General features: G+C 63.2%; 110 protein-coding genes and 1 tRNA gene (1 of these 111 only partly in view). 53 read left to right on the forward strand and 58 right to left on the reverse strand.

Annotation, left to right across the window (positions count from 1 at the left end; all coding sequences use genetic code 11):
• Position 1: 1 nt before the first annotated feature.
• The 7 genes from C2I35_RS09895 to C2I35_RS09925 all read right to left on the reverse strand — a co-directional run bounded on the left by C2I35_RS09895 (position 2) and on the right by C2I35_RS09925 (position 6,858).
• Positions 2-1,144, reverse strand: a complete 1,143-nt coding sequence (locus C2I35_RS09895) for a saccharopine dehydrogenase family protein (RefSeq protein ID WP_103762867.1) — start codon at positions 1,142-1,144, stop codon at positions 2-4.
• Positions 1,145-1,157: 13 nt separating this feature from the next.
• A complete protein-coding gene (locus tag C2I35_RS09900; protein WP_103762868.1) occupies positions 1,158-2,204 on the reverse strand; it encodes a saccharopine dehydrogenase in 1,047 nt (348 codons plus the stop codon).
• Positions 2,201-2,830: a glutathione S-transferase family protein gene (locus tag C2I35_RS09905; protein ID WP_103762869.1), complete on the reverse strand. Its 630-nt coding sequence runs from the start codon at positions 2,828-2,830 to the stop codon at positions 2,201-2,203. The genes C2I35_RS09900 and C2I35_RS09905 overlap by 4 nt, the downstream gene beginning before the upstream one ends.
• Positions 2,831-2,842: 12 nt before the next feature.
• Positions 2,843-3,493, reverse strand: a complete 651-nt coding sequence (locus C2I35_RS09910; protein WP_103762870.1) for a histidine phosphatase family protein — start codon at positions 3,491-3,493, stop codon at positions 2,843-2,845.
• A 142-nt stretch (positions 3,494-3,635) separates the two neighbouring features.
• Positions 3,636-4,349: a response regulator transcription factor gene (locus C2I35_RS09915; RefSeq protein ID WP_103762871.1), complete on the reverse strand. Its 714-nt coding sequence runs from the start codon at positions 4,347-4,349 to the stop codon at positions 3,636-3,638.
• Positions 4,346-6,259: a PAS-domain containing protein gene (locus tag C2I35_RS09920; RefSeq protein WP_245890462.1), complete on the reverse strand. Its 1,914-nt coding sequence runs from the start codon at positions 6,257-6,259 to the stop codon at positions 4,346-4,348. The genes C2I35_RS09915 and C2I35_RS09920 overlap by 4 nt, the downstream gene beginning before the upstream one ends.
• Positions 6,256-6,858, reverse strand: a complete 603-nt coding sequence (locus tag C2I35_RS09925; RefSeq protein WP_103762872.1) for a 2-hydroxychromene-2-carboxylate isomerase — start codon at positions 6,856-6,858, stop codon at positions 6,256-6,258. Before C2I35_RS09925 ends, C2I35_RS09920 begins: the two co-directional genes overlap by 4 nt.
• 279 nt (positions 6,859-7,137) lie before the next feature.
• On the opposite strand from C2I35_RS09925, the gene C2I35_RS09930 reads away from it, so the two are divergent.
• The 9 genes from C2I35_RS09930 to C2I35_RS09970 all read left to right on the forward strand — a co-directional run bounded on the left by C2I35_RS09930 (position 7,138) and on the right by C2I35_RS09970 (position 15,547).
• The gene (locus tag C2I35_RS09930; RefSeq protein WP_103762873.1) at positions 7,138-9,111 is read left to right on the forward strand and encodes an AMP-binding protein; all 1,974 of its coding nucleotides are present in this window, start codon (positions 7,138-7,140) and stop codon (positions 9,109-9,111) included.
• Between the two features lie 64 nt (positions 9,112-9,175).
• Positions 9,176-9,994, forward strand: coding sequence for an ABC transporter ATP-binding protein (locus tag C2I35_RS09935; protein WP_103762874.1), 819 nt, complete (start codon positions 9,176-9,178; stop codon positions 9,992-9,994).
• Positions 9,995-10,074: 80 nt separating this feature from the next.
• Complete coding sequence (locus tag C2I35_RS09940; RefSeq protein WP_103762875.1) at positions 10,075-11,064, forward strand: branched-chain amino acid ABC transporter permease; 990 nt, start codon at positions 10,075-10,077, stop codon at positions 11,062-11,064.
• 3 nt (positions 11,065-11,067) lie between these two features.
• Positions 11,068-11,280: a hypothetical protein gene (locus tag C2I35_RS09945; protein ID WP_103762876.1), complete on the forward strand. Its 213-nt coding sequence runs from the start codon at positions 11,068-11,070 to the stop codon at positions 11,278-11,280.
• Positions 11,277-11,525, forward strand: coding sequence for a hypothetical protein (locus C2I35_RS09950; protein ID WP_103762877.1), 249 nt, complete (start codon positions 11,277-11,279; stop codon positions 11,523-11,525). The genes C2I35_RS09945 and C2I35_RS09950 overlap by 4 nt, the downstream gene beginning before the upstream one ends.
• A gap of 39 nt (positions 11,526-11,564) precedes the next feature.
• Positions 11,565-12,641: a branched-chain amino acid ABC transporter permease gene (locus tag C2I35_RS09955; protein WP_103762878.1), complete on the forward strand. Its 1,077-nt coding sequence runs from the start codon at positions 11,565-11,567 to the stop codon at positions 12,639-12,641.
• A gap of 94 nt (positions 12,642-12,735) precedes the next feature.
• On the forward strand, positions 12,736-14,016 hold the full coding sequence (locus tag C2I35_RS09960; protein WP_103762879.1) for an ABC transporter substrate-binding protein: 1,281 nt from the start codon (positions 12,736-12,738) through the stop codon (positions 14,014-14,016).
• 119 nt (positions 14,017-14,135) lie between these two features.
• Complete coding sequence (locus tag C2I35_RS09965) at positions 14,136-14,963, forward strand: ABC transporter ATP-binding protein (RefSeq protein WP_103762880.1); 828 nt, start codon at positions 14,136-14,138, stop codon at positions 14,961-14,963.
• Positions 14,960-15,547 (forward strand): hypothetical protein, encoded by a 588-nt coding sequence (locus C2I35_RS09970; protein WP_103762881.1) that lies wholly within the window; start codon positions 14,960-14,962, stop codon positions 15,545-15,547. Before C2I35_RS09965 ends, C2I35_RS09970 begins: the two co-directional genes overlap by 4 nt.
• A 50-nt stretch (positions 15,548-15,597) precedes the next feature.
• On the opposite strand, the gene C2I35_RS09975 is transcribed toward C2I35_RS09970, so the two are convergent.
• Entirely contained in the window at positions 15,598-16,449 is an 852-nt protein-coding gene (locus tag C2I35_RS09975; protein WP_103762882.1) for a hypothetical protein, read from the reverse strand.
• 128 nt (positions 16,450-16,577) lie between these two features.
• Between C2I35_RS09975 and C2I35_RS09980 the strand changes: the two genes are divergently transcribed.
• Positions 16,578-17,798 (forward strand): phenylacetate--CoA ligase family protein, encoded by a 1,221-nt coding sequence (locus C2I35_RS09980; RefSeq protein ID WP_103763008.1) that lies wholly within the window; start codon positions 16,578-16,580, stop codon positions 17,796-17,798.
• Positions 17,799-18,031: 233 nt separating this feature from the next.
• Here the strand turns inward: C2I35_RS09980 and C2I35_RS09985 are convergent, their stop codons facing one another.
• The gene (locus C2I35_RS09985; RefSeq protein WP_103762883.1) at positions 18,032-18,499 is read right to left on the reverse strand and encodes a GNAT family N-acetyltransferase; all 468 of its coding nucleotides are present in this window, start codon (positions 18,497-18,499) and stop codon (positions 18,032-18,034) included.
• 261 nt (positions 18,500-18,760) lie between these two features.
• Between C2I35_RS09985 and C2I35_RS09990 the strand changes: the two genes are divergently transcribed.
• From C2I35_RS09990 to C2I35_RS10000, 3 genes are all read left to right on the forward strand, one after another.
• Positions 18,761-19,618, forward strand: a complete 858-nt coding sequence (locus tag C2I35_RS09990) for a DMT family transporter (protein WP_103762884.1) — start codon at positions 18,761-18,763, stop codon at positions 19,616-19,618.
• Positions 19,615-20,277 carry a 5-formyltetrahydrofolate cyclo-ligase gene (locus C2I35_RS09995; protein WP_103762885.1) on the forward strand — a complete coding sequence of 221 codons (663 nt, stop codon included), beginning with the start codon at positions 19,615-19,617 and terminating at the stop codon, positions 20,275-20,277. The genes C2I35_RS09990 and C2I35_RS09995 overlap by 4 nt, the downstream gene beginning before the upstream one ends.
• A gap of 136 nt (positions 20,278-20,413) precedes the next feature.
• The gene (locus C2I35_RS10000; protein ID WP_103762886.1) at positions 20,414-21,082 is read left to right on the forward strand and encodes an MBL fold metallo-hydrolase; all 669 of its coding nucleotides are present in this window, start codon (positions 20,414-20,416) and stop codon (positions 21,080-21,082) included.
• A gap of 108 nt (positions 21,083-21,190) precedes the next feature.
• On the opposite strand, the gene C2I35_RS10005 is transcribed toward C2I35_RS10000, so the two are convergent.
• From C2I35_RS10005 to ffh, 13 genes are all read right to left on the reverse strand, one after another.
• Complete coding sequence (locus C2I35_RS10005; RefSeq protein WP_103762887.1) at positions 21,191-22,000, reverse strand: division plane positioning ATPase MipZ; 810 nt, start codon at positions 21,998-22,000, stop codon at positions 21,191-21,193.
• 199 nt (positions 22,001-22,199) lie between these two features.
• Positions 22,200-22,421 carry a 50S ribosomal protein L31 gene (gene rpmE, locus C2I35_RS10010; protein ID WP_103762888.1) on the reverse strand — a complete coding sequence of 74 codons (222 nt, stop codon included), beginning with the start codon at positions 22,419-22,421 and terminating at the stop codon, positions 22,200-22,202.
• A 12-nt stretch (positions 22,422-22,433) separates the two neighbouring features.
• Positions 22,434-22,817: a 50S ribosomal protein L19 gene (rplS, locus tag C2I35_RS10015; RefSeq protein ID WP_103762889.1), complete on the reverse strand. Its 384-nt coding sequence runs from the start codon at positions 22,815-22,817 to the stop codon at positions 22,434-22,436.
• 354 nt (positions 22,818-23,171) lie between these two features.
• Positions 23,172-23,969 (reverse strand): tRNA (guanosine(37)-N1)-methyltransferase TrmD, encoded by a 798-nt coding sequence (gene trmD / locus C2I35_RS10020; RefSeq protein ID WP_103762890.1) that lies wholly within the window; start codon positions 23,967-23,969, stop codon positions 23,172-23,174.
• A gap of 31 nt (positions 23,970-24,000) precedes the next feature.
• Positions 24,001-24,816 carry a hypothetical protein gene (locus C2I35_RS10025; protein ID WP_103762891.1) on the reverse strand — a complete coding sequence of 272 codons (816 nt, stop codon included), beginning with the start codon at positions 24,814-24,816 and terminating at the stop codon, positions 24,001-24,003.
• 2 nt (positions 24,817-24,818) lie between these two features.
• Entirely contained in the window at positions 24,819-25,325 is a 507-nt protein-coding gene (rimM, locus tag C2I35_RS10030; protein ID WP_103762892.1) for a ribosome maturation factor RimM, read from the reverse strand.
• On the reverse strand, positions 25,322-25,471 hold the full coding sequence (locus C2I35_RS22135) for a hypothetical protein (protein ID WP_170067172.1): 150 nt from the start codon (positions 25,469-25,471) through the stop codon (positions 25,322-25,324). Before C2I35_RS22135 ends, rimM begins: the two co-directional genes overlap by 4 nt.
• A 94-nt stretch (positions 25,472-25,565) precedes the next feature.
• Positions 25,566-25,982 carry a 30S ribosomal protein S16 gene (gene rpsP / locus C2I35_RS10035; protein ID WP_103762893.1) on the reverse strand — a complete coding sequence of 139 codons (417 nt, stop codon included), beginning with the start codon at positions 25,980-25,982 and terminating at the stop codon, positions 25,566-25,568.
• 80 nt (positions 25,983-26,062) lie between these two features.
• On the reverse strand, positions 26,063-26,362 hold the full coding sequence (locus tag C2I35_RS10040) for a chorismate mutase (protein ID WP_103762894.1): 300 nt from the start codon (positions 26,360-26,362) through the stop codon (positions 26,063-26,065).
• A complete protein-coding gene (locus tag C2I35_RS10045) occupies positions 26,355-26,960 on the reverse strand; it encodes a GNAT family N-acetyltransferase (protein WP_103762895.1) in 606 nt (201 codons plus the stop codon). Before C2I35_RS10045 ends, C2I35_RS10040 begins: the two co-directional genes overlap by 8 nt.
• A 1-nt stretch (position 26,961) precedes the next feature.
• The gene (locus tag C2I35_RS10050; RefSeq protein WP_170067173.1) at positions 26,962-27,504 is read right to left on the reverse strand and encodes a GNAT family N-acetyltransferase; all 543 of its coding nucleotides are present in this window, start codon (positions 27,502-27,504) and stop codon (positions 26,962-26,964) included.
• Positions 27,501-28,070, reverse strand: a complete 570-nt coding sequence (locus tag C2I35_RS10055; RefSeq protein ID WP_103762896.1) for a GNAT family N-acetyltransferase — start codon at positions 28,068-28,070, stop codon at positions 27,501-27,503. Before C2I35_RS10055 ends, C2I35_RS10050 begins: the two co-directional genes overlap by 4 nt.
• A 144-nt stretch (positions 28,071-28,214) precedes the next feature.
• Positions 28,215-29,717 (reverse strand): signal recognition particle protein, encoded by a 1,503-nt coding sequence (ffh, locus tag C2I35_RS10060; RefSeq protein WP_103763010.1) that lies wholly within the window; start codon positions 29,715-29,717, stop codon positions 28,215-28,217.
• Between the two features lie 338 nt (positions 29,718-30,055).
• Here ffh and C2I35_RS10070 point away from each other — a divergent pair, with 338 nt between their 5' ends.
• From C2I35_RS10070 to C2I35_RS10100, 7 genes are all read left to right on the forward strand, one after another.
• Positions 30,056-31,363, forward strand: a complete 1,308-nt coding sequence (locus C2I35_RS10070) for an AsmA family protein (protein ID WP_103762898.1) — start codon at positions 30,056-30,058, stop codon at positions 31,361-31,363.
• Positions 31,364-31,393: 30 nt separating this feature from the next.
• The gene (locus C2I35_RS10075) at positions 31,394-31,930 is read left to right on the forward strand and encodes a prolyl-tRNA synthetase associated domain-containing protein (protein ID WP_103762899.1); all 537 of its coding nucleotides are present in this window, start codon (positions 31,394-31,396) and stop codon (positions 31,928-31,930) included.
• 233 nt (positions 31,931-32,163) lie between these two features.
• Entirely contained in the window at positions 32,164-32,526 is a 363-nt protein-coding gene (locus C2I35_RS10080; RefSeq protein ID WP_103762900.1) for an AtpZ/AtpI family protein, read from the forward strand.
• On the forward strand, positions 32,516-33,295 hold the full coding sequence (locus tag C2I35_RS10085; protein ID WP_103762901.1) for a F0F1 ATP synthase subunit A: 780 nt from the start codon (positions 32,516-32,518) through the stop codon (positions 33,293-33,295). The genes C2I35_RS10080 and C2I35_RS10085 overlap by 11 nt, the downstream gene beginning before the upstream one ends.
• Positions 33,296-33,389: 94 nt before the next feature.
• Positions 33,390-33,626, forward strand: coding sequence for a F0F1 ATP synthase subunit C (locus C2I35_RS10090; protein ID WP_057790696.1), 237 nt, complete (start codon positions 33,390-33,392; stop codon positions 33,624-33,626).
• Between the two features lie 206 nt (positions 33,627-33,832).
• On the forward strand, positions 33,833-34,384 hold the full coding sequence (locus C2I35_RS10095; RefSeq protein WP_103762902.1) for a F0F1 ATP synthase subunit B': 552 nt from the start codon (positions 33,833-33,835) through the stop codon (positions 34,382-34,384).
• A gap of 5 nt (positions 34,385-34,389) precedes the next feature.
• The gene (locus C2I35_RS10100; RefSeq protein WP_103762903.1) at positions 34,390-34,950 is read left to right on the forward strand and encodes a F0F1 ATP synthase subunit B; all 561 of its coding nucleotides are present in this window, start codon (positions 34,390-34,392) and stop codon (positions 34,948-34,950) included.
• A 144-nt stretch (positions 34,951-35,094) separates the two neighbouring features.
• Here the strand turns inward: C2I35_RS10100 and rpsO are convergent, their stop codons facing one another.
• From rpsO to C2I35_RS10130, 6 genes are all read right to left on the reverse strand, one after another.
• Entirely contained in the window at positions 35,095-35,364 is a 270-nt protein-coding gene (gene rpsO, locus C2I35_RS10105) for a 30S ribosomal protein S15 (RefSeq protein WP_103762904.1), read from the reverse strand.
• Between the two features lie 159 nt (positions 35,365-35,523).
• A complete protein-coding gene (locus C2I35_RS10110; RefSeq protein WP_103762905.1) occupies positions 35,524-36,522 on the reverse strand; it encodes a calcium-binding protein in 999 nt (332 codons plus the stop codon).
• A 165-nt stretch (positions 36,523-36,687) separates the two neighbouring features.
• Positions 36,688-37,641: an NAD(P)-dependent oxidoreductase gene (locus C2I35_RS10115; protein WP_103762906.1), complete on the reverse strand. Its 954-nt coding sequence runs from the start codon at positions 37,639-37,641 to the stop codon at positions 36,688-36,690.
• A 91-nt stretch (positions 37,642-37,732) separates the two neighbouring features.
• Positions 37,733-38,761, reverse strand: coding sequence for a LacI family DNA-binding transcriptional regulator (locus tag C2I35_RS10120; RefSeq protein ID WP_103762907.1), 1,029 nt, complete (start codon positions 38,759-38,761; stop codon positions 37,733-37,735).
• Positions 38,762-38,830: 69 nt separating this feature from the next.
• Complete coding sequence (locus C2I35_RS10125; protein WP_103762908.1) at positions 38,831-39,340, reverse strand: hypothetical protein; 510 nt, start codon at positions 39,338-39,340, stop codon at positions 38,831-38,833.
• Between the two features lie 17 nt (positions 39,341-39,357).
• Positions 39,358-41,256 carry a YadA-like family protein gene (locus tag C2I35_RS10130; RefSeq protein ID WP_146049996.1) on the reverse strand — a complete coding sequence of 633 codons (1,899 nt, stop codon included), beginning with the start codon at positions 41,254-41,256 and terminating at the stop codon, positions 39,358-39,360.
• A 277-nt stretch (positions 41,257-41,533) separates the two neighbouring features.
• Here C2I35_RS10130 and C2I35_RS10135 point away from each other — a divergent pair.
• From C2I35_RS10135 to C2I35_RS22735, 6 genes are all read left to right on the forward strand, one after another.
• Positions 41,534-41,610 (forward strand) — tRNA-Arg (locus C2I35_RS10135).
• 78 nt (positions 41,611-41,688) lie between these two features.
• Entirely contained in the window at positions 41,689-43,119 is a 1,431-nt protein-coding gene (locus C2I35_RS10140) for a tyrosine-type recombinase/integrase (RefSeq protein ID WP_103762910.1), read from the forward strand.
• A gap of 62 nt (positions 43,120-43,181) precedes the next feature.
• Positions 43,182-44,519, forward strand: a complete 1,338-nt coding sequence (locus tag C2I35_RS10145) for a hypothetical protein (protein WP_103762911.1) — start codon at positions 43,182-43,184, stop codon at positions 44,517-44,519.
• 275 nt (positions 44,520-44,794) lie between these two features.
• Positions 44,795-45,127, forward strand: a complete 333-nt coding sequence (locus C2I35_RS21860) for a hypothetical protein (RefSeq protein WP_146049997.1) — start codon at positions 44,795-44,797, stop codon at positions 45,125-45,127.
• An 810-nt stretch (positions 45,128-45,937) separates the two neighbouring features.
• Positions 45,938-46,489, forward strand: coding sequence for a recombinase family protein (locus C2I35_RS10150; RefSeq protein WP_103763011.1), 552 nt, complete (start codon positions 45,938-45,940; stop codon positions 46,487-46,489).
• Between the two features lie 265 nt (positions 46,490-46,754).
• Positions 46,755-47,492, forward strand: a complete 738-nt coding sequence (locus C2I35_RS22735; RefSeq protein ID WP_146049998.1) for a competence protein CoiA — start codon at positions 46,755-46,757, stop codon at positions 47,490-47,492.
• Between the two features lie 145 nt (positions 47,493-47,637).
• Here the strand turns inward: C2I35_RS22735 and C2I35_RS10160 are convergent, their stop codons facing one another.
• The 5 genes from C2I35_RS10160 to C2I35_RS10185 form a co-directional block, all read right to left on the reverse strand.
• The gene (locus tag C2I35_RS10160; protein ID WP_146049999.1) at positions 47,638-51,678 is read right to left on the reverse strand and encodes a P-loop NTPase family protein; all 4,041 of its coding nucleotides are present in this window, start codon (positions 51,676-51,678) and stop codon (positions 47,638-47,640) included.
• A 415-nt stretch (positions 51,679-52,093) separates the two neighbouring features.
• The gene (locus tag C2I35_RS10170) at positions 52,094-53,539 is read right to left on the reverse strand and encodes a S1C family serine protease (protein ID WP_103762915.1); all 1,446 of its coding nucleotides are present in this window, start codon (positions 53,537-53,539) and stop codon (positions 52,094-52,096) included.
• Between the two features lie 305 nt (positions 53,540-53,844).
• Positions 53,845-55,455, reverse strand: coding sequence for a BCCT family transporter (locus tag C2I35_RS10175; protein ID WP_103762916.1), 1,611 nt, complete (start codon positions 55,453-55,455; stop codon positions 53,845-53,847).
• Positions 55,456-55,583: 128 nt separating this feature from the next.
• Complete coding sequence (locus C2I35_RS10180; protein ID WP_211286128.1) at positions 55,584-56,288, reverse strand: winged helix-turn-helix domain-containing protein; 705 nt, start codon at positions 56,286-56,288, stop codon at positions 55,584-55,586.
• 19 nt (positions 56,289-56,307) lie between these two features.
• Positions 56,308-56,550, reverse strand: a complete 243-nt coding sequence (locus C2I35_RS10185; protein WP_103762917.1) for a hypothetical protein — start codon at positions 56,548-56,550, stop codon at positions 56,308-56,310.
• Positions 56,551-56,762: 212 nt separating this feature from the next.
• On the opposite strand from C2I35_RS10185, the gene C2I35_RS10190 reads away from it, so the two are divergent.
• The 7 genes from C2I35_RS10190 (at position 56,763) to C2I35_RS10220 (ending at position 63,393) form a co-directional block, all read left to right on the forward strand.
• Positions 56,763-57,293, forward strand: coding sequence for a hypothetical protein (locus tag C2I35_RS10190; protein WP_103762918.1), 531 nt, complete (start codon positions 56,763-56,765; stop codon positions 57,291-57,293).
• 104 nt (positions 57,294-57,397) lie between these two features.
• Complete coding sequence (locus tag C2I35_RS10195) at positions 57,398-58,042, forward strand: ribonuclease HII (RefSeq protein WP_103762919.1); 645 nt, start codon at positions 57,398-57,400, stop codon at positions 58,040-58,042.
• A gap of 93 nt (positions 58,043-58,135) precedes the next feature.
• On the forward strand, positions 58,136-59,248 hold the full coding sequence (locus tag C2I35_RS10200) for a site-specific DNA-methyltransferase (protein ID WP_103762920.1): 1,113 nt from the start codon (positions 58,136-58,138) through the stop codon (positions 59,246-59,248).
• A 266-nt stretch (positions 59,249-59,514) separates the two neighbouring features.
• Positions 59,515-60,459, forward strand: a complete 945-nt coding sequence (locus C2I35_RS10205; protein WP_245890463.1) for a metal ABC transporter solute-binding protein, Zn/Mn family — start codon at positions 59,515-59,517, stop codon at positions 60,457-60,459.
• Positions 60,460-60,463: 4 nt separating this feature from the next.
• Entirely contained in the window at positions 60,464-61,258 is a 795-nt protein-coding gene (locus C2I35_RS10210; protein ID WP_425442900.1) for a metal ABC transporter ATP-binding protein, read from the forward strand.
• A 6-nt stretch (positions 61,259-61,264) separates the two neighbouring features.
• The gene (locus C2I35_RS10215; protein ID WP_103762923.1) at positions 61,265-62,464 is read left to right on the forward strand and encodes a metal ABC transporter permease; all 1,200 of its coding nucleotides are present in this window, start codon (positions 61,265-61,267) and stop codon (positions 62,462-62,464) included.
• Positions 62,461-63,393: a metal ABC transporter permease gene (locus C2I35_RS10220; RefSeq protein ID WP_103762924.1), complete on the forward strand. Its 933-nt coding sequence runs from the start codon at positions 62,461-62,463 to the stop codon at positions 63,391-63,393. The genes C2I35_RS10215 and C2I35_RS10220 overlap by 4 nt, the downstream gene beginning before the upstream one ends.
• On the opposite strand, the gene C2I35_RS10225 is transcribed toward C2I35_RS10220, so the two are convergent.
• Together C2I35_RS10225 and C2I35_RS10230 are read right to left on the reverse strand one after the other, a co-directional pair.
• A complete protein-coding gene (locus C2I35_RS10225; protein WP_103762925.1) occupies positions 63,390-64,112 on the reverse strand; it encodes a 2-dehydro-3-deoxygalactonokinase in 723 nt (240 codons plus the stop codon). The genes C2I35_RS10220 and C2I35_RS10225 overlap by 4 nt on opposite strands.
• Positions 64,109-64,525: a protein tyrosine phosphatase family protein gene (locus tag C2I35_RS10230; RefSeq protein WP_103762926.1), complete on the reverse strand. Its 417-nt coding sequence runs from the start codon at positions 64,523-64,525 to the stop codon at positions 64,109-64,111. Before C2I35_RS10230 ends, C2I35_RS10225 begins: the two co-directional genes overlap by 4 nt.
• Positions 64,526-64,697: 172 nt before the next feature.
• On the opposite strand from C2I35_RS10230, the gene C2I35_RS10235 reads away from it, so the two are divergent.
• Complete coding sequence (locus tag C2I35_RS10235) at positions 64,698-64,985, forward strand: sll1863 family stress response protein (protein ID WP_103762927.1); 288 nt, start codon at positions 64,698-64,700, stop codon at positions 64,983-64,985.
• A 20-nt stretch (positions 64,986-65,005) separates the two neighbouring features.
• Here C2I35_RS10235 and C2I35_RS10240 read toward each other — a convergent pair whose 3' ends face one another.
• The 4 genes from C2I35_RS10240 to C2I35_RS10255 form a co-directional block, all read right to left on the reverse strand.
• Entirely contained in the window at positions 65,006-66,016 is a 1,011-nt protein-coding gene (locus C2I35_RS10240) for a cytochrome d ubiquinol oxidase subunit II (protein ID WP_103762928.1), read from the reverse strand.
• A gap of 4 nt (positions 66,017-66,020) precedes the next feature.
• A complete protein-coding gene (locus tag C2I35_RS10245; RefSeq protein WP_103762929.1) occupies positions 66,021-67,397 on the reverse strand; it encodes a cytochrome ubiquinol oxidase subunit I in 1,377 nt (458 codons plus the stop codon).
• 156 nt (positions 67,398-67,553) lie between these two features.
• Positions 67,554-68,903 (reverse strand): aminotransferase class III-fold pyridoxal phosphate-dependent enzyme, encoded by a 1,350-nt coding sequence (locus tag C2I35_RS10250; protein ID WP_103762930.1) that lies wholly within the window; start codon positions 68,901-68,903, stop codon positions 67,554-67,556.
• Positions 68,904-69,455: 552 nt separating this feature from the next.
• Positions 69,456-71,099, reverse strand: coding sequence for an ABC transporter substrate-binding protein (locus C2I35_RS10255; RefSeq protein ID WP_103762931.1), 1,644 nt, complete (start codon positions 71,097-71,099; stop codon positions 69,456-69,458).
• Positions 71,100-71,365: 266 nt separating this feature from the next.
• On the opposite strand from C2I35_RS10255, the gene aroC reads away from it, so the two are divergent.
• On the forward strand, positions 71,366-72,469 hold the full coding sequence (gene aroC / locus C2I35_RS10260) for a chorismate synthase (RefSeq protein WP_103762932.1): 1,104 nt from the start codon (positions 71,366-71,368) through the stop codon (positions 72,467-72,469).
• An 8-nt stretch (positions 72,470-72,477) separates the two neighbouring features.
• Here aroC and C2I35_RS10265 read toward each other — a convergent pair whose 3' ends face one another.
• The 6 genes from C2I35_RS10265 to C2I35_RS10290 all read right to left on the reverse strand — a co-directional run bounded on the left by C2I35_RS10265 (position 72,478) and on the right by C2I35_RS10290 (position 78,010).
• Positions 72,478-73,254, reverse strand: coding sequence for a methyltransferase domain-containing protein (locus tag C2I35_RS10265; protein WP_103762933.1), 777 nt, complete (start codon positions 73,252-73,254; stop codon positions 72,478-72,480).
• A gap of 59 nt (positions 73,255-73,313) precedes the next feature.
• A complete protein-coding gene (locus C2I35_RS10270; protein ID WP_103762934.1) occupies positions 73,314-74,186 on the reverse strand; it encodes a DMT family transporter in 873 nt (290 codons plus the stop codon).
• Between the two features lie 73 nt (positions 74,187-74,259).
• Positions 74,260-74,547, reverse strand: a complete 288-nt coding sequence (locus C2I35_RS10275; protein ID WP_057790788.1) for an HU family DNA-binding protein — start codon at positions 74,545-74,547, stop codon at positions 74,260-74,262.
• 345 nt (positions 74,548-74,892) lie between these two features.
• A complete protein-coding gene (arsJ, locus tag C2I35_RS10280) occupies positions 74,893-76,173 on the reverse strand; it encodes an organoarsenical effux MFS transporter ArsJ (protein WP_103762935.1) in 1,281 nt (426 codons plus the stop codon).
• Complete coding sequence (locus tag C2I35_RS10285) at positions 76,170-77,168, reverse strand: ArsJ-associated glyceraldehyde-3-phosphate dehydrogenase (RefSeq protein ID WP_103762936.1); 999 nt, start codon at positions 77,166-77,168, stop codon at positions 76,170-76,172. Before C2I35_RS10285 ends, arsJ begins: the two co-directional genes overlap by 4 nt.
• Positions 77,165-78,010 carry an arsenate reductase/protein-tyrosine-phosphatase family protein gene (locus C2I35_RS10290; RefSeq protein WP_103762937.1) on the reverse strand — a complete coding sequence of 282 codons (846 nt, stop codon included), beginning with the start codon at positions 78,008-78,010 and terminating at the stop codon, positions 77,165-77,167. Before C2I35_RS10290 ends, C2I35_RS10285 begins: the two co-directional genes overlap by 4 nt.
• 97 nt (positions 78,011-78,107) lie before the next feature.
• On the opposite strand from C2I35_RS10290, the gene C2I35_RS10295 reads away from it, so the two are divergent.
• Together C2I35_RS10295 and C2I35_RS10300 are read left to right on the forward strand one after the other, a co-directional pair.
• A complete protein-coding gene (locus C2I35_RS10295) occupies positions 78,108-78,821 on the forward strand; it encodes a Crp/Fnr family transcriptional regulator (protein ID WP_103762938.1) in 714 nt (237 codons plus the stop codon).
• Positions 78,822-78,935: 114 nt separating this feature from the next.
• Complete coding sequence (locus C2I35_RS10300) at positions 78,936-80,018, forward strand: PAS domain-containing protein (protein ID WP_103762939.1); 1,083 nt, start codon at positions 78,936-78,938, stop codon at positions 80,016-80,018.
• A 304-nt stretch (positions 80,019-80,322) separates the two neighbouring features.
• Here C2I35_RS10300 and C2I35_RS10305 read toward each other — a convergent pair whose 3' ends face one another.
• The 4 genes from C2I35_RS10305 to C2I35_RS10320 all read right to left on the reverse strand — a co-directional run bounded on the left by C2I35_RS10305 (position 80,323) and on the right by C2I35_RS10320 (position 85,120).
• Positions 80,323-80,988: a ZinT family metal-binding protein gene (locus tag C2I35_RS10305; protein ID WP_103762940.1), complete on the reverse strand. Its 666-nt coding sequence runs from the start codon at positions 80,986-80,988 to the stop codon at positions 80,323-80,325.
• A 413-nt stretch (positions 80,989-81,401) separates the two neighbouring features.
• Positions 81,402-82,946, reverse strand: coding sequence for an alanine/glycine:cation symporter family protein (locus tag C2I35_RS10310; RefSeq protein ID WP_103762941.1), 1,545 nt, complete (start codon positions 82,944-82,946; stop codon positions 81,402-81,404).
• Positions 82,947-82,986: 40 nt separating this feature from the next.
• Entirely contained in the window at positions 82,987-83,421 is a 435-nt protein-coding gene (locus C2I35_RS10315; RefSeq protein WP_103762942.1) for a universal stress protein, read from the reverse strand.
• 214 nt (positions 83,422-83,635) lie between these two features.
• Positions 83,636-85,120, reverse strand: a complete 1,485-nt coding sequence (locus C2I35_RS10320; protein ID WP_103762943.1) for an AMP nucleosidase — start codon at positions 85,118-85,120, stop codon at positions 83,636-83,638.
• A gap of 94 nt (positions 85,121-85,214) precedes the next feature.
• Between C2I35_RS10320 and C2I35_RS10325 the strand changes: the two genes are divergently transcribed.
• Both C2I35_RS10325 and C2I35_RS10330 read left to right on the forward strand, forming a co-directional pair.
• Complete coding sequence (locus C2I35_RS10325; RefSeq protein ID WP_103762944.1) at positions 85,215-85,652, forward strand: VOC family protein; 438 nt, start codon at positions 85,215-85,217, stop codon at positions 85,650-85,652.
• A gap of 16 nt (positions 85,653-85,668) precedes the next feature.
• Entirely contained in the window at positions 85,669-86,535 is an 867-nt protein-coding gene (locus tag C2I35_RS10330) for an SDR family oxidoreductase (RefSeq protein WP_103762945.1), read from the forward strand.
• Between the two features lie 213 nt (positions 86,536-86,748).
• On the opposite strand, the gene C2I35_RS10335 is transcribed toward C2I35_RS10330, so the two are convergent.
• From C2I35_RS10335 to C2I35_RS10355, 5 genes are all read right to left on the reverse strand, one after another.
• Positions 86,749-88,023 carry a bifunctional folylpolyglutamate synthase/dihydrofolate synthase gene (locus tag C2I35_RS10335; RefSeq protein ID WP_103762946.1) on the reverse strand — a complete coding sequence of 425 codons (1,275 nt, stop codon included), beginning with the start codon at positions 88,021-88,023 and terminating at the stop codon, positions 86,749-86,751.
• Positions 88,020-88,982: an acetyl-CoA carboxylase, carboxyltransferase subunit beta gene (gene accD, locus C2I35_RS10340; protein ID WP_103762947.1), complete on the reverse strand. Its 963-nt coding sequence runs from the start codon at positions 88,980-88,982 to the stop codon at positions 88,020-88,022. Before accD ends, C2I35_RS10335 begins: the two co-directional genes overlap by 4 nt.
• Positions 88,983-89,043: 61 nt before the next feature.
• Positions 89,044-89,940, reverse strand: coding sequence for a CPBP family intramembrane glutamic endopeptidase (locus C2I35_RS10345; protein ID WP_103762948.1), 897 nt, complete (start codon positions 89,938-89,940; stop codon positions 89,044-89,046).
• Between the two features lie 126 nt (positions 89,941-90,066).
• Positions 90,067-91,404, reverse strand: coding sequence for an ammonium transporter (locus tag C2I35_RS10350; RefSeq protein ID WP_103762949.1), 1,338 nt, complete (start codon positions 91,402-91,404; stop codon positions 90,067-90,069).
• Between the two features lie 28 nt (positions 91,405-91,432).
• A complete protein-coding gene (locus tag C2I35_RS10355; protein WP_057790819.1) occupies positions 91,433-91,771 on the reverse strand; it encodes a P-II family nitrogen regulator in 339 nt (112 codons plus the stop codon).
• A gap of 345 nt (positions 91,772-92,116) precedes the next feature.
• Between C2I35_RS10355 and C2I35_RS10360 the strand changes: the two genes are divergently transcribed.
• On the forward strand, positions 92,117-94,306 hold the full coding sequence (locus C2I35_RS10360) for a transglycosylase domain-containing protein (protein WP_103762950.1): 2,190 nt from the start codon (positions 92,117-92,119) through the stop codon (positions 94,304-94,306).
• 80 nt (positions 94,307-94,386) lie between these two features.
• On the opposite strand, the gene C2I35_RS10365 is transcribed toward C2I35_RS10360, so the two are convergent.
• Positions 94,387-94,989 carry an MlaC/ttg2D family ABC transporter substrate-binding protein gene (locus tag C2I35_RS10365; RefSeq protein WP_103762951.1) on the reverse strand — a complete coding sequence of 201 codons (603 nt, stop codon included), beginning with the start codon at positions 94,987-94,989 and terminating at the stop codon, positions 94,387-94,389.
• Positions 94,982-95,779, reverse strand: a complete 798-nt coding sequence (locus tag C2I35_RS10370; RefSeq protein ID WP_245890464.1) for an MlaA family lipoprotein — start codon at positions 95,777-95,779, stop codon at positions 94,982-94,984. The genes C2I35_RS10365 and C2I35_RS10370 overlap by 8 nt, the downstream gene beginning before the upstream one ends.
• A gap of 167 nt (positions 95,780-95,946) precedes the next feature.
• Here C2I35_RS10370 and C2I35_RS10375 point away from each other — a divergent pair, with 167 nt between their 5' ends.
• The 6 genes from C2I35_RS10375 to C2I35_RS10400 all read left to right on the forward strand — a co-directional run bounded on the left by C2I35_RS10375 (position 95,947) and on the right by C2I35_RS10400 (position 101,973).
• Complete coding sequence (locus C2I35_RS10375; protein ID WP_103762952.1) at positions 95,947-97,686, forward strand: type I secretion system permease/ATPase; 1,740 nt, start codon at positions 95,947-95,949, stop codon at positions 97,684-97,686.
• 38 nt (positions 97,687-97,724) lie between these two features.
• Entirely contained in the window at positions 97,725-98,990 is a 1,266-nt protein-coding gene (locus C2I35_RS10380; protein ID WP_103763014.1) for an HlyD family type I secretion periplasmic adaptor subunit, read from the forward strand.
• A 214-nt stretch (positions 98,991-99,204) separates the two neighbouring features.
• A complete protein-coding gene (locus C2I35_RS10385) occupies positions 99,205-99,666 on the forward strand; it encodes a RidA family protein (protein ID WP_103763015.1) in 462 nt (153 codons plus the stop codon).
• Positions 99,663-100,430, forward strand: coding sequence for a glycerophosphodiester phosphodiesterase family protein (locus tag C2I35_RS10390; protein ID WP_103762953.1), 768 nt, complete (start codon positions 99,663-99,665; stop codon positions 100,428-100,430). The genes C2I35_RS10385 and C2I35_RS10390 overlap by 4 nt, the downstream gene beginning before the upstream one ends.
• Positions 100,431-100,489: 59 nt before the next feature.
• Positions 100,490-101,677 (forward strand): GNAT family N-acetyltransferase, encoded by a 1,188-nt coding sequence (locus tag C2I35_RS10395; protein ID WP_103762954.1) that lies wholly within the window; start codon positions 100,490-100,492, stop codon positions 101,675-101,677.
• On the forward strand, positions 101,674-101,973 hold the full coding sequence (locus C2I35_RS10400; protein ID WP_103762955.1) for a 4a-hydroxytetrahydrobiopterin dehydratase: 300 nt from the start codon (positions 101,674-101,676) through the stop codon (positions 101,971-101,973). The genes C2I35_RS10395 and C2I35_RS10400 overlap by 4 nt, the downstream gene beginning before the upstream one ends.
• 43 nt (positions 101,974-102,016) lie before the next feature.
• Here the strand turns inward: C2I35_RS10400 and C2I35_RS10405 are convergent, their stop codons facing one another.
• The gene (locus C2I35_RS10405; protein ID WP_103762956.1) at positions 102,017-102,505 is read right to left on the reverse strand and encodes a peroxiredoxin; all 489 of its coding nucleotides are present in this window, start codon (positions 102,503-102,505) and stop codon (positions 102,017-102,019) included.
• Positions 102,506-102,595: 90 nt separating this feature from the next.
• Here C2I35_RS10405 and C2I35_RS10410 point away from each other — a divergent pair, with 90 nt between their 5' ends.
• Together C2I35_RS10410 and rsmD are read left to right on the forward strand one after the other, a co-directional pair.
• Complete coding sequence (locus C2I35_RS10410) at positions 102,596-103,801, forward strand: NAD(P)/FAD-dependent oxidoreductase (RefSeq protein WP_103762957.1); 1,206 nt, start codon at positions 102,596-102,598, stop codon at positions 103,799-103,801.
• Positions 103,798-104,352 carry a 16S rRNA (guanine(966)-N(2))-methyltransferase RsmD gene (rsmD, locus tag C2I35_RS10415; RefSeq protein WP_103762958.1) on the forward strand — a complete coding sequence of 185 codons (555 nt, stop codon included), beginning with the start codon at positions 103,798-103,800 and terminating at the stop codon, positions 104,350-104,352. The genes C2I35_RS10410 and rsmD overlap by 4 nt, the downstream gene beginning before the upstream one ends.
• A gap of 106 nt (positions 104,353-104,458) precedes the next feature.
• Here the strand turns inward: rsmD and C2I35_RS10420 are convergent, their stop codons facing one another.
• A complete protein-coding gene (locus C2I35_RS10420) occupies positions 104,459-105,709 on the reverse strand; it encodes an FAD-dependent monooxygenase (protein ID WP_211286129.1) in 1,251 nt (416 codons plus the stop codon).
• Positions 105,710-105,801: 92 nt separating this feature from the next.
• Here C2I35_RS10420 and C2I35_RS10425 point away from each other — a divergent pair, with 92 nt between their 5' ends.
• The 5 genes from C2I35_RS10425 to C2I35_RS10445 form a co-directional block, all read left to right on the forward strand.
• Positions 105,802-107,130, forward strand: coding sequence for an amidase (locus tag C2I35_RS10425; protein ID WP_103762959.1), 1,329 nt, complete (start codon positions 105,802-105,804; stop codon positions 107,128-107,130).
• Positions 107,131-107,341: 211 nt separating this feature from the next.
• On the forward strand, positions 107,342-108,520 hold the full coding sequence (locus tag C2I35_RS10430) for an aminotransferase class I/II-fold pyridoxal phosphate-dependent enzyme (RefSeq protein WP_103762960.1): 1,179 nt from the start codon (positions 107,342-107,344) through the stop codon (positions 108,518-108,520).
• A gap of 15 nt (positions 108,521-108,535) precedes the next feature.
• Positions 108,536-111,505, forward strand: a complete 2,970-nt coding sequence (locus C2I35_RS10435) for a DNA translocase FtsK (RefSeq protein WP_103762961.1) — start codon at positions 108,536-108,538, stop codon at positions 111,503-111,505.
• A gap of 83 nt (positions 111,506-111,588) precedes the next feature.
• Positions 111,589-112,167 carry an exopolysaccharide biosynthesis protein gene (locus tag C2I35_RS10440; protein ID WP_103762962.1) on the forward strand — a complete coding sequence of 193 codons (579 nt, stop codon included), beginning with the start codon at positions 111,589-111,591 and terminating at the stop codon, positions 112,165-112,167.
• A gap of 114 nt (positions 112,168-112,281) precedes the next feature.
• Positions 112,282-112,775, forward strand: the 5' portion of a protein-coding gene (locus C2I35_RS10445) for a LolA family protein (protein WP_103762963.1). It continues 103 nt past the right edge of the window; the window shows 494 of its 597 coding nt (coding positions 1-494); it begins with the start codon at positions 112,282-112,284; its stop codon lies off the right edge, out of view.

The following is a 112,775-nucleotide window of genomic DNA, read 5'->3' on the forward strand; positions in this document are numbered from 1 at the left end:
GTCAGGCGAGGTGGTCCACGACCTGAAGGTGCTGGGCCAGCCGGTCGACCTCTGACAGCATGCGTTCCACCAGCCTGGGGTCGCTGGGCGCGGGGCTGACGCCGGCGGGGATCTCGTGGTTGGCCACGGCCTCGACCGCGAGGGAGACCGGGAAGGACACGAGCCGGGACATGGCAGTGCCGCGCGCGTCGCCCCAGGCATCCATGACAAAGGTCTTGTGCCAGACAGGGCTGCCGCCGCTTTCGGCCTTTAGGTCGACGCAGAGCACCACGCGGTCGGGATCATCCTCGCCATAGGCGTTGTCGCGCCAGAACTGGTCGGACATCTCCTTGAGCCGGGCCTCGCCTTCGGGGCCTTCGAGCGTCTCGATCTCGGCGAAGACGTCGCCCCAGGCCTCGGACCAGCCGTTGAGGCGCAGCGTGCCGCGCACGAACTCCTTGACCCGCCAGGTCGGTTCGAAGCCGTAGTCCTCGAGGAAGGGCAGGCTGTCACGGTTGGGGTAGACCTCGAACGTTTCCGGCGTGGGCAGGGGCGCGGTGTAGGTGCCGAGCGCGTCCCAGGGGCGCTGCACGTTGAGTTCCGAAAAATTGCGGATCGAGCGAGAGGGCGAGCGCAGGGCCTTGAGCACGCCCAGCGGTGACCAACTGAACTTGTAGCGGAACGGGTTGGGGTTTTTGGGGATGCCGCCGCAATAGCTGAGGAAGCTGAGATCGTTCTCGGGGTTGAACGCCGCGGAGGCGCGGTACTCGGCCATCAGGTGATGGGCCATCAGGTGATCGATGCCGGGATCGAGGCCGATCTCGTTGACCACGCTGACGCCGCGCACAAGCGCCTTGGCGTGGAGCGCGCGCATCTCGGGGGCGATGTAGGAGCTTGAGACGAAGTGTGCGCCCTTGTTGATGCACATCTCGGCGATCGGCACGTGCCAGTCGCCGGGCAACATGGACACCACGATATCGCCCTCCTGCACCTCGGCCGACAGCATGTCGAAATCGAAGGCGCGGATGCGGTTGGTGAGGTCGCCCACGGCGGCCTCGGCCTTGTCCAGCGAGCGGTTCCAGACGGTGACGTCGTGGCCCGCCTCGATCAGCCTGCGCAGCCCGGGCACGGCCGACAGGCCGGTGCCACACCAGTGGATTGTCATGTCGGTGCCCCCTTCACAAGTGCTCGCGGAAGGTCTGTTCCGCGCGCGCCCATACTCCGGCGTCCAGTTTGTCCAGTGTTTTCAAGGATGGCAAGAGTTGGCTGGCATAGTCCTGCGAGGATTCCAGCGGAAGGAGCGACGGCAGGTTGTCGATCGCCATCACATCGAGAGGGGGCGCGTCGTGCACGCGGGTCACGGGGGCGTCCCAGGTGGTGGCCTGGGAATAGACCGGCACGGGGTTGTAATCACTGTCCGGATCGCAGGCCACGTCGCCGATGACGGTCAGGCGGCGGGGGGCGGTCAGGGCCTCGCGTGGCACGAAGACGGGCGTGCCGGGGCGGGCGAAGATGCAGTTGAGGAAAAGGTTGTGCTGAAGGATGTCCGGGAAGGGGCCGCCGTGGGCGGTTTCGTCCATGTCCCACTTGGTGGGGGCGACATCCATCGCGGTGCAGAGGTCGGCCGCGCCGGTGCCGACGCGGCCAAGCGAGCCGATGACGATGGCCGAAGGGCGCTCAACGCCGGTGGCGTCGAGTGTTTCGGCCAGATCCGCGAGCAGCGCGTCCTTGTCCGGGTAGGCGGTGACGGGCCCGCAGGTCTGGCCCTGTTGCTGCGCGGCCCAGGCGAAGAGGCTGACGGCGGCGCCGGCATAGCCCGCCCAGTAGCCGAAGGCGGCAACGCGGCGGCCCTGTTCATCCACCAGGTATTCCAAGTCGTAGAGCGTGCCGCCGCCTGCCTTGAAGCGGTCCAGCAGGCGGCGGCCGGAATGCTGGCCCTTGAAGGCGTGGCCGAACATGATGTGGCGGTGCGGCAGGGGTGTGCCGTCATCGGGCAGTTCCTTGAGGCCGAAGATGATGGCGTCGCGGGGCGCGTCGGGCCATGAGTTTTGCGGCACGATGGTGGCGCCCGCGTCGGCATAGCGGTCGGTGGGGATGATGCGGTCGGGGCTGTCCTCGACGCTGACCTCGATGCCCTGCGCGATGAGGATGGCGACGCCGTCGGGCGTGAGGCCCGTGCGGTCTTCGTTGTCGCGCTGTTCGGCGCGGAGCCAGAGATGGGTCATGCGAAGTCTTTCGTCAGCAGGCCGTAGTCGCGGATGGCAGCCGCCGAGGGGCGGGCGGCCATCATGGCGCGGTGGGCCTTGATCCTGGGGAAGCGGTCTACGTCGACCTTGTCCATTTCCAGCCAGCAGCAGATGGCGAAAAGCCAGGGGTCGGCGATGGTCATCTGCTCGCCCATGACGAAGGGGGCGAGGGCGCAGTTTTCCTCGATGAACGTGCAACTGTCGGCCATGGTCCGGGGCATCTTGGCCTTCATGTCAGCGAGCGCCGCGTCGCTGTCGGCCCAGCGGATGCCGCGGGGGCCGTGGGCGTGGTTCACGTGCATTGTCGCGGCGAGGTAATAGCAGACAGAGCGCATCTGCGCGGCCTGCCACGGGTCGGCGGGCACGAGGCCTTTGTCGGGCACCTGGGCGGCGATGAATTCGGCAATGGCGCCGGTTTCCGTCAGGATGCCTTGATCGGTGACCAGAGCCGGGACGCGGCCCTTGGGGTTGAGCGCGAGGTAGTCAGGCTTGGTCTGGTCGCCGTCGGCGAAGTTGAGGGCGACGGGGGTATGGTCCAGCCCGGCCTCTTGCAGAAGCAGGCCGGTGGCGACGGAGATGGTTCCGGGGGCGTAGTAGAATTTCATGCGCAGGGTCCTTCAGACATAGGTGCGGGCATGGGCCCGGTCGGGACGGTCGAGATGCGGTATGGCGTTGAAGCCCGCGACCATGAGCGTGTCGTGCACGTAGCTGAGGCGATGCATCGAGGCGTTGTTGATCTGGAGCATGACGCGGGCCATGGCGGTGTTGTCGAGGTCGAGCACGTGGCGCAGGGCCATGCCGATGACGCCGCCGGAGGTGACCAGCAGGGTACGGCCCGCGTCGGCGCATTGCTCGGTCAGCACTTCGGTGATGCGGGCGGCGAAATCGTCGAAGCTTTCGGGGACGCCGGGCAGGTCGCCGGTGGTCCAGAGGGTGATGACACGAGGCAGATGCGTGGCGAATTGCGACGGGTCGGTGGGCACCGGGATGGCGTGGGCGTCGAAGGCGGCCTGGGCGAGCGAGAAATAGCTGAGCTCGTTCAGGCGCGGATCCTGGGTGGTGACGGTGACGCCCATGTGGTGGGCGGTGTCGACCTGGCGTTGCAGGGTGCCGGTGAGGACGCGGTCAAAATGCGGGTTGGTGGCGGCGATATGCTCGCCCAGCCAGCGGGCCTGATCGGCGCCGAGGTCGGAAAGTTGGTCGTAGCCCGCTTCGTCGGTGGCGTGGCTGTTGGCCTGCCCGTGCCGCACAAGGATGAGTTCCGCCAAGGTGGATGCTTTCGTCGTTTCGGTTGGGGGCAACCTAGCGCCGGGGCGCGGGAGGGTGAAGGCCGTGGCGCGGAATATTTTGATGAGCGCATGGGGGTAGGGCGCGTGGGTTTTCACCCACCCTACGCGGTGGGTCCGTGCGTTACGCCGAGCCCCAGCTGACATCCCCCAGAAAGATGTAACCCGCGCCGTAGATCGTCTTGATCAGGCGGGGGTTCCTGGGGTCCTCGCGCAGCTTGGTGCGCAGGCGCGAGATGCGGACGTCCATGGCGCGGTCGAAGCTTTCGCCCGCTGCGCCGCCCAGGGCCTCTTGCATGGCCTGCCGCGAGATCAGGCGCTTGGGACGGTCGAGGAAAAGACGGAGGACTTCGCCTTCGGCGTGGGAAAAGGGGGTTTCCTGCCCGCTGTCGTCTTCCAGAACGTAGCGGTCGAAATGCGCGGTCCAGGGGCCGAAGCGGGCGGTGTCGCCGGTTTGCGAATTGGGCGCGTCGCGGCGCAGGCGGGCGCGGATGCGGGCCACGACCTCGGCCGGGTCGAAGGGCTTGATGATGTAGTCGTCCGCGCCCAGTTCAAGCCCCGTCACGCGGTCCTGCACCTCGGCCCGGCCCGATATGATGATGACCCGCGCGCCCTGTTCCAGTGCCAGGCGATGCACCAGGGTCAGCCCGTCGCGGTCGGGCAGGGACAGGTCGACGAGGCAGATATCGGGCGAGGTGGAGCGCAGCGCGGCCTCGAACTCGGTCGCGCGGGCGAAGGTGAGGGTGCGAAAGCCGGCCTCTTCCAGCGTTTGGGCCAGCATGGTGCGAATGGCCGGCTCGTCATCGAGGATGGTGACGAGGGGGGCGGTGTCGGTCATGGTGTCGCCCCGCCCGATAGCGCGGCGCGCAAGGCGCCGGGTTGGAACGGTTTGCGCAGCACGGGCGCGCGTTCAAGGGCCGCGGCGTGAAGCGGATCGGAGAGCGGTAGCGAGGTCATGAGCACCGCGGGCGGGTGCCGCGCCGGAAGGGCGTCGATGAGGTCGAGCCCGGTGGCCTCGCCTTCGAGGGTGATGTCGCTGAGGATGGCGGTGATCTCGGGCAGGCCGTTCAGAAGCGCCTGCGCCTCGGTCGCGCTTGTGGCCTCGATGACCTGGTGGCCGTCGGCGCGGAGCATGGCGCGGATGCTTTCGCGCAGGTCGGCGCTGTCCTCGACCAGAAGGACGAAGCCGGGGGTGTCCTCGGCGCTGACCTCGCGCAGGGGCAGGCGCAGGGTGACCTGGCCGCCGGTGTCGGTGTTGTCGATCATCACCCGCCCGCCGGCGAGCTTGGTCATGTTGTAGACCATGGTGAGGCCCAGCCCCGAGCCTTCGCCCCCCTTGGTGGTGAAGAACGGATCGAAGGCGTGGCTGCGGACGTGATCGGAAAACCCGGGGCCGGTGTCGGAGACGGCGACGTCGAGCCAGGTGTCCTGAACGGTGGTGACGGCAAGGGTGATGCGGCCCGGCGCGGCGTCCGCTTCGCCGATGGCATCGCGGGCGTTGAGCAGAAGGTTGATGAGCGAGTCCTGCAGCATGCCGGGATCGAGCAGGCAGGTGCGGGGCGCATTCTCGGCGGCTATGCTCAGCGTGATCGTTTCGGGCAGGACGGAGCGGGCGAGCGGTTCGAGATCGTGCAGGAAGGCGGGCAGGTCGGTGGCCACGGGGGTATGTTCGCGCGGGCCGGTCATGTCGGCAATGCGGTCGAGCAGGGTGCCGCCGCGCCGCGCCGCCCCAAGGGTGGCGGCGATGAGGTCCGTGGCCTCTTCGGGGAGGGACATGGATTGCAGGCGGGATTGCATGCCGAGGATGATGGTCAGCAGGTTCGAGAAATCATGCGCGAGGCCGGAGGTCAGTTGCGCAGCCATCTCGCGGCGGCGGTGCTGGCCCAATGCGGCGCGGGTTTGCGCCTCTTCGGTGATGTCCATGGACAGGATATAGACGCCGCCGGTGGCCGGATCGGGCGTGAGTGCCACGCGGATGCGGCGGGAACTGGGGGCGTGGGTGAATTCGAACACCGACGGCGCGCCGGCATAGGCGCGGTCGAGATGCGGGGCGATATTGGCGAAGGCCTCGTCCCCCAGCGCGTCGGCGGGGGCGAGACCAACCGGGTCGGCGGTGCTGCCCGGCATGATGAGCGACAGGCGGCGGTTGGAATAGGTATAGCGCCGGTCGGGGCCGAGATGGGCGATATGGGCGGGCACCATCTCGGTCGTCAGGCGCATGCGGGCCTCGGCCTCGGAGGCCTGGCGCTGGGCCTCTTCCAGCGCGGTGATGGTGGATTCAAGCTGTCGGTTGGCCGCCGCCAGGTCGTCGGAATAGGTGACGAGGCGGTCCGACAGTTCTTCGGACCGGGCGGCGAGAAGCGCCTCCTGCTGTTTGGCGCGGGAGATGTCGGTGTAGACGGTGACCCAGCCGCCCTGAGGCAAGGGAGAGCCCTCGACGCTGATGGTGCGGCCATTGGCGCGGGTGCGTTCCATGTAGTGCGGTTTGAACGCGCGGGCGGTTTCGACCCGGTCGGCGACGAAGCGGTCGACATCGGACACTTCGCCGTAGTCGCCGCGTTCGGCCAGAAAGCGGATGGTGTCCTCGAAGTGCGCGCCGGGTGTGACCAGCCGGTCGGGCAGGTCGAACATTTCCTGGAAGCGGCGGTTGCAGACGGCGAGGTCGAGATCGGCGTCGTAGATCGTCAGGGCCTGCTGGATGAGGTTGAGGCCTGCGGTGGTCATCTGCGTGGTGTCGCGCGGGCTCATGCGGGATGCTCCGTTGCCCAGGCGAGGGCGGTGTCGAGCTGGTCGTCGCCCCAGAAAAGCTCGTTGCCCACGGTGAAGCTGGGAGCGCCGAAGATGCCGCGGCGCATGGCCTCTTGGGTGGTGTCGTGCAAGCGGTGCTTGTTGGCGTCGGCCTGGGCCTTGTCGATCAGGTCGGGGGGAAGGTTGGCCGCCGAAAGGCAGGCGGCGATGACGTCGGTGTCGGCGATGTTCAGGCCTTCGGCGAACTGCATGAGGTAGACGTTCTGGCAAAAGGCGATGCCCTGGGCGTGTTCGAGCGCCAGTTGCGCGGTGCGGGCGGCGAGCACGCTGTGCTGGGGCATGGTGTCGGACCGCTTGAAGGTGAGGCCGCGGGCGGCGCAGCGACGTTCCATGTCACGCCACATGTAATTGCCCTTGGCGGCATAGATCCTGAACGGCGAAGTGTCCCAGCCCTGCGCGGCGAAGATCGGGCCGAGCAGGAAGGGGCGCCAGCGGACGGCGACCCCGGCCTCGGCCGCGCGGGCGGGCAGGCGCATGACGCTTAGATAGGAGTAGGTCGAGGCGAATTCGAACCAGAAATCCATCTGTGGTCGGGTCATCGTTGCGGTCCTCTTGCGAGAGGGGCAATCGACGGGGAAATTGCGGGTATGTCAAGAGTGGGGCTGCGTCGGGGCAAGAGATCCCGGATCAGGTCCGGGATGGCGGATGGTAAAGACCGGCGCGGCTTACGTGGCGTCTGTTACAATTCGTAAGGATTGCGCAAAGATCAGGAAAAAGTTGACGCTCAGCGTCGGCTGCGCACTCTATGGTGGATCAAGACTCGCCGCCGTGGGGCGCGGTCTGTTCGCGGGAGAGAGCGGACAAAGGGAGGACAAAATTTGGCACAGTCGTCGAGAGGCGCGGATGGGCTTTCGTCCATTCCGGCCCTTTTGCAGCGCAACGCCGCGCAGTTCGGAGCCAAACCCGCCTACCGGGAGAAGGAATACGGGATCTGGCAAAGCTGGACCTGGGCCGAGGCGGAGCAGGAGATCGAGGCGCTGGCGCTGGGGCTGTTGACGCTTGGCGTGAACAAGGGCGATTTCGTTGCCGTTATCGGGCGCAACCGGCCCTATTTCTACTGGTCGATGGTCGCCGCGCAATCGGTGGGCGCGATCCCGGTGCCAGTCTACCAGGACAGTGCCAGCGACGAGATGGCCTATGTTCTGGACCATTGCGGCGCGCGGTTCGCCATCGTCGAGGACCAGGAGCAGGTCGACAAGATCATCGATATCCAGGATGAGCTGCACCTGTTCGAACATATCATTTATGTCGATCCCCGCGGTCTGCGGAAATACGATCATCACAAGCTGCACCAGTATAGCCACGTGCAAGAGCAGGGACGCGCGGCGCGTGAGGAATTCATTGGCGATCTGAAGGCGCGGCGGGATGCCCTGGATTACGACAGCACCTGCGTGATGCTGTATACCTCGGGGACCACCGGAAAGCCGAAGGGCGTGGTGCTGTCCAACCGCAACATCATCGAGGCGTCGAAATCGTCTTCGGAGTTCGATCACCTGACGCGGAACGAGGAGGTGCTGGCCTATCTGCCGATGGCGTGGGTGGGGGATTTCATCTTTTCCATCGGGCAGGCCTATTGGTGCGGATTCTGCGTGAACTGCCCGGAGAGCCCGGACACGATGCAGGTGGACCTGCGCGAGATCGGGCCGACATATTACTTCGCGCCGCCGCGGGTGTTCGAGACGCAGCTCACGAACGTGATGATCCGGATGGAGGATGCCAGCCGGATGAAGCAATGGCTGTTCCATACCTTCATGGAGCACGCGCGCAAGGTGGGGCCGGCGATCCTGGACGGGAAGAGCGTCAGTGGATGGGATCGGCTGAAATACCGCCTCGGCGGGCTGCTGGTGTACGGGCCGTTGAAGGATACGCTGGGCTTTGGCCGGGTGCGCGTGGGCTATACTGCCGGCGAGGCGATCGGGCCGGAGATCTTCGATTTCTACCGCTCGCTGGGGATCAACCTGAAGCAGCTTTACGGCCAGACCGAGGCGTCGGTGTTCATCACGCTGCAGCCCGATGGCGAGGTCTACAGCGACACGGTGGGCGTGGCCGCGCCCGGGGTGGAGTTGAAGATCGCCGAGAGCGGCGAGGTTTTCTATCGCGGCGACGGGGTGTTCGAGGAATACTACAAGAATGCCGAGAGCACGGCGAGCACCAAGGATGCCGAGGGCTGGGTCGCGACGGGCGATGCCGGGTTCATCGACGACAAGACCGGGCATCTGAAGATCATCGACCGGGCCAAGGATGTTGGCAAGATGGCCGATGGCAGCCTGTTTGCCCCCAAATACGTGGAAAACAAGCTGAAATTTTATCCCAACATCCTCGAGGCCGTGGTGTTCGGCAATGGGCGGGAGCAGTGCACGGCCTTCATTAACATCGACCTCAATGCCGTGGGCAACTGGGCCGAGCGGAACAATATCGGCTATGCCTCCTACCAGGAGCTGGCGGGGCATCCGCGCGTGCTGGAGACGGTTAAGGAGCATGTGGAAGAGGTGAACCGGAGCTTGGCCGAGGATCCGATGCTGGCGCATTGCCAGGTGCATCGCTTCCTGGTGCTGCACAAGGAGCTGGATGCCGACGATGGCGAGATGACCCGGACGCGGAAGGTGCGGCGGGGCGTGATCTCGGAGAAGTTCGAGGAGTTGCTGGCGGCGCTTTATGACGGCTCGACGGAGAAGTTCACCACGACGGAAGTCACCTATGAGGATGGGCGCAAGGGCAGCATTTCGGCCACGCTGAAGATCGTGGATGCCGAGGTGGTGCCGGTGGCGCAGGAGAAGGTGGCGGCGGAATGACGGGACGACGCTCAGCTGCGCTTTCGCCCCGCCCGCCATCCCGTCTCGCGTTGGGAGAGTTTTGATGCTTGATCAGACCGAAGGTTACACCACCGAGGATGGCCGCAAGATTGGCGGCGTGGTGATGGAGATGAAGAACATCACGCTGCGGTTTGGCGGGGTGGTGGCGATCCAGGACATTTCGTTTGACGTGCGGGAGGGCGAGATCCGGGCGATCATCGGGCCCAATGGCGCGGGCAAATCCTCGATGCTGAACGTGATCTCGGGCTTCTACAATCCGCAGGAGGGCGAGGTCTGGTACAAGGGCGAAAAGCGCCCGCAGATGAAGCCTTACCAAGTGGCGCAGCAGGGGATTGCACGGACGTTCCAGAACATCGCCCTGTTCGAGGGGATGAGCGTGCTGGACAACGTGATGACGGGGCGCATTCGGCAGATGAAATCAGGGCTGTTTTCGCAGTCGTTTTGGAAGGGCAAGGCCGAGCGCGAGGAGGTGGAGAACCGGGCTTTCGTGGAGCGGATCATCGACTTTCTGGAGATCCAGCACATTCGCAAGACGCCGGTGGGGCGGCTGCCCTATGGGTTGAAGAAGCGGGTGGAGCTGGCGCGGGCGCTGGCGGCGGAGCCGTCGATCCTGCTGCTGGACGAGCCGATGGCGGGGATGAACGTCGAGGAGAAGGAGGACATGAGCCGCTTTGTCCTTGATGTGAATGACGAGTTCGGGACGACCATTGTGCTGATCGAGCATGACATGGGCGTGGTGATGGATCTCAGCGACCGTGTCGTGGTGATGGATTACGGCAAGAAGATCGGCGACGGCACGCCGGACGAGGTGCGCAGCAACCAGGCGGTGATCGACGCTTACCTGGGGGTGGCGCATGATTGAACGGTGGCGGTCCGGGCGGCCAAAAATTTTCGAAAATTTTTGTCAAATTTCTTCGAAGAAATTTGGCGCGGAGGTGAGAGATGCCTGATCAGTTGATTTTCGGGATGGAAGTGTTCCTGAACGGCCTTATGGCCGGGGTTCTGTATGCGCTTGTCGCGCTGGGCTTCGTGCTGATCTACAAGGCGTCGGGGATCTTCAATTACGCGCAAGGCGTGATGGCGCTGTTCGCGGCGCTGACGTTGGTGGGGATCATGGAAGGGCAGGTGCCGTTTTCGCACCTGATTAACGCGATCTTCGGCACGGAAATCCACCATTTCGGCTGGCACGTGCCGGCGCTGGCGGCGATCCTGCTGACCATGGTGGTGATGGTTGCGCTGGCCTGGGCGGTCAACACCTTCATCTTCAAGCACCTGGTGAACCAGGAGCCGATCATCCTGTTCATGGCGACGATTGGCCTTGCCTATTTCCTCGAAGGGTTCGGGGACATGATGTGGGGATCGGATATCAAGACGATGGATGTGGGCCTGCCGCAGGGGATCAACGAGGTGATCGACGAGACCACGGCGGGGTGGTTCGGATACGGCTTTTTCATCGACAACCTGGACATCGTGGCGACGGTGATCGCGGCCGCGCTGGTGTTCACGCTGATCGTGTTCGCGCAATACACCAAGCAGGGCCGCGCGATGCGGGCGGTGGCGGATGACCACCAGGCGGCGCTGTCGGTGGGCATTTCGTTGAACTTCATCTGGGTGATGGTGTGGTCACTGGCCGGGTTCGTCGCGCTGGTCGCGGGGATCATGTGGGGCACCAAGTCGGGCGTGCAGTTCTCGTTGTCGCTGATCGCGCTGAAGGCGTTGCCGGTGCTGATGCTGGGCGGCTTCACCTCGATCCCCGGGGCCATCGTGGGCGGTTTGCTGATCGGCGTCGGAGAGAAGCTGTTCGAATTCGCCATTGGCGCGCCCTACCTGGGCGGGGCGACGGAGATCTGGTTTGCCTATGTGCTGGCGCTGATCTTCCTGGTGTTCCGGCCGCAGGGCCTGTTCGGCGAGAAGATCATCGAGAGGGTGTGAGCCATGGGCCTTGAACAGAGCATAGACTGCCCGGATTGCGGCACGCCCATCGCAATAGAGACGCGGGCGCTGATGGAAGGGGCGTCGTTTGCCTGTGGCAATTGCGGCGCGGAGATTTCGATGGCGGGACGCGCCGGGGAAAGCTGGGGCGCGGCGCAGGCGAAGTTCGCGGCGCTGAAGGCGGATATGCTGAAGGCCGGGGAGGGCAAGACATGAGACAGGTGATCGCGATCTTGAACGTGGTCGCATGGTCGGGGTTCTGGGCCTTCGGGTACCTGGCGCTGACCTCGGGCGTGGATCAGAGCGGACAGATGGTGGTGGCCGCGATCCTGGCGGCGCTGGGCGGCGGCACGGGGATGCTGGCGTATTTCTGGCTGGTGCGGCACGCCGAGGAGACGGGCTATGCCCGGCCCGCGAACCGCGTGGCGAAGCGGGAGGATGACGATGCGGAACCGGTTTGAGCGGACCTGGGCATGTGACGTACCTGGAGGAGAGATCTGATGTTTTATCGTGAGGCGGGCGACTTCAAGACGTCCTACGTGGCGGACAGCCAGACCTTTCCGATCAAGTTCGACAGGTTCCGCTATTACGCGGTCTTGCTGGTGGCGTTTGCCGTCGTGCCCTTCGTGATCAACGACTATTGGGTGAACGCGGTCTTCCTGCCGTTCCTGATCTATTCGATCGCCGCGATCGGGCTGAACATACTTGTGGGCTATTGCGGGCAGGTGAGCCTGGGGACCGGGGGGTTCATGGCCGTGGGGGCCTATGCCTGTTACAAGCTGATGACCGGGTTTCCCGAGGTGAGCATTTTTGTCCACGTGATCATCTCGGGCGGAATCACGGCGGGGGTCTGCGTGCTCTTTGGCCTGCCGAGCCTGCGGATCAAGGGGTTCTACCTGGCGGTGGCGACGCTGGCGGCGCAATTCTTTCTCGTGTGGCTCTTCAACCGGGTGGGGTGGTTCTACAATTACTCGGCCTCGGGGCAGATCAACGCGCCGGAGCGGACGGTGCTGGGCGTGCCCATCACGGGGGCCGAGACCGCGCCCTGGGCCGCGTACCTGTTCTGCCTGGTGTTCACCGTGGTTTGTGCGCTCGTGGCGCGGAACCTGACGCGGGGTATGCAGGGGCGGCAGTGGATGGCGATCCGGGACATGGACATCGCTGCCGAGATCATCGGGGTCAATCCGCTGAAGGCCAAGCTGAGCGCTTTTGCCGTGTCGGGCTTTTTCGTCGGGATTGCGGGAGCGCTGTTCTTTGCCGTCTACCTTGGCGCCGTGGAAGTGGGTGAGGTCTTTGGCATCAACAAGTCGTTCCTCGTGCTGTTCATGGTCATCATCGGCGGGCTGGGCTCGATCTTCGGCTCCTTCGCCGGGGCGGCGTTCCTGGTGCTGTTGCCGGTGCTGTTGAAGAACGTGCTGGTGGGCGGCCTGGGCTGGCCCACGGACCTGGCGGCGCATTTCGAGTTCATCATCGTGGGCGGGCTGATCGTGATATTCCTGGTGGCCGAGCCGCACGGGCTGGCGCAGCTGTGGCGGGTGGCCAAGGAGAAATTGAGACTATGGCCCTTCCCGCATTAGGGGGCGGCATGGCGGGATGAAATCCCGCCCTACGAGTTGGGCGAGGAAAACGCCCATGACGAGACATCGGACATACCAAGGGAGGATCAAACCGATGAAACAGAAACTGCTGACAGCGATTGCGGCTGTGGCGATGGTGGCCAGCCCCGCGCTTGCGGAGCTGACCATCGTCGATACCAGCTATCGCACCGGGCCTTATGCTGCGAACGGCATTCCGTTCTCGGATGGCTACCAGGATTATTTCACCCTGCTGAACGAGCGTGACGGCGGCATCGGCGGCGAGATGATCAACCTGATCGAATGCGAGACCGGGTACAACACCGAGAAGGGTGTGGAGTGCTACGAGGCGACCAAGGGCGAAGGCGCGCTGGTGTATCAGCCGCTGTCCACCGGCATCACCTATCAGCTGATCCCGAAGGCGACCGCCGACGGTATCCCGCTTCACACGATGGGCTATGGCCGCACCAGCGCCAAGGCCGGGGAGGTGTTCAAGTGGGTGTTCAACTATCCCGCCAACTACTGGGACGGCGCGTCGCTGGCGATCACGCACCTGTCGGAGCAGAATGACGGCGACCTGAGCGGCAAGAAAGTGGCGCTCGTGTATCACAACTCCGCCTATGGCAAGGAGCCGATCCGGACGCTGGAGAAGCTGGCGGAGAAGCATGGTTACGAGCTGATGCTGCTGCCGGTGGATCATCCGGGCCAGGAGCAGAAGTCGCAGTGGTTGCAGGTGCGCCAGCAGCGCCCGGACTACGTGATCATGTGGGGCTGGGGCGTGATGAACCAGGTCGCGATCCAGGAAGCCGTGAACATCCGGTTCCCGATGGAGAACTTCATCGGTATCTGGTGGTCCGGCTCGGAGAACGACGTGAAATCCGCCGGGGCCGGGGCCGATGGATACAAGGCGCTGACCTTCCACAACCTCGGGTCCGATTACCCGATCTACGACGATATCCAGACGCATGTCGTGGATACCGGCAACGCCGCCGGTGCGGGCGACCAGATCGGCTCGGTTCTTTATAACCGGGGCATGTATGCCGCGATGCTGGCCGCCGAGGCGATCAAGACCGCGCAGGAGATGCATGGCACCGCCGCGATCAATGCTGCCCAGATGCGCGACGGCATGGAGAACCTGGAAATGACCGAAGAGAAGATGGCCGCGCTTGGCCTTCCGAACTTTGGCCCCGAGTTCAAGGTGTCGTGCGAGAACCATGGCGGCAACGGCTTTGGCGCCGTGTCGCAGTGGAACGCGGAGGCCGGCGAGTTCGACCTGATCACCGAGTACTACCAGTCGGACCAGGAGATCATCCAACCGCTGGTGGAAGAGGACTCGGCCGCCTTTGCCGAGGAGAACGGCATCGAGCCGGGGTGCTGATCTGACGCTATTTCCCCGGCCGCTGCACAGGGTGGCGGCCGGGGGATTTCGAGTATTTGAAGAACAGTGAAAGCCGGGGGCGCGCCTGTGCCCCGGGATGAGCGCGGGAGAGTTGAGCCATGGCCGAGGCCGCCGTCGAGACGCAGGAAAACCTGCTTGAGGTGAACAATATCGAGGTGATCTACAATCACGTGATCCTCGTGCTGAAGGGTGTGAGCCTGAGCGTGCCGAAGGGCGGGATCACGGCGCTTCTGGGCGGCAACGGGGCTGGCAAGACCACGACGCTGAAGGCGATTTCCAACCTATTGAAGTCCGAGCGGGGTGAAGTCACCAAGGGCAACATCCGGTACCGTGGCGAGCGGGTGCAGGACCTTGTGCCGTCGGAGCTGGTGAAGAAGGGCGTGATCCAGGTGATGGAGGGGCGGCATTGCTTCGAGCACCTGACGGTGGAGGAGAACCTGCTGACCGGGGCCTATACACGCGGGTCGAGCAAGGGGGAGATCGAGAAGGATCTGGACCTTGTGTACGAATATTTTCCGCGCCTGAAGGAGCGGCGACGGAGCCAGGCGGGATACACGTCCGGCGGCGAGCAGCAGATGTGCGCGATCGGGCGCGCGCTGATGTCGCGGCCCGAGACGATCCTGCTGGACGAGCCCAGCATGGGGCTGGCGCCGCAGCTGGTGGAGCAGATTTTCGGGATCGTGAAGTCGCTGAACGAGGAGGAGGGCTATACCTTCCTGCTGGCGGAGCAGAACACCAACGTGGCGCTGCGGTTCGCGCAGTATGGATACATCCTGGAAAGTGGGCGCGTGGTGATGGACGGGCCAGCGAAGGAGCTTCGCGAGAACCCGGATGTGAAGGAATTCTACCTCGGGATGTCGGACGAGGGGCGCAAGTCTTTTCGCGACGTGCGCAGCTATCGCCGCCGCAAGCGGTGGCTTTCATGAGCGACAGTGTCTGGTTCTTCGCCTACCCGGAACCGACGCCGCCGAACGCTGGCGCCTTGCTTGACGGCACGATTGCCGACTTGGTTGGGCAGGGTATCATACGACAGGACCGGGAACCGGAGGCCATTCTTGGTGCGCCGAGAGGGCCGGTGCATCGACCGGCGCCGGCGGGCGTTGCCCTTGCGGGGCGTTTCGGATCGTTTTCTGAACTGCTGACCAACGGTGCGGAGTTCTGCCCGTCGCTGATCTTCAACTTCGGTCCGTTGAACACGGACACGCTTGAATGTCGTCGGTGCAAGGTGTCGATCTCGAACGAGGACCCCGAGGCCTTTGACGATCAGATTAACGAGATCGGAGATGCGGTGGCCGATGCCGATTTTTCGGACACGGCTGTCACGTGCATAACCTGCGGGGCCGAGACATCGGTGAATGATTGGGCGTCCGAGGGGGGCTTTATCATTGCCGGGTTCGGCGTGGGCTTGTGGAACTGGCCCTATGGCACGCCGTTGATGGAGGCGGTCAGGGACAGCCTGGAGCGGACGGTCGGGCGGCCCGGCCTTTCCGCGGACGGCTACCGGATATGAGCGCGGTGGGGCGCATGCCGAATTGGGCGCAGGGCCATGATTGGTCCGGTTCAGGTGTCTTTCGTCAGTTCCGCCCGCATCTCTTCGATCAGGGCCAGAGCCTCGGTGCGGGTGTTGCGGATGTTGGGGCGGAAGCCCTGGGATTCGGCGCGCAGGCGGATGTCTTCCTCGGTTTCCGACCCGGCGGCGTAGCGGGCCGAGCCGAGCGAGGCGGCCTCGTTCAGCCGCTTGCCGCGATGGGCGTATTGCACCCAGGCGGCGGGCAGGATCTCGCAGCCGTTGAGATTGACGAGGAAGAACCAGCGGCGGTCGGTGGCGCGGATGCGCTCCTCGATGTGGTCGTAGAAATCGTTGACGTCGCGGCTGTGGTGAAACGTGAAATGCGAGAAGTCCACGTCCATGATGACGGTCTCGGGATCGAACCGGATGCGGCGGACGAAATCGGCGGTGGTGTAGGTCGGGTCGTGCGTGACGCGGGCGCGCCGCGTGCTGGGCATCTCGGCGATGCGGGCGATGGCGGCGGTGCGGTCGGAGAAGAGGTTGGGATCGAACGCCTCGGTGTTGGCGGCGCGGAGGATCTGGCGCTTGGTTTCCTCGGACGCGTCGAAGCGGACCGAGCCCATGGAATGCGCCAGGTTGAGCGCGCGGCCCCGGCGGGAATAGGCCGTCCAGGCGGCGGGGTCGATACGGGTGCCATTGAGGTTCACGAGGAAGAACCACTTTTCCTCGCCGGTGGCGGCGATGCGCGCCTCGAGCCGGTCGTAGAAGGCGTTGACGGTGGCGCTGTCGGGGAAGTGGACGTCTCTGAAGTCGACCTCCATGATCTGCAGGTCGTCGTGAAATGTGATGCGCGCATCCAGCGCGGCGCGTTCGAGAGCGGGCGCGGTATCGGTGTCGGTCATGGTAGCAATCTCTTGTATCTGTCAGGCAAAAATTTCGTATACAATAGTATGCAATGAGTAACACGACGGTGCATGTCCGACCATCGGGCAGGCTGTCGCGAGATCAACGGCCGATGGAGGGCCAGCACATGAGCCAGTATTTCGATGATCTTGAAGCGCGCAAGTCCGCGGACCGCGCATCGGCCATTGCTCGCGCATTGGGCGAGCAGATCGAACGGGCGCAGGGGCTTGCGGGCTATGGCGATACGCTGGCGGGGGTCGCGCCGGGGGGTATCAAGAGCGTGGCTGACCTTGCCCGCTTGCCGGTGCTGCGCAAGGCGGACCTGGGGCAGGCGCAGAAGGCTGCGCCGCCGTTTGGCGGGCTGACGGTGGGCACGGCCTCGGGTTTTGCGCATGTGTTCCAGAGCCCCGGGCCGATTTACGAGCCGGGCGGCGCGGGGAATGACTGGTGGCGGATGGGGCGGTTTCTTCATGCCTGCGGCATCGGCGCGGGGGATATCGTGCAGAACTGTTTCGGCTATCACCTGACGCCCGCCGGCATGATGTTCGAGAACGGGGCACGGGCCGTCGGGGCGACGGTGCTGCCCGCCGGGACCGGGCAGACCGAGCTGCAGGTGCAGGCGGCGCATGACATCGGGACGACCGCCTATGCCGGGACGCCGGATTACCTGAAGGTGATCCTGGACAAGGCGGACGAGATGGGGCTGAACCTGCGCATCACCAAGGCCGCCGTGGGGGGCGGGGCGCTGTTTCCGTCGCTGCGGAAGGAATATGCGGATCGGGGCATTCAGTGCCTGCAATGCTATGCCACCGCCGATCTGGGCAACATCGCCTATGAAAGCCCGGCGCAGGAGGGGATGATCGTGGACGAGGGCGTTATCGTGGAGATCGTGACGCCCGGCACGGGCGATCCGGTGAAGCCCGGCGAAGTGGGAGAGGTCGTGGTGACCACGCTGAACCCGGACTATCCGCTGATCCGCTTTGCCACCGGCGACCTGAGCGCGGTGCTGGAGGGGGAAAGCCCCTGTGGGCGGACCAACATGCGGATCAAGGGCTGGATGGGGCGCGCCGACCAGACCACCAAGATCAAGGGCATGTTCGTGCGGCCCGAACAGGTGGCCGCGCTGGTGGCCAAGCATTCAGAGATTGCGCGCGCCCGGGTAGTGGCCAGCCGCGAAGGCGAGATGGACGTGATGACCGTGCAGATCGAGGCCGATGGCGGCGCGCCCGAGGCCTATGCGGCGACGGTGAGCGACGTGCTGAAGCTGAAGGGCAAGATCGAGGTCGTGGCCCGGGGCAGCCTGCCCAACGATGGCAAGGTGATCGAGGATTTGCGCAGCTACGAGTGACGGCGCCGCCTTTGGATAGGGCGCGGAAAGTGCGCTTGAGGTTAAGGCGGTGTTTAGGGAAACGCGCACTCGCTGCAGGTCGGCCGCGTCGTTCAAAATGCAATGCACCTTGGCGATGTAACGCGCCAGGTTGGCCTCGGAGGGCGGGTGTCCAAGGGTCGGGCTTGCACCGAACGCGGATCAGCCCGACGTGCCTTGCCGACCTTCGAGGCGACCTGTCCTGGCAGCTCCAGCTACGCGACGGCGCGCGCTTCCAGATCCAGGCGCATGGTTGCCATGCCGTGCCGGCGGGACAGTTCCTCGTAGCCGGCCGAGAGATAGGCGTTGAACGCCGGAGCGTTGTCGGTTTCCACTTTCAAGGTCAGAACCAATGCGCCGAGGTCCTCGGCCGCCTGCTCGACGAGCTTGGCCAATTCCGCGCCGGACCCGCCGCGCACCTCTTCGGAGAGGTAGACGTAGGTCAGGTGCCGCACTTCCGGTCCGATCCCTTCGCGCAACGCGAAGAATCCGATGTCCCGTTCTGAAGTATCCTGAAGGTAAAAGGACACATCCGTGGACTCTCCCAGCCAATTGCGATGCCATTCCATCTCGTCGAAGGGCACTTTTGCATTGGGGTTGAGCAGGGGGATATCCGCATTCGGCAGCATATCTGCCAACGGGGCCAAATCGCGGTCGTGGTTGCGACGCAGTGTGAGTGTCATGGGTCCTTCCTTCGGCTGGTCTCGGCGCGAATGCACCGGAATGTCTCTATGAAGGCGTGCGCCTGACATATAAGCCCCGCCCGCGTCAACCGGGGGAGCGGATCGCGGCACCTACCTGCAGCCTTGGCTGGTGAAGGCGAAGGGAGGGGGCAACTTCGCGAGCCGGTATTATCTTGTCCTGCTGTTCTCCAACGATCCGGACGGCGCGAAATCCGCGCCGCCGGTCTTTACATTCTGATCAAATTCCGGGCAGCTAGGCGCATGAATGCGCATCTCAAGGGGCTGCTGCTGACCACGCTGGGCGTGTTGTTCGTAGTGCCCGACTCTCTTTTCGTGCGGCTGATCGAGGCAGAGCCGCTGGTCGTGGCCTTCTGGCGCGGGATCACCGCGGGGGTTTTCATCCTGGTGGGCGTGCTGGCCTTCATGCCGCGCGGGTCGACCCGTGCCGCGCTCAGCACCGGCTGGCCGGGCGTCATCTACATCGTGCTGATGGGCTCGACCGCGCCGGGATTCGTGCTGGCCGTGACGCAGACCAGCGTGGCGAACGTGGTCTTCATCTTTGCCTCGATGCCGGTTTTCGCGGCGATCTTCGGCAAGGTTTTCCTGGGTGAAGGGATCAGCAAGCGCATGGTGCTGACCATGCTGGGGGTTTTCGTGGGCCTGGCGATCATCGCCTATGGCTCGGGCGAGAACGAGATTGCCAGCTGGAAGGGCGACGTCTGGGCCGTCATCGTCTGCGCCTCTTACGCGGGGGCGCTGACGGCGGTGCGGCAGTTGAAGGATGTCTCGATGATCCCGGCCATTCCGGTAGCCTATATCGGGGCGGGGCTGGTGGTGCTGCCCTTCGTGTCGCCGTGGGTGCCGGTCGCGGCGCAATGGCATTTGTTTGCGCTGCACGGGGGCTTCATCGCGGTCGCCACGTGCTTTCTCACGTTGGGGCCGCGCTATATCAGCTCGGCGGAGGTGTCGCTGCTGATCTTGCTGGAATCGGTGCTGGCGCCGCTGCTGGTCTGGGCCGTGGTGGGCGAGGACCCGGGGCGCTGGGCCATCGTCGGCGGCGCCGTGGTGATCGGGGCGCTGCTGGTGTCGAACATGGTGGCGCTGCGGCGGCGGCGATGAGCGGCGCGGAGGATGACCCGGGTGGTGAGGCACCCTGCTTCGCGCAGGACGTCGTGGGCGGCCATGTCGTGGATGCGCAAACGCGGGCCGACGTGGCGCAGTTTCGCAAGAGCGATCGCGCCCGGCTTTATGCCCTGCGCAAGGAGTTGTCGCAGGACGAGCTGGCCCGGCAGGCGGCGGCCGTGATGGCGACGCTTGACCGCGTTCTGGAGGATGTGGCGGGCAAGGCGGTTGCCGGGTACTGGCCGATCCGTGGCGAGTTGGACCTGCGGTCGTGGTTCGGCCGGGCAGGCGCGGCGGGGGCGCAGGTGGCGCTGCCGGTGGTGGTGGAAAAGGGCCGCGCGGTTCAGTTTCATCTTTGGCAGCCCGGCGCGAAGATGACGCGCGGCATCTGGAACATTCCGGTTCCCGCCGAGGCGCGCCCGGTCGCGCCCGAAATCGTCATCGTGCCGCTGCTGGGGGTCGATGATGGCTGTTACCGGCTGGGCAATGGCGGCGGGTATTACGACATGACGCTGGCCGCGCTGACGCCGCGGCCAAGGGTGATCGGGGTGGGACATGATTTCTGCCCCGTCCAGACGATCTTTCCGCAGCCCTGGGACGTGCCGATGGACGAGGTGATCCTGGGCGACGGGTCGCATGTGCGCCGGGGTGAATGACCGCTGCAAGCGTGGTTCCCGTGGCCGGTGCCGGGCATTCGAGTATTTTGAGCAAGAAAAAGTCCGGGCGCGCGTCCCATGAAACGAAAAGGTTTCTTCCAGTGTTGGACTTGTAACACCATGGAAGGACATGCGTATGCCCGACGATCTGCACTTCAATGGCAACACTGGCCTTCAATCGACAATCCGGGGCCTGCATGGAACGCCCGTCGCGCCTCTGCCCTTCCTGAAAGGTGTCGTGGTGCGATCCTTTGTGCTGGAGCGACCGCAAGGCCACGTTATCCTTTACAATTCACCGGGCATCGACGCGGCGGCGACGGATATCCGCGCCCTTGGCCCGATCGAACGGTTGCTGCTGAACCACCAGCACGAAGCGATGTTCGGCGCTCCGGATCTGGAGGCCCCGGCCTATGTCCACGCAGAGGATGAAGGCCGGACCGATATGCCACTTGCAGGCACCTTTTCCGACCGGCAGAGGCTCGGTGACGATCTTGAAATCATCCCGACCCCCGGTCACACGCCCGGCACCACGGCATTTCTCTGGGACAGTGGCGACCTACGTCTGCTGTTCCCGGGAGATTCGATCTGGGTGCAGGGCGGTGAATGGAAGGCCGTGCTGCTGGGCGACAGCGACCGCGCGGCCTATATCGCAAGCCTCTCGCTGCTGATGGATGTGACGTTCGACGTGCTGGTGCCTTGGGGTGTCGAGGAGGGGGAGCCCTATGGATACGGAGTCTCCCCCAAACAGGCGCGAAGCCATCTCGACGCGATACGACGACGCCTTGAACGCGGTGAAAACGCCTGATTGAAACCGGGAGTGCAAGCGTATGCGTTGGGCTTGAAGCTGGCTGTGAGGTCGCGCTGCTTTTTCTTGCCGTAAATACTCTGAATCCGGCGCCCGAGCCGGGCGCCGTCAGAAATCGACCGTCACGCCGGGCAGGTTCAGGGCCTTGACCAGGTCACGCAGTTCCTGACGGGCGGCGACGTTGGAGATGTTGAGCCCCTTCACGCCGATATCCTTGAGGTCCAGGAGGGTCAGGCCGCGCGGGAAAAGCTCGCGGAAAATGACGCGTTCGTTGAAGCCGGGGGCGGTGCGAAATCCGATGCGCTTGGCGAGGTTTTCCAGCGCCGCGCCCATCTTTTCCTTGTTCACCATCTGCTGCGCACCGAGGCGGTTGCGCACGACGATCCAGTCGATCGGTTTCAGACCCGCCTGCGCGCGCAGCTGCCGCGCGTTCCAGACCATCTCGGAATAGACCGAGGGGCCGAGGATCTTCAGCCCGTCGGTGTCGACATGGGCGAGGAGGTCGAAATCGACGAAGCTGTCGTTCAGCGGCGTGATCAGGGTATCGGCAAGCGAGTGTGCCACCTGGCTGAGCCGTGTGTGCGAGCCGGGGCAGTCGATGATGATGAAGTCGCTGTCGGGTTCGAGTTGCGCCACCGCCGCCGAGAGCCGGCGGTCATAGACGTTCTCGCCGGGTTTCAGCTTGTCGGCGTCGACCTCGGGCAGGTCGTGGTAATGCGGGCCGGGCAGCTCGAGTCCGGCTTTTTCGAGATAGGCCGTGCGGTTGTGAGCGTAGCGCCCAAAGGTCTTTTGCCGCAGGTCAAGGTCGAGCGCGCTGACGTTGTACCCCATCCGGGCGAGGGCCGTGGCCACATGCATCGAGACGGTTGATTTGCCCGCCCCGCCCTTTTCGTTTCCGACGACGATTATATGTGCCATGCCCGTGCCCCTTTGCCCCGCTTTTTGACCCGGCGAACTGCCTTGCAGGTTTGGACGCTACTTTATGGTGTATGGCCGGCCGGTTGAAGCCGGTTTGAGACGATCGCGCCGAAATATTGCATTTGCGCCATGCCGGGGCCCCAAACGAAAAACGCCGCCCCGGGTGGAGCGGCGTTTCGATGTCGCGGACGCGGGTGGCTTAGAAGCCGAGGCCGGCGTACTTGTTCTTGAACTTCGACACGCGGCCGCCGGAATCCATCAGGCGGGTGCCGCCGCCGGTCCAGGCGGGGTGCACTGAGGGGTCGACGTCGAGCGACAGGGTGTCGCCTTCGCTGCCCCAGGTCGAGCGCATCTGGACGACGGTGCCGTCGGTCATCTTCACGTCGATGAAGTGATAATCGGGGTGCAGATCTTTTTTCATCTGGTCCGCTCCTTACGCGTTTGCGCCCGACTTGGGCTTGTAGGTGGTGTCTTCTGCGATCCGGGCCGACTTGCCGCGGCGCTGGCGCAGGTAATAGAGCTTGGCGCGGCGGACGCGGCCACGGCGCACGACTTCGATGCTGTCGATGTTGGTCGAGTAGAGCGGGAACACCCGTTCCACGCCTTCACCGAAGGAAATCTTGCGAATGGTGAACGAGCCGGCGATGCCTTCGCCGTTCTTGCGGCTGATGCAGACGCCTTCGAAGTTCTGCACCCGGCTACGTGTGCCTTCGGTCACCTTGAAGCCGACGCGCACGGTGTCGCCGGCTTTGAAGTCGGGGATGGTTTTCCCCAGTTCGGCGATTTGTTCCGCCTCGATTTCAGCGATCAGGTCCATCTGATCCACTCCTATGTTGCTTGCGGTTGTCCCGCAAAGGTGATGCGCGGCCTTGAGAGCTCCTGGTCTTCTATCGGGTCCACTTGGAAGTGCCCGCCGGAGGTCAGGTCGTCATGTCTTTTGTCTCTGCGCTGTGTGCCGGGCGGGTGGGAGCCGAAGAAAGCGGGCCCTTGTGCCAAACAAACAGGTCCGGACGACTCAAAAGAGCCCCGGACGGGCGGTGTATAGGGGGAAACGGAGTGTCGATCAAGAGTAGTGTTGCGCGCGGGGCGGGACCGTTCTCTGCGCAGAAAACGCGATAGAAAATACGTATTTTCTGTCGCGGAATTTGCGCAAATTCCGCTGGCGCGAGGGTCAGTCGTTGCGCTTGGGAAAGTTGGCCCAAAGGTCAGGGCGTCGTCCTTTCGTCGTTTCCTCGGACATGGCGCGCCGCCACTTGGCGATTTCGCCGTGGTGGCCGGACATGAGCACATCCGGGATCTTGCGGCCCTGCCATTCGGCGGGGCGGGTATATTGGGGGTGTTCGAGCAGGCCGTCGGAGAAGCTTTCTTCCTCGGTCGAGCTTTCATTGCCCAGCACGCCGGGCAGAAGGCGGACGGTCGCGTCGATCATCGCCTGCGCGGCGAGGTCGCCGCCGGTGAGGACGAAATCGCCGAGCGAGACCTCTTGAATGTCGTAGTGGTCGATGACGCGCTGGTCGAGCCCTTCGAAACGGCCGCAGATCATGGTCACGCCTGGGCGGGTGGCCCAGTCGCGGGCCATCGCTTGCGTGAAGGGCGTACCGCGCGGGCTGAGATAGACCAGCGGCGCGCCTTTGGGCGCCCGGGGCAGGGCGTGGTCGAGGGCGCGGCCCATCACGTCGGCCCGCAGCACCATGCCGGCGCCGCCGCCGGCGGGCGTGTCGTCGACATTGCGGTGCTTGCCGATCCCGAACTGGCGCAGGTCGATGGCGTCGAGTTGCCAGAGGCCGTCCTTCAGCGCCTTGCCGGTGAGGCTGTGCCCCAGGATGCCGGGGAACGCGTCGGGCAGCAGGGTGATGACCTGCGCCGACCACGCGCGGGCGAGGCGTTCGGGGCCGTCCATCAGGCTGCGCGGTTTGAGCGACGCGGTGATCGACTTGCGGCCGTGGGATTTCGAGGCGGTGTCGGACATGGGGCTATGTGCGGTGCAAACCCGGGCCGCGTCAAGCGGGCGTGGTCCGCGTCTGGCGCGTGGCACCGGCGGCGCGGTAGCGTTTGAGCACGGCGCGCTTGGCCTCGGACAGCTCGGCGTCGGACAGCGCGGAGCGATTGAGCGCCAGCAGTTCCTCGGCGGCACCGTCGGGCTGGACGTTATGGGCGGGCAGGGGCGCGAGGCCGTCGCGGGGCACGTCGAGATGGTCGAGCGCCACGCCGAGCGGGCCGAGCGGATCGGTGCCGCACTCTTCGATCGGCGCGTCGAGCACGGTGGCGCGGTGGCGGACACGTTCGTCGACGCTGTCGACGATGGTGTCGAGGGCGGCGGCGCTGGAGAGGTGGGTGCGGTAGGTCTCGAAATCCTCGGTCACGCGCAGGGCGCGCAAGTTCTGCCACCAGACGCTGCGCTGCCAGTCGCGGGGCGCGCGCGTGGTGAACAGCACGCCGATCGGGGCTTCGGGGCCGAAATGAGCGGCGAGCACGGCGGTGGCGACATTCATGAGCGGCGCCGCGGCGGCGTAGCTGGTGACGCCGTGATTGCCGGGGATGTAGCCGCAGAGATCCTCGGAGGTGATCATCAGCGCACGGGGCTCGTCCGGGTCGGTGTCACGGATCGTGGCGGTGAAGGCTTCGGCAAAGCGGCGCAGGTCGGACTGGTCCCGGTAGGCCGAGAAGCGTTTGGCCATGCGCGTGGCCTCGATGAGGTCATGGGTGAAGATCAGCCGCAGGTGGGGGCGCAGGGCGCGCTGCACTTGCGCCGCGCCGCGTTGCAGGGAGGACGTGCCTGTCTTGTGAAAGCCCGGATGCAGCAGGATGCGCGGCATGCTCAGAAGAGCCCCTCGGGCGGGTCGGCGATGATGCGGCCTGAGGCGAGATCGACGGTGGGCACGGCCTCGAGCGTGAAGGGCAGCAGGACGGTGGACTTGAGCCCCGGCCCGTGGATTTCGAGGATGTCCGACGCGCCGTGGTTCAGGACCGACTTGACCCGGCCCAGCGACGCGCCGCCGGTGTCGAAGACTTCCAGCCCGATGAGGTCGGCGTGGTAGTATTCGTCGTCCGGCAGGTTGGGCAGGCGGTCGCGGTCCACGAACAGGCGCAGGCCGCGCAGGGCTTCGGCCTGTTCCTTGGTGGCGACGCCGGAGAGGCGGGCGATCAGGGCCCCCTTGGTGGTCTGGCCGGTGAGGGTGATGGTGAAGCTTTGTGCGCCATCCTCGGAGGTGACGGGGCCATAGGTGGCGATATCCTCGGGCGTGGCGGTGAAGGATTTCAGCCGCAACTCGCCCCGGACGCCGAATGCGCCGGCGACGGCGCCTATGCAGATACGGTCGGTCATTGCAGGCCCTCCGTGACCAGACATAGCCCGTCGATGGACAGGCCACCCCGTGCCGTGCAGGCCTCGGACACGTTGTGGCGTTCAAAGAAGACGCCCGCGACGAAGGTCAGCGAACTGAGAACGACAAGGCGAATGAGGCCGAACATTTGGGATGTCCCGAAAGCGAAAGCGTTGCGTGCCGCCCCGGGCGACGGTCGCGGGGGCGGCACGGTTTTCTTTGCGCCGAAAGCGGCGGGCGGATCAGCTTTCGCTGGTTTCTTCCGCGGCGGCCTCTTCAGCCGGGGCTTCCTCGGCCGGAGCGTTGGCGGCTTCAGCCGCTTCGGCGGCCTTGGCGGCTTTCTCTTCGGCGCGCTCTTTGGCTTTCTGGCCCGGCTCGGCCTTCTTCATGTTGGCGCGCTCTTTCTTTTCCAGCACGCCGGCGGCTTCGAGGAAGCGCGAGACGCGGTCGGAGGGTTGTGCGCCGTGGTCCAGCCAGTGCTGCACGCGCTCCATGTTCATCTTGACGCGGTCTTCGCTGTCCTTGGGCAGAAGCGGGTTGTAGGTGCCCAGCTTCTCGATGAAGCGGCCGTCGCGCGGCATGCGGCTGTCGGCGGCGACAATCGAATAATGGGGGCGTTTCTTGCTGCCACCACGGGCAAGGCGGATTTTCATGGCCATTGGTGTTTCTCCTTTAGTATGGCGTTTGTTTGGTGGGGTGGAACCCCACCCTACGGTTGGTCTGGCGGGAGGACCCCGCGTCAGGTCTGGTGTTGCTTATGGTGCTGAATGACTTCAGCGATGATGAAGTTGAGGAATTTCTTGGCGAATTCCGGGTCGAGGTCGGCGCGGTGCGCCAGGTCTTCGAGCCGCGCGATCTGGGCCGCCTCGCGGGCGGGATCGGACGGGGGAAGGTCGTGTTCGGCCTTGAGCGCACCCACGGCCTGGGTGTGCTTGAACCGCTCGCCCAAGGTGTAGACGAGGATGGCATCGAGACGGTCGATGCTTTCGCGGTGCCCTTTCAGAAGGGCCGCGGCGCGGTTGGTCGTTGCATCAGTCAATGGGCATCCCCTTCGGTTTGAAGAGCGGGTCGCGGTAATGGCCGATTTCCAGCTCGATCCCGTCGCGGATCTGGCCGGATTTCAGGGTGGCGGGCGACGGGTGACGGTAGACCGCGTCGGAGCCGTCAATGCTGGGGGCCGCGTGGTCCTTGGTGCAGCCCAGCCGTTCGGCAAGGCGGATGGAATCGAGGTTCTTGGGGTCGATATAGCTGACCGCGCTGTCCCAGCCGGCGGTGGTGAAGAGGTGATCCCTGACCTTGTGCGTGGCTTCGAGCGCGTAGCCCTTGCCGGCCTTGTCGGGCCAGATGATCCAGGCGATTTCACGTTCCGGCCACTTGGCGGGGAACCAGCCGCCGGCCATGCCCACGGTCTCGCCGGTGTCGCGCAGGTGGATCATCCACATGCCATAGCCGCGGATTTCCCAGTGGCCGATCTCGGCGGCGTAGAGCATCCACGCCTCGTAAGGGTTGAGCGGGCCGCCCATGAAGCGTGACCGGTAGGAGGCGAAGGTCGCCTTGAAGTCGGGGTAATCCGTCGCCTCGGGACCGCGCAGGACGAGGCGTCCGGTCTCGAGCACGGGGATGTCGCGGTGGCCCATGTCAGGCCTCCGCCGGTTGCGCGGTGGGCTGGGCCACGCGGGGGTGGCGCCAGACCTGGCAGGGGGTGCCGACGACGGTGCCATCGCGTTCGTACTGTGCGCCGAGGCGTTCGGCGAGGCGGAGCGAGCGGGTATTGGAGGCGTCGATATAGGAGATCACGCCGTCGAGGCCGAAATGGCGTGCCGCGTGGTCGCGCGCGGCGAGGGCGGCCTGACAGGCCAGGCCCTTGCCTTCGAACCCGTCGTAGATGTGCCAGCCGAGTTCGGGCTCGTTCCAGCCATCGTTGAGGATCATGCCGACGCGGCCTGCGACCTGACGGGAGTCGCGGTGTTCGATCATCCACATGCCGTAGCCGCGCAGGGCCCAGTGGCCGATCCCGGCCATGAAGGCGCGCCAGCTGTCCCAACGGGTGTGCGGACCGCCGACATAGGACGCGCGGGGAGACCTGCCGAAGGCGGCGAAGGCCTCGAAATCGGAGTCCCGGTAGCCGCGCAGGACCAGGTCACCGGTCTCGATGACAGGGATGTCGACGGTGATCTTCATGCGTAGGCCTCGGGGGAGCCGTCGGCGTCGCAGTCGAGGCCCAGTTCGGACGGGCCGGGGTGACGGTAGAGGTAATCCTCGCCCATCTCGACATTCTGGTAGGTCGTCTCGTACTGCGCGCCGAGGCGTTCGGCCAGCGCGATGGAGCGCGTGTTGCCGGGCACGATGTTGGAGGTGAGCGTCGTGAGGCCCAGATCCTGATAGGCCCAGCGCCGGGCGCGTTCGGCGCCTTCATAGGCGATGCCGCGGCCCTCGAACCCGTCATAGACGACCCAGCCGAGTTCCGGCTCGGGCCAGCCCTCGGGCGCCCAGATGCCGGTGATGCCGCAGGGCTGGCCCGTTTCCTTCCACTCCATGGTGAAATAGCCGAAGCCGTGCAGCGCCCAGTGGCCGATGGACATGGCGAACCAGCGCCAGGCGCGGGACATGTTCTTTTCCGTGCCGAAGCCCCAGGAACGCTCGCGGTCCAGCAGGAACCCGGCCAGCGGTTCGAAATCGCTGGCTTCGGGGCCGCGCAGGACGAGGCGGTCGGTCTCGATCCGGGGGATGTCGAGACGGAGGGTCATGCGGCACCTGCCGTGGGTCTGGCCAAAAGGACGCGCTGCCGCGCGGCTCTTATGCAACGGGCTGCGCCGTGACGCGCCGGGGCGGGCCGGGGCGCGGACGGCAGGGGCCGGATTGAGTATTTGGGGCAAGAAAAAGCCATGGGATTATTTCTTTTTCCCGAAGCCGGAGAGACCGGGGGGCAATTGCGCGCCGCCGCCCATGCCGGGAAAACCGCCGCCGGGCATGCCCTTGCCCATCTGCTTGGCGGCCTGTTCGAGCGCCTTGGGGTCCATGCCCTGGGCCATGTCCTCGGGCGAGGGACCGCCTTTGCCGAACATGCCTTTCATGGCCTGTTTCAGCATGCCGCCCTTGCCCATCTTCTTCATCATGTCGCCCATCTGGCGTTGCATTTTCAGAAGCTTGTTGAGCTCGGAGACTTCCAGCCCCGCGCCCTGCGCGATGCGCTTCTTCCGCGACGCCTGCAGGAGCTTGGGGTTGGCGCGTTCCTTCTTGGTCATGGAATTGACCAGCGCGATTTGGTGGGCGATGACCTTGTCGTCGATGCCAGCACCTTCCATCTGCTTGGCCATCTTGCCCATGCCGGGCATCATGCCCATCACGCCTTCCATGCCGCCCATCTTTTGCATCTGTTCAAGCTGCATCTTGAGGTCGTTCATGTTGAACTGACCCTTCTGGAAGCGGCGCATCATCTTTTCGGCCTGTTCGGCCTCGATGGTTTCCTGCGCTTTCTCGACGAGGGAGACGATGTCGCCCATGCCGAGGATGCGGCCCGCGATGCGTTCGGGCTCGAAGGTTTCGATGGCGTCCATCTTTTCGCCCAGGCCGACGAAGCGGATGGGTTTGCCGGTGACGGCGCGCATCGACAAGGCGGCGCCGCCGCGGCCGTCGCCGTCCATCCGGGTGAGCACCACGCCGGAGACGCCGATCTTGTCGTCGAACTCGGTGGCGACGTTGACGGCGTCCTGACCCGTCAGGCCGTCGACCACCAGAAGCGTTTCGCGCGGGTTGGCGACGTCGCGGACTGCCGCCGCCTGGGCGATCAGCTCCTGGTCGATATGCAGGCGGCCGGCGGTGTCGAGCATGTAGACGTCGTAGCCACCGAGGCCCGCCTGCGTCTTGGCGCGCTTGGCGATGGTGACCGGGTCCTCGCCCTTGACGATGGGGAGCGTGTCGACGCCGATCTGGCGGCCGAGGATTTCGAGCTGTTCCATGGCCGCGGGGCGGTTGACGTCGAGCGAGGCCATCAGCACGCGCTTGCCGTCGCGGTCCTTGAGGCGCTTGGCGAGCTTGGCGGTGGTGGTGGTCTTGCCCGAGCCTTGCAGGCCGACCATGAGGATCGGGGCAGGCGGGTTGTCGATTTTCAGCGCGCCGGGGTCCTCGGACCCGGTGAGCGTGTCGACCAGCGCGTCGTGGACGATCTTGACGACCTGCTGCCCGGGGGTGACGGAGCGGGTGACGGCCTGGCCGGTGGCCTGATCCTGCACGCGCTTGACGAAGTCCCGGGCGACGGGGAGCGAGACGTCGGCCTCCAGAAGGGCGACGCGGACCTCGCGCAGGGCGGTCTTGACGTCCTCTTCGGAAAGGGCGCCCTGTTTCGTCAGCCGGTCGAAGACGCCGGAGAGACGTTCGGAAAGATTTTCAAACATGCCTCGGCCTCCTTCGCCGGTTTCTGTCATGTCGTCCCAACATAGGGATGACGGTTCAAACGATAAACGCCCCCACGGGCGAAACTCGCTGGTGGGGGGCGATCCCGGGCTGCGCCCAAGGGACCGGAAGAACGCTGTCTTCCGTGATATTGCGCGGCTGATAGGCTTTTGCGGCGGGGGAGTCAATATGGCGCAGCGCGTCGGGCCGGACTTGGCACCACTGGCGCGGATGCAGGACCGCCACCGCGCGGGGCCGGGTGACGTCATGGACGTGTAAGGCGTTGGCAGGGGGCGTCGGGCAGGGATAGACTGCGGCCATTGCTTTAGGAGATTTCGCGATGGAAGCGCTGGTTCTTATCTTTGCGGAGATCATCCTGGCGTGCATGGCGCCGGTGATCGCCATTCTGGGCGCCATCGTGGGTGCGGTGATCGAGGGCTTTTTCCTGCTGTTCGGCGGGGTGTTCGCGGAATGGGTCCAGGCCCGGCGGGCGCGGCGCGCGTCTGCCCGGGGCAAGTCGTCGCCGCCACGCAAGCCGCTGATCCCGCGCAAGGTGGTGCATTGGGTGGCCGGCGGCAGCGCGGTGTTGGGCGTGCTGGGGGTCGTGGCGACTTATGTGTTTTTCCAGCCGATCCTGCGAACGGTGATCGAGACCGCCAGCGAGAATGCGGGAATGCGCGTGGAGTATGCCGGGGCCAGCGGATCGCTTCTGGGCGGGCACGTTGTGCTGGAGGGGCTGCAGATGGCGCGAGCGCACGAGACCGGGTTGGCCTTTGACCTGGCTGTGGCGCGGGCGGAGGCGGATGTGGACCTGTGGAGCCTGTTGGGCGACACGCCACGGCTGGAGCTGGGGCAGGTCGAGGGGGTGGAAGGGTATGTCATTCCGCCGCTTCCCAAGGAGGAGACGGCGGGCGAGGAGCGCGGCCTTCCCAAGCCGCGCCGGGCGTTCAAGGCCGACAGGCTGGCGGTCGAGGGTGTCGACGTGGAGATCCGGCCGCGCGGGACCGAACCCTACACGCTGGCGATCGAGACCGGCGAGGTGGCGCCGTTTCGCAGCGGGCTGGCGCTGTTCGACCTGCTGTTCCGGTCGAACCTGACCGCCGAGGTGGCGGGGCAGCCGCTGTTGGTGGAGACGCGCGAGATCACCGAGCAGGGGCGCGAGACGCGCTGGGCCTTCGAGGACGTGGACGCGGCACAGCTGAAGCGGTTGGTGCCGCGCGCGCCGCTGACATGGATCGAGACGGGCCGGGCGACGGTGATGGTCGAGGACAGCTGGAGCCTGTCGGAGGACTTCGTCGACATGAACTGGCGGCTGGCGGCGCGAGACATGAGTGTGAGCGTGCCCGAAGGCGCGGCGCGGACCGAGCGGATGCTGGCCGGAGGCCTGGGCAAGCTGGTGGCGATGCAGGGCGGGAACGCAGAGTTTCGCTATCAGTTGCAGCTGGATGCCGAGGAGATGGCCCGGCTACGCGAAGGCGACATCGATCTCTTTTGGGACACGGTGCTGGCTGGCGTGATGAAAGGCGGGATCGTGCGTGAGGACGAGACGGCGGTCGAGGCGGAGGCCGACGACACAGCCGAGGATGAAAAGCCCGGGGCCATTGACAGGCTGAAGTCGTTCTTCGAGAAGGACGACCCGGCGGAATAGCCGCCTTACCCGGTCAAGGAGCCTTTGGACATGGTCGATGCCTCTTCCGCCTTTCAGGACAGCTTGCCCGTGAGTTCGGATGACCTGCTGGCGCAAATGCGCGCGGCGGGCGTCGATTTCGAGCTTTACGAGCATATTCCCCTGCGCACGGTCGAGGATGCCAAGACGGTGCAGGGCGGGGCCGTTCCGGCAGGCGAAGGGCGGATCGACATCAAGAACTTCTACCTGCGAGACCGCAAGAAGCGGAACCACCTTGTGGTGCTGGAGCAGGACCGGGAGGTGGACCTGAAGGCGCTGGGCGCGCAGATGGGTGTTGCGGGGCTGTCGTTCGGCTCGGCGGAGCGTTTGATGGAGTTCCTGGGCGTGCGGCCCGGCGCGGTCAGCCCGCTGGGTTTGGTCAACGGGGCGGAGGCGGGCGTGCAGCTGTGGATGGACGCGGCGGTGCGGGACGCGGAGTTCGTCCACGCGCACCCGCTGGTCAATGACAGGACGGTGGCGATGCGGCCTGCCGACCTGGTTGCGCTACTGGAAGGGTGGGGCGCCGAAGTGGCTTGGCTGGAGCTTTAGGGCCGGCGGCGGAATTTGAGTGTTTGAGGAACAGTGAAACGGTGCGGTGCGCGCAATCTCAACCGCTTGGTTGAATATGCGGAATCCGGTTCATGACGCCCGAAGCGGACTGCGGCGGAGCGGCGCAGCCCATGAAAGGCTCGTTTTATCAAGGGGTTGAGAGGGGTTGTCCCGTGCTTGACTCGGGCGCGGGTGCGGCATAGCAACAGCGCAACGGTTCCGGAGGGGCAAACGTGGACGATCCTGACCGACAGGAGCGGCTGAAGCGGCTTGAAGACAGGATCAATGCGCTGAAAGGCGTGGATGCGCCGACGCCCCACATGGAGAACCACTATTCCCAGGCGCAGCTGGCCTGGCGGATGGTGATCGAGCTTGTGGCCGGTCTGGGGATCGGCTTTGGCATGGGGTACGGGTTGGATTACCTGTTCGGGACAATCCCGATCTTCCTCGTGCTGTTTACATTGCTGGGCCTGGCGGCGGGCATCAAGACGATGATGCGCAGCGCCAACGAGATCCAGCTGAAGAATGCGGCGGAAACGCTGGACGCAGAGCGAGCCCGAGAGGGTGACGAGAAGAGGATGACAGATGGCCACTGAAGCGCATGGCGAAAGCGAAGGGCTGGTTTTCCACCCGATGGATCAGTTCATCATCAAGCCGCTTGCCGGCGACGGCCCGGTGGGCCTGTTCACGATCACCAACGTGACGCTGTGGATGGCGCTGACGTGCCTGGCCGTGTTCGCGCTGATGGTTCTGGGCACTTCGGCGCGGTCGGTCATTCCGGGCCGCATCCAGTCGGTTGCGGAACTGGCCTACGGCTTCATCCGCAAGATGGTCGAGGACGTGGCGGGCAAGGACGCGCTGCCGTACTTCCCCTACATCATGACGCTGTTCATGTTCATCGTCTTCGCTAACTTCCTTGGCCTGATCCCCGGATCGTTCACATCAACCAGCCATATCGGCGTGACCGCGGTGATGGCGATGATGGTGTTCATCGGCGTGACCGTCCTGGGCTTCGTCAAGAACGGCGCGAGCTTTCTGAGCCTGTTCTGGATCAGCTCGGCGCCGCTGGTGCTGCGGCCGATCCTGGCGCTGATCGAGGTGATCTCGTACTTCGTGCGTCCGGTCAGCCACTCTATCCGTCTTGCCGGCAACATGATGGCGGGCCACGCCGTGATGAAGGTGTTTGCCGCCTTCGCGCCGCTGGTGCTGATCTCGACCGGTGTGGGCCTTGTGGTCACGCCGCTGTCTATCCTGGCGATCACGGCGGTTTACGGGCTGGAGGTGCTGGTGTCGTTCATCCAGGCCTACGTGTTCACCATCCTGACCTGCGTGTACCTGAAGGACGCGCTGCACCCGCATCACTAGGAGATAGCGTGGGTTGTCACCCACCCTACGGCGGCGGTTTCCGGCGCCAGCAACCAACAACAGATCACTGAATTCCATCGTAAGGAGAAAAGACATGGAAGGCGATATCGCACAAATGGGTCAATTCATCGGCGCGGGCCTGGCGTCTGTCGGCATGGGCGGCGCGGCCGTCGGTGTGGGCAACGTGGTCGGCAACTACCTGGCCGGTGCCCTGCGCAACCCCTCGGCCGCCGGTGGCCAGACCGCGACCATGTTCATCGGTATCGCGTTCGCGGAAGCACTGGGGATCTTCTCGTTCCTCGTCGCGCTTCTGCTGATGTTCGCCGTCTAAGCCAGGCGGATGTGATCCTTACGGGCCGGGCGAGGGGCGTTGTGCCTGTCCCCCGGCGTCCGTGAGGAAAATCCGAATGGCCTTATGCCGCGTCCGTCTTGCGGGCCTGGCACCACGACACGAACATTGAGCCTTGCGCAGTCCCGGTGCCGGACATTGTCCGGCAAACCTGATACAAGGGGGCAGGCGCAACAAGGAGAACGCAGATGGCGACCGATACCCTAGGAGAAGGTGCTGCCAGCGCTTGCGTCGACGCAGGCGGTGGAGCAATCGGCCTTCCCCAGCTTTGCCCGGACTGGATGGGCAACCAGATCTTCTGGCTGGTCATCGCGCTGATCGTGATCTTTTTCATCCTGTCGCGCATCGCGCTGCCGCGGATCGCGGCGGTGCTGGCCGAGCGTCAGGGGACGATCACCAACGACCTGGCGGCGGCGGAAGACCTGAAGGAAAAGGCCTCTGACGCGGAAGACGCCTATAACAAGGCTTTGGCCGATGCCCGCGCACAGGCGCAGGAGATCATTGCCGAGGCCAAGGCGGAAATGAACGCGGAGCTGGAAGAGGCCACCAAGAAGGCCGATGCCGAGATCGCGGCGAAGACTGCCGAGGGCGAGAAGGCCATCGCGAAAATCCGCGCCTCCGCCATGGAGAGCGTGAAGGAAGTGGCCAAGGACACCGCCAAGGAATTGGTGGCCGCCATGGGCGTCAAGGCCGATGCGCGGACAGTCACGTCCGCCGTCAATTCGCGGCTGAAAGGGTGAGCGCCATGAAACAGTTGATCGCAACCCTGACTGCCATGGTCGCTGCCAGCCCCGCGCTGGCCGCTACCGGGCCTTTCTTGTCGCTGGGCAACACCAACTTCGTGGTGATGCTGGCCTTCATCCTGTTTATCGCGCTGCTGGTCTACCTGAAGGTGCCCGGCAAGATCGGCGAGATGCTGGACAAGCGGGCCGACGGCATCAAGTCGGAGCTGGACGAGGCGCGCGCGCTGCGCGAGGAGGCACAGACCCTGCTGGCGAGCTATGAGCGCAAGCAGAAGGAAGTACAGGACCAGGCCGACCGGATCGTGGCCCATGCCAAGACCGAAGCCGCCGAAGCTGCCGAGCAGGCGAAGAAGGACCTCGAAGTGTCCATCAAGCGCCGGATCAAGGCCGCCGAAGAGCAGATCGCGTCGGCCGAGGCCAGCGCCGTGAAGGACGTGCGCGACCAGGCGATTGCCGTGGCCGTGGCCGCCGCCAAGGACGTGGTCGCCAAGACCATGACCGAGGAGGACAACAGCAAGTTGATCGATCAGTCGATTGGCGAGGTTGAGTCCAAGCTGCACTGACCTGCCGACCAATAGGTAGAAAAACTGGCCCGGGATCGGAAACGACCCGGGCCTTTTTCATTTATTGCCCGGCGATGATCGGCAAAAGAAAATGCCCGCTCCGGGGAACGGGCATTCTTATCAAATTCTGATCACCGGTGCGTTTTAGCGGCGGATGCCGAGACGCTTGATCAGGTCCTGGTAGCGGCCTTCGTCCTTGCCCTTGAGGTAGTCCAGCAGCTTGCGGCGCTGGGCGACCATCTTCAGAAGGCCACGGCGACCGTGGTTGTCCTTCTTGTGGGTCTTGAAGTGCTCGGTCAGGGTTGTGATGCGCGATGTGAGGATCGCGACCTGAACTTCGGGCGAGCCGGTGTCGCCTTCCTTGGTCGCGAATTCTTTCAGCACCTTGGCTTTTTCTTCGACAGTGATCGACATCGGGGTCTCCTTTGGTTGAAGGGTGAAGGGCACGAGCCGGGATGTCGTCCAGCAAGGTCCTGTGGAGAAACCTGCCGTTTCAGCGGCAGATGCGGGCATATAGGAGATTCTCGGGCGTTTGGAAAGGGGGATTCGCGGAAGCGGCCCCGGGCGCGCGGATCAGCCCTCGGTTTGTGGGATAAGGGTGATATGCTCCAGCGTCAGGGCGGCGTCGCTGGTCACCTCGGCCGCCACCTCTCCGTCCAGGAGAACGCGATGCAGGCCGGGCACATCCGAATCGCCTTCGATCGAGACATCCGGCGCGGCATCGCCGGTGTCGTCGTAAAGCAGCACGAGGTTGTCCTCGGCGGTATTGAAATCAACGATCTGGCCCTGATGTTGAGCATCGAGCCAGTCACGAAGGCTAAAGCTGTCGGCACCGTTGCCGCCGGTGGCTATGTCGCCCGCGCCAAGCGAGATCCGGTCGTCGCCCGTTCCGCCGTTCAGGTAGTCCTGATCGTCTTCGGGCGCGGTGCCGTCGGGTGCGATGCCGCTGAGCTGATCGTTGCCGTCGCCGCCGAAGAGCGTATCGGCGCCGGCGCCGCCGTCGAGCGTGTCGTCGCCGAGATAGCCGTGCAGCGCATCATTTCCGGTGCCGCCTGACAGGGTGTCGTCGCCTTCGCCCCCCAGAAGACTGTCGTCGCCATCCCCGCCGTCAAGGAGGTCATCGCCGTCATGGCCCATGACGCTGTCATTTCCGGCGCCGCCCGAGACCACGTCATTCCCGGCCTCGCCATGCAGGATGTCGTCGCCGCCGTCGCCCGCAACGACGTCATCGCCTTCACCGCCGCGCGCGATATCGTTGCCGTCGCCGGACGTGACCGTGTCGTCGCCGTCGAGTCCGTCGAGAAATTCGTTGATCGATGTGCCCGAGACAGTGTTGGCCACCGTGGTTCCACGCGCGACGCCATAGTCGTCGCCCTCGGGGTCATCTGCCGCAGCTTCGGGCGCGGTTGCGATATCGAGAACCGAGGTGGCGGTACCGCCCGTATCAAGCTGATCGGTGTCGCCGGGCGTATCGACATCGTCGCGGGCATTCTGTGTGGAGACGTCTTCGAACCCCCACATTGCCGCGGTGCTTGCCGCCATCATACCGATCAAACCAGCCAGGAAAAGCATAACCCATATCCACAAAATACCCCGTTTGACAGAGCCAGAGCGGAGGAGATTTTTCAATTCGAACTGCGCGCCTTGGTTAACATGACGCCGTGACGTACCTTGGCACGGCGGTGTTAAACAAAGGTTAAGATCGGCCTAATTACCGGTTGCCAAACGTGTTTTGCGTTAGCTGATCCGGCTGGGGACGTGCACTTCGTACCCGGGTTCTTCGGGTTCGTCATCGACCATTTCGGCGGGAAAGCCCGGCGCGGTGATGTCGAGGCCCGTGGCCTCTTCCAGGCGGCGGATGATGTCGTCCGATTGCGCGCGCATCCCGTAACGCCGGATGCCGTCCTCGAAGATAGAGATCATCAAGGGGGAGATTTCCAGCGGCACACCGGCACGGTCGGCAATCGACTGGAACAGGCCGATGTCCTTTTTCACCAGATCCATTGTGAAGTTGATGTCGCGGGACCCGTTCAGGATGACCTGGCTTTCGGTTTCGTGCACGAAGGAGGTGCCGGAGCTGATGGCAATTGCCTGATAGGTGGTGGCTAGATCCATGCCGGCGCCTTTCATGGTCACAAGCGCCTCGCACAGGGTGAGCAGGTTGGCGGTGGCCAGGTAGTTTGTCATGACCTTGAGCACCGACGCGCTGCCCAGTTCGCCGGTGTGCAGAATGCGGCGACCCATGGTTTTCAGCAGTGGCAGGATACGCTCGAACGTGGCGCGGTCACAGCCCGCGAAGATCGAGATATTGCCCGTGTCGGCCCGGTGGCAGCCGCCCGAGACGGGGCAGTCGACGGCCGCGCCGCCCGCGGCGATGACCTGACTGCCCAGACGTTGGACCTCGGCCTCGTCGGTGGTGGACATCTCCATCCAGATCTTGCCGGGGCCGACATGGGGCAGCATCTGGCGCAGCACCGCGTCCGAGGCGGCGGGCGAGGGCAGGCAGGTGATGACGGCGTCGCAGTCCTGCATCATCTGCGCCGGGCTTTGGGCCGCCTGCGCGCCGCGCGTGGTGAAGCCGGCAACGAGGTCGGGGTCGAGGTCATGCACCGTAAGGTCGATGCCGTTGCGCAGGAGCGAGCCCGCGAGCTTGCCGCCGACATTGCCGAGCCCGATGAAGCCGGTCTGCATGGTTAATGCCTCCCCGATGTTTGACAGGATGGTGCGGGTCGAACAAGGCGGGGTCTGGCCTGTCCGCGACAGGGCAGGGACGGGAAGCGCCCTAAGGGCGGCGCAGTGTGTCGCCGTAGGTGAGCGTGGGCTCCAGCACGATCCGGGACGAGCCCGCGGCGCTGTCGGCGCCGGTGGCGCGGGCGACGATTAGTTCGGCGGCGCGGCGGCCGATCTCCTGGCGGCAGGAATCCATCGTCGCCAGCTCGCGCGGCAGGCCCTTGATCAGGTCGACGCCGTTGAAACCGGCAAGGCCCACCTGGCCGGGAATGTCGATGCCCTGCTCGGTCAGGTAGAGCAGGCCGCCCGCACCGATCAGGTCGTTGGAGTAGTAGATGAAGTCGAGATCCGGGCTGCGGGCCAGCACGTCGCGGGTCATCTCGCGGCCCTTCTTGAGCGCCGAGCCGCCGGAGTAGAACTCGCGGTCCTCGATTTCGATCCCGGCCTTTGCGAGGGTTTCGGTGAACCCTTCGAAGCGTTTTCGGGCGCGGTGATCCAGCGGCATCTTGGTGCCGAGAAAGGCGATGCGCCGATACCCGGCCTTGATGATCGCCTGTGCCATCTGCGACCCGGCGCGGCGGTGCGATATTCCGACCACGGAGTCGATCGCGGTGCCGTCTACATCCATGATCTCGACGACCGGGATGCCAGAGGCGCGGAGCATGGCAAGCGCCGCGTCGGAATGCTCCATCCCTGCGATGATCACGCCCGAGGGGCGCCAGGAGAGCATTTCGTAGAGGACCTTTTCTTCTTTCTCCGGCCGGTAGCCGGTGACGCCGACGACGGGCTGAAGCTCGGTCTCGTCGAGCGCCTCGGAGATGCCTGTCATGACATCGGGGAAAACCATGTTGGACATCGAGGGGATGACGACCGCGACGAGGTTGACCCGCTGGCTGGCCAGTGCGCCGGCGATCTTGTTGGGGACGTAGCCAAGGGCGCGCGCCGCTTCCAGCACGCGTTTCCGCGTGGTGTCCGAGACGTCGCCGCGATTGCGCAACACGCGGCTGACCGTCATTTCGGACACGCCCGAAGCCTCGGACACGTCACGAAGCGTGAGCGGGCGGTTATCCTGTGATGTCATTGCGCGGGGCGTTCCTGTCAGGGGGTCCGACGATTCTAGCCGAATCGGCGTCACCCCTGCAAGCAGGGCTTACTCTGCATCCGGCGCCGGGGCGGGTTCTGCCTCATCCGCTTGCGGGGCAGTGTCGGGGACCGAGATAGGATCGAAAGCCCCCACAGAGATATCGAGAAGGACCCAACGCCGACCTTCGCTGACCATCACCATGTCAAAGCTGAAATGCTGTGGTCGGGTCGGGAAGTACCCGGTGAGCCGCATCTGCTGACCCCCGGCGGAGACCTGGGCCTTTAGGATTTCGGGCTCGGTCACAAGGACCGGCAGCATGTCGAGACCAGCCTCGCGCACCGGCGTGAAAAGCCCGGCAAGTCGGGTTGGATCGTTTGCGGCGGAAAACTCGGGCGCGGCGTAGTCTCTCAGCACCGTGTAATTGCCTGTCCAGTTGCCGTGGTTCACGGCCGTCATGATGTCCCGGATCAGCGCAACGGCGAAGCTGCGCTCCACCGTTTCCTGAGCTGCCGCATGCCCGGTCATGAGCACGACGGCGAAAAGCGCCGCAACGATCCGTTGCGACGCTCTTTTCATGGCGAGACGTGTTGCCGTTACCAGGACCATGTCACCCCGACACGGCCACCGGTCTGGCTCCGGTCGAAACCGTGGGCGAGACCGGCGTCGAACTGCACGGTGTCGCTTGCGCGGAAGCCCATGTTGAGCGCCAAAGCGGTCTTGCCCTCGAAGGCGCCGACGCCCGTCGACAATGCGAAGGTCCGATCGCTGGGCACGTAAGGCGTATCGAGGGCCATCGCCATTGCGATACCTTCCTGGTTGCTTGAGATGCCACGCGCGTTCGACGCAATTCCCTGGGAGTTGGCCGCAATCGATCCTGCGTTGGCCTGTACCGCGCTGGTCAGAGCCGCCGTCGGCAGCGCCGAGTTGTCGACCGCAAGGTTGCCCGCCGCGTCCGTCGTCAGGTAGCCGACAACGGCGCCCTGCGCCGCGGTGCTGTCCGCCGAGTTGATGCCGGGCGCCGTATAGGTATTTTGCGCATTGCCGAGAACGAACTGGTTCTCGTTGGTGGCCTGTGCACCGTCACCGATCGCGACCGAGTTGGTGGCCGTCGCCGTTGCGAGATTACCGAACGACAGAGACCGCTCCCCGGACGCGACGGCACCTTCGCCGACTGCAGTGGACCGCACACCGCTCGCGCTGGCAAGATGGCCGAAGGCCTGGGCCCGCTCCGCCGTCGCCATGGCCTGCCAACCCATCGCTGTGGCGCCGGGGCCGGTGGCGACAGTTTCACCGCCGACTGCGGTGGTGGAGGGGCCGGTGGCCTGCGAAGTGTCACCGAATGCTATCGAGTCGATGCCGCTCGCTGTGGCCATGTTGCCGATGGCGGTGGCGTTGTCGGTCTGCGCGTCGGCGGCCTCGCCAATTGCGAGGCTGCGGACGCCCTGCGCGGTCGCGAGATGACCGAAGGCCTGGGCGCGTTCCGCCGTTGCCTGGCTTTGCCAGCCAATCGCGGTCGCGCCTGGGCCGGTGGCGACGGACTCGCCACCGACAGCGGTTGTCGAGGGGCCGGTGGCCTGTGACGTGTCGCCGAAGGCGATGGAGTCGATGCCGCTCGCTGTGGCCATGTTGCCGATGGCGGTGGCATTGTCAGTCTGTGCGTCGGCGGCCTCGCCAACCGCGAGGCTGCGGACGCCCTGCGCCGTTGCGAGATGCCCGAAGGCCTGGGCGCGTTCCGCCGTTGCCTGGCTTTGCCAGCCAATCGCGGTCGCGCCTGGGCCGGTGGCGACGGACTCGCCACCGACAGCGGTTGTCGAGGGGCCGGTGGCCTGTGACGTGTCGCCGAATGCAATCGAGTCGACGCCGTTCGCGGTGGCCTCGTTGCCGATGGCGGTGGCGTTGTCGGTCTGCGCGTCGGCGGCCTCGCCAATTGCGAGGCTGCGGACACCCTGCGCCGTTGCGAGATGCCCGAAGGCCTGGGCGCGTTCCGCCGTTGCCTGGCTTTGCCAGCCAATCGCGGTCGCGCCTGGGCCGGTGGCGACGGTTTCGCCACCGACAGCGGTGGTCGAGGGGCCGGTGGCCTGTGACGTGTCGCCGAAGGCGATCGAGTCGACGCCGTTCGCGGTGGCCTCGTTGCCGATGGCGGTGGCGTTGTCGGTCTGCGCGTCGGCATTCTCGCCAACCGCTAGGCTGCGGACACCCTGCGCGGTCGCAAGATGCCCGAAGGCCTGGGCGCGTTCCGCCGTGGCCTGGCTTTGCCAGCCAATCGCGGTCGTGCCTGGGCCGGTGGCGACGGTCTCGCCGCCGACAGCGGTGGTCGAGGGGCCGGTCGCTGCGGCTTCGGACCCGATGGCGACACCGTCGGTCGACGTGGCATCGGTCACCGACTGGTCACCGATGGCGACCGAAAAGTCACCGTTCGAGGTGCTGTTCTCGCCGCATTCGACGCTGTTGGTCCCGGCACCGGTGTTGCAGGGGGCAGTCCCGTCCGCCAAAGACGCGTGGCTGCCGGCGAGAACAAAAATGATTGCAGTGCCGCTGCGCAAAAGCGCACGACATGGCGGTTGTGTGATGGAAAACATGAGAACCTTACCTTGGTCAAACTGATTACTGTTCCGCAATACGCACGGACACCTAATGTTATATCGAAAATGAGCGTCAGAACAAATAATTCTTACGTTTTTACTCATTTCCGCGTGCGCCGAAGCATGTCCAAAAGTGTGTCACCGCCATCGTGACACGTCCGCACGATTGGGCTAGGAATGTCCCAGCGGCCCCGTGGCTCAACTGGATAGAGCAGCCCCCTCCTAAGGGGCAGGTTGCAGGTTCGAATCCTGCCGGGGTCGCCATAAATTCCTAAAAACCCCATTGAAACCAATGGAATAAGGTATTTTGTCGCCTCCAGGGCGTGACACAATGGGTGACACATGTCCGCAAAGTGGTTCAAATTCGGTGTTGTCGTGATAAAGATCAAGCACGTGGAGTGGCGTAAAGGGGTAGCGTACTATCGAAGGCGAGTTCCGCGTTCGGTGCAAAAGGCTTTTGGGAATAGCGGGTTGTTTTTCTCGTTGAAGACTAGTGACCCGAAGGAGGCGGCTCGTAGAGCACAAGCTGAGACCAATCGCCTAGACCGAGAGTGGTCTATTCTGAGGAGTAAGGATTACAAAGCCGCTGCAACACAGACCCAAGCGCTTGGAATACTGCGAAAGCATGATCTAAAGCCCGGTCAGTGGCACGAGTACGATAGCTTGGGGCTCGAACCTGACAACTTTATGGGCGAGTTGCTAGCTCAATCTGCAGACGAGGAGAGACCTGCGGAAGGTATTATGAAGGAGAGGCTACCTGCAGACCTTAGGCTAGCCGCAGACCTGTTCTATGCCGATCCACGGGAAGCCTTCCAGCTAATGGTTCCGACCTTCTCTGAGGTCGTTGAAAAGCATCTGTACTTCTTCCCAAAGCGAGCAGATGACCCTCAATTCCATAGGTCGGTCAGTAGGTTTCTGGACCTTAACGGCGATTTAGTTATCGATCAGTACCGGCGCGACCACGGCAATGGCTTCGTACGAGATATGTTACTAAGCGGGCTTAAGTCGGAGACAATGAGGCGCTACCTTAATCAAATCCGTCCCGTTTTTGAGACCGCAAGAGTTGAGCTGGAGATTTCTATGCCAAATCCCTTGGCAAGACTGAAAATACCTTTGGATAACGATGACCCAGACAATGATAGAGGCTCATTCACGGTCGAGCAGATCAGAGCAATTCAGAAACGCTGTCGAGAAATAAACGATCAACGCCGTTGGTGTATCGCCATCCTTAGTGATACTGGCGCTCGACTTTCAGAGATTGCAGGGCTCAAAAAAGAGGATGTGAGGATCGAAGGCCAGTACCCTCATTTGAGTATAACAAGGAATGACGTTCGGGGTTTGAAGCCCGGTGGTTCCGAAAGGCTTATACCTCTTGTCGGCGAGGCACTCTGGGCTGCACAACAAGCCTTCAAGGACAATTCGACAGCTTACTTATTTCCTGACTTCGTTAAAGGTGGGAAAATTAACAGCAATTCTCTTTCCGGCACACTAAACAAGTGGCTCGTAGAGCAAGGTCTTAGAAAGGAAAACCAACCGCTGCATAGCTTGCGCCATGCAATACGAGACCGCCTGAGGAACTCTGGTTGCCCACCCGACGCCGCTGACAGGATCGGAGGATGGAAGCGTCAAGGAGTTGGTGAAGGTTACGGGCAAGGTCACAGCATCTACGTGTTGCACTCTTACATGCTCAAGATGCTGGAGGTTGAAAAGCAAAGCGAACAGGGCACTTGGACAAATCTAAAGGCTGAATACGTCCTAGGCCCTAGGTCTTGATTTAGAACAACTTAAACCGACCGAGACAGTACGAAATCAAACGGAAGGAAACGGAGGCCGACATGCTGATCGAGACCCCGGACAAAGAGGTCTTGAACCAAGCGAGGATGGCAGAATTCAATCGTGTCGCGACGAGTGCTCAGGGTAAAAACTGGGTAGAGCACCTCACGAAGCAGACTTTGGCCCGTGAGGCAGTTCACCACCCGCGTAAACGAGCCAGAAAACAGAAAGACGCAGCCGCTTTTCGGGGAGCCATTGAAGCCTTCGCAGCTGACCTACTGCTGCACTATGACAACTCAGACGCAGATGGGTTTATGTACAGGCTTCTCGACCGACAGGAGCTGGCCGCAACCCATGTCAGCGCCACCAACTTTGAACAGCTAGTCAAACTCTGGTGCGAACTAGGCTGGCTGGAGAAAACCGTCCACATTCATGCCAGGCAAGACTGGGACGGGCAGCCAACCGAAGAGGGATATTTTCGTGCACGGCGCTATCGGGCGACCACAGTGTTCATTGACTTCGCCCAAAGTTGCCAGCTGACGCCCAGCGCTGTACCCGACCACTTCAAGATAGACATCTCGGCCTCTGACCTGGTTCAGGTGCGGCAGACAAATAAGAGGCGAAAGAACTTCGGCGGCTCTGGTAAAAAGACCCGCGTCAGAGGGAGAAAGCTTCAAGAGCAAGTCGCCATTATAGAGTGCTTGAACCAAGCAATGCAGGATCACTCGTACAGCTTAAGCGAGCGCCCAGTGATGCGTCGGCTCTTCAATTGCGCTGACAGAGACTGCTTTGACTTCAACCTGGGTGGGCGGTTCTACTGCCAGTCTGCGGACAACTGGATGAACAAATCTCCTCAGGAGAGGACGGAAATCACCATCGATGGCGAGCCGACAGTCGAGATCGACGTGAGTGCCAGCCAGTTGTTCATCCTCTACGCCCTTCATGGAAAGACCCTGGATTATTCTGATGATCCATACCGTGTCGGTGGATATGCAAGAGAGATCGTAAAACAGGTCATTGTGACCATGATTGGCGCGGGCAAACCACCCGTAAGGTGGCCCAAAAAGTTCAACACCGACTACAAGGCTGAACATGGACGTATGCCGAATGATGACTTTAAGCTAAGCGCTGTCGTTGATGCCGTGCTGAAGAAACATCCTATCCTGAACGAGCTCCAGACCGACAGTCTCGATTGGGCCAACCTCCAATTCGAGGAGGCGGAGTGCTTCCTTTCAGCCATGCTGAAGCTGCATGAAAACCACGGCGTTCCCTCTTTGCCGGTACACGACAGCCTCATTGTTCGTCGCAGTGACGTCGCGATTGCAACGGACCTGTTGGCACGGGCATATCAGGAAAGGTTGGGCGCTAAGCCCCGTTTAGTGGTTGCTGGCGTTCGATAAGTTCGTGCAGTTTCCCGCCAGCTGACCTTGAGTGCAGCGAATGACTTTTGAGAGCCCTCTTTGCCAGATGCTGCATGATCCACGGATGTCTGCTATCGCACGCCTGCCAAAAACCGTCAAAAACCGATCAGCTTTTGAACGGGGTTTATGGCAGCGGAAATTTGTGAGAGATGGGTCTGTTCCCAAACGAGTGTTTGTGGAGCAATATTAAGTTTCAGCTTCTATAGCTTGGTGCGATGGTGCTGAATAGGTCAACTCTAGGATTTTTTGTTACCATGACGAAACAAACTTACGTGAAAGAGGCACGTAAACCTTTGTGGCAAAAGCTCTGGCGCATTGCTAACACTGACTTGCCACCATGGCTTATTAAACTGGTCGAGTGGGCACTTATCTGTGCATCATTCTTTCTCGCTGTCTCAGCAGTATTTGGAAATCTAACCCATCCAGGCTTCGTTTACCTATCTGTCCTAATAGCCGCTCTATCGATTATTGTCGGACTTGCGGAAGCCCCAGGGCTTAAAAAGCTACCGTCTCTGGGAACGGTTATGATCGTGTTTCTCATCACGCTCTTCGTTGTTGTTCTTCAATTTTTTGGGCTTAAGGGTTGACCCAATGCCGCGCCGTTTCGGCGATGCACTAGCCTCTAAGTTGACGATATAAGACTTCCCAAAAGGACCGTTTGTTGAACGGTCCCCTGAAGCGGGCCTTGGAGCGCATTGAGACAACGCCCGCTCCGTCCCGCGACTCGGTCACTCGACAAACGTACAGCGAAGGTCCGCTGTCACGAACCCCTCCATCTCGCGCCACGTCCGTTTTGGGCTGTCTACTGTCGTCTGATATTTTCGATTACGTTACTAGCCTCATATTCTAAAGCCATGCTTTCAAATGGGCACCTTGTTACAGGCGGAGAATATCAGGGGCTGGGTGCGTGCTTTGTAGTAGTCTTAGACACCGTACAGCATTTGAGCTGATTTAAGGCTGCATGGGTTTACTATTGCATGACGTGGTTGATGAAGATGACTATTACGTCACCTTGGCGTGCTCCTCAGAGCCTAAGAGTACCTAAGAGAATACATAAGCATTACTATGAAGCGTAAGCCTGCGGTAGCGACAGTGACCCGCTCTCGGTTGAGCGTTGATATCAAGAAATCCGGAACTCTGACTTGAAGTAATAATAACAACAATAAAGCCCCCGGCATTTTTGAAGTCGTTTTCTCAGACCCCCCACCCCTTATGAACTCACGAAAATCCGCAATGAGCCTAGCTATGCCCAGCGCCTTAAGGCCCTGCCAGTAGACCTTGCCCGTGTGGCAGCGTCAGGCTGTGTGGGAACTGTCTGTTAATGGAGTGGTTTTTGAGTTTTGGCAGACACCCTGCCGCCACTCCTAAGAACTCATTGGCAGATAAAGGAGGGCAAAATGCTCATCGGATATGCACGGACATCGACCCTGGAACAGGAAGCAGGCTTAGAGGCTCAGAGAGAGTCACTCAGCGCCATTGGCTGCGAAAAGGTGTGGGAGGAGCAAACCAGCTCAGTGGGAGTCAGAGAGGCTTTGAAGGCCGCTATGGACTTCTCCCGTTCAGGCGATGCTTTGGTGGTCACAAAGCTGGATCGTTTGGCAAGGTCTGTGAGGCACCTGGGAGAGCTCGTTGAGGAGCTGGAGAGCAAAGATGTCGGGCTTCGCATCCTCGATCTGGGCCTCGATACATCGACAGCGACGGGAAAGCTAATGCTCAATGTTCTCGGTTCTGTTGCTCAGTTTGAAAGAGAGATGATGCTGGAGAGACAGCGTGAAGGGATCGTGAAAGCAAAGGCGCTGGGCAAATACAAGGGCAGGGCTCCTAAGGCCCGTAAGAGGGCCTCAGAGATGCAAGAGTTGTTAGCCCAGGGTGTGAGCAAGCGGGACATAGCGAAGCGACTTGGGCTCTCTGAGCGCTCTGTATATCGGGTCTTAGGGCAAAGTTGTTGAACTGGATTTGTCTTTTAGTTTGGCCGCTAGGCTTCGGCGGCCAGACTGCCTTCGGCCCAAGGCGGACATAAAAGTAGTTTACTGATGCCACGCTGCAGCTTCACTAGAGCAAACCTTGCGTCACCCTGAGTCATAAGGGGGCTTGTTGCCTTCTGTGCGGCGCTCCTTGGAGGTTAATGTGCGAAAATTTCCTAAAGCAGTTCATGATCGCTATGAAACCTGCTAGGCGTAGACGGTTCCAAATTTACAAACGCGACTCGACCAAATGTTAACCGCATTAATAAAGGGTGTTCGAAGCAGACCGATCCCTGGCACCGTTGGGCAATGCCCGTTTTGCAACTCTGAAATGATCCCAAGATGCGGCGAGATTAGGCTTCACCATTGGGCGCACAAAAGCAAAGTGGACTGCGATCCTTGGTGGGAGCCGGAAACAGATTGGCATCGGGACTGGAAAAACGAGTTTCCACTAAGTTGGCAAGAAAGGGTGTTTGAGGATCATGACACCGGTGAGAGACATATAGCTGACGTGCACACGCTGGCCGGCCTTACTCTGGAGGTCCAACATTCCCATCTCGATCCCAAAGAACGTCGAGCCCGGGAAGCCTTCTACAATAATATGCTTTGGGTGGTTGATGGCTCTAGATTGAAGGGTAACCGTAACAAAATCTTGGGGTGGCGTGACGCGCTTACCGAGATTTCTCACGGTGGTCAGCAGACAAACCTGTTTTTGACATGTGAGGCCAACGAGCTTTTTCCCAGCGATTGGTTGGAAAGCAGCGCTCCAATCTGTTTCGACTATATGGGCCCAAATGCTGAAACTTCGTCTGCACCCACTCAACTCTTCCTTTTGTATCCTGGCTCGGTGCGAGGTAGCCGCTTGGTTGAACCCCTGACGCGCAATGGACTGTTGAGGGCTATCTATTCGGAACGTGTAGATATGTCCGCAGTTCGCGGTGTCCTCCAAAACGTTTCACGACTGAGGTTATCCAAAAGGCGGTGCTGAAGACTTCAAACAGAAACGGACTGCTTCGCTGACGGCCCGGAGTCGACCTCTGGGACCATATTTGATGCTGATCTGCGGCTGCAAAGTACTCAAACTGGTAAAGCCACATATAAGGAGCGAACCGCTGTACGTATGCCGGTCACGATCAGGGCAGATTTGATAGGATTCTTTGTAGTTCACTTTGATTTCCAATCCCAAGCGTCGGCAGGATAGCTATCAAAACGCAGACAACCTTTCTCTCGATTGAAGCCTCCTCCAGATCTATCGCCTCTTTGATGCTAGTCTCGTGCAGCGAAGGACGGTTCAAGAGAAACCGTTGCCTTTCCCACACAAAATCCCATCTCTCCAAAATCCAAGGCAGGAGCGCTTCAGCCACCAACCTGTACTGGCTAGTTTGTTGTGCAATCTGCAAAGCTTTAAAGGCGAGTTCAAACATCTGGCGCGGAGTGCCATGCTCTGCGGACCCGGCAACAAGACTTTCTCGAAGAATAATTTGAGAAAAGTCTGTGTAGAAATCATGTGTAGGACCAGAGCTTTGTAGTCGATCCAACAGCTCCGGTCGAATTGAGAATCCTGAAGCGCTGGCTAATTTTTCGATGACTTGTTTTATCTGGCCGACATTACCAAGGAGAACACAATTAACGCAAAAAAGGAGAACGAACTGCTCTGAAAGGTCACGTAGGGCCGATTGTTGTTCGCTGCTTGCTGCTGGAACTTGGCCGTATGTTGGTTTCTCGATATTGAAGGATTTTTTGTGCCCGCCGTTGACCTTAACATAGGAGAAGTTCGCAACAGTCTCACGAAGCGCTTGGACAAATAGAACGCTATTGGAAGTGGCGATTGCCTTATGCATCTTCGAAGAAGCAAGAAGTATTTGCCCCTCTATGACAGGTCCATTTGGCAAAAACCTATCAAGATTCTCAGTTATCCCAGCGTCCAATTCAGCATGATTTTCAACCTTGGCAAGCATATACCAAGCCATCTCAATCGGTGTGACGAATCTTGATCCAATCTCGGGATGAGGTTCGGGGTTACTGACACATCCGGGATAGATTTTTGTTTCCTCCCCATCTTCAAGCAGGCGTTTCTCACCGGTGGCATCTTGATCAAGCCAAAGAAGAATGTGCCGAGCTACTGCGTGGCAATGCGCTGTACGCAGTGTTTCATCATGCTTGAATCGGTTTAACTCACCCAGAACAGCAACAAAGTCCTGCAAGCAAGTAAGCCTATCGCCGCTATGCCAACTTGCGAGCGCAGCATCAGCCAACAACCCCACCCGCATGGCTGCCATATCAGAAAGATCGGATTTCTTGGCGGCGTCACTACCATAAAGGTAATATCGACGGGCGGTTTCGAAATCACCTTGCTTCTCAGCGCTGATCGCCGCGTCCCTTCCTAGAAACGCTTTTTCAACGTCGCTCAAAGGTGCATCACCCTCGATCAATATCTTTGAAAGCTCTAGACTTCCTTTGTGGTCTTCTGAGCGATAGAGAACTTTTGCCTTTGCACGCACAAGCACTGAGTTAGTCTGTCCATATTTCGATAGACCATCGTCGAGAATTGCAAGTGCGCCTTCTTTGTCGTTTCCGTACTCGTCCAGTATGATTGCCTGATACTTGCGACAACATACAGCGAGGTCGGTTTCGCCCCATTTGGCGGCTTGTTCTTCTAGTGTTCCGAAGGTCGCGCTGTGAACCGAAGAGTCAATGGTGCCATCGTCATGCTCGCGCAACCAAGCTCCCGTTACAAGGATGTCTACTTCAAAATCGTCATGCCTGAATGGTGCTAGCAGCTTCGAACGCAAATCTGATGTAGCATCATCAAGAAAGACGAAAACACGATGGAGATCATCGATTTTGGAAAGCTGTCGAGCCTGGTTCAAGAACATAAAACCAATAGCTGTGACACCTTCTTTTTCGACGTACCGAATGCCGTCCAACACTTCAGCCGGCAAGGCTTTGCTATGCAGCAAGTTTTTGAGCTCAATGATAACCTCAGTGAAGTTCGCCCCAAGCCCAGCTCTAGAAACCTGAAGCAGCAATTTTGAGTAGATGAGCAGGCTCATTGAGACACGCATTTCTTCATGCTCAACGTTCGCCGATTCCTCTGCGAAACAACGCAAAGCATCCTGAATCTTGGTAGGCGAGTCATTGTCTTGGTTCAGAATGAGTATCTGGGCCCCTCTGAACATTTGGCTGAGCGACGGATTTGCAGGGTATGCTATCTTGTCCGTTCTGAACAACGTAAACATAGTTAGGTGAGGCGCGAGCATTTCTAGTTCGGAGTGATCAGAACCCAGAACCGCCATGCAAAGCTTCATAATCACTGGTTCGTTTTCACTCGCCCAAGCAGCCAGCAACGCCGAGTTCATATCAACAACGTCAATCGTGCGACTTTTTGTTAAGGAATCGGCGATAGCGCTTTCTATTTGCTTTTTGTCGTCAGTCCCGAGCGTTTTAGAAGCGTAGCCCGAAAGTAAGGGAGACAGGTCAAACCTATTGCCTTCTTGCTGGTCAATCCACGAGCCAACCAGAGTTTCCAAGATGATACCAGCATCTGGGATTTCTGGTTCAGCTTTCCCAAGATCTACAGCTAGCTCTCGGCTGAAACCACCAGTCTTGAGCGACAGGCGTTCTATGAGCTTACGGCTAGATAAAGGTAGGTCATTCAGCAATCGTTCGCGCGTTCGCTTTCTGACATCCTCAACGGCAGGTGTTCCTTGCAACAAGGCGTTTAGAGTTTGAAATTCTGAAGGGTCCCAGCCAGATGCAGCCATGCCTTGAATAAAAGCCATCGCGAGCTGAGGATGACCGCCGCCAGATACCAAATGGGTGTATTTTGCCCAATTAGCATCGTTCACTCCACTCTTTCCAAGGATTTCCTTAATGTCTTCTTCTGAGAATTCAGATAACGTGTGCGCCACGCCAGCATGCAAGTCACTAGCGAATAGAAACTCATTACTTGGTAGGTCAGCTGAGTTCAGAACTAAAAGGACATCGGAGCGTTTCGAAGAGAAAAGTAGGTAGCAGAGACCTTCAAGTACATTGGGGTCTGTAATCCAACCGAGATCATCGACGATCAAGCCCTTAAGGTCGAAGTCTTTCAAAGAGTCTGCTGACTGAAACAACACCTGTGCAACCTGTTCGCAAGACTGGCCTCTCAAGTTTATGCTGGCCCAGTTGCCACCATTACTGTGTGCAAGAATCCGAGACGCAACTGTTTTACCCATACCAGCAGCACCGGAAATCCAGCAAACTCCAAGGGTTTCTAAAGTCTGTCGAAGTTCTTGAATGGCCTCGGTTCTAGCTGCGAGAACCGTTGGCAGGGGTGTTTCTGACACCGGGCTAGGCCGGACAAGTTGAGGGTTTGCAAGATCGGTCTGCGACGGCACAGAAGCTGACAAGGCTCTTGTCATGAGCTGGTTCTGAACTTCGAATTGAGCCCTGTTTAGGGTCACTTGTGTGGCCGTCTCCAAAAGCCCTTCTAGGCCAGTTCGGTCGACGAAGCGTTCATCACGATTGGGGTTTGTAGAGAGCTTTAAGACGGCGAATAGTATGTTGGCTGTGCATGCATGCGCCTGTGAATGCACACCACCTCGATCCAGCAAAAGTTTCGAAATTCTTGAATTTATTTGCCGGGCCAAAAAGCGAGATTCCGTTGCCCCACAATCAAAGTGAATTCTTTTCAGGAACTCTTCTCGAAGGCCGTCTTCATCACGACTTTCTATGAAGTCTTTCGTTTTCTTGGAAAGTTTGGAATTTAAAAGAACTCGACGTATTCCGGTCAGGTCTCCTGACCTTGCTAAGTTTCGCCATGTTTCGAGAGTGGGCGCATCGTCCACTCGGTTCTCCGGCTTCTTCTCTTTTCCAATAGTTGAGGTTGTAAGGTGACGCAGTGTAACCTTCAAACTCGGGTTGCTTTCCTGCAGTTCGACAAAGCTGTCAATGCTGGCAACAATATCATCCGAGTTGATTGTTACACGTCCGGCGGTTTCCTTAACTTGAACGGCTTGCAGTGCATCTTTGGCCGCGATGGCGTAATCCTCGGCCACTTCCAGAAAAAGAAACTCATCCTCTTTCAATTCGGTCCAAGCAAGGGCCGATTGATAGACTTGATACACATAGCCACGTAGGGAGTCGATGGCTTCTCTGGCCTCGTCCCCAATGGGGGTTTTCTCGGGGGGCATTAGCTGCTCAACTCAATCATTTTCTCCCGCAGGTTGCGGCATCGTTGCTTTGGACGCAAGCGCCGGTCTGCGATTGAAGCCACAACCCAATTCAAGACGAAAGTCCGCTTAGGCCCGCACTGCATGGTGCGTATAACATGGCAGCGAAAGTCCGGTTCCCGCCCTAACTCGCATCCTTGACTAGACATAGAAACGTTCAGCTTACTTGGACGTCGTTATTTCTAGGCTTTGATGATGTGGATGCAATGCGTTGGAATCTTTTGCAGAAGCGCAACGGTATGTCGTTTAGGTATGGCTGTGGTGTGTGGTTAACGACCTTGATGCCACATTTAATGAAATAATTTCAGTTACTTGAGTAGGCTTTCGAAATATGGCGGAGACGAAGGGAATCGATGCTTGTATCCGCGCATTTTTGCTATCTGCATTCGATAAATACAGTGAAAGCTGACGCCTCTTCTGCTAAATCAACAGCGCTCTTGAGTTCGTCCGAATAGCCCAATATCGGATCGACTCCATTTTGAGCCAGGAACAACTTGGCTATCTCACCACGCACCGCGAAGTTCACGTTTTGTGGGATGTCGCCAAATACCTCAGCTGCTTTTACCGCGTCCAGTTTGGACACGACAACACCAACAACCTCTCCATCCGGACCTAAGAGCGGACCGCCTGAATTGCCGCTTTGAACTGGTGCGGTAACCTGCATTGTCATAGCATCTCCGCCTAATCCTTTTAGCGAGGATACAGAGCCTCTAGTGACATTGAGTCCGCTGAGCACACCAGCGTAAGGGTAACCCACCGCAGTGATGTCTGAGTTCAACCTAGCTGATCCGGTGGAAAACACGGCGACCGCATCATCTTCTGCATAATCCGTTTTTAGAATTGCTAGGTCAAATTGATCAGAAGATGAAAGTAATTCCGCTTTATTCCTATCGACGAACAGGCGAGTGCAATCTTGGACTACGTGGGCATTGGTAAGTACATGCCCTTCGTCTGAAACAAAGAAGCCAGTACCAGAGCCTTCGCGAAGTGTAGTCTGTGGTTCGGTTGCGTTTGAACCACTTTCGGCACTGTGGGACCGCTCTTCTTCTTCGTTCGTTTCCTGCAATACGGCGACAGTCTTGACTATAGCGTCTTCAAGACGGCCACCTTCATCGATTGATAGTGCCGGAGAATGCCCAACCGCGATGCTGGCTGTTACAGCTTTTAGAACTGACTTGTCTCTCCGACCCGCTGATAACATGATTGTTGACCATGCTCCGTCTATGAAATTGGAACGCGTGTAGAGCGTCGACCCATCGCTCTTTGTCCCCGAGGAAACGGCAAAGTTTGTTTTTCTAACCGTGTAGGGCTTTGACGAAAGCGCGTGGTTCTGAATTGTGAATTCGTGGAGGCTCTGGGTCTGCGCCTTGGTGTGTCGACCAATCGAGATCGAAAGGGTGCTGCCGTAGTGCCGGAAGTTCGAGAAGTACTCTGTAGGAGGGTCTTGGATTACCGTCTTCTCAGGCCACAGCAGAGAAAGCCGAAGAGTGGGGAAGTATCTCATACTCCAGCCATCAGTTTCGTATCGATCTAGATAAGAAATTGCGAGGAAGGCCAAATGCCATTCCTCGTAGGGAGTTCCAAACTCACGTCGTGAATACCTCTCTAAGGCTCGTTGGCTAATCTTGCCCCAAGCACCATCCAAGAGGCCATTATAGTCACCCTCAAATGCCAACGCAGCTTGAATGAAACGCTTTTCGGAGTGTGAGAGAGCGTTTGTGTCAAAGCCGCGAAGTAGCGTTTGGTACTCCTGCGTAGATGCGGCGTGAGGCGTGGCAGCAAATGAAACCACTATCAAAATGATGCAAATAATGCGCTTCAAGGTAGATACTCCGGCTACACCTTAAGCTGTCACACTAACGACCGTTCTGGCAATCGCGAGAAGATGTTTGGACAATTTAAAGGCGCGTGGGAGTTCTCAGTAGGTGCTAAAACGGAGGAGGAGTATTTGATCGGTCTGAAGGTTCATTCGAGAGCGCTTCAATGGCAAAAAAGCACCGTTGCACGTGACACAATGGGTGACACACGGCAGAAACGCTCCTTGTAAGCGTATTGATTTTAAATTATTTTTAAGGCGCAAATCAGAAAGCTAGTCCTGCCGGGGTCGCCAGTTTCCCGTTTATGACGTCAGAACTTGGACAAGCCCGGTCGTTTGCCGATGGTGATGTGATCGATCTCCTCGTTGCGCAAGCCGAGGATCAGCGCCGGGATCATCAGGAACACGAGGCAGAAGATCGGGAGCCCCACGACGGTGATGACCTGTTGCAGGGCGGTCAGGCCGGCGTCGCCCGCGAGGACGATCAGCATCGTGGCCACCAGCCCTTCGGACACGCCCCAGAAGACGCGCTGGCGAGTCGGTCCGGGGTCTGGCGAGCCGGTGCAGAGCATGTCGACCACCAGCGAAGCCGAGTCCGAGGACGTGGCGAAGAAAATCGCGACCACGAGCACGGCGATACCTTGTACGAGGTCGGCGAAGGGGAAGTTTTCGAAGAAGGCGAACATGGCGAGCGGCACGGATTCGGCCACCGCATCGCTGAGCGCGCCGGCCTGGTCCCCCAGGGCATCGCGCGCGGCGGCGCCGATGCCGTCGATCTCCATCGCCTGCCAGCCGAAAATCGAGAACCAGATCAAGGTAAAGAGCGACGGGGCCAGCAGCACGCCGAAGACGAATTCGCGGATCGTGCGCCCGCGCGAGATGCGCGCGACGAAAAGGCCGATGAAGGGGGACCACGTCACTGTCCATGCCCAGTAGAACACGGTCCAGCCGCCCTGCCAGCCCCAGCCGTCGGAATTGGGGCCGATATCGGCCAGCATGTCGTTCCAGAACGCGAGGCGCGGCAGGTTGCCGAGGTAGAGCCCGACGGTTTCGACCATGCCGCGCAGCAAAAAGAGGGTCGAGCCGCAGATCAGCACGAAGATCATGAGGCCCACGGCCATGCCGATGTTGATGTTGGACAGAAGCTTGACGCCCTTGTCGAGGCCGGCGACGATGGACACCACAGCCACGGCTGTCAGGACCGCGAGGATCGCGACCTTGAGCATGACGCCGGAGTCCCAGCCAAAGAGCGCGGAAAGTCCGGCGGCGATCTGGGACGAGCCGAGACCGAGCGAGACCGCGACCCCGAAGAGCGTGCCGAGAACCGCCGCGATGTCGATGGCTTTGCCCAATGGACCGTAGATCCGGTCCTTGATCAGAGGGTAGAAAACGGAACTGACGCGCACGGGCAGGTCGTAGCGGTTGATGAAATAGGCGAAGGCGAGCCCCGGCAGGGCGAAGATCGTCCAGGTGTGCAGGGCGAGGTGATAGGTTGCGATGGAAATCGCGTCCTTCGCGGCCTCTTCGGAATAGGGCTCGACCCCCGGCAGGGGCGGGGTGGCGAAATGGCTCATGGGTTCGGCCACGCCCCAGAACATCAGGACGGTGCCGATGCCGCCGGCAAACAGCATCGTGAACCACGACAGGTTTGTGTAGTCGGGGCGGGAGTCGCGGGGGCCGAGGCGGATATGGCCGTGACGGCTCATGGCGGTCCAAACGAGGAAACCGAGCCAGAGGTTGACGCCGAGGATGAAGAACCAGCCCAGGTGAGAAACGATCCACGCGCGCCCGGCGGCGAAGGCGTCGCCGATGGGTTCCGGCGCGATGACCAGTGCAAGAACGAAGACGATGGTGAAGATGGCGGATATCGAGAAAATCACCGGATCGGTTTTCAGGCCCATCCGTTCAACCCACGTAGTCATATGACTGTCCCCCTCTGGACGTTTTTCGTTCTTAGACGTTAAGGGCTTGAACGCAGAGGGGGTGGGGTGAGTTCCACAACTTGTGGTAGCTCGGCAAGCGAAACACGCGCCAGAGGGCGCGGGCGGCGTCAGATCACGCGGATGACTTTCTTGTCGATCGCCAGCATATAGCCGCGGCGCGCGATGTTCTTGACCAGCAGTTCCGAGACCATCTGGTTGCCCAGAGTGTCGCGCAGGCGCTTGATGCGGGTCGCGCCGGCGGCCTCTTCGCAATCGTCGGCAGAGCGACCGGAGATCACCGCCTCGATCTCGGCGCCCGAGAGCACGTCGTCGTCCATGCGTGCCTCGGCCAGAACGGCGAGGGTTTCCATCGCCGCATCGGTCAGCTTGAAACCCATGTTGTTGAGGTAGACCGCGTTTTCCTCGCGGCTGATGAGCAGGGAACTGACCTGGATGCCGGAGTGTTCGATCTGCGCGAGGCGGCGGTTCATGCCGACGAGCATGACCAGAAACACCAGCGCGGCCACCAGGAGGGCCGTGGCGAAGACCAGAAGGACGAGGATAAGCATCCGGTAGCTGCCGAGCGTTTCGGAAAAGGCCGTGCCCGAGAGGGCGAGGATTTCCAGCAGCTTGATCTCGGCATCCGAGGTGAGCGCGTCGTTCTCGGCGAAGATCTGCGCCACCTTGTCATTGAAGGCGTTGGCGTCGGGCAGGGTCAGAACCAGAAGGATCGCGGCGCCGACAAGGATCGTGACGATGGCCGCGACGCCAAAGAGCACGATCCGGTTGCCGGAGCGGCGGGTGTCTGTGATGGAGGTGTCGAAATCCTGCACGTGCGGCAGTCTCCTTCTTCTAGCCTTCGCGGACCGAGAGGACCTTGAGCAGGGTCAGGCCTTGTCCGGCCAGGCGGGTGCCAAGCTGAGCCGTGGCGTTGGCGATGGTGCAAGGGCCGCTGATCTGCGCGACCTCGTAAATCAGCTCGAACGGGGTGTCGCGCTTGGCCTTGTACTCGGCATAGCAGGCGGCCTGGGCGGCGCCGGTCGTGGCGGCGGCAAGGCCGAGCGTCACGACGAGGGGGAGGAGTGTGCGTTTCATTGCGCCAAGATGCGCGCATCCCCGCCGCTATTCAATATCCGGTTGGCGGCAAACGGCCTTTCGTGCCGTGTTATCCGATAGCAGGTGGGCGATATTGCCTGTCTGGGCGGGGTGGACCGATCCTTGCTGCATCGCCTGACCCGGGCCGACACGGTGACGTCATGACCGGGGGAGGAGACCGATCAAAGCTGAATGCAGAGAAAGGATCTGACATGACACATCGGAAGTTCATATCGCTGATACTGGCCGCCGCGCTGGCGGTGACCGGAATGACAGCAGCCCCGGCGCAGGCCGGCGACAGGGATGTCGGCAAATGGGTGGCGGGGGCGGTTGCCCTGGGACTGATCGGCGCGGCCATCGCCGACAAGCGCCGCGACGACCGCGCGGTGACGCGCCATCAGGGCGGTCATGTGCCGCGGTTCAACAATGGGCATCGCCGTGGGCACGACCGCTACGACAATCGCGGGTATCGGCGCGGGCATGACGGCTATGGCAATCGCGGTCGTCATGGCGGGCGTTTTGCGCTGCCGCAGCAGTGCCGCCGCGACGTGCGGGTCCGGGGCGGTGTGCTGCGCGGCTATGGCCGGCACTGCCTGCTGAACAACTATTCAAGGTTCAACGCGCTGCCGCATCGCTGCGCGGTGGAGACCCGCGGAAATGGACGGCGTGGCGTGGTTTACGGCAGCGCCTGTCTCGAGCGGCACGGGTTCTTCGACCGCAGAAGTGACAAGTACCGCAAATAAGAGCGCGGATACCGGTCGAGCAGTGAGGGGAGGGGCCCGGTTCAAAGCATCCTACGGGTGCCTCCCTTCTTTTCCTCCGATGTAAACGTGACTATCAGGGGCCCATGATCACAACCGCGCATGGGCCCCATTTCCAGTTCGAGACCGAGGCGCTGGTCGCGGGCGCCTTGCGCGTGGCGGGCGTGGACGAGGTGGGCCGTGGCCCGCTCGCCGGGCCGGTGACGGCGGCGGCGGTGATTCTGGACGCCGAGCACATCCCCGAAGGTCTGAACGATTCCAAGGCGCTGACGGCGAAGCGACGCGCGGTGCTGCACGATGCGATCCTGGAGGTGGCCGAGGTTTCGGTGGCCCATGCCAGCGTCGAGGAGATCGACGAGATCAACATCCTTCGGGCGGCACAGCTGGCGATGACGCGGGCGCTGGAGGGGCTTTCGCGGCCGCCCTGCCTGGCGCTGGTCGATGGCAACCTTTTGCCCCGCGAGATGCCCTGCGAGGGGCGCGCGATCGTCAAGGGCGACGCGGTTTGTCTGTCGATTTCGGCGGCCTCGATTGTGGCCAAAATAAGGCGCGATCGCATCATGTGGGATTTGGCGCAACAGTATCCCGGCTATGGCTGGGAAACGAACGCGGGCTATGGCTCCAAAAGCCACATGGCCGCTTTGCAAAATCTTGGTGTGACCCCACACCATAGACGTTCGTTCAAGCCGGTGCACAATATCTTGTATCAAGAAAAAAACCTAACCGACTGATTCAAAAAGGAATTGACCGCGAATCGGCTTTGACTCATCCTTGGCCTCAACGACCAGAGCGCACAACAAGGCGCCGGGACAGAGGCAGAAAAGATGACGACAAAGACCAAGCAGGGCGTGGAAACGCTCCCGTTGAATACTGTCCTTGGTGGCGATTGTATCGAGGTCATGAACGGCCTGCCGGAAGGCAGCGTCGACCTGATATTTGCCGACCCTCCGTACAACCTGCAACTGCGCGGTGACCTGCACCGGCCAGATAACAGCCAGGTGGATGCGGTCGATGACGCGTGGGACCAGTTCGCCAGTTTCGAGGTCTATGACCGCTTCACCCGCGACTGGCTGAAGGCCGCGCGGCGACTGCTGAAGCCCAATGGCGCGATCTGGGTGATTGGCTCCTATCACAACATTTTCCGGGTCGGCGCGGTATTGCAGGACGCGGGCTTCTGGATCCTGAACGACGTGGTGTGGCGCAAGTCGAACCCGATGCCGAATTTCCGGGGCAAGCGCCTGACCAACGCGCATGAGACGCTGATCTGGGCCAGCCGCGACGAGGCGGCGAAATACACGTTCAACTACGAGGCGCTGAAGTCGCTGAACGAAGGCATCCAGATGCGCAGCGACTGGGTTTTGCCCATTTGCACGGGGCACGAGCGGCTGAAGGACGATCAGGGCGAGAAGGCGCATCCGACGCAGAAGCCCGAGAGCCTGCTGCACCGTGTGTTGCTGGGCACGACCAATCCCGGCGACGTCGTGCTGGACCCGTTCTTTGGCACCGGCACAACGGGCGCCGTGGCCAAGATGCTGGGGCGCGAGTTCATCGGGATCGAGCGCGAGGAAGCCTATCGCAAGGTGGCCGAGAAACGGCTGGCCTTGGTGCGCAAGTACGATCGCGCGGCGTTGCAGGTCAGCACCAGCAAGCGGGCCGAGCCGCGCGTGCCCTTCGGGCAGCTGATAGAGCGCGGCATGCTGCGCCCGGGCGAGGAACTCTTGAGCATGAACGGACGTCACAAGGCCAAGCTGCGCGCCGATGGCACGCTGGTGGGCGATGACGTCAAGGGCTCGATCCACCAGGTCGGCGCGGCGCTGGAAGGTGCGCCCAGCTGCAATGGCTGGACCTATTGGTGCATCAAGCGGGATGGCAAGCCCGTGTCCATTGATGTGTTCCGGCAACAGATCCGGGCTGAAATGGCCGATCGCGCCAACTAAAGGTTTTCACAGAATTCAAGAACACCGCCGGTGCCTGTGGCCTGACACATGGCACTCACCTTGCCCCCGCCCCTGACGGCGGGGGCTTTTTTCATGGGTCTACATCAGGTGTTGCAGGTGGGTGCCGTAATGCTTTGGGACCGTTGAACGCGCGACGACAGAAACGCAAGGACTGCGCCGCATTGACTTTTTGAGAATGACTTGCATATTCATGTTCGACTACCTGCAAGAGGGGCCTTTTACGAATGCGATTTTCTCGCCGGACCATGTTGATCACCTCCCTGGCGGCTGGCGCCTTGGCCGGAACGCCGCTGCGGGCGCAGGGCGCATCGCTTTCAGTGGTGGCCACGACCGGGATGATCGCCGATGCGGCGCGTCGCGTGGGCGGGGAGCATGTCGAGGTCAAAGCGCTGATGGGACCCGGCGTCGATCCGCATTCCTATCGTCAGACCCGAACCGACATCCAGGCCGCGCTGCGCGCCGACCTGGTTCTTTGGCACGGATTATACCTCGAGGCGCAGATGGAAGAATTCCTTTTGAAGCTGGGAGAGCGAGGGACGGCTGTGCCCGTGGGAGAGGCGGTGCCGCGCGACCAGCGGATCGCGCATGAGGATTACGCCAACAAGTTCGACCCGCATGTCTGGATGGTGCCGGACCTTTGGACCTACGTGGTCAATGGCGTGCGTGACGCGCTGAGCGAGGCGGCGCCGGACCGTGCCGATATGTTCGCGTCCCATGCCACGGAATATCTGGAAGAGCTGGACGCCCTCGGATCCTACGCGCGGGATGTGTTGGCGACCGTGCCGCAGCCCGCCAGAGTGCTTCTGACCGCGCATGACGCGTTTGGCTATTTCGGCGCGGCTTATGGTTTCGAAGTCGTCGGTATCCAGGGAATATCCACGGAGTCGGAGGCCGGCTTGAACCGGATCAGGACCTTGGCGGACATGCTGGTGGAGCGCGGCATCGGGGCCGTGTTCGTTGAAACTTCCGTCAGCGACCGCAACATTCGTGCGTTGGTCGAAGGGGCTGCCGCGCAGGGGCACAAGGTGAAAATCGGCGGCGAGTTGTTTTCGGACGCGATGGGCGCGCCGGGCACATACACAGGCACCTATATCGGGATGATCGACCACAATGTCTCAACAATCGCCCGGGCGCTTGGCGGCGAGGTGCCGCAGCGCGGAATGCAGGGCAAACTGGAAGAAGGGAGCTGAGGCCGTGAGCGTGGAACTGGTGACGACCGAAGCCAATCGCGAGGACCGTGACGCGCTGGCCGCAAGCCCACTGGCAGTGCGTGGGCTGACAGTCTCCTACGGAGAAAAACCAGCCGTGTTTTCGCTGGATGCGACGTTTGAACAAGGCGCGATGACGGCCATCATTGGTCCGAATGGTGCGGGCAAATCGACGATGCTGAAGGCCGCGCTGGGAATCGTGAAGCCCGTGTCGGGGCAGGTCACGGCGTGGGGCGAAGACCTCGAAGAGATGCGGGCCCGGATCGCCTATGTCCCGCAAAGAGCGACCGTGGACTGGGATTTTCCGGCGCGCGTTCTGGATGTGGTGATGATGGGCCAATATCGAAAACTTGGCCTGTTGGGCCGGGTAAAGACAAAGCACATGCAAACCGCGCTGCATTGTCTTGAGCGCGTGGGCATGGACGGCTTTGCCGACCGGCAGATCGGGCAACTGTCCGGAGGTCAGCAACAGCGGGTGTTCCTTGCCCGGGCGCTGGCGCAGGACGCGGAGCTGTACCTGCTGGACGAGCCTTTTGCCGGGGTCGATGCCGCGACCGAAACGGCGATCATCTCGGTGCTGAAGGACTTGCGCGGATTGGAAAAGACGGTTGTCGCGGTGCATCACGACCTGTCGACGGTCGCCGAGTATTTCGACCGCGTTTTCATCATCAGTACCAGCAAGGTTGCCGAAGGGGCGGTCGCTGACGCCTTCACGCAGTCCAACCTTCAAAAGGCGTATGGCGGGCGGCTGGCCACGGCGCAAATGGGCGCATTGGGGTAAGCAAGGATGATTTGGGACGCGCTGACACTGCAGCTTGGATACAATGCCACGCTTGTCACGATTGGCGCGGCGCTGCTTGGTATGGCGGCGGGTGCGACGGGAACGTTCCTGTTTCTGGGCAAGAGGGCGCTTGTCAGCGACGCGATCAGCCACGCGACCCTTCCGGGCGTCGCGCTCGCCTTCGTGGTGATGGTGGCGCTTGGCGGGGACGGGCGGGCCCTGCCGGGTCTGCTGGTCGGCTCGGCCCTGTCGGCGGCCGTCGGGCTTTTGTGCGTCAGTGCCCTGACCAACAGGACGCGGCTGTCGGAGGATGCGGCCATCGGGGCGGTACTGTCGGTGTTTTTCGGCTTCGGTATCGTGCTGCTGACGGTGATCCAGTCGATGAATTCCGGGCGGCAGGCGGGGTTGGAGAGCTTCCTGCTCGGCTCGACAGCCGGAATGTTGTGGCAGGACGCGATGGTGATCGCGTCGGGCGGCGCGATCGTGCTTCTTCTGGTTGCCGCGTTCCGGCGGCCGATGACCATGGTGGCCTTTGATCGCGTGTTCGCCGCGAGCCTGGCTATGAACGTACCCAGAGTCGAGTTGGCGATGATGGGATTGGCGCTGGCGATCACTGTCGTGGGCCTGAAAGTCGTGGGGTTGATCCTGATTGTCGCGCTGCTGATCATTCCGGCGGTCGCGGCGCGGTTCTGGACTGACCGGGTTGGCCATGTGGTGATTTCGGCCGGTCTGATCGGCGCAGTGTCCGGCTATGCCGGAGCGGCAGTTTCGGCCACGGCCCCGGCGTTGCCCACCGGCCCGATCATCGTGCTGGTCGCGTTCGCGCTTTTCATCCTTTCGCTTTTGACGGCCCCCAATCGCGGTGTTTTCGCCGTGGTCCTGCGGCATCGGCGGTTTCGTGCGCGGGTTCATGTCCGGCAGGGATTGTTGGCGCTGGCGCAAGGGCAGCCGATTTACGAGGGCCTGACCCTGCGTCTTATGCGGCGCCGGGGGCTTATTCGTGCTGACGGCGTGGCGACCGAGCTTGGCCGGACTCAGGCCGGCAAGGCATTGCGCGATGAGCGGCGCTGGCAGCTGTTACGCTCGGATCCGGCCTATGAGGAAGCGGCGGCCAGCTATGACGGGCTGACACCGCTGGACGATGTTTTGACGCCGGATCAGTTAGGCGCTCTTGATCGCGAATTGCAGCCAAAGGGGGTGTTCTGATGGGCGAGGAATTCGTCGTCCTGTCCCTGGCGCCCATGCTGATCGGGGTCTTTGCCGCGGTCGCCTGCGCGATACCCGGGAATTTCCTGTTGCTGCGGCGTCAGGCGCTGATTGGCGATGCGATCAGTCACGTTGTGCTGCCGGGGATCGTGGTTGCCTTTCTGGTGACCGGGGTCGTGGCCGCGTGGCCGATGATGCTGGGGGCAGGTGGTGCGTCGCTTGTGGCTGTCGGCCTGATCGAGGCGATCAGGCGGCTGGGCGGGATCGAGCCGGGTGCCGCGATGGGCGTCGTCTTTACGGCGATGTTCGCGGGCGGTGTCCTGTTGCTGGAGCAATCGGACACATCTTCGGTGCATCTTGATGTCGAACATGCGCTTTATGGCAACCTTGAAAGCCTGATCTGGCTTGATGCGCAGGGCTGGGCGTCGCTTGCGGATATCGGTGCTCTGCGGGGCCTGCCGCCCGAGTTGCCCCGGATGGCCTTGACGTTGGTGCTGGTAACGGGACTGACATGGGTGTTCTGGCGACCACTGAAACTGTCGACCTTTGACGAGGCGTTCGCGCGCACGGTCGGGCTGCCTGTAAGCTTGATCGGGCTGGGGCTGGTCGTGGTTGCGGCCATCGCGGCGGTTGCGGCGTTCGACGCGGTGGGCTCGATCATCGTGATCGCGATGTTCATCTGCCCGCCCGCCGCCGCACGGATGGTCACCAACGGCCTTGAGGCGCAGGTGGCATGGTCGATCGGGTTCGCCGTGCTCTCTGCGGTCCTGGGGTACGTGCTGGCCGGATACGGCCCGCTTTGGCTGGGCTTTGACGATGCAGTCAGTGCGGCGGGCATGATCGCGACAGTTTCGGGGGCAATCCTTGGTCTGGCCGCCGCATTCGGCCCGTGCCGCCACCGAAGCGGCGTCAGCGCGTCGGCACCCTAGCTGTCCACCAGACCCAGCGTCCGGCCCAGCGCCACAAGCCCGGCCCCGACAAGATTGCCGGGGTCCAGTGCCGTTGCCGGCACGCCCTGAGCAGCGAGCGCCGTCATGTGCGGGGCAGGTTCGGTGCTGATCACCAGAACCTCCTGTCCAAGCCAATAGGGCCGGGTGGCGGCCAGTTCGGCCCCCAGTAGGTGACCTGTCAAAGCCGCGCGGTCGCCTGCGATTTCGGCCTGACGCAAATGCGCGGCAAGGCGCTCCGGTCGGCTTAGCGTATCGGCCAGCGCATCGGCATCCGCCGATGCGGCACCATCGAGCGCGGTCACGAGGCGCGGTGTTAGAACCGTCTGGGCGCTGATCGCTTCGCCTGCGCTGATATGAATCCAATGGGTCACATCGGCTTGCGTCGCGCATATCACACCGTCCCAATGCACGCGCGTCGCAAGCGCACCGGCGATCCAGAGACGTACGCTGGCGCTGATGATGTCGGGCGGGCTGGCCTGTTCGAGCGCGGGCAGGGTGCCACGGTTTTCCGGCAGAATGCTTGTGGGCAGGCGATCGGGCGGTCCATCGCCCAATCGCACCATGCGCGGTGCATCGCCAAGCTCCGCCAGAACCGCGTCTTCCGAGGCTGCGGTGGTGTGTCTCAAGAGGCTTTCGCCGTCAATCAGGTGCCCCGACAGGCCGGAGCTTTCGGGAACAAGCGCGATCCAGCGGGTCATCGCGCCTGCATTTGCCGCACGAGCGGAGCCACGTCATACCCCGCCTTTGCGGCGCGTTCGATGATCTCTTCATCGGCACGGCGGCCATGTTCCACCGCGGCCCAGAGCATGGTGCAGCGGGTGCCGCTGCGACAATAGGCCAGAATGGGCTTGGGCAGGTCCTGAAGCGCCTTGTCGAACTCGGCCAGCGCATCGGGGGTGATCATGCCGGACGTGATGGGCACACTGCACACTTCCAGCCCTTCGGCTTCCGCCGCCTGTTTGATCGCTTCGAACTCGGGCTGTCCGGGTTCTTCGTCATTCGGCCGGTTGCAGAGGATGGATTGAAACCCCGCTCCGGCGACTTCGCGCACATGTGCCGCGTCGATTTGCGGCGAGACGGCGAATTCCTGCGTCAGGGGGCGAATATCCATGCTTTGGCTCCTGTTCCGGCTAAAGCCAATATGGGCGCAAATGACGATGGATTTCAATGACCGCGTCGCCAAGAGCGATGGTTGGGTGCATGGCGACTGCACGAGACCGGCAAGCGTGCTATATTCCCAGATGCATGATTGTGAACCGCATTGAAAGGGAGGACCGAGGCTTATGACCGACAAGGACGCCTACACCAAGAAGCTTGAGGCTCAGATGAAGGAGTGGCAGGCCAATATCGACAAGATGCGCGCGCAGGCCGAGAAGGCGCAAGCGGATGCGCAGGTCCAGTACGAGGAACACCTGAAAGAGCTTCGCGCACGACGTGACGAGATGCAGGTCAAGCTGGACGAGTTGCAGCGCAATCAGTCGGCGGCATGGAACGACGTCAAGGCCGGTGCCGACAAGGCATGGGACGACATGTCAAAGGCCATGCAGGATGCGTGGAAGCGGTTCAGCTGAACCGCTGACCGCCCCGGGCGTCAGTCATACCGCAGCTCCGTCGCCTTGCCGCGGAAGATCACGTAGGACAGCACCGTGTACCCGATGATCATCGGCAGGACGAAAAGTGTGCCGACGAGGATGATCATCAGGCTTTCCGGTGCGCTTGCGGCCTCGAATATGGTCAGGCGCTCGGGTACCACGTAGGGGTAGAACGAATACGCCATGCCGATAAAGCCCAGCGTGAAAAGCGCGATGGTCAGGGCAAACGGCGCGGCACACAGCGCGTCGTTTTTGCGCGGCAGGCTGCGCAGCAGGCCCCAGAGGAGCAAGATCAGGCCCGCCGAGATCAGGGGCAGCGGCGCGAGGAAGTAAAGCTCGGGCAGCGTGAACCACTTGTCGAAGATCCGGCTGCTGACATAGGGCGAGGCCAGCGATATGGCCCCCAGCCCCAGGATCACGCCCCAGATCCCGTCACGCGCCCAGCGAATGGCCTTGGCCTGCAATTCGCCTTCGGCTTTCAGGATCATCCAAGTCGCCCCGATGAAGGAATAGGCCACCGTCAGGAAGACCGCCGTGATCGCCCCGAAGAGCAGAGTGAAGGGCGTCATGTTCAGGCCCATGACGTACAGCCCCAGCATGAAGCCCTGGGACAGCGACGCCATGAGGCTTCCGATCCAGAAGGACAGGTCCCAGAGCCGCTTGCGCCGGGCCGGGGCCTTGGCGCGGAATTCGAAAGCGACGCCCCGCAGGATGAGGCCCACCAGCATGAGGGCGACCGGCAGGTAGAGGGTTGTCAGGATCACGCCGTGCGCGGTGGGAAAGGCCACCAGAAGGATGCCGATGGCCAGAACCAGCCACGTCTCATTGGCGTCCCAGAACGGTCCGATCGAGGCGACCATGCGGTCTTTCTCGGCCTCCGTGGCGAAGGGAAACAGCACCCCGATCCCGAGGTCGAACCCGTCGAGGCAGACGTAGAACAGGATCGACAGGCCCATGAGACCGGCAAAGGCCAGCGGCAACCAGATCGCGGGATCTCCGAACGTGTCCATGCGTCTACTCTGCCGGGGCCGGGTTCAGCCCGGGCATGTCCGGACGGCCCCGCTTTTTCGCCTGCTGTCCGACACAGGCGAGGTAATAGAGCACGAAAATATAGGCCAGCAGAAGAGCGGCATAGACCGAAAGGTAGATGACCAGCGTCGTCGCCACCATCGGTGCGGGCACTTCGGCCACGGCTTGTTCGGTCGTCATCACGCCGCTGACCAGCCATGGCTGACGTCCGATCTCTGTCGTGTACCAGCCCGCGAGCGTGGCGACCCAGCCGGAAAAGGCCATCGGCACCAGCGCCAGCAGCAGCGGCTTGGGCAGGCCCTCGGGGCCACGCCGCCGAAACGCCATGAAGCCCACGGCGCCCCAGCTGATCAGGAGCATCGCCATGCCGGTGCCAACCATGACACGGAAGGCGTAGAACACCGGCGCGACGGGCGGGTGAAGGAGTGCGCCATCTTCGGCGACAAAGTCGTTGAGGCCCGGAATTTCGCCGTCGGCATGGTGCGTAAGGATGATCGACGCAAGGTTCGGAATGCCGATCTCTGCATGGTTTTCGCGCGCGGCCTCGTCCGGGATCGCGAAGAGCAGAAGCGGGGCGTTGCCTTGGGTGTCCCAGTTGCCTTCCATCGCGGCCACCTTGGCGGGCTGATGTTCCAGGGTGTTCAGCCCGTGCATGTCGCCCGCGAGGATCTGCATCGGGATCAGAAGAGCGCCGAGGCCAAGGCCCGTGACGAGTGACACACGCACGTCTTCGCCCTTGTCGCCGCGCAGCCAGCGCAGAGCGGACAGGCCGGCCAGAAGGAACGCGACCGTCAGGCCCGAGGCCAGCAGCATATGGGTCACGCGGTACGGCATGGACGGGTTGAATATGATCGCCCACCAATCCGTTGCGTGGGCCACGCCGTCGCGCATCTCGAACCCCGCCGGCGTGTGCATCCAGCTGGACAGCACGACGATCCAGAAGGCAGACATGGTCGTGCCAAACGCCACCAGGAACGTGGCCAGCGTGTGCAGCCAGCCCGGAACGCGGCTCATGCCGAAAAGCATGATGCCCAGGAACACGGCCTCGAGGAAGAAGGCGGTCAAGACCTCGTAGGCCAGAAGCGGGCCTGCGATGTTGCCGACGGTTTCCATGAAGCCGGGCCAGTTGGTGCCGAACTGGAAGGACATGGTGATCCCCGACACGACGCCAAGGCCAAAGCTGAGTGCGAACACCTTCACCCAGAAGCGGTAGGCATTCATCCAGCGTTCCGCGCCGCTGCGGTTGAAGCGCAGCTTGAAGTAGAAAAGCACCCACCCCAGCGCGATCGTGATCGTGGGGAACAGGATGTGGAACGAGATGTTGGCACCGAACTGGATGCGCGATAGCAGGAGTGTGTCCATGGCTCTTAGGGTGACAGGTTGCGACGGACTTCAGTAACCGCCACCAATCAACCTAAGGCGAAACGCGCGAATTTCCGCCCAATGCGACCAGAGGGCGCGGCAAAAGTGGGAACGGCGGACGCTCGGATTGCCGCTTCGTTTTCGCTTGTGCTGCCGTCAGGCTGCGGCAAAGCCCGCGTCCAGGGCCGAAAGAACGCGGTCGATCTCTGCCTCGGTGATGATCAGCGGCGGTGACATCAGCAGGTTGTTGCCCCCGATCCGGACCATCGCGCCGGCCTCGTACGTGGCCTTGTGGACCCGCTTGACTGTGGTTGCGTCCATCGGGGTTTTCGCGGCGCGGTCGCTGACCAGTTCTATGCCGGTCATCAGGCCGTGCCCGCCCCGTACATCGCCGATGATGTCGTGTTTCTCCATCAGGTTCCGCACGCCTTCGAACAGTTGGGTGCCGCGGGCCGCGGCGTTGGTTTTCGTATCCAGCCGCAAGGTCTCGGACAGGCAGGCCACGACAGCGGCGGCCCCGACCGGATGCGCCGAATAGGTGTAGCCCGTCCAGATCGCGCCGCCCGCGTCGGCGCCCTCGAACACCTCCGCGACCGTCTCGCCGAGCAGGACGCCGCCCACGGGGAAATAGGCGCTGGTGATGCCCTTGGCGACGGTCATCATGTCGGGCTGCACGCCCCAGTGCCGGGCGCCCGACCAGTCGCCGGTGCGTCCGAAGCCGCAGATGACCTCGTCGGAGATCAGCAGGATGCCGTAGCGGTCGCAAATCTCGCGCATGTGCTTCATGAAACTGGCGTCGGGCACGATGACTCCGCCCGCGCCCTGGATCGGCTCCATGATGAAGGCCGCGATGGTGCTTGGGTCCTGGAACTCGATCTCGTCCACCATCGCGGCGGCGATCTTCTCGGCCAGCCTGGCAGGATCGGTTTCGTGGAACGGATTGCGATATGTATAAGGGCTGGGCAGGTGGAAACAGCCGGGCAGAAGCGGCTCGTAGGTGATGCGGAAGCGGTTGTTGCCATTGACCGACGCGCCGCCCCAATGTGTGCCGTGATAGCCCTTTTTGAGTGACAGGAACTTGGTGCGCGTGGGCTCGCCGCGCAGGCGGTGATATTGCCGCGCCATGCGCAGGGCCGTGTCGACCGCGTCGGACCCGCCGGAGGTGAAAAAGACGCGGGCCATGCCGTCTTCGGCAAAGAATTCCTGTACCGCGTAGGAGGCCTCGATCGCCGGGGGATTGGTGGTGCCGGCAAAGGCCGAATAATAGGGCAGTTGCCACAGCTGGTCACTGATCGCCTGTTTGATGGCGTCGTTGGAATAGCCCAAGTTCGTGCACCACAGTCCGCCCACGGCGTCCACCACGCGATGCCCGTCGATATCGGTAATCTCGACGCCCTCGGCGCTTTTGATGATGGTGGGAGCGTGTTCCTGCTGTTCGCCCGGGTGGCCCATCGGGTGCCACAGGTGGCGCGCATTCATCTCTCGCAGGAAATTGTCGTCTTTCATGGAAAGCCCCCGTGTCTGAGTCGCGGATTTGATCAAACGTGGCACCGTGCCGGGGTTCTGTCCAGTGACGCCAATGGGGACCGCGCAAAAGAAAGGGGGCCGTTGGTTCGGCCCCTCATTCCCTCCTGCCGCGTTGTCGGGTTACCGTGCCGGGTCTCGCTGGTCGTCCCCGGTCAGGGTGTACCGCGATGCGCCGATCGCGGTGTGTGTCTGAAATATATCGGAAAAGCCTGGATGGGGCGCAGAGGCACGCTGGTCCGTTATGACCGTCGCCCGGGTCATGCGGCATTCCCCGCGTGGTTACGCGGTGCCGAAATCAAGATGTGCCCCAGTGCCGTTCGCAACACGGCGTCCCCCGATGGATGCACGGGTCCGGTCCCCTGTCCCCGTGCGTTTCATGCTGTTTTACAAGGTATAGGCGAAGTGATTCGCGCCGGTCAATATCGCGTGATTCGTTTTAACCGCGACAGGCGCTAACCCCTGACTTCGACTCGAAAAAAAATAGCGGCGCACGGGGCGCCGCTATTGGGGTGGTGATGATCTGGTACAGGTTCAGGTGTCGAGCCAGACATTTTCGAAATGCATGTACCGGAACTGGTGCACCTGGTCGTTCTTCACATGCTCGGCAAAATGCTTGGTCTGATTGCGCCAGAAGGGCTGTATGATCACGCCGTTGTCCTGAAGGCGCGCTTGCAGCTTGGCGGAGTATTCGCGCCGCTGGTCCGCGTCAAACACGCCAACGGCCTCTTCGAGTATCGCGTCGAACTCGGGGTCCGAGTGGCCGGATTCGTTCCAGGCCTCGCCCGACTTGTAGGCCAGCACCAATACCTGCACGCCCAAGGGGCGCGGGCCCCAGTTGGTGGTCGAGAAGGGGTACTTTGTCCAATCGTTCCAGAAGGACGAGCCGGGGATGACGGTGCGCTTGAGGTTGAAGCCCGCCTCGCGCAGCATCGCGCCGATGGCGTCGGTGGTCACCGTGCGCCAGTCGCCGTCGATCGAGATCAGCTCCAGTTCGGTTTCGCCGTGACCTGCGGCCTTGGCCATTTCGATGGCGGCGGCGGGATCGGCCTCTTTCTTGGGGATCTCGGCGTATTCGGGGTGGAACGGTGCGACGTGGTGGTTTTCGGCGGTGATGCCGTCGCCGTTGATGCCCAGTTGCAGCGCGATGTTGTTGTCGACCGCCATCTGCACGGCGTTGCGCAGTTCTTTCGACGTGTAGGGCTCGGTGTCCATGCGCATCCGGGCAACGATCGTATTGGCGGTGGGCATGGTGCTTTTGACCAGGCCAAGACCGTCCAGCGTGTCGATGAAGTCGGACGTGGTTTCATCGTTCACGTCGATCTCGTCACCGTCGAAGGCCGCCACGATGGCCGCGCCATCGGTGCCGAAGTCGATGAACTTGATGCCGTCGAGATAGACGTCGCCGCCCCACCATTCACCGTTTTCGCGGCGCTTCACCTCGGCACCGGTGCCGATATCCATCGAGACCAGCTCGAACGGGCCGGTGCCGATCGGGCTTTGGGCAAGGTCGGTGTCGTCGCCGTGGCTGCGGTGCACGATCAGCGCGGGATAGTCGGCCATACCTGCGATGAGCGAGATGTCGGGGCGCGGCAGGTTCAGCTTGACGGTGTAGTCATCGACCTGCTCGACCACGCCATCGGCCAGTTGGCCCGATTCCGCGTCGATCAGGGAGGCCATGCGCGCGGCCATGGAATTGCCTTCCACCGACTTGTCGCACCAGCGGGTGATGTTGTGGACCACGTCCTCGGCGGTGAAATCGTCGCCGTTGTTCCACGTCACGCCCTGGCGCAGGTTGAGGGTGTAGGTCTGCGCGTCGTCCGACACTTCCCAGCTGTCGAGCAGAAGGCCGGTAAAGCTGTAATCGGAGTTCCAGCGCACCAGCGGCTCGCAGAACTGACGGCCCAGGTTGCCTTTCTCGGTCCAGTCGTACTTGCGCGGATCGGTGATTTCCAGAACTCGCATGGCGACGCGCAGAACACCGCCTTTCTTGCCTTCGCCATCCTGCGCCATGGCGGGTTGAGCCATGCCCAGAAGGCCGTAAGCGGTGGCGGCGCTGGCGCCGAAGGTCGAGGCGAGTGCCATGAATTCGCGGCGGTCCATCTTGCCGGCGCGCGTGTCCTCGGCCAGCTTGCGTATGACGGGGCGCAGCTGCGCGGTTTCCGTTTCGTGTGTCATCGAAGTCTCCCTGTTGATCGGATGTTGTTCCATCCTGTTTTTCCGGCTCGCAGGTCAGCGTTTTCCTGGGTCTTTTCGAAAATCCGCCAGCATTCGACCGGGCATGTCGCCGAATGAGAATGAGCGGACGGATACGTACGACCTGTAATATTTGCGACATCAAATTGTAGTTTTGCGACGTGATCAATGCGGGTGGTTCGGCCCCGGCGAATTTGCTTGAGACGCTTTGAGCGCACGGGTAGATCAGGCGGCAAAGGAGACAGGGTATGAGCCTCAACACATTCGGACATCTGTTTCGCGTCACCACGTGGGGCGAAAGCCACGGGCCCGCTTTGGGCGCGACCGTGGACGGGTGTCCGCCGGGGGTTCCGGTGGACGAGGCCTTCCTTCAGCAGTTTCTGGACAAGCGCCGCCCGGGCCAGAGCAAGCACACGACGCAGCGCAAGGAGCCGGACGCGGTGAAGATCCTGTCGGGGGTGTTCGAAGGACAGACCACCGGCACGCCGGTGCAGCTGATGATCGAGAACACCGACCAGAGGTCGAAGGATTACGGCGATATCGCGCAAACCTTCCGGCCGGGTCATGCGGACATCACCTATCACCAGAAATACGGCATCCGGGACTATCGCGGCGGCGGGCGCAGTTCTGCCCGCGAGACGGCCGCACGGGTCGCGGCAGGGGGGCTGGCGCGGGCTGCGCTGGCAAGCCTTGCGCCGGGGCTGCAGGTGAAGGGCTACATGACCCGGATGGGCGAGGTCACGATCGACCCCGACCAGATCGACTGGGACCAGATAGACCGCAACGATTTCTTTCTGCCCGATGCGGGCGCGGTGGCGGTCTGGGAGGAGTATCTGCAAGGCATCCGCAAGGCGCAGAACTCTGTCGGGGCGGAGATTGAGGTGGTCTGTCGCGGAGCGCCGGCGGGGCTGGGCGCGCCGGTTTACGGCAAGTTGGACACTGACCTTGCCGCGGCAATGATGAGTATCAACGCGGTGAAGGGCGTGGAGATCGGCGAGGGTATGGCCGCGGCCCGGCTGACCGGCGTCGACAATGCCGACGAGATTTTCATGGGCGAGAATGGTCCGGAATACACCAGCAACCACGCGGGCGGCATCCTTGGTGGCATCTCCACCGGGCAGGACATAGTGGTGCGGTTTGCCGTGAAGCCCACCAGTTCTATCCTGACGCCGCGCCGGTCGATCCGGATGGACGGCAGCCCGACCGAGGTTGTCACCAAGGGGCGGCACGACCCCTGCGTCGGCATCCGCGCGGTGCCGGTGGCAGAGGCGATGATGGCCTGTGTCGTGCTCGATCACCTGTTGTTGCATCGCGGGCAGGTCGGGGCCGGACCGCGGGGCGTGATCGGCTGATCCCAGGCCTATGACTTGCGGGCGACCACCGCGAACTGCGTCAATGAAAAGAAAAAGCGCCCCTCAGCGGCGAGGGCTTCCTGTTCTTTGCGCCAAGCCGTGCAATCGGCTTCGGGGACGAGGTCGTTCTGCCGCGCGTAGTTATCCATTAATGTCAGCATCATGCGGGCCAGACCGTCCGGTCTGAGATCGTGATCATTTAGCGTGACCGGGCGGATATCCTCTACCTCGAAGCCCGCGTCGCGCAGCATCGGCGGCAGCACCGCAGGCACGCGGCGCTCGATGAAATGGTCGTCCCACGAGGCGATCATGCGGTCCATGCGCGGCTGATCCTCGGTGTGCCAGATCCAGCTGTCGAAATGGATGTCGCTGACAACCAGCCGTCCACCGGGGCGCAACACACGGGCGACCTCGCGACAGGCACGTGGCAGGTCATCGAGATATTCGAACACCTGCACCGAGACGGCCTTGTCGACCGATCCCCTCTCAACCGGCAGATCATAAGCCGAGCCATCGCGGAACTCGACCCATTCGAACTCGGTGCAGCGGGCGATGGCGGCCTCCCGCATGTCGTTGCTGGGGTCGACCCCGATGATGCACCCGCCGGGTCCGACGGCGCGGGCCAGTTCGGCAGACAAAAGGCCGTTGCCGCTGCCGATATCGAGGATCGTCTCGGCCGGTTTCGGCATGACAGCGTCGAACGACAGACGCCGCCGCTGGATGATGTCGGACCCTTGATAGACGAGGTCCAGCAGGCGCGTGGTCTCGGCGTTGAATTGCAGCATGATCGCATCCCCCCGCGTTTCAGAATACCCGAAAGCGGAAAAATCACGAAATCGACGCCTTAGCGCGGGGCCGTTTGACGCGAGAGCTGCACGGCGAGAATGCCGCCTGTTACGACCAGCACGCCAATAATATCCCAGAAACCTAATGCTTCGTTAAGCACGAGGGCGGCGATGGTGACGCCGAAGAACGGGGTGAGGAAGTGGAAGGTTGCGGCCTTGACCGCGCCGATGCGGTTGACCAGCGCGAACCAGACCAGCGTGGCGGCGAGGCCGGGGATCAGCGTGGTGTAGACGAAGGCCGCGATCAGTTGCCACGACCAGGCGATTTCAAGGGTTTCGGTTGCAAGGCCGAAAACGCCCAAGGCGGCGCTGCCGACCAGCATTTGCAGGCCCACGATCATCAGGAAGTTGCCGCCCGAGGTCGCGCCGCGCACCATCAGGGTGGCAAAGGTAAGCGCGATGACGCCGCCGATGCAGAGCATGACGCCGTAAAGGTCGGCGCCGCCCTGGATACGCGTGCCCATGATCAGCGCGACGCCGGCCATTCCCGCGGCGAGTCCGGCGAAGCCCAGGGCGCTGACGCGCTGGCCGAGGATCAGCCAACTGGCGAGGCCGACGAGCAGCGGCATCGACGAGGCGATGATCGCGGCGAGCGAGGCCTCGACCGTTTGCATGGCGACGAAATTCAGGCCGAGATAGAGCGCGTTCTGACACAGGCCGAAGATGATCGTGGCCCGCCATTGCGCCGGGGTCAGGCGCCAGGACTGGCCCAGGGCGCGGGCGATCAGGACGCCAAGTATGCCCGAGATCAGGAAGCGCAGGGCGAGCGCGCTGACGGGCGGTGCGGCGGCGACGATGATGCGCGCGGAGGTGAAGGCGCTGGACCACATGACGGCAAAGGCCAGCCCCATGAGTAACGCGCGAACATCCATGTTTTACTCGTCCTCGAAATGAAAAGGGCCGCCGGTGGGGCGACCCTTTCCGAAACCTGAAAGGAATACAAGGTCAGCCGTTCACGCTGTCCTTGAGGGCCTTGGCGATCGTCATTTTGACGACCTTGTCGGCATCCTTGTGGATTTGCTCGCCGGTGGCGGGGTTGCGCACCATGCGCGCCGGACGCTCGCGGCAGTAGATCTTGCCAACGCCGGGAAGGGTGACGGCGCCGCCGTTCGACACTTCCTTGGTGATGATCTCGATCATGGAGTCGAGGGCGCTTGTCGCGGTTTTCTTGTCGCTGCCCATTTCCTCGGCGAGGGCCGCAACGAGCTGGGTTTTGGTCATCGGTTTTGCCATTTTCTGGTCTCCTTCAACTGCCCGTTTCTTGGGCCTCCTGCGCGGGATTTAACTGTATCTTGTAGGCAAACACAACAAATAGTGTCGTAAAACAAGGCCGATTTCGGTGTTTTGGGCCTGTTTTTTTGGGTTCAGGCCGTTTTACACGAGATTCAGGGACCTTCAACGCGCAAATGGCGATCCTGCAAGCGAGGCGGGGAATCGCCAGTGAAACTTGGTTAATCGGGCAAAAGCGGTCGAAATCCCACGTCGGTATCGCGTCGGTATCCGGGTGGTATGGCGACGGTGCGCGTTTCGCGATTTGCCGGGGTTAACGGGCCGTACGTGGTTAACAGGAGACTGGCGCTACGTGGCGGGGCGTTCCTGGCCCAGGGCCGGATCGAGGCGACCGGACGCCAGCGCGGAGGCTGCGACCATCGCGGTCGCGGTGCCGAGCATCAGGGGCAGGCCGCCCAGTTGATAGGTCAGGCCCGACAGCACGGTTCCGAGGAGCCGGCCTCCGGCGTTGGCCATGTAGTAGAAGCCCACGTCCATCGTCACGCGCTCGGCCCGGGTGAAGGCGAGGATCAGGTAGGAGTGCAGGGAGGAGTTGACCGCGAATATGCCGCCGAAGACCAGCAGGCCGGCCACCAGCGTGACGGTGAGCCAGGGTTGCGGGCCGGAAGACGCCAGCGCGGCGGCGGTCAGGACGGCGGGAATGGCGGCCAGCGCCCAGGCCCAGCCGCGGGCGGCGTAGACGAGGTCGGCTTCGGGGCGGGAGGCGGCACGCAGGAGACGGGGGGCGGCGGCCTGCACGGCGCCGTAGAGGATGATCCAGAGGGCCATGAACGTGCCGATGAGGAAGAAGGCGGCGCGATTGCCGTCCTCGGTGCCGTCGGAGAGCACGGCGTAGAAGTAGATCGGGATGCCGACGACGAACCAGACGTCGCGTGCGCCGAAGAGAAAGACGCGCGCCGCCGACAGCCAGTTGACGTTCGGGGACTTGGAGAAGACCTCGGAGAACTTGGCGCCCTTGCGGCCCTTGGGCAGGCCCGAGGGCATGGCGATGAGGACGGCCACGAGAATGAGGGCGAGGATGGCGGCCATGCCGAGCACCGCGCCGGTGAAGCCGAAGAGCGCCAGAAGGGCGGCGCCGAGGAGGAAGCCCAGACCTTTTACCGCGTTCTTGGAGCCGGTGAGCACGGCGACCCAGCGAAAGAGGCCTCCGCCCGTCGCGGGGGCGAGGAGCTTGACGGCGGACTTGGAGGACATCTTGGCGAGGTCCTTTGCCACGCCGCTGGCGCCTTGGACGACCATGACATAGACGACCGAGAGGCCGATGGCCCAGTCGGGGTCGAGCTGGGTCAGGGCCAGCAAGGCCAGCACCTGTATCCCGAGACCCGCATAGAGCGTCGAGGTCAGGCCGAAGCGGGCGGCGATCCAGCCGGCGGCGAGGTTGGTGACCATGCCGGCGATCTCATACAGGACGAAGAGATAGGCCAGTTGGACGGGCGAAAAGCCCAGCGTGTGGAAGTGCAGCAGCACCAGCATCCGCAACGCGCCGTCGGTGAGCATGAAGGCCCAGTAGGCCGCGGTGACGGCGATATAGGCCGAGAGGCCCTCGGGGCGTTCGCGGGTCTGGCTCACAGCGACGCGCCGACCATCAGGGCCACGTCGACGAGGCGATAGGCATAGCCCATCTCGTTGTCGTACCATGCGTAGATCTTCACGTGGGTGCCGTTGACGACCATGGTCGAGGGCGCGTCGACGATGCCGGAGCGTTGATCGTTGGTGTAGTCGGCGGAGACCAGCGGGCGTTCCTCGTAGCCAAGGATATTTTTCAGCGAGCCTTCGGACGCGGCCTTGAAGAAGGTGTTGACCTCTTCGGCGGTGGTTTCGCGCTCGACCTCGAACACGCAGTCGGTGATCGAGGCATTCAGCAGCGGCACGCGGACGGCGTGGCCGTTCAGGCGGCCCTTCAGTTCGGGGTAGATCAGCGTGATCGCCGTGGCGCTGCCGGTGGTCGTCGGGATCAGCGAGTTCAGCGCAGAGCGGGCACGGCGCAGGTCCTTGGCGGGGCGGTCGACGATGGTCTGCGTGTTGGTGACATCGTGGATCGTGGTCATTGAGCCGTGCTTGATCCGCAGGTTTTCGTGGATGACCTTGACCACGGGGGCGAGGCAATTGGTGGTGCAGCTGGCGGCGGTGACGATGCGGTGGCGGGCGGGGTCGTAGATGTCGGCGTTGACGCCCATGACGATGTTGGCGGCATCGCCGTCCTTGACCGGGGCGGAGACGACCACCTTTTTCACGCCCGCGTCGAAATAGGGGGCGAGCTTGGCCTCGGACTTGAACACGCCGGTGCAGTCGATGACCACGTCGACGCCATCGAGCGGCAGAGCCGACAGGTCGCGCGTGCCGATGAAGGGGATGCGGGTGCCGTCGATGGTGACGCTGTCGGCGTCATGGGAGAAGTCGGCGTCCCAGCGGCCATGCACGGTATCGAATTCCAGAAGATGCGCGTGCATTTCCGGGTCGCCCACGGCGTCGTTGATCCAGGCGATTTGCGCACCGCGCTCCAGCAGGGGTTTCAGGATCAGCTTGCCGATGCGGCCCAGCCCGTTGACGGCGTATGTTGTCATGCGGAGGCTCCGCTGTTGATGTTTGCGATGTCGTCCACGGCTTTTTGTAGGGAAATCCGATCGAGACTGTCGAGTGACAAGCTTGTAAACGCCTTGATGCGGTTCTGAAGTGCGCCGTAGGCCTGTTGGAAGGCGAGCGCCTTTTGCGCGTCGGTGCCCTCGGCCTTCACCGGGTCGGGCATGCCCCAATGGGCGCTGACGGGCTGGCCGGTCCAGGCCGGGCATTCCTCGTTCGCGGCTTGGTTGCAGACGGTAAAGACGAAATCGAATTGCGGCGCGTCGGGGCCCTGGAAAACCGAGACGTTCTTGGCCTCAAGCACCGAGGTGTCGTGGCCTTTCTGTTGCAGCACGTCGAGGGCGAAGGGGTTCAGTTCGGACCTGGGCTTGGTGCCAGCCGAATAGGCGTTGAAGCGGTCGCCGCCCTCCGCCCTGAGAAGGCATTCTGCAAAGATCGAGCGGGCGGAATTGCCGGTGCAGATGAAGAGCACGTTGTACTTGCGGTCGGTCATTTGGGGAACTCCGAGAAGAGTGTGCTGGGAGGTGAGGGAACAGGCATCGGGGCGGCCACGGCAGCAATCGCCGATGAGATAGTCGAGGGTTTGTCGCATCGCTGTCATGTCGACGCTGTAGCGCAGAGAGGTGCCGGTGCGCGTGCGCGTGATCAGCCCTGCCTGCACCAGCGCGTTCACGTAGGTCGAGAGCGTGTTGGGTTTGAGGTCGAGCGCGCGGGCCAGTTCGGTCGCCGGGACGGCATCGGGATAGCGCCGCATCAGAAGGCGAAAGACCGCCATGCGCCGGGGATGGCCGAGGGTGGCGAGCCGGTGGGGAATCATTGTTTCCATGATTCATGAAATATTGAATTAGTGGCGCATCCGCAAGTGTGGATGTGCCGATGTCATTCACGCATGAACGAAACTGGCCGAGCTGCGTTGCCCCTGCATGGCACATGGTACGAACAACAGGGTTCTGTGTGCGCTGGACATCACGACGCGCGATGAGGTGACCAGGCACTGCGAGGATGTGACGCTGGAGGCCGGCGCGGTCTTGCAGCGCTCGGGCGAGGCAACACATGCGGTCTATTTTCCCGAAACCGCCGTGATCTCCGCGATTGCGACCTACAGCGACGGGTCGGGCATCGAGATGGCCAATATCGGGCGCGAGGCGTCGACGGCGGTGAACCTGATGTTGGGCCAGTCGCGGCATTTCCACACCGACGAAGTGCAGATCGCGGGCGCAGCGCTGCGCCTGTCGGCAGAGCGGTTCGTGCAGTTGAAATCCGAGCACGAGGCGTTCGAGCGGGTGCTGTTCGCCAGTGCGCAATCGGTGTTCTACCAGGTCATGATCTCGGGTGCGTGCAACGGGGCGCACAGTGCGCGGCAACGCCTGGCGCGGTGGCTGCTGACGATGGCGGACCGGATCGACGGCAGCGAGATGCGGCTGACACACGACTTCCTGGCCGAGATGCTGGGGGTCCGGCGGGCGACGGTCACGGAAGCTGCGCAGGACCTTCAGGAGAACGGACTGATTTCCTACAGGCGGGGGCGGGTCAGGATCACCGACCGCACCGGGCTGACGAACGCCAGCTGCGAATGTTACAACCTCGTGCGGGCGGCGAACCGTGAGTTGTTGCCCGAAATTGATCGGGACGCGTGAAATCGCTATTCATGGTACGTTATCGTACAGATCTCGCGCTGGACGTCCCATAAGGTCGGCCTATCTTGGCCGCAGTTCACGCGATAAATCATGTTCTGAAGAGGGGGATGGCCCATGAGAGTGATGGACGCCAGCATGGATGGCGATGACGTGATGAAGAATGCGATCCGGCATTCTCCGTTGTCGATCGTGCTGACGGACCCGCGGATCAAGGACAATCCGATCACCTATGTCAATTCCGCCTTCGAGGCGCTGACGCTGTATAGCCGGCGATACGCGGTCGGGCGCAATTGTCGTTTCCTGCAAGGGCCGGAGACGGAAGAACGGCATGTGACCCGCATCCGTGATGGATTGAAATCCGAACAGGAATTCGAGGTCACGCTGACCAATTACCGCGCCGACGGCTCGGCCTTTCGCAACCAGTTGCTGATCGCGCCGATCCACGGAGAGGACGGCGAGTTGACGGCGTTCTTCGGCCTTCAGCGCGAGGTGCCGGACCCTGCAGGCGCAGCGGAGGGGGACGACGCGTCGATGGGATTGCTGCGCGAGTTGCAGCACCGGGTGAAGAACCACCTGTCGATGATCGTCAGCATGATCCGCATCCAGGCCCGGCAGAACGTGACCGAGGACTCGCTGAAGGCGATCGGGCGGCGGATCGAGGCACTGTCGGTTCTTTATGACGAACTGTTGAGCGGCGGCGGGACTGGCGCCAGCGAGGAGATCGCCACGGGCGCCTACCTGAGCCGCATCGCGTCGGTCGTGTCGAGCCTGGAGCCGCGCGGGGCGATCCGGGTGAACGTGGAATGCGACGAGATCTCGCTGCCCGTGGACCAGGCGGCGCGGCTGGGGCTTTTGCTGTCGGAATTCATGACCAACGCGTTCGAGCACGCGTTCGAGGGGCGATCATCGGGCACACTCGAAGTGCGGTTCGCGCGGCGCGAGGACGGCGGTGTTTATCTGATGGTGGAGGATGACGGCAACGGGTTGCCGGAGAACAGCAACTGGCCCTTTTCGGCGCCCAGCATCGCGGCTCAGAAGAACCGGGCGGAGCATCACGACGGCGCGCTGGACACGACGGGCGAAGACGGCAAGCCCGGCGTGGGCGGCAGCATCGTGCAGGCGCTGACGCAATCGCTGGACGCGGAGCTTTCGGTTGAGCGGCTGGAGCAGGGCACGCGGGTGACGGTCGAGTTGTGACCGGGTGAGGCGGGGGCCAGGGGCTTGGGCCGGACTGAAATGGGGATGTCGACGTGGTGCCGGATGCCCGGGCGTCTGCACCGACATCAGCGCACAGGGTCTGCCCACGCGGCACGTCCGTTTTGCGGGTGCGAAGTCAACGGATCGCCGCGACAGATTGGGCGAACGTCTCTGCCACGTTCTGTCGCCGGATTTCATGCTCCTTGCCGGGTCAGCTTGCGCCGCTTTTTTGGGGGTCGCCGCTTTTTCGGACCGGGGCCTGGAATGCGTGCAGCCCTATCCGACCGCACGCATTGACCCGTTTTCAGTGGGCCATCATTTCTTCAGCCACGTCCGCGCCGCTGAGTTCGGCGGGGTAGTAGGTTGGCCAATTGGTGACTTCCTCGAGCAGCTTCGCCCGGTCGTCGCCCCAGTAGAGGTGGAAGTGTCCGGCATCCTGCGGCGCGATGGCATGGTCGCTGAACTGGATGAACGCGGGTGCCCCGGCGTCGCCACCGCTCTTTTCGAATATGTAGCGGACACCGCGGTTGCCGGCCTTGTAGGTCAGCACTTCGTAGCCGTCGTTGGCATAGCGGCCCTGCAGCGGGGTGCCGTCGTCGAAGAAGGTAACGCTGTCACCTTCGATGAGGATACGGTCGACCTCGGTCGCATAGCCGGTCTGGTAGTAGTCGGTGTATTCGGCCGCTGTCTTGTCCCCATGCTCGGCCTTGTGCGCCATGACGGGGTCGAGCGTTCCGTCCTGCAGCAGCGGGTAGACCGATTGCCAGTCTCCTTCCCAGTCCGAGAGGTTGCGGTCCTCGATCTGGTCATCCTCGAAGTAACCGTTGTAGACCTTGTCGTTACCGTGATCGTGTTCTTCGGAATGATCGTGATCATGTGTGCTTTCGCTTTGGGCGAACGCCGGCGCGGCAAGCACGAGCAAGGCGCCGGTGGCGACGGTGGCAACGCACCTGGCGAATGTCTGTTGCATGAGAGGCTCCTGTGTTGACGGGATCTTCGACCCCATGAATATTAATGTTATTACATAACGCATCCTCCTTAACGAACGGATTTTGCTTTGACAACCGGGTTACGCAGTTGAAGACCTGTTCAGACGCGAAAGACTGCCGAACGGCAAGTGCTGCCGCGCGCCCGTCCGTTGCACGTGCAAGCCCGCTCCGGTTCGGCGCAGTCAATCTGGTTCGAACGCCGCCACTCGCGGTATCGAGAACCGCGATGCAACAGCACGCTGTGCGTGGGCCGCTCGCAACGTCTGTTCGCTTGGCGTGAAGGCATGTCCACGCCTCCCTGAACTGGAAAGCCGCCGATGCAAAACCGCCCCCGCAGAGCCTGCGAGGGCGGTGTCGTTGGTGGGGCGGACCCGCGTCGGGGGGCCGCAGCGCCTTACTTGTACTTCTTGATCTCGCCTGAGCGCAGGCGCGACGCGTAGCTTTGCAGCTCGCGCTTGACGATCGGCATCAGGAAGTAGAGGCCCAGCACGTTGACCACCGCCATCGCGAAAATCGCGGCATCGGAGAAGTCGATCACCGGGCCGAGGCTGGAGGCCGCGCCGATTACCACGAAGATGCAGAAGATCAGCTTGAAGATCAGCTCTTTCGTCTGGCCCTCACCGAAGAGGTAGGTCCAGGCCTTCAGCCCGTAATAGGACCAGCTGAGCATCGTGGAGAAGGCGAAGAGGATCACCGCCAGCGCCAGGATGTACTTGAACCCGTCGATCGAGGACTGGAACGCCGCCGAGGTCAGCGCGACGCCGGAATTGTCGCCGACGGTCTGGATCGCGGTGCCCGCCTCGTTCAGCACGAAGAGGCCGGTTTCGGGGTCGGTGACCAGCTGGTCGGTGATGATGATCACCAGCGCGGTCATGGTGCAGACCACGACCGTGTCGATGAAGGGTTCCAGCAGCGACACGAAGCCCTCGGTGATCGGTTCCTTGGTGCGCACCGCCGAGTGCGCGATGGCCGCCGAGCCCACGCCCGCCTCGTTCGAGAAGGCGGCGCGGCGGAAGCCCTGTATCAGCGCGCCCACCATGCCGCCGGCGACGCCGAGGCCGGTGAAGGCACCCTCGAAGATGCGCCCGAAGGCGGTGCCGATCTGGTCGAAGTTCATCAGGATGATGATCAGCGCGGTGCCGACATAGAGGATGCCCATGAACGGCACGACCTTTTCGGTGACCTTGGCGATGGATTTCAGCCCGCCGACGATCACGGCGAAGACGACCGACGCCATGACAAGGCCGGTGATCCAGCCGGGGTAGTCACCGAGGACGTTGGCAAGCTGCGCGTGGGCCTGGTTGGCCTGGAACATGTTGCCGCCGCCAAGCGCGCCGAGGATGCAGAAGACCGAGAAGAGCACCGCGAGGATGCCGCCGCCGAAGATGCCACGTTCCTTGAACCCCTTGGAGAGGTAATACATCGGGCCGCCCGAGACTTTGCCATCGGGGTATTCGTTGCGGTATTTCACGCCGAGCGTACATTCGGTGAACTTGGACGCCATGCCCATGAGGCCGGCGAGGATCATCCAGAACGTGGCCCCCGGACCGCCGATGCCGATGGCGACCGCGACGCCCGCGATGTTGCCGAGGCCTACTGTGCCCGAAAGCGCCGTGGCGAGCGCCTGGAAGTGGCTGACTTCGCCCGCGTCGTTGGGATCGGAATAGTCGCCTTTCACAAGAGCGATGGAGTGGCCGACCCAGCGGAACTGCACCACGCCGAAATAAATGGTGAAGACGGTGGCGGCGATCACAAGCCAGCCCACGATCCAGGGGAAACTGGTGCCGGGAAAGTCGGAGAAGATCAGGCTGACGAACCAGCCGGTGGAGTTGGCGAAGATCTCGTTGACCCGCTCGTCGATGGATTGCGCCAGGGCCGGGGCGCTGAGCGCGAGCAGGGCGAAGAGCGCCGCCAGGGGCGTCTTGAGTGAATGTTTCATCTGTGTCCCTCGATTTTCTTGTTGAATGCTTGGCGCGTTGTCACGGCACGATGGTGACGGGCACGGGCGCCGCCTGCGCGAGGCTGCCCGCGACCGAGCCGAAGAGGCGCGAGGACAAGGCGGAATGGCCGGTGCGGCCGATGACGATCTGTTCGGCCTTGTTCTCGTTGATGATGTCGACCAGCGTATCGGCGATATGACCGTAGCGCAGGACCGTGGTGGCGCTAATGCCGGCATCGGTGAGCTTTTTCAGAACGGGTTTGAGCAGCGCATCCTCGGCGCGAGCCAGCTCTTCCTTGCGGCGCATGTGCCGTTCCTCGAGCTCTTCCTTGGTGAGGAAGGAATAAGGCGACCATTCCAGCACGTGGGCGACGATCACCTCGGCGCCTTGTGCCTTTGCCAGGGTGGTTGCGAAGTCGAGAGCCGCCTTGGCGCTTTCACTGTCGTCAAATCCCAGGACCAGTTTTTTTGACATTGTTCTCTCCTGTCGTGTCATTCCGGATCGGAATCCGATCAGCGTAGACGCAAAAGGCGAGTCGGCGCGAGTTTTTTCAATTTCTGTAAGCAAGACGGTGCCGTAGGGTGCCGGATTCCGGTCGGTTTGCGGCTGGTTTGGGCGGTGCGGGAACAGCAGGCCGGGAGGTCCCGGAGCAAGTCCGGGACGGGCGTGCTCGTGTGCCGGGGGGCGCCTAGAGGAACGCGGTTTCGTCGAAGCTGCGCAGCTTGCGGCTGTGGATGCGTTCCAGGGGCATGTCGCGGATATGCTCCATTGCGCGGATGCCGACCATCAAGTGGCGCGAGACCTGTGTCTTGTAGAAATCGCTGGCCATGCCGGGCAGTTTCAGTTCGCCATGCAGGGGCTTGTCCGACACGCACAGGAGCGTGCCGTAGGGCACCCTGAAGCGGAAGCCGTTGGCGGCGATGGTCGCACTTTCCATGTCGAGCGCGATGGCGCGGGACTGGCTGAGGCGCTGGACCGGGCCGGACTGATCGCGCAGTTCCCAGTTGCGGTTGTCGAAGCTGGCGACGGTGCCGGTGCGCATGACGCTTTTCAGCGCGTAGCCTTCCAGTTCGGTCTCGGCGGCGACGGCCTGTTCCAGCGCGATCTGCACCTCGGCCAGGGCCGGGATGGGCACCCAGGCGGGCAGGTCGGCATCGAGCACCGCGTCCTCGCGCAGGTAGGCGTGTGCAAGGACGAAATCGCCCAGCGACTGCGAGTTGCGCAAGCCCGCGCAATGGCCGACCATGATCCACGCGTGCGGGCGCAGGACGGCGATGTGGTCGGTCGCCGTCTTGGCGTTGGAGGGGCCGACGCCGATATTGACCAGCGTGATGCCGCTGCTGTCCTTGCGCTTGAGGTGGTAGGTGGGCATCTGCGGCAGCTTGGAAGTGGGGCGCAGCACCTCGTCGGGGCCGGTGATGGCCGTGTCGCCGGGGCCTATGAAGCTGTCGTAGCCACTGTCGGGATCGGCCAGCATCTTGCGGGCGAAGGCTTCGAACTCGGCCACGTAGAACTGGTAGTTGGTGAAGAGAACGTGGTTCTGGAAATGCTCGGGCGCGGTGGCGGTGTAATGCGCGAGCCGGGCGAGGGAATAATCGACGCGCTGGGCCGTGAAGGGGGCAAGCGGCGCGGGGTCCTCTTGCATCACGGTGTAGGTGCCGTTGACGATGTCGTCGTTGGTGGTCGACAGGTCCGGCACATCGAAATAGTCGCGCAGGGTGAAATCGGACGCGCCCTGTTGCGGGACGGTAATGGAGGCGTCGTTGGCGACGGCGAAATGCACCGGCATGGGGGTGTCCGACACGCCGATGGTGACCGGCACCTCGTGGTTGTCCAGCAGGAGGCCGATCTGCTGTGTCAGGTAGTTGCGGAACATGCGCGGCCGGGTGACGGTCGTGCTGTAGGTGCCCGGCTCGGCCAGGTGGCCGAAGCTGAGGCGGCTGTCGATCTTGGCATAGCTGGAGGTGCTGATGCGGATCTCGGGGTAGAAGGCGCGGACGGGGCGCGAGGGCTGGCCGTTCAGCATCGCGGCCTGGAACGCCTCGCACAGGAAGCGCACCGCGTCGTCGTAGAGGGCCACGAGATGCGCCACCGCCGCCGCGGCCTCGGTAAAGTTTTGCGGCGCGGGGGCGTGGGGGCTGTGATAGCGGCCGTCATCGGCGGTCTGAGCCATGGTGTACCCGTTACAATAAACTTGTGCGGCGCACGTTGACAGAGCAAGGGGCGCTTCGCAAGCTTGCGCCGATCTGGCTGCGAGGGAGGGGGCGATGGATTTCGAGACGGTCACGCCGGAGGTGTTCGGCGCGTCCCTGCGGGGGCTGGGGCTGAACCTGCTGGTGCGGGACGTGACGCGAGAGGTGGCGTTTTTGGAGGCGGTGTTCGGGATGACGGCTCACCGGGTAAGCGGAGATTTCGCGATCATGGTTTACGGCGACCAGCTGATGCAGCTGCATGCGGACGGGACCTATGGCAGTCACCCCGCGCTGGGGCTTTTGCCCGAAAGCGGCCCGCGCGGGGCGGGGGCGCAGCTGCACCTTTTCGACAGCGACCCGGACGAGGCGGCGGCCAAGGCAGAGGCCGCGGGCGGGCATGTGTTGCAGCCGCCGACGGACAAGCCGCACGGCCTGCGCGAGACCACGATCCTGTGCGAGAACGGCTATGCTTGGGTGGCGTCGCGGCCGCTGGAGGTTATATCAGCCGGGTGAGGCATAGGAGAGCGGCATGGGCAAGGTATTGCTGTCATTGGGTCACGGCTTTTCTTCGCGGGCGTTGGCAAGGCGGCTGGTGCCCCGGGGCTGGCGTGTGATCGGAACGACCCGAAGCGCGGAGAAGGCCGAGGCGCTGGCGGACGAGGGCGTGGAAGGCGTGGTCTGGCCTGGAAGTGACCTGTCCGGGGCGCTGGGCGAGGCGACGCATCTGCTGAGCTCGGTCAGTCCGGGGGAGGACGGCGACCCGGTGCTGAACGCGCTGGGCGACGATATCGCCAAGATGGCCGGACGGCTGGAATGGGCCGGGTACCTGTCGACCACGGGGGTTTACGGCGACCACGAGGGCGATTGGGTGACCGAGGACAGCCCGCTGGAGCCGTCGACCGAGCGGGGGTACAGGCGGGTCGTGGCCGAGGCGGCCTGGGCCGGCATTCCGGACCTGCCGCTGCATATCTTCCGGCTGGCGGGCATCTACGGCCCCGCGCGCGGGCCGTTCGAGAAGGTGCGAAAGGGCACGGCGCGGCGGATCATCAAGCAAGGCCAGGTGTTCAGCCGGACCCACGTGGAGGATATCGCGCAGGTGCTGGAGGCGTCGATCAGGCGGCCCAATCCGGGTGCGGCCTACAACGTGTGTGACGATGATCCGGCGCCGCCGCAGGACGTGATCGGCTATGCGGCGGAACTGCTGGGCGTGCCGATGCCTCCGGCGGTGAATTTCGAGGACGCGGAGATGAGCCCGATGGCGCGGTCCTTCTATGCGGAATCGAAGCGGGTGGATAACAGCCGGATCAAGGACGAGTTGGGGGTCGAGTTGATTTATCCGGACTACAAGGCGGGGTTGACCGCGTTGTTGGCGGAAGAGGAGGCGCGTACGGGGTAAGCCCCGGCGCGTGGGTTATCACCCACCCTACGAGGTCCCGGGGCAGGCCCGGGACGGGCGCGCTCTTGGCGTTATTCAGGTTGAGAATCCAGACGGTTCTGCCGAGTGCTGCCCGCCGTATTTGAGTATTTGAAGAACAATGAAAGGCTTGGTCGCCCCCGTTTTCATCGTTCTTCAAATACTCATGCCGGCGGCACGACCACAAGCATACGATCAGCCGTTTTCGCGCAGGATGGCGCCGGCGAGGTAGAGCGAGCCGCAGATCAGGATGCGCGCCGTGGGGTCTTTCGCGGCGATGTCCTCGATGGCGGCGCGGGCGCTGGCGGCGGTGCCCGAGGGCAGGCCGACATTGGCGGCGGCGGCGGCGGTGTCTTCGGCGGGCAGGGTGTTCGCCTCGCCGGGGATGGAGATGGCGGTGAGGCTTTGCGCGACGCCGGCCAGTGGCGAGAGGTAGCCCGAGATATCCTTGGTGTTGAGCATGCCGCAGACCAGGTGCGTGGGGCGGGGTGGCAGCGAGGCCAGGTGCGCGGCCAGCGCGCGACCTGCGGCGGGGTTGTGGCCGCCGTCGAGCCAGAGCTCGGCCTGCGGTGCGGCCTTGGCCAGAGGGCCGGTGGAGAGGCGCTGCATCCGGGCGGGCCAATTGGCGTGCGTGACCGCAGCCTCGAGCGCGGCATCGCCAAGGTGCAGGTGACGCAGGGCGGCGATAGCGGCGCCGGCGTTCTCATACTGGTGCGCGCCGGGCAGGTTGGGCAGGGGCAGATCGCGGAGGCCGGTTTCATCCTGGTAGATGAGACGGCCACGTTCGGTGGTGACGTGCCAGTGCTGGCCGTGGGCCAGAAGGGGCGCGCCCAGACGTTGGGCGGCGGCCTCGATGGCGTCCATGCCTTCCTCGTCCTGCGGACCGACGACGCAGGTGACGCCGCGTTTGAGGATGCCGGCCTTTTCGCCGGCGATCTTGGCCAGCGTGTCGCCGAGATATTGCTCGTGGTCCATCGACACGGGCGTGATGATGGTAAGCGCCGGTTTCGCCACGACATTGGTGGCATCGAGCCGTCCGCCCAAGCCCACCTCGAGCAGGGTGTAATCTGCGGGCGTGCGCGACATGGCGAGGATCGCGGCGCAGGTGGTGATCTCGAAGTAGGTGATCGGTTCGCCGCCGTTCGCGGCGTAGCATTCATCGAGCACTTCGGTCAGGTGCGGCTCGGATATCAGCTCGCCGGCCAGCCGGATACGTTCGTGGAAACGGGCGAGGTGGGGCGAGGTGTAGGCGTGGGCGGTTTTGCCGGCGCCCTCGATCCCGGCGCGGATCATGGCCAGCGTCGAGCCCTTGCCGTTGGTGCCGGCGATGTGGATTACCGGGGGCAGATCGTTCTGCGGGTTGCCGAGCGCCTCCAGCAGGCGCCAGACGCGGTCGAGCGTGAGGTCGATGATCTTGGGGTGCAGCGCCATCATCCGGTCGAGGATGACGTCCGATGTGGGGGCGGTCATTTGTCGGCTTCGTCCGCGGTCTGTTCCTCGGCGGTGTCGGGCTGCGCCGCGTCCTGAGGCTCTTCCTCGGCGGGGAGTTCAGGGGCGGGGAGGTCGGCGGTGACGGCGGGCGGCAGGTTCAGGAGCATGCGCAGGATGGTGATGAGTTCGGTGCGCATTTCGCCGCGCGGGGTCACGCGGTCGAGCATGCCGTGATCCAGCAGATACTCGGCGCGCTGGAAGCCCTCGGGCAGTTTTTCGCGGATGGTCTGTTCGATGACGCGGGGGCCGGCGAAGCAGATGAGCGCGTTGGGTTCGGCGATATGCACGTCGCCCAGCATGGCGTAGGACGCGGTGACGCCGCCCGTGGTGGGGTGGGTCAGCACGACGATGTAGGGCAGGCTTGCCTCTTTGAGCATCTGCACGGCGACGGTGGTGCGGGGCATCTGCATGAGCGACAGGATGCCTTCCTGCATGCGCGCGCCGCCCGCGGCGGAGAAGAGCACGAGGGGGCGGTTGAGCTTCACTGCCTCTTCGGCGGCGGCGATGATGGCGTTGCCGACATACATGCCCATGGACCCGGCCATGAAGGAAAAATCCTGCGCCGCCGCGACGATGGGGGTGCGGCCGATTTCGCCGGAAGCCACCAGCATCGCCTCGGTCTCTCCGGTCGCCTTTTGCGCGGCGCGCATCCGGTCGGGATATTTCTTTTGATCGCGGAATTGCAGCGGGTCGGCGGTGGGCTGGGGCACGGACACTTGTGTAAAGGTGCCGCCGTCGAAAAGGGCTGTGAACCGATCGCGCGGGGTGATCGGCATGTGATGGCCGCAGGAGGTGCAGACGTTGAGGTTTTCGCGCAATTCGCGGTGGAACAGCATGGTTCCGCACTCGTCGCACTTGGTCCACAGGTTCTCGGGGATCTCGCGGCGCGAGAAGATCGAATTGATGCGCGGACGCACGTAATTGGTGATCCAGTTCATCTGTGGCCCAGTTCCCGTTGCAAATCGCCCTTGAGATAAGCCGTGCGCGTGAGAAATGCAATCAGACGCGCAGGGCGAGTCGCGCGGTGAGCCAGCTGACCAGCAAGAGCATCAGGTCGAGCGGCGCCCAGAGCCAGAGTGCATCTCTGTCGTCCAGGGTGAAGGGGTAGGTGTAGAGGGCCAGGCCGTCGAAACTGCCCGCAGGTGCGGCGACGAGGATGGCGAAGAAATTGTTGACGAAATGCAGGCCGAGGGCGGCGCCGATGGTGCCGGTGCGGGCCGTGAGGTCGGCGGCGGCGATGCCGAAGAGCGTGGCCCAGCCGACAATCAGCCAGTTGGCGTCGCCGTTGATCACGGGATCGTAATGCAGAAGGCCGAAGAGCAGGGAGGGGACGATGATCCAGATTCGGGGATTGGCGAAGCGGGCGGCGAGCTGGCTTTGCAGGTAGCCGCGAAAGACCAGTTCCTCGGCCCCGGTCTGGATCAGAAGGGCGGGCAGGGCGAGCGGCAGGAAGGTCAGCCAGCGGGTGGTGTCGATATTCGCCTCGGGCGTGAGGCCGGGCGTGGCGGGCAGCAGGATCGAAAGGGCGAGGTGCAGCCCGACCATGTAGAGACAGACGCGGGCGAAATGGAGCCGTGCAAGGCGCAGGTCACCGACGAAGCTGGGCAGGGCGCGGCCATGGATGGCGCGGCCCGTCATGGCCAGCGCGACGATGATGAAGCCGAAGAGGTAGAGGTTCGCCAGCACGCCGGCCGGGGTTTCGCCGGTTTCCAGGTCGCCGAGCGTGCTGTCCCACGAGGTCGCCGGCGCCACGATGTTCAGCAGCGCCGAGGCGGCGAAGATCAGCGACAGGAACAGCGCCGCCAGCATGATGGCGCCCAGCACAAGGCGCACGAGCGAGGCGGTGGGGCGAGCCGGATGAACAAGGGCTTCGTGCGGTCGGTAGGCGTCGGACATGGAACCAGAGCTAGGGCGCGGGGGCATGGACCGCAATGGCGTTTGCCCCGGAGCGGCCAACAAAAAACCCGGGCGCGAACGCCCGGGCCAGTATCAAGGGTCGGGAGGACCCATTCTTATTTGGTCTCAGCCTTTCGAGAACTCGGGGTAGGCTTCCATCCCCAGTTCCGACATGTCGAGACCTGCGATCTCTTCCTCTTCGCCGACGCGGATGCCCATGACGGCCTTGAGGATGAACCAGACGATCAGGCTGGCCACGAAGGTGAACACACCGTAGGCCACGATGCCGGTCAGCTGGGTGATCAGGTTGGCGTCGCCATTGTAGAAGATCACGGCGATGGTGCCCCAGATACCGGCGAAGAGGTGCACCGGAACGGCGCCGACCACGTCGTCGATTTTCAGCTTGTCGAGCATCGGGACGGTCAGGACCACGATCACGCCACCCACGGCACCGATCCAGAGCGCACCGAAGAGCGTGGGCGCGAGGGGTTCGGCGGTGATCGAAACGAGGCCCGCGAGGGCGCCGTTGAGCACCATGGTGAGGTCCGGTTTCTTGTACATCACCTGGGTCAGGATCAGCGCGGTCACGGCACCGGCCGCGGCAGCCATGTTGGTGTTGGCGAAGATGCGGCTTACGTCGGAGACGTCACCCACGGTGCCCATGGCAAGCTGCGAGCCGCCGTTGAAGCCGAACCAGCCGAGCCACAGGATGAACGTACCCAGTGTGGCGAGCGCCAGGTTGGAACCGGGCATCGGGTGCACCTTGCCGTCCTTGCCGTACTTGCCCAGACGCGGGCCCAGCACGATGGCACCGGCCAGGGCAGCCCAGCCGCCCACGGAGTGCACGACGGTCGAACCGGCGAAGTCGGAGAAGCCGGCTTCGGACAGCCAGCCGCCGCCCCACTGCCAGGAGCCCGAGATCGGGTACATGATGCCGGTCAGGATGACGACGAAGATCAGGAACGGCCACAGCTTGATCCGCTCGGCCAGCGCGCCCGACACGATCGAGGCGGTGGCGGCGACGAAGACCAACTGGAAGAAGAAGTCCGAACCGACGGATGCATAGTCGAGCGCCGCATCGGCCGCGGCCACGCCCACAGGATCGAGCACGGTCTGCCCGCCGATGGCGAAGTAGCCGTTGAAGTCGCCCGGGTACATCGTGTTGAAGCCGATGAGCCAGTACATGATCGCGGCAATCGAGAAGAGTGCGATGTTCTTGGTCATCTGCATGGTGACGTTCTTGGAACGCACCAGCCCGCCTTCGAGCATGGCGAAGCCTGCGGCCATGAAGAACACCAGGAAGCCCGCCATGCAGAACAGCAGGGTGGTCATGATGTAGGGGCCGATCTCGTCGAAGCCCGGAGCGGCGGCCTCTGCGGCGGCGGCCTCGTCCTGAGCGAAGCCGAGTTGGGGCAGGACCGCGATTGCGGTTGCGGCGAGCCCCAGATGAATAAAGCGTTTCATAGTGATGTTATCCCTTCTTTCGCGCGGTTTAAAGCGCGTCATCGTTGGTTTCGCCGGTGCGCACGCGCATGGCCTGCCCGATATCGAGCACGAAGATCTTGCCGTCGCCGATCTTGCCGGTCCGCGCGGTCGTCGCGATGGTCTCGACCACCTGGTCGACCATGCCGGCGGCAACGGCGATCTCGAGCTTGATCTTGGGTACGAAGTTCACGGCGTATTCCGCGCCGCGGTAGATCTCGGTGTGACCGGACTGAGAGCCGAAGCCCTTGATCTCGGTCACCATCATGCCGCGCACGCCGATCCCTGTCAGCGCTTCGCGCACATCTTCAAGCTTGAACGGCTTGATGGTTGCAATGATGAGTTTCACAGATGTCCCTTTCGGTTGCTTGGGCGAGGTTGATTTCGCTGTTGCAGAAAGTGACGGAGATGAGGCGGGCGGGAAGGGTGAGCGCCGGGGAAGTGGGCAGAAATCACCAAGAAATGCACAATTTATGCGCAAATAATCCTGAATGACTAATTAATGTGCAGCTAAGAATCGCTGCGACGCGCAAACGCCTACGTCGTATTACGTATACGACTAGGGGAGCCGACCGTGCCAAAACGCGCGGGCGCCACGGCGGCGTTTGGTAAAATCGAAACGCTTTTGGGGGTCTACTTTCGGAATGAGGACCTGTAGACTGCCGCAAAACCAGAGGTCCGGGCAGGTTAGGGCATGGGAAACCAGGGGCGAAAAACGCCGCGACTCGTTGCAGACAGGCGATACGGCAAATCCGCGAAGACACCGGCAAAGAGCCGGACCAAGCCGGCTGCGCGCAAGCCTGCGAAAACCGCGCGCCCTCGGCGCAGGGGCGGTGGCGGCCGTTCGGGCGGCGGGCGCGGCCCGGTGGCGTGGATCAAGCGCCTGTTCCGCTGGATATTGCGGCTGTTCTGGGTCGTAACATGGCGCGTGACCGCGGTGGTGGTGCTGGTGACGGCCCTGGCTGTGGCCTATGTCTATGCCGGGTTGCCGGATGTGCGCGCACTACTGGACGGCCGGGCGCGGGGATCGGTCACCATGCTGGACCGCGAGGGCGACGTGTTCGCCTGGCGCGGTGACCAGTTCGGCGGGGTGGTGACGGCCGATACCGTCAGCCCCGACTTGCGCAACGCGGTGCTGGCCACAGAGGACAAGCGGTTCTACCAACACTTCGGCCTGAGCCCGCGCGGCATCGCCAGCGCTGTCCGCATCAATCTGAGCGAGGGGCGTGGGCCGCTGAGCGGGCACGGTGGGTCGACCATCACCCAGCAGACCGCGAAATTGCTGTGTCTTGGCGTAGAATACGACGAGACGGAGTGGGAGAGCGAGGCGGAGTACGTTCAGGATTGCCGCCGCGGATCGCTGAGCCGGAAGGCCAAGGAAGCGATCTATGCGATGGCGATGGAGGCGAAGTATTCCAAGAACGAGATCCTGTCGATCTATCTCAACCGGGCCTATTTCGGCGGCGGCGCCTTTGGCGTGGAGGCCGCGGCGCAACGGTATTTCGGGGTGAGCGCGCGCGAGGTGAACGCGGCGCAGTCGGCCATGCTGGCGGGCCTGCTGACCGCGCCGACGCGGCTGGCGCCGACGACCAACCTGGAACGGTCACAGGCAAGGGCGGCGACGGTGCTGCGGCTGATGAACGAACAGGGCTACCTGACCGATGCCGAGACGCAGGCCGCGCAGGACAACCCCGCGACACTGTCGGAGGCCGCCGAAGCGCAGGCCGGAGGCTATTTCGCCGATTGGGTGATGGACAGCGGGCCGGAGCTTTTCACCCGCGACACGACAGAGGACGTCATAATCCGAACGACGCTGGACCAGCGGATGCAACGCGCCGCCGAGGAGGCGCTTGACTGGGTGTTCGAGAACAAGGTCAGTGAAGGATCCGAGGCGCAGGCCGCGATCGTGGTGATGAGCGCCGATGGCGCGGTGCGTGCGATGGTGGGCGGGCGCAAGACCAAGGTGACCGGCGCGTTCAACCGGGCCACGATGGCCAAGCGGCAGACCGGCTCGGCCTTCAAGCCGTTCGTCTATGCGACGGCGCTGGAACTGGGCTATGAACCGACGTCGATCGTCGTGGATGAACCGTATTGCCGCAATATTGCCGGGTCCGGCCAATGGTGCCCCGAAAACTATGACAAGAAATTCCATGGCCGCGTGCCGCTGATCCGGGCGCTGGCGCGGTCCTACAACATCCCTGCGGTGAAGGTGGCCGAAAGCGTGGGCCTGGACCTGGTGCGCCAGGTTGCCAGCGACTTCGGCATCGATAACGAACTGGCCGACGGTCCCGCGCTGGCGCTGGGCGCATCGGAAAGCACGCTGCTGGAAATGACGGGGGCCTATGCGGGTATCCTGAACGGTGGTTCGTCGGTGACGCCTTATGGGCTGGTTGAATTGAAGCTCCTGGGGGACGACGACCCGCTGATGCGCAAGGGGGGCGGCATTGGTGAACGCGTGATCCAGCAAGAGGCCGCGCAGAAGCTGATGGGTATGATGTACGAGGTGGTGCAGTCGGGCACTGGCGGGCGCGCCAAGCTGCCCGACCGGCAGGCCGCCGGCAAGACCGGCACGACGCAGGCGGCACGCGACGCGTGGTTCCTGGGCTTTACCGCCGATTACGTGACCGGAGTGTGGATGGGGTATGACGACAACACCCCGCTCAAGGGTGTGACCGGCGGCGGGCTTCCGGCGGACATCTGGCGCGAGACGATGGTGCGGGTGAACGAGGGTGTGCCGGTCAGCGACCTGCCGATGATCCGGGTCGAACCGCAGCCGCAGATACAACAGCAGCCGCGCACGCAGCAGCGCCAGGACCGGGACCGGGGCAACACGATCAACCGGATGCTGGAAGAGCTGCTGGGGCCGGCACATGGCGGGCAATAGTACGGCAAAAACCGGCGACCCCCGCGCTATCGCCGGAGCTTGTGCGGCGGCGGGGCGAGGCGGCCGGACCTGTTTCGGGATCAGCCCGCGCGTTGCACGTCGGCGATCAGGGCGTCGATATTGCCGCCGTTGCGATCGAGCATCGCGCCGATCTCGGTGCGTTCGCTGAGCCGCAGGCTGACGCCCTCGATCACCATGTCGAAAAAGAGGTCGCGGCCCGAGCGGTCAGAGACCAGGAAAAGCACGGTGAAGGGCGACTTGCCGCGCAGCTTTACGGTCGAGCGGACCTCGTGCCAGGACTTGACCTGGCGCACGCCGGTCACGGTGATCTGGCCGCCGATGAACTCGCGGAACCGCTTGCCGTACTTGCGGGCGATATAGCCTTGGAAGGCGGCGGTGAAAGCCCGCATCTGGCCCGAGGAGGCGCGGCGCGAATCGGCGCCCAGCGTGGAGCGGGCAATGATGTTCACGTCGGCATAACGGGCGAAGATGCGTTCGAAATCGCGGATCATCGCGCCGGTGGACTTGCCCGAGGCGATCACGCGGTTGATATCGGCCACGACCTGGTCGATCAGGCCGCGGGCGCGCGCCTCTGTCAGGGCGAAGGCGGGGGTTGCGGCAGCGGGCAGCAGCGTGGCGGCCGCGCCGGCGCCGATCAGGAAACGTCTGGAAATGTCATTCATCGTAGGGGTCCTCCAGCGGCGTGCCGGGTTCGGCATCATAAGGATCTTCGAACGCCCCGCCCGAGCCACCGCCGAGCTTGAAGCGCCTGTTCTGAATATAGAGCGACCGCGCCTGTGCGTAACTGTCGGCGCTGTCGTAAAGGATGGAATCTATGGTGTCGGCATAACGCCCGCGGTCCGACAGGCCCGTGACGCCAGTGGCGATGGTGCCATAGTAGTTCTCGGGCTCGTCGAGCACGTACGTCAGCGGGTTGGTGAAAAGATCGACGATCTTGCCCGCCGCCGCGCGCTCGGTCGAGGGGCCGAGCAGGGGCAGTTCGACATACGCCCCTTCGCGCACGCCCCAGACATGCAGTGTCTGGCCGAAATCGGCGTCGGTGGCCTGGGGCATGTTGAGTTCGGACGCGGTGTCGAACAGGCCGCCCAGCCCGATCGTGGTGTTCACGAGGAAGCGGTAGGTGTCCTCGGTCGCGCCTTTCATGTTGCCTTGCAGGATGTTGTTCACCACGGCGCCCGGGATCGACAGGTTGAAGGCGAAACGGCCGACCATGTTCTCGACATCGTCGGGAATGAAGCCGGAATAGCCCTTGCCTGCGGGCCCCACCAGGTTTTTGTCCAGCGCCCGGTTGAAGGCGTGGGTGCGGCGGTTCTCTTCCTCGTAGGGATCGAAAGGCTCGGAGGCCGGGTAACCCGCGGGGCGCGGCGTGCAGCCCGCCGCGGCGAGGGCCACGACAAGCGCAAGGCCGGTCGCGAACAGCGTTGGTCGTCGTATGGAGATGAAATTTGGCAACGGTCAGGCTTTGGTTAAGGTATTGCGGTCATAAATAATCGATTGGCTGAATTTACCCAGATGCGGCGACTTGACGAAGGTGTCCTGTAGCAGAACGGTGTCTATGGTAGTAAGTCGGAACGGGGTATCGTTCAAGCGACGATCTGGCGGGACGCGGAAGAGACGGCATGCAACTTAGCAAGGCAAGACTTGATGCAGGCCGAGAGGAACTTCGCGCCGCCCGTCGCGAGAGCCGGGGACTTTACTGGTTCGTGGGGATCTTCAGCTTCTTCGTGAACATGCTGATGCTGACCGGCCCGATCTACATGTTGCAGGTCTATGACAGGGTGCTGGGCAGCCGATCGGTCGAGACGCTGATCGCGCTGAGCGTGCTGGTGGTGTTCCTGTACGGGATGATGGGCGTGCTGGACTATGCCCGCGGGCGGATCATGGGCCGGGTCGCGGCGCGTTTCCAGGCCCGGCTGGATCGCCGGGTGTTCGACGCGGTGATCCGCAAGGCGGCGGTGGCGCCGGACGAGCATACGCAAACCGGGTTGCGCGACCTGGAGGCGGTGCAGCGGCTGATGGCCTCGCCGGTGCTGATGGCCATCTTCGACTTGCCCTGGACGCCGGTTTTCCTGGCCGGGATATGGTTGTTTCACCCGTGGCTGGGGGCGCTGGCGCTGATCGGCGGGGGGATCATCATCCTGATCACCGTGGTCAACCAGGCGGTCACCCGCCAGCCGGCAATGAAATCGGCGCGGGCCACGGGTGCGGCGGAAATGCTGTCGAACCAGATCCGCAACGAATCGGAAATGGTGCAGGCGATGGGGATGCGCGATCAGGCGTTCTCGCGCTGGCAGACCGCGCGGGACGAGTCGCTGAGATCCCAGATCGCGTCATCGGATCTTGTGGGTACGTTCACCACGACGACGAAGACCTTCCGGCTGTTCCTGCAATCGGCGATGCTGGGCCTGGGGGCCTATCTTGTCTTGCAGAACGAGCTTACGCCGGGCGCGATGATCGCGGGCTCGATCCTGATGGGCCGGGCGCTGGCACCGGTTGAACTGGCCGTCGGACAATGGGCGCTGGTGCAACGGGCCATGCAGGGCTGGCATTCACTGACCGAACTGCTGGCGCTGGTGCCGCCCGAGCAGCCGCGTACGCCGCTGCCCAAGCCCAAGGCGCTGTTGCAGGTGCAACAGGTCACCGTGGTGCCGCCGGGCGACCAGCAGGCGGCGCTGAAGACGATCAGTTTCACTGTGCAACCGGGCCAGGCGGTGGGCGTGATCGGTCCCTCGGGTGCCGGCAAGTCGACGCTGGCGCGGGCGCTGACCGGCCTGTGGCGGCCTGCGGGCGGGCGAATCCGGCTGGATGGCGCGTCGCTTGATCAGTTCGAACCGCGCGTGCTGGGCAGGCATATCGGATACCTGCCGCAGCGGGTGCAGTTGTTCGAGGGGACCATCGCCGAGAACATCTCGCGCCTGGCCGAGGAGCCCGACGCCGCCAAGATCGTGGAGGCGGCGAAGAAGGCCGATGCGCACGATATGATCCTGAAGCTGCCCGACGGCTATGACACGCGTATCACCGCCGGGGGCGGGCGCCTGTCAGGCGGGCAGATGCAGCGGATCGGGCTGGCGCGGGCGATGTATGGCGACCCTGTGCTGGTGGTGCTGGACGAGCCCAACTCGAACCTCGACAACGAGGGCAGCGAGGCGGTGAACCACGCGATCCGGGAGTTCAAGGCCGAAGGCAAATCGGTGCTGATCATGGCGCACCGGCCTGCGGCGATCCGGGAATGCGACCAGTTGCTGATGCTTGAAAACGGCATGGTGCGGGCCTTCGGGCCCAAGGACGAGGTGCTGAAGGACGTGGTCAAGAACGCCGGGGAAATCAGCGCCAGCGGCCAGCAGGGAGGGGTGCAGTGAGCGACGAAAAGCGCAGCGCCTGGTCGGTCCGGACGCCGATGATCGTGGGGGTGACCGGGCTTATTATCCTGGTGGGAGGTTTCGGGACCTGGGCCGCGATGACCGAGATATCGGGTGCGGTGATTGCCAGTGGGCAGATCGAGGTCGACCAGAACCGTCAGGTGGTCCAGCACCCCGATGGCGGCGTGGTGGCGTCGATCGAGGTCGATGAGGGCGACACGGTGGACGCGGGGCAGGTGCTGTTGCGGCTGGATGCGACCGCCTTGCGCTCGCAGCTGGCGATCACCGAGAACCAGCTGTTCGAGTTGCAGGCGCGGCGCGGACGGCTGGAGGCCGAGCGGGACGAGCGGGACGAGATCACCTTTCCCGACCTGGTGCGCGACGTGGCGGCGCGCAACACGGAGGTGGCCGAGTTGCTGGACGGGCAGCGGCGGCTTCTGACGGCGCGCAACGAGACCGTGGCGAGCGAGATTTCCCAGCTGGAGAAACGGCGGGGGCAGATCGGCAACCAGATCGAGGGGATCGAGGCGCAACAGGCGGCGATGGACGAGCAGCTGGCGCTGATCGAGGAGGAACTGGCCGACCAGCAATCTCTGCTGGACCGGGGGCTGGCCCAGGCCTCGCGGGTGCTGGCGCTGCAACGGGAGCAGTCGCGGATGCTGGGTCAGCTGGGCGAGCTCGCGGCGCAGGTGGCACAATCCGAAGGGCGGATCACCGAGATTGACATCGAGGTACTGAAGCTGGGCACGCGGCGGCGCGAGGAGGCGATCACCACCTTGCGCGACTTGCAGTTCCGCGAGCTGGAACTGCTGGAGGAGCGGCGTGCGCTGATCGAGCGGACGAGCCGGCTGGACATCACCGCGCCGGTGAGCGGCGTGGTTTACGGGCTTCAGGTCTTTGCGCTGCGCTCGGTTATCCGGCCGGCCGATCCGATCCTTTACGTCGTGCCACAGGACCGTCCGCTGATCATCAATGCGCAGGTCGAGCCCACGGATATCGACAAGCTGTTCGTGGGACAGGAAGTGACGCTGCGGTTTTCGGCGCTGGACCAGCGGACGACGCCGGAGCTGATCGGGCAGGTGATGCAGATCTCGGCCGATTCGTTCCAGGACGACAACACGCGACAAAGCTATTACCGGGCCGAGATCGCGCTGAGCGAAGGCCAGCGGGAGCGTCTGCCGGAGGATGTGACGCTGATCCCCGGCATGCCGGTGGAGACCTTCATCCGCACCGCCGACCGCACGCCGCTGGCCTATCTGACGAAACCGCTGACGGATTACTTCGCCAAGGCGTTTCGCGAATAGGCGGAGCGCCTTCGGTGCGCAGGGTGTCTCGGCGTCCCTTCGGGACGTCTCGGGGCGCGTGGCGGGCGTGACGCGGATCCCGGGGGCGGGCCGCGTGGCGGGCGACGGGGCCGTGAGTATTTTTTGCAAGAAAAAGCCCGCGCCGGTTTTTGCGGTTGCATCGGTGCGCCGAGCGTCTAGCGTTCGCGGCGACGCAACCGAGGAGGTCGGGATCATGGGAAAATTCGAGGACAAGCTGGCTGAGATGGGCGTGACCCTGCCCGAGGCGGCGGCACCGGCGGCGAATTACGTGCCGTATGTGCTGGTGGGCGACATGCTGTACGTGTCGGGGCAGCTGCCGAAGCTGGGCGACGAGATGATGATCGGCAAGCTGGGCGACGACATGGACGTGCCCGCGGGCGCGGAGGCGGCGAAGGCCTGTGCGATCAACCTTTTGGCGCAGGTCAAGGCGGCGTGCGGCGGCGACCTGGACCGCCTGAAGCGGGTGGTGAAGCTGGGCGGGTTCGTGAACTCGACGCCGGATTTCACGCAGCAACCGCAGGTGATCAACGGCGCATCGGATTTCATCGGCGAGGCGCTGGGCGAGGCGGGCAAGCACGCGCGGGCCGCGGTATCGTCGCCGGCCCTGCCCTTTGGCGTGGCGGTCGAGATCGAAGGCGTGTTCCAGGTCGGATGAGCCGGCTGGACCCGTCCTTTCTGCGCGCGCCGCTGGCGCATCGGGCGCTGCATGATGTCGCGGATGGCCGGCCGGAGAATTCGCGCGCGGCGATCGCCGCGGCGATACGTCATGGTTATGGCATCGAGATCGATCTGCAATTGAGCCGCGACGGTGCGGCCATGGTGTTTCACGACTATGACCTCAAGCGTCTGACCGGGCAGGCCGGGCCGGTGCAGCAGCGGGACGCGGCGGAACTGGGCCGAATCTCGCTGCTTGGCGGGGATGAGGAAATACCGGCGCTGCCGGAGGTGCTGGACCTGGTGGCGGGGCGCGTGCCGCTGCTGATCGAGTTGAAGGACCAGCAGGGGCAGATGGGCCAGACCGACGGGCGGCTGGAGGCCGCGACGGCAGTGGCGCTGCGAGGCTATGCCGGGCCGGTGGCGGTGATGTCGTTCAACCCCGAGATGATGGTGGCGATGCGCGACCTTGCGCCCGACGTGGTGCGCGGCATCGTGAGTTGCGATTATGCTGCCAAAGACTGGCCCCTGTTGCGTGCCGACGTGCGGGAACGGTTGCGCGATATCCCGGATCATGATCGCGCGGGAGCGTGTTTTGTCAGCCACCAGGCGCAGGACCTGGACCGTGCAAGGGTGGCCGAATTGCAGGGCGCGGGCACGGATGTGCTGTGCTGGACGATCCGGTCGCCGGAAGAAGAGGCAGACGCACGGCGCGTGGCGCAGAACATCACCTTCGAGGGATATCTTCCGGCAATTCCCGCTTGAACCGGAGCGGGTCGGCCACAAATTGAAGGTATGATTTCCAAAAGCGACGAGCGGCCCTGATGGATGGCGGATCTGTCCTTGTGAGCGTCTATGAAAGCCTGGGCGACGTGGCGCCGGCGGAGTGGGATGCGTGCGCCTGCCCCGAGGCCGGGGACGGCGGCCGGACGGAGGACCCGTTCACCACCTACCGGTTCCTGAAGGCGCTGGAGGACAGCGGCTCGGTCGGGGCCGGCACGGGGTGGCAGCCGCATTACATGGTGGCGGAGATGGACGAACAGGTGATCGCCTGTGCGCCGCTTTACGTGAAGAACCACAGCCAGGGCGAGTATATCTTTGACCACAACTGGGGCCATGCCTATGAACGCGCGGGCGGGCGGTATTACCCCAAGCTGCAGATGGCGGTGCCGTTCACGCCGGTGACGGGGCGGCGGATGCTGACCCGGCCGGGATACGGGCAGCCGGGGCGCGATGCGCTGATGCAGGCCGCGGTCAGCATCGGGGACCGCAACGAGCTGTCGTCGCTGCATGTCACCTTTTGCACCGAGTTCGAGCGGGAGGTGGGCACGCAGATGGGCCTGTTGCCGCGGATCACGCAGCAGTTTCACTGGCTGAACCGGGGCTACGAGAGCTTCGACGATTTCCTGGGCAGCCTGAGTTCGCGCAAGCGCAAGAACATCCGCAAGGAGCGGGCGCAGGCGCAGGGCTTTGGCGGCGAGATCGTGCAATTGACCGGCGACGCGATTAGACCCGAGCACTGGGAGGCGTTCTGGGAGTTCTACCAAGATACCGGGGCGCGGAAGTGGGGAATGCCGTACCTGACGCGCAAGTTTTTTGACATCGCGCAGGAGCGGCTGCGGGACGATATCCTGCTGGTTTTGGCGCTGGAGGACGGCGTGCCCGTGGCTGGCGCGCTGAACATGATCGGGCGCGACGCGCTTTATGGCCGGTACTGGGGCTGTGCGGCGCATCACCCGGCGATGCATTTCGAGTTGTGTTACTATCAGGCGATTGATTATGCCATCGAACACGGGCTGTCCCGTGTCGAGGCTGGCGCGCAGGGCGAGCACAAGCTGGCCCGCGGATACTTGCCGGTCGAGACCCATTCGCTTCACTGGTTTCGTGACCCGCCTTTTTCCGATGCCGTGGCGCGTTACCTAGAGGCCGAACGGGAAGCCGTTGCAGATGACATTGAAATCCTGACGAGTTTCGGCCCGTTCAGGAAAGCAAACGTGGAGGAGCAGGAATGAGCGAACGCTTAAGCGATACGGCGCGAAAAACGACGCTGGAGCCGCTGTTGGAGAGCGGCTGGGAAATGGTTGAAGGGCGCGATGCGATCCACAAGACCTATGAGTTCGAGAATTTCGTGGAGGCGTTCGGGTTCATGACCCGCTGCGCGATCTGGGCCGAGAAGTGGGATCACCATCCCGAGTGGTCGAACGTCTACAAGACGGTCGAGGTGACGCTGACCAGCCACGATGTCGATGGGCTGAGTTCGCGTGACACCAAGCTGGCCCGCAAGATGGACAAGCTGGCCGACGCCTGAGCCGGTCAGCGGCCGGGACGCGCGCGCGCCCCGGCCTGATTCTTCAGATCGCGTCGAGCAGCGATTCGCCGGCGGAGGTTTCGCAGGCGCCGGGGTTGTCCTCGACATGCAGGACCTTGACGGTCCCATCCTCGACCAGCATGGCATAGCGCTTGGACCGGGCGATGAGGCCAACGGGTGGCGCGGTGAAATCCATGCCGACGGCCTTGGTGAACTCCGATTGCGGGTCGCCCAGCATCGTGATGCCCGCATCAGTGGCGCCGGTGTCCTTGCCCCAGGCATCCATCACGAAGGCGTCGTTGACCGAGATGCAGATGATCTCGTCCACGCCCTTGGCGTCGAAATCGGCCTTGGTGCGGATGAAGCTGGGCACGTGGGCCGAGTGGCAGGTGGGGGTGAAGGCGCCGGGGACGGCGAAGATCGCCACCTTGCGGCCTTTGGTCTTGTCGGACAGCGCGACCTCTTCGGGGCCGTCGGCGCCCATCTTGAGCAGCGTGGCATCGGGGAGTTTGTCGCCGGTGGTGATCGTCATTGTCGCATCCTGTCTTTCGTTTGCGTTTCGATTGCCTGTAAGTATAGGCCCTGACGGCCCGAGGGCCATGTTGAATTTGCAGGAGGGGACATGTCGGGGATCGTTGTCGTGGGTGCCGGACAGGCGGGAAGTTCGCTGGTGGCGAAGCTGCGGACGCTTGGCTATGACGGCAAGGTGACGCTGATCGGCGAAGAACATGCACCGCCCTACCAGCGTCCGCCCTTGTCGAAGAAATACCTGTTGGGCGAAATGGAGTTGGAGCGGCTCTATCTGCGGCCCGAAAGCTTTTATTCCGAGAACATGATCGACCTGCGGCTTGATGCGGCGGTGACGGCGATCGACCGGACCGACAAGGTGGTCGTTGCCGGTGGGCAGGCTGTGTCTTACGAGCATCTTGTCCTGACCACGGGGTCGGTGCCGCGACGGTTGCCGCCGGCGATTGGCGGGGCCTTGGAGGGTGTCTACGTGGTGCGCGACCTGCGCGACGTGGACAGCATGGGGCCGGAGTTCCGCGAAGGCGCGAAGGTGCTGATCGTGGGGGGCGGCTATATCGGTCTGGAAGCGGCTGCGGTGGCCGCCTCGAAGGGGTTGAAGGTGACGCTGGTCGAGATGGCGGACCGGATCCTGCAGCGCGTGGCGGCGAAGGAGACGTCGGATTACTTCCGGGCGTTGCACCGCTCGCACGGGGTGGACATTCGCGAAGGCGTCGGGCTGGAGCGGTTGACCGGCGAGGGGCGGGTCAGCGGGGCTGTGCTGAACGACGGCACGGAACTGAAGGCAGACTTCGTGATCGTGGGTGTGGGGATCACCCCCGCCACGGCGCTGGCCGAGGCGGCCGGCGTCGAGGTCGAGAACGGGATCAAGGTGGATGCGCAGGGACGTACCAGCGACCCGTCGATCTGGGCGGCCGGGGATTGCGCGAGTTTTCCGTATCGGGGCGCGCGCCTGCGGCTGGAGAGCGTGCCCAATGCCATCGACATGGCGGAATGCGTGGCCGAGAACATCATGGGGGCGGGCAAGACCTATGTGCCGCAACCGTGGTTCTGGTCGGACCAGTATGACGTCAAGTTGCAGATCGCGGGGCTGAACGTGGGGTATGACCGCGTCGTGACGCGCGAGAGCGAGGGCGGTATCTCGTTCTGGTATTACGCGGGTGATACGCTGCTGGCGGTGGACGCGGCCAATGATGCGCGGGCCTACATGGTGGGCAAGCGGCTGATCGATAATGGGAAAACCGCTGATCCCGCGGTGGTGGCCGACCCCGGCGCGGACCTCAAGGCGCTGTTGAAGGCGTGAGGATCATCGGCGGCGACTTTCGCGGGCGGCGGCTGGCCTCGGTTGGCAAGGGGGACGAGGGCGCGCGGCTGCGCCCCACCTCGGACCGGGTGCGTGAGAGCCTGTTCAACGTGTTGATGGCGCGGTTCGGGGACCGGGTGCAGGGGGGCGCGGTGCTGGACCTCTTTGCCGGGACCGGGGCGCTGGGGCTGGAGGCGCTGTCGCGCGGGGCGGCCCGTGCGGTGTTCGTGGAAAGCGGGCGCGTGGGGCAACGGCTGATCCGGGAGAATATCGGGATTTGCGGTGTTGCGGACCGGGTGACGCTGGTTGGCCGGGATGCGCGCAAGCTTGGCGCGGCGACGGAGGCCAGCGGGCTGGTGTTCCTCGATCCGCCTTATGGCAAGGGGTTGGGCGAGGCGGCTTTGGGCGCGGCGATGGCCGGGGGGTGGATCGCGCCGGGCGCTTTGATCGTGTGGGAGGAAGGTGGCGCGGTCGCGGTGCCGGAGGAGTGGAGCCTGATCGATGAGCGGGGGTACGGGGATACGGTGATACGGATTCTGGAGGCGGGGTAGGGGGCGCGTGGGTTTTCACCCACCCTACGCGAGGAGGTCCCCCCGGGTCAGGCTCGGGGCAGGCAGGATCAGGTCCGGGACGGTTGGTTTTTACCTTCGCGCGGATTCACCCCTTCATCAGCTCCGGCAGGTCGCCGGTCAGGCCCGCCGCTTCGCGGATGAATCTGCGGCGCAGGCCGGGCATGGCCGACAGTGCGCCCATGCCGATGTCGCGCGCGGCGCGCAGGAGCAGGTTGTCGTTGGAAAAGAGCCGGTTGGTGAGGTCGGTCGTCACCGCCAGCGTCGCGGTGTCGAAGCGGCGCCACTGCTGATAGCGGGCGAGCACGTCTGGTGCGGCGAAATCCTCGCCCCGGCGGGTGGCGTCGGTCAGGACCTGCGCCAGCGCGCCCACGTCGCGCAGCCCGGCGTTTAGGCCCTGGCCCGCGATGGGATGCATGCCGTGGGCGGCGTCGCCGATCAGGGCGAGGCGCTCGGCCACGAAGGCGTTGGCGAGCGTCAGGTTCAGCGGGTAGGTGAAGCGCTTGCCGCGCAGGGCGATGTCACCGAGGAAATCGCCGAAGCGGGGGCGCAGAACCTCCATGAATTCGGCATCATCCAGCGCGGCGAAGCGGGCGGCGGTCGCCTCGGTCTCGGACCAGACGATGGAGCTGACGTTGCCGGGCAGGGGCAGGATGGCCAGCGGACCGGGGGGCATGAAGAACTGGTGCGCGATGCCGTTATGGGGCAGCTCGTGTTCGATGGCGGCCACCAGCGCGGTCTGACCGTAATTCCAGCCGGTGCGGGCGATCCCGGCGCGCTGGGCGGTGCCCGAGGCGCGCCCGTCGGACCCGACGACGATACGGCCCGCGAGGGTCTTGCCGGACGCGAGCGTGAGGGTGACGCCGGACTGCGTGAACTCTTGCGCGGTGACGGTGTCGGTGACTTGGGCGATCCGGTCCTCGTCCTGCATCGCCTCGAGAAAGGCGCGGCGCAGGTAGCGGTCCTCGAGCATGTGGCCCATCGGGCCTTCCTCGATCTCGGCATGGTCGAAATGCAGGAAGAATGGCGCGGCCCCTTCGCCGGCGCGGCCGTCGGAGACCTTGATTTCCAGCATGGGCTGAGCGTTGTCGGCGACGCGGTCCCAGATGCCGATATTGGTGAGCAGGCGCACCGAGGCCAGCGCCAGGGCATAGGCGCGACCGTCGAAGGCGGCATCCTCGCGCACGGTCTGGGGCAGGGTGTCGATGACGGTGACGGTCAGGCCAGCCTGTGCGGCGGCCAGTGCCAGCGCAGGCCCGGTGAGGCCGCCACCGACAATTAGGATATCGCTGTCATGGTCCATGCGGTTCAATATGTCGGCGCGGGCCGGATTGTCCATGTGTGGCGGCATCAATTGTCAGGCGGGCTTGCGTTGCGCGGGGTCATCTGCATTCATGCGGGCAATTCTGAAACGGCGCGGAGGGGCCCGGAGTGAGTGACTGGCTGAAGATGAGTGCGGCGGAGCTGGGGCGCGGGATCGAGGCGGGCGAGATCGGGCCGGTGGCGCTGACCGAGGCGTATCTGGCGGCAATCGACGCGCATCCTGCGCGAAACGAAATCTATTCCGTGGTCACCCATGAACGCGCGCGGGCCGAGGCGCAGGCGGCGGAGGCGCGGGCGCGGGCCGGGCGGCGGCTGGGGCCCTTGGATGGCGTGCCGATCAGCTGGAAGGATTTGTTCGACAGCGCGGGGACGGCGACGGAGGCGGGCACGCGCCTGTTGCAGGGTCGGGTGCCGGAGCGGGACGCGGACGTGCTGCGCAACGCGACCGCTGCGGGGCTGGTGTGCCTGGGCAAGACGCATATGAGCGAGTTGGCGTTTTCGGGGCTGGGGCTGAACCCGATGACGGCGACGCCGCCAAATGTGCACGATCCGAAGCTGGTGCCGGGGGGATCGTCCTCGGGTGCGGCGGCGAGCGTGGCGCATGGGCTGGCAGCCTGCGGCATCGGGTCGGACACGGGCGGATCGGTGCGTATCCCGTCGGCGTGGAACGACCTTGTGGGATTGAAGACCACGTCGGGGCGCGTGTCGCTGGACGGGGTGGTGCCGCTTTGCGCGAAGTTCGACACGGTCGGGCCGCTGGGCCGCAGCGTGGAAGATTGCGCGCTGATGCTGGCCGCGCTTGAAGGTGGACAGGCGGCGGACCTGGAGGACGTGTCGCTGGAGGGGATGCGGTTCGCTGCGTTGCAGTCGGTGGTGTTCGAGGACATCCGGGACGAACCGCGCAATGCCTATTTCAGTGCGTTGGAGCGATTGAAAGCCGCGGGGGCGCGGATCGAGGAGGTGGAGTCGCCGGAGGCTGAGCAGGCGATGCCGCTGTCGGCGATCCTGTTCACGTCGGAGGCTTACGGCATCTGGGGCGACGTGATCTCGGCCAACCCGGACAAGATGTTCAAGCCCATTCGCGAGCGGTTCGAATCCGGCAAGGAATTCCGGGCCTGTGACTACGTGGCGGGGTGGAACCTGCTGGCGGCGCTGCGAATCCAGTGGGCGGAACGGATGAAACCCTATGACGCGGTGCTGATGCCTACAGCGCCGAACCTGCCGCCCGAGGTGGACCGGCTGATGACCGACGACGACTATTACGTGACCGAAAATCTGCTGGCGCTGCGCAACACGCGGGTGGGCAACCTGATGGGTCTGGCCGCTGTCAACCTGCCCACGGGCACCCCCGGTTGCGGGCTCATGATGTGCGGCGAAGCCTTCGAGGAAGAGCGGATTCTGCGTGTCGCCAAGGCCGCCGAGACGGCGTTGGCCTGAACAGGCGAAATCATCACTGGACGCAAAATCTTGTCTAGGTGATGCCGGACGGCCACAACACTTGGTCTACTTTAGAGGTATCCGCTAACCTCTTGCCAAAAATGCCACAATCCCCGCGACCCCGGTTGGTTTTGCTGGACGCAACGCGGGGGCTTTTGTAGATTTGCTTCAAACGGGGCGACAACGATCCCGTAACCTAGAGGCAGTGTTGATGTTTCCCGAGCGGTTTTCGAACCTTCCGGAATATGCGTTTCCGCGTTTGCGGAGCCTGTTGGACGTGCACGAGCCCGGCGGTGATGTGATTCACATGACCATCGGCGAGCCGCAGCACGATTTTCCGGCGTGGATCATGGACGTGATCGAGAAGCACGCAGGCGAGTTCCGCAAGTACCCGGTGAACGAGGGTATTCCGGCGCTGAACTCGGCGTTCTGTGACTGGGTTTCGCGGCGCTATGGCGTGGAGCTGAGCCCGGACCGGCACGTTATGGCGCTGAACGGGACGCGCGAGGGGCTGTACAACGCGATGATGACGCTGTGCCCCGAGACGAAGAACGGCAAGCAGCCGATCGTTCTGCTGCCGAACCCGTTCTACCAGGTTTACATGGTGGCGGCGCTGAGCGTAGGGGCGGAGCCGATGTTCCTGCCCGCGACGCGGGAAACCGGGTTTCTGCCGGATTTCGCCAGCCTGCCCGACGATGTGCTGGACCGGGTGACGGTGGCCTACTTGTGCTCGCCGTCGAACCCGCAGGGCGCGGTGGCGGACGCGGATTACTGGAAAACGCTGATCGGGCTGGCGGAAAAGCACGATTTCAAGGTCTTCGCCGACGAATGCTATTCGGAGATCTACCGCGAGACGCCGCCAGTGGGTGCGCTGGAAGTCGCGAAGGACATGGGCGCAGACCCCGAGCGGGTGGTGGCGTTTCACAGCCTGTCGAAGCGGTCGAACCTGGCCGGGTTGCGGTCGGGTTTCGTGGCGGCGGGGCCGCAGAGCATGAAGCGGATCCGGCAGTTACGCTCTTACGCGGGCACGCCGCTGCCGATGCCGTTGCAGCACGCGGCGGCCAAGGTCTGGGCGGATGAAAAGCACGTGGACGTGAACCGCAGGCTTTACCAGGAGAAATTCGCGCTGGCCGACGAAATCTTTGACGGCGTGCCGGGCTATCAGGGTCCCGAGGCGGGGTTTTTCCTGTGGCTGCCGGTTGAGGATGGCGAGGCGGCGGCGCTGAAGCTGTGGAAAGAGACAGGCGTGCGGGTGCTGCCCGGTGCGTACCTGGCGCAGGAGGCTGGCGGGCTGAACCCCGGCAAAGAATACATAAGGGTCGCGATGGTGGCCCCAAAGAAGGAGGTGGCACGCGGCCTGACGCAGCTGCGTGACTGTCTTTATAATTAACGAGGAAGAGGCAACATGGCATATCAGACGCGCGGACGTGACCCGCTGTTGGACAGCTCGATGGCGGAAGCGATCGAGAAGCGAGGCAAGGAACTTCTGGGACTGGCCCTGCTGGCACTGGGATTTGCCGCCGCGATGATGATCGCATCCTACAACCCCGACGACCCCAGCTGGATGGCCGCGACGGACGCGCCGGTGCAGAACATGCTGGGCCGCATGGGCGCATCGATTGCCGCGCCGCTGTTCATGATCGTGGGATGGGGGGCGTGGGGCCTTGCCGTCGTCCTTGGGGCGTGGGGTGTGCGTTTCGCCCTGCACCGCGGTCAGGACCGGGCGATTGGCCGTTTGATCTATGCGCCGATCTGGATCGCGCTTCTGGCGATGTATGCCTCGTCGCTGGAGCCGAGCGCGGCATGGTCGGCCTCGCACAGCTTTGGCTATGGCGGGCTGTTCGGGGAGATGGCGCTGGGTACCGTGCTGGGATTCCTGCCGATCAGCGCGACCTTCGGGCTGAAGCTGTTGTCGCTGCTGCTGGCCGTGGGGATGGTGACGCTGGGCGCGTTCATCCTGGGGTTCAGCCGTCTGGAGCTGTCGCAGATCGCACGGTTCCTGGTGGTGGGCACGATCATGACCTATGCCACGCTGCGCGGCTTGGTGGCCCGTGGTGGCGGGATCGCCGCAGGGGCCGCGAAGACGGCGCAGGCCAAGGCCGCAGAGCGCCGGGATCGCCGGATGCAGGACCGTGCCGAGGCCGACGAGATAGCCCGGGCCGAGGCGGCTGTGCCCGAGCCGCGCGTGCACCGGGCCGAGCCGGCGATGGTCGCGAGTGCCCCGCGGCAGGCTTATGCCGCGCCTGTTGCAAGCCAAGCGCCGGAATATGACATGAGCCCCGCGCCGGAAAAGACCGGTGGGCTGCTGTCGCGGATGCCGTCGCTGATGCGCCGGCCCGAGCGTGAGCCCGAGCCGGAACTGATCGAGGCGTCGGAAATGCCTGACATGCCCGCCCCCAGTGGCGACCGGGTCACCGCCAAGATCGCCGACGTGATCAAGAGCCGGGTGCGCCAGAACCCCGCCGTGCAGGTCGAGTCGGTGGCGCCGCTGACCCGTGGCCGTGGCCGTGGGCCGGACCCGCTGATCCTGAACACCGCGCCGCAAAACACGGTGCGGGCCGAGCCGCCGCTGACTGCCGGACGAGCTGTGCCGGGCGTCGCGCCGACCCATGCGCCGATGCAGGAGATGGTCGAAGCCATGCCCGAGGACGAGGTGATCGACGACGGCTATGGCGCCTATGACGCTTACGAGGCAGAGCCGGAGGTTCCGGTTTACTCGCGCGCCGCAACACCCGCGGAAATGCCCGCGGCCGAGCCGAAGAAGGTCGTGCAGCACCCGCCGCGTCGTGCGCCGCAACCGTCCACCCGGGCGCAGGCCGAGGCGCAGCCCAAGCTGCAATTCGAGGAAAAGCCGCAGGTCGAGTACGAGTTGCCGCCGTTGAGCCTCTTGACCAATCCGGTCAACATCCAGCGCCATCACCTGAGCGACGAGGCGTTGGAGGAAAACGCCCGCATGCTGGAGACTGTACTGGATGACTATGGCGTGAAGGGCGAGATCGTCAGCGTGCGCCCCGGCCCCGTGGTGACGATGTACGAGCTGGAGCCTGCGCCGGGCCTGAAGGCCAGCCGCGTGATCGGCCTGTCCGACGATATCGCGCGGTCGATGTCGGCCCTGTCTGCGCGGGTCAGTACGGTGCCGGGACGGTCGGTGATCGGGATCGAACTGCCCAACGACAACCGCGAGATGGTCAGTTTCCGCGAGATCCTGTCGAGCCGCGACTATGGCGATGGCAACCAGAAGCTGCCGCTGGCGCTGGGCAAGGATATCGGCGGCGACCCGATGGTGGCGAACCTGGCAAAGATGCCTCACCTGCTGATCGCGGGGACGACGGGTTCAGGCAAGTCGGTGGCGATCAACACGATGATCCTCAGCCTGCTTTACAAGTTGACGCCCGAGGATCTGCGCCTTGTGATGATCGACCCCAAGATGCTGGAACTGAGCGTCTATGACGGGATTCCGCACCTGCTGAGCCCGGTGGTGACCGACCCGAAGAAGGCCGTGGTGGCATTGAAGTGGGTCGTGGCGGAAATGGAAGACCGCTATCGCAAGATGTCTAAGATGGGCGTGCGCAACATCGACGGTTACAACAGTCGCGTGGCCGATGCGCTGGCCAAGGGCGAGATGTTCAGCCGGACGGTGCAAACCGGGTTCGACGACGACACGGGCGAGCCGGTGTTCGAGACCGAGGAATTCGCGCCCGAGAAGATGCCGTTCATCGTGGTCATCGTCGACGAGATGGCCGACCTGATGATGGTCGCCGGCAAAGAGATCGAGGCTTGCATCCAGCGCCTGGCGCAAATGGCGCGGGCGAGCGGGATCCACCTGATCATGGCCACGCAGCGCCCGTCGGTGGACGTGATCACCGGCACGATCAAGGCCAACTTCCCCACCCGGATCAGTTTTCAGGTGACCAGCAAGATCGACAGCCGCACGATCCTTGGCGAGATGGGGGCCGAGCAGCTTCTGGGCATGGGTGACATGCTGTACATGGCGGGCGGCGGCAAGATTACCCGCAGTCACGGGCCCTTCGTGAGCGACGAGGAGGTCGAAGAGGTGGTGAACCACCTGAAGGCCTTTGGCCCGCCGGTCTATGTGGGGGGCGTGCAGGACGGCCCCGAGGACGACAAGGCCGACAAAATCGATGCGGTTCTGGGTCTGTCGACGGGCGGGAATACCGATGGCGAGGACGCGCTGTACGACCAGGCCGTTCAGATTGCCATTACCGACCGGAAATGCAGCACGTCTTATATCCAGCGCAAGCTGGCCATCGGCTATAACAAGGCCGCGCGGCTGGTCGAGCAGATGGAAGATGAGGGTGTCGTGAGTGCCGCCAACCACGTGGGCAAGCGCGAGATCCTGGTGCCGGAGCAGTAAGTTCCGGCACTGGTCCCCGGGAAACGTTTTCCTGACTGTCGCGTTGGCGTGGTACCGAACGACAACGCGAGAGGGACAGGTGAATGGCCGGGGACGCCGAGACACTTCTGGATGAGATCGACCGGCTGGCCGAAGGCGAAGACAGCGTCTCGGTCAGGGACGTGGTCGATGCGATTGGCGGGCGCGGGTTTGGGCCGATCATTTTCGTCATCGCGCTGCTGGGCGCGTCGCCGCTGGGCGGGATCCCGGGTGTGCCGACCCTGTTTGCCATTCTCGTGATCCTGATTGCCGTGCAGATCCTGCTGGGACGGCAGAGTTTCTGGATCCCGGACAGGATCGGCAACCGGGCAGTGGAAGATGAGAAAGTCACCCGCTCGGTCGGCAAGGCGCGTCCCGTGGCGCAGTGGATGGACCGGTATTTCGGGCACCGGCTGGAGGCGCTGACCGGGCAGCCGGCGCAGATCGCCGCCGCCTGCGTGGTGGCGGGCCTGTGTCTGATGATCCCGCCGCTGGAAGTGGTGCCCTTCGCGGCGCTGATCCCGTTTTCGGCCATCGCCCTTGTGGGGCTGGCGATCACGGTGCGAGACGGGGTGTTGATGGTGGTGGCGTTCGCGGCGAGCGCCGGGGCGCTGTTCGCGGCGGTAAACCTTTTCCCGTTCTGAAGCGTTGAGGCCGGAGAAGAGAGGGCTCACGCGCAATTGCGCCGATTGCTATCGCATAACAGCGCGGGTGTGCCTATCTTGCGAAGACGATGAATTAAGGAGAGGTTTCCCCTCATGCGCATGGTTGCCTTGGCTTTGAGTATGCTACTGGCCACGCCGGCGATGGCCCAAAAGCTGTCGCTGAACGAGATTTCGCAATACCTGAACAGTTTCAGTTCGGCGACGGGCGAGTTCACCCAGATCAACGACGATGGCACGATCAGCACCGGACAGATCTATATCAAGCGGCCCGGGCGGGTGCGGTTCGAATACAATCCGCCGGAGCAGACGCTGGTGGTGGCCGATGGCGACACGGTTGGCATCATCGACCCCAAGTCGAATACCGGGGGCGAGGCCTATCCGCTGGATCGCACGCCGCTGAAGATCATCCTGCAGCGCAATGTGGATTTCGGCCGCGCGCGCATGGTCACCGGCCATAGCAGCGACGGCAAGACGACCACGGTACGCGCACAGGACCCCGCGCATCCGGAATACGGCAATATAGAGCTGGTGTTCACCGGCAACCCGGTCGAATTGCGTCAATGGGTGATCAACGACAGCGGTGGCAG

Source organism: Roseovarius confluentis (assembly GCF_002917925.1).
Taxonomy (GTDB): Bacteria; Pseudomonadota; Alphaproteobacteria; order Rhodobacterales; family Rhodobacteraceae; genus Roseovarius; species Roseovarius confluentis.

Coding starts and splice junctions, on each gene's coding strand:
- C2I35_RS09975 (WP_103762882.1), bottom strand. CDS start 16,449: ATGACCGACACCGATACCGCGCCCGCTCTCGAACGCGCCGCGCTGGAT.
- C2I35_RS09965 (WP_103762880.1), top strand. CDS start 14,136: ATGGCCGAGGCCGCCGTCGAGACGCAGGAAAACCTGCTTGAGGTGAAC.
- C2I35_RS10245 (WP_103762929.1), bottom strand. CDS start 67,397: ATGGACACACTCCTGCTATCGCGCATCCAGTTCGGTGCCAACATCTCG.
- C2I35_RS10230 (WP_103762926.1), bottom strand. CDS start 64,525: ATGGATATTCGCCCCCTGACGCAGGAATTCGCCGTCTCGCCGCAAATC.
- C2I35_RS10050 (WP_170067173.1), bottom strand. CDS start 27,504: ATGAAGATCACCGTCGACATCCCTGTCATCGAGACCGGTGACCTGGTC.
- C2I35_RS10005 (WP_103762887.1), bottom strand. CDS start 22,000: ATGGCACATATAATCGTCGTCGGAAACGAAAAGGGCGGGGCGGGCAAA.
- C2I35_RS10360 (WP_103762950.1), top strand. CDS start 92,117: ATGGGAAACCAGGGGCGAAAAACGCCGCGACTCGTTGCAGACAGGCGA.
- C2I35_RS09960 (WP_103762879.1), top strand. CDS start 12,736: ATGAAACAGAAACTGCTGACAGCGATTGCGGCTGTGGCGATGGTGGCC.
- C2I35_RS09955 (WP_103762878.1), top strand. CDS start 11,565: ATGTTTTATCGTGAGGCGGGCGACTTCAAGACGTCCTACGTGGCGGAC.
- C2I35_RS10075 (WP_103762899.1), top strand. CDS start 31,394: ATGGTCGATGCCTCTTCCGCCTTTCAGGACAGCTTGCCCGTGAGTTCG.
- C2I35_RS10145 (WP_103762911.1), top strand. CDS start 43,182: ATGCTGATCGAGACCCCGGACAAAGAGGTCTTGAACCAAGCGAGGATG.
- C2I35_RS10120 (WP_103762907.1), bottom strand. CDS start 38,761: ATGACATCACAGGATAACCGCCCGCTCACGCTTCGTGACGTGTCCGAG.
- C2I35_RS10150 (WP_103763011.1), top strand. CDS start 45,938: ATGCTCATCGGATATGCACGGACATCGACCCTGGAACAGGAAGCAGGC.
- C2I35_RS10405 (WP_103762956.1), bottom strand. CDS start 102,505: ATGACGATCACCACCGGCGACAAACTCCCCGATGCCACGCTGCTCAAG.
- C2I35_RS09915 (WP_103762871.1), bottom strand. CDS start 4,349: ATGACCGACACCGCCCCCCTCGTCACCATCCTCGATGACGAGCCGGCC.
- C2I35_RS10395 (WP_103762954.1), top strand. CDS start 100,490: ATGGATGGCGGATCTGTCCTTGTGAGCGTCTATGAAAGCCTGGGCGAC.
- C2I35_RS10285 (WP_103762936.1), bottom strand. CDS start 77,168: ATGACAACATACGCCGTCAACGGGCTGGGCCGCATCGGCAAGCTGATC.
- C2I35_RS10200 (WP_103762920.1), top strand. CDS start 58,136: ATGACGACAAAGACCAAGCAGGGCGTGGAAACGCTCCCGTTGAATACT.
- C2I35_RS10175 (WP_103762916.1), bottom strand. CDS start 55,455: ATGACTACGTGGGTTGAACGGATGGGCCTGAAAACCGATCCGGTGATT.
- C2I35_RS10350 (WP_103762949.1), bottom strand. CDS start 91,404: ATGAAACGCTTTATTCATCTGGGGCTCGCCGCAACCGCAATCGCGGTC.
- C2I35_RS09925 (WP_103762872.1), bottom strand. CDS start 6,858: ATGACCCGACCACAGATGGATTTCTGGTTCGAATTCGCCTCGACCTAC.
- C2I35_RS10125 (WP_103762908.1), bottom strand. CDS start 39,340: ATGAAAAGAGCGTCGCAACGGATCGTTGCGGCGCTTTTCGCCGTCGTG.
- C2I35_RS10215 (WP_103762923.1), top strand. CDS start 61,265: ATGATTTGGGACGCGCTGACACTGCAGCTTGGATACAATGCCACGCTT.
- C2I35_RS09945 (WP_103762876.1), top strand. CDS start 11,068: ATGGGCCTTGAACAGAGCATAGACTGCCCGGATTGCGGCACGCCCATC.
- C2I35_RS10320 (WP_103762943.1), bottom strand. CDS start 85,120: ATGGCTCAGACCGCCGATGACGGCCGCTATCACAGCCCCCACGCCCCC.
- rimM (WP_103762892.1), bottom strand. CDS start 25,325: ATGACCGACCGTATCTGCATAGGCGCCGTCGCCGGCGCATTCGGCGTC.
- C2I35_RS10225 (WP_103762925.1), bottom strand. CDS start 64,112: ATGACCCGCTGGATCGCGCTTGTTCCCGAAAGCTCCGGCCTGTCGGGG.
- C2I35_RS10055 (WP_103762896.1), bottom strand. CDS start 28,070: ATGACCCTCCGTCTCGACATCCCCCGGATCGAGACCGACCGCCTCGTC.
- C2I35_RS10185 (WP_103762917.1), bottom strand. CDS start 56,550: ATGAAACGCACACTCCTCCCCCTCGTCGTGACGCTCGGCCTTGCCGCC.
- C2I35_RS10205 (WP_245890463.1), top strand. CDS start 59,515: ATGTTGATCACCTCCCTGGCGGCTGGCGCCTTGGCCGGAACGCCGCTG.
- C2I35_RS10045 (WP_103762895.1), bottom strand. CDS start 26,960: ATGGGCCACCGCGACATCCCCGTGCTCGAGACCGGACGCCTCGTCCTG.
- C2I35_RS22735 (WP_146049998.1), top strand. CDS start 46,755: ATGTTAACCGCATTAATAAAGGGTGTTCGAAGCAGACCGATCCCTGGC.
- C2I35_RS10115 (WP_103762906.1), bottom strand. CDS start 37,641: ATGCAGACCGGCTTCATCGGGCTCGGCAATGTCGGCGGCAAGCTCGCG.
- C2I35_RS10390 (WP_103762953.1), top strand. CDS start 99,663: ATGAGCCGGCTGGACCCGTCCTTTCTGCGCGCGCCGCTGGCGCATCGG.
- C2I35_RS10295 (WP_103762938.1), top strand. CDS start 78,108: ATGGCACATGGTACGAACAACAGGGTTCTGTGTGCGCTGGACATCACG.
- C2I35_RS10305 (WP_103762940.1), bottom strand. CDS start 80,988: ATGCAACAGACATTCGCCAGGTGCGTTGCCACCGTCGCCACCGGCGCC.
- C2I35_RS21860 (WP_146049997.1), top strand. CDS start 44,795: ATGACGAAACAAACTTACGTGAAAGAGGCACGTAAACCTTTGTGGCAA.
- C2I35_RS10070 (WP_103762898.1), top strand. CDS start 30,056: ATGGAAGCGCTGGTTCTTATCTTTGCGGAGATCATCCTGGCGTGCATG.
- C2I35_RS10270 (WP_103762934.1), bottom strand. CDS start 74,186: ATGGATGTTCGCGCGTTACTCATGGGGCTGGCCTTTGCCGTCATGTGG.
- C2I35_RS10420 (WP_211286129.1), bottom strand. CDS start 105,709: ATGGACAATCCGGCCCGCGCCGACATATTGAACCGCATGGACCATGAC.
- C2I35_RS10250 (WP_103762930.1), bottom strand. CDS start 68,903: ATGAAAGACGACAATTTCCTGCGAGAGATGAATGCGCGCCACCTGTGG.
- C2I35_RS10330 (WP_103762945.1), top strand. CDS start 85,669: ATGGGCAAGGTATTGCTGTCATTGGGTCACGGCTTTTCTTCGCGGGCG.
- C2I35_RS10095 (WP_103762902.1), top strand. CDS start 33,833: ATGGCGACCGATACCCTAGGAGAAGGTGCTGCCAGCGCTTGCGTCGAC.
- C2I35_RS10025 (WP_103762891.1), bottom strand. CDS start 24,816: ATGCCGCGCATCCTGCTGCATCCGGGCTTTCACAAGACAGGCACGTCC.
- C2I35_RS09895 (WP_103762867.1), bottom strand. CDS start 1,144: ATGACAATCCACTGGTGTGGCACCGGCCTGTCGGCCGTGCCCGGGCTG.
- C2I35_RS22135 (WP_170067172.1), bottom strand. CDS start 25,471: ATGTTCGGCCTCATTCGCCTTGTCGTTCTCAGTTCGCTGACCTTCGTC.
- C2I35_RS10240 (WP_103762928.1), bottom strand. CDS start 66,016: ATGGACACGTTCGGAGATCCCGCGATCTGGTTGCCGCTGGCCTTTGCC.
- C2I35_RS10375 (WP_103762952.1), top strand. CDS start 95,947: ATGCAACTTAGCAAGGCAAGACTTGATGCAGGCCGAGAGGAACTTCGC.
- C2I35_RS10435 (WP_103762961.1), top strand. CDS start 108,536: ATGGCATATCAGACGCGCGGACGTGACCCGCTGTTGGACAGCTCGATG.
- C2I35_RS10315 (WP_103762942.1), bottom strand. CDS start 83,421: ATGTCAAAAAAACTGGTCCTGGGATTTGACGACAGTGAAAGCGCCAAG.
- rpmE (WP_103762888.1), bottom strand. CDS start 22,421: ATGAAAAAAGATCTGCACCCCGATTATCACTTCATCGACGTGAAGATG.
- C2I35_RS10140 (WP_103762910.1), top strand. CDS start 41,689: ATGTCCGCAAAGTGGTTCAAATTCGGTGTTGTCGTGATAAAGATCAAG.
- C2I35_RS10190 (WP_103762918.1), top strand. CDS start 56,763: ATGACACATCGGAAGTTCATATCGCTGATACTGGCCGCCGCGCTGGCG.
- C2I35_RS09985 (WP_103762883.1), bottom strand. CDS start 18,499: ATGACACTCACACTGCGTCGCAACCACGACCGCGATTTGGCCCCGTTG.
- accD (WP_103762947.1), bottom strand. CDS start 88,982: ATGAACTGGATCACCAATTACGTGCGTCCGCGCATCAATTCGATCTTC.
- C2I35_RS10430 (WP_103762960.1), top strand. CDS start 107,342: ATGTTTCCCGAGCGGTTTTCGAACCTTCCGGAATATGCGTTTCCGCGT.
- C2I35_RS10310 (WP_103762941.1), bottom strand. CDS start 82,946: ATGAAACATTCACTCAAGACGCCCCTGGCGGCGCTCTTCGCCCTGCTC.
- C2I35_RS10275 (WP_057790788.1), bottom strand. CDS start 74,547: ATGGCAAAACCGATGACCAAAACCCAGCTCGTTGCGGCCCTCGCCGAG.
- C2I35_RS10255 (WP_103762931.1), bottom strand. CDS start 71,099: ATGACACACGAAACGGAAACCGCGCAGCTGCGCCCCGTCATACGCAAG.
- C2I35_RS09920 (WP_245890462.1), bottom strand. CDS start 6,259: ATGAGCCCGCGCGACACCACGCAGATGACCACCGCAGGCCTCAACCTC.
- C2I35_RS10410 (WP_103762957.1), top strand. CDS start 102,596: ATGTCGGGGATCGTTGTCGTGGGTGCCGGACAGGCGGGAAGTTCGCTG.
- C2I35_RS09995 (WP_103762885.1), top strand. CDS start 19,615: ATGAGCGGCGCGGAGGATGACCCGGGTGGTGAGGCACCCTGCTTCGCG.
- C2I35_RS10110 (WP_103762905.1), bottom strand. CDS start 36,522: ATGCTTTTCCTGGCTGGTTTGATCGGTATGATGGCGGCAAGCACCGCG.
- C2I35_RS10265 (WP_103762933.1), bottom strand. CDS start 73,254: ATGCTGCAATTCAACGCCGAGACCACGCGCCTGCTGGACCTCGTCTAT.
- C2I35_RS10000 (WP_103762886.1), top strand. CDS start 20,414: ATGCCCGACGATCTGCACTTCAATGGCAACACTGGCCTTCAATCGACA.
- C2I35_RS10325 (WP_103762944.1), top strand. CDS start 85,215: ATGGATTTCGAGACGGTCACGCCGGAGGTGTTCGGCGCGTCCCTGCGG.
- C2I35_RS10100 (WP_103762903.1), top strand. CDS start 34,390: ATGAAACAGTTGATCGCAACCCTGACTGCCATGGTCGCTGCCAGCCCC.
- ffh (WP_103763010.1), bottom strand. CDS start 29,717: ATGTTTGAAAATCTTTCCGAACGTCTCTCCGGCGTCTTCGACCGGCTG.
- rplS (WP_103762889.1), bottom strand. CDS start 22,817: ATGGACCTGATCGCTGAAATCGAGGCGGAACAAATCGCCGAACTGGGG.
- trmD (WP_103762890.1), bottom strand. CDS start 23,969: ATGTCCGACACCGCCTCGAAATCCCACGGCCGCAAGTCGATCACCGCG.
- rpsP (WP_103762893.1), bottom strand. CDS start 25,982: ATGGCCATGAAAATCCGCCTTGCCCGTGGTGGCAGCAAGAAACGCCCC.
- C2I35_RS09905 (WP_103762869.1), bottom strand. CDS start 2,830: ATGAAATTCTACTACGCCCCCGGAACCATCTCCGTCGCCACCGGCCTG.
- C2I35_RS09900 (WP_103762868.1), bottom strand. CDS start 2,204: ATGACCCATCTCTGGCTCCGCGCCGAACAGCGCGACAACGAAGACCGC.
- C2I35_RS10090 (WP_057790696.1), top strand. CDS start 33,390: ATGGAAGGCGATATCGCACAAATGGGTCAATTCATCGGCGCGGGCCTG.
- C2I35_RS10335 (WP_103762946.1), bottom strand. CDS start 88,023: ATGACCGCCCCCACATCGGACGTCATCCTCGACCGGATGATGGCGCTG.
- C2I35_RS09940 (WP_103762875.1), top strand. CDS start 10,075: ATGCCTGATCAGTTGATTTTCGGGATGGAAGTGTTCCTGAACGGCCTT.
- C2I35_RS10380 (WP_103763014.1), top strand. CDS start 97,725: ATGATCGTGGGGGTGACCGGGCTTATTATCCTGGTGGGAGGTTTCGGG.
- C2I35_RS10235 (WP_103762927.1), top strand. CDS start 64,698: ATGACCGACAAGGACGCCTACACCAAGAAGCTTGAGGCTCAGATGAAG.
- C2I35_RS10300 (WP_103762939.1), top strand. CDS start 78,936: ATGAGAGTGATGGACGCCAGCATGGATGGCGATGACGTGATGAAGAAT.
- C2I35_RS10290 (WP_103762937.1), bottom strand. CDS start 78,010: ATGGAAACAATGATTCCCCACCGGCTCGCCACCCTCGGCCATCCCCGG.
- C2I35_RS10160 (WP_146049999.1), bottom strand. CDS start 51,678: ATGCCCCCCGAGAAAACCCCCATTGGGGACGAGGCCAGAGAAGCCATC.
- C2I35_RS10440 (WP_103762962.1), top strand. CDS start 111,589: ATGGCCGGGGACGCCGAGACACTTCTGGATGAGATCGACCGGCTGGCC.
- C2I35_RS09950 (WP_103762877.1), top strand. CDS start 11,277: ATGAGACAGGTGATCGCGATCTTGAACGTGGTCGCATGGTCGGGGTTC.
- C2I35_RS09980 (WP_103763008.1), top strand. CDS start 16,578: ATGAGCCAGTATTTCGATGATCTTGAAGCGCGCAAGTCCGCGGACCGC.
- C2I35_RS10385 (WP_103763015.1), top strand. CDS start 99,205: ATGGGAAAATTCGAGGACAAGCTGGCTGAGATGGGCGTGACCCTGCCC.
- aroC (WP_103762932.1), top strand. CDS start 71,366: ATGAGCCTCAACACATTCGGACATCTGTTTCGCGTCACCACGTGGGGC.
- C2I35_RS09970 (WP_103762881.1), top strand. CDS start 14,960: ATGAGCGACAGTGTCTGGTTCTTCGCCTACCCGGAACCGACGCCGCCG.
- C2I35_RS10400 (WP_103762955.1), top strand. CDS start 101,674: ATGAGCGAACGCTTAAGCGATACGGCGCGAAAAACGACGCTGGAGCCG.
- C2I35_RS09990 (WP_103762884.1), top strand. CDS start 18,761: ATGAATGCGCATCTCAAGGGGCTGCTGCTGACCACGCTGGGCGTGTTG.
- rpsO (WP_103762904.1), bottom strand. CDS start 35,364: ATGTCGATCACTGTCGAAGAAAAAGCCAAGGTGCTGAAAGAATTCGCG.
- C2I35_RS10085 (WP_103762901.1), top strand. CDS start 32,516: ATGGCCACTGAAGCGCATGGCGAAAGCGAAGGGCTGGTTTTCCACCCG.
- C2I35_RS10345 (WP_103762948.1), bottom strand. CDS start 89,940: ATGTCCGACGCCTACCGACCGCACGAAGCCCTTGTTCATCCGGCTCGC.
- C2I35_RS10195 (WP_103762919.1), top strand. CDS start 57,398: ATGATCACAACCGCGCATGGGCCCCATTTCCAGTTCGAGACCGAGGCG.
- C2I35_RS10365 (WP_103762951.1), bottom strand. CDS start 94,989: ATGAATGACATTTCCAGACGTTTCCTGATCGGCGCCGGCGCGGCCGCC.
- C2I35_RS09935 (WP_103762874.1), top strand. CDS start 9,176: ATGCTTGATCAGACCGAAGGTTACACCACCGAGGATGGCCGCAAGATT.